Source organism: Streptomyces sp. NPDC050625 (genome assembly GCF_040654755.1).
In the GTDB taxonomy this organism is placed as follows: Bacteria; Actinomycetota; Actinomycetes; order Streptomycetales; family Streptomycetaceae; genus Streptomyces.
The window spans coordinates 115,344-228,933 of the sequence record NZ_JBFAIQ010000013.1 but is presented as its reverse complement, the minus strand read 5'-3'; the positions used below and the strand labels follow the sequence as shown (position 1 = coordinate 228,933).

At 69.4% G+C, this 113,590-nt stretch carries 96 protein-coding genes, 5 tRNA genes and 2 pseudogenes (1 of these 103 running past the window's edge); 74 read left to right on the top strand and 29 right to left on the bottom strand.

Annotated features, from left to right (window positions below; translation table 11 throughout):
- Together AB0I54_RS27310 and AB0I54_RS27305 are read left to right on the top strand one after the other, a co-directional pair.
- On the top strand, positions 1–1,338 hold a 1,338-nt coding region (locus tag AB0I54_RS27310; protein ID WP_363298784.1), incomplete at its 5' end, for an acyl-CoA carboxylase subunit beta.
- A gap of 57 nt (positions 1,339–1,395) precedes the next feature.
- Complete coding sequence (locus AB0I54_RS27305; RefSeq protein ID WP_363298783.1) at positions 1,396–1,596, top strand: acyl-CoA carboxylase subunit epsilon; 201 nt, start codon at positions 1,396–1,398, stop codon at positions 1,594–1,596.
- Between the two features lie 94 nt (positions 1,597–1,690).
- Here the strand turns inward: AB0I54_RS27305 and AB0I54_RS27300 are convergent, their stop codons facing one another.
- The 8 genes from AB0I54_RS27300 to AB0I54_RS27265 form a co-directional block, all read right to left on the bottom strand.
- Positions 1,691–2,272 (bottom strand): ATP/GTP-binding protein, encoded by a 582-nt coding sequence (locus tag AB0I54_RS27300; protein WP_071369867.1) that lies wholly within the window; start codon positions 2,270–2,272, stop codon positions 1,691–1,693.
- Positions 2,253–2,822 (bottom strand): DUF742 domain-containing protein, encoded by a 570-nt coding sequence (locus AB0I54_RS27295; protein ID WP_363298782.1) that lies wholly within the window; start codon positions 2,820–2,822, stop codon positions 2,253–2,255. Before AB0I54_RS27295 ends, AB0I54_RS27300 begins: the two co-directional genes overlap by 20 nt.
- 97 nt (positions 2,823–2,919) lie before the next feature.
- Positions 2,920–3,333, bottom strand: coding sequence for a roadblock/LC7 domain-containing protein (locus tag AB0I54_RS27290; protein ID WP_004983065.1), 414 nt, complete (start codon positions 3,331–3,333; stop codon positions 2,920–2,922).
- Positions 3,334–3,343: 10 nt separating this feature from the next.
- Positions 3,344–6,589: a nitrate- and nitrite sensing domain-containing protein gene (locus AB0I54_RS27285; protein ID WP_363298781.1), complete on the bottom strand. Its 3,246-nt coding sequence runs from the start codon at positions 6,587–6,589 to the stop codon at positions 3,344–3,346.
- 379 nt (positions 6,590–6,968) lie between these two features.
- The gene (locus AB0I54_RS27280; RefSeq protein ID WP_067004841.1) at positions 6,969–7,544 is read right to left on the bottom strand and encodes an ATP/GTP-binding protein; all 576 of its coding nucleotides are present in this window, start codon (positions 7,542–7,544) and stop codon (positions 6,969–6,971) included.
- Positions 7,525–7,923, bottom strand: a complete 399-nt coding sequence (locus AB0I54_RS27275) for a DUF742 domain-containing protein (protein WP_263213113.1) — start codon at positions 7,921–7,923, stop codon at positions 7,525–7,527. Before AB0I54_RS27275 ends, AB0I54_RS27280 begins: the two co-directional genes overlap by 20 nt.
- 111 nt (positions 7,924–8,034) lie before the next feature.
- Positions 8,035–8,448, bottom strand: a complete 414-nt coding sequence (locus tag AB0I54_RS27270) for a roadblock/LC7 domain-containing protein (RefSeq protein WP_003973453.1) — start codon at positions 8,446–8,448, stop codon at positions 8,035–8,037.
- Between the two features lie 9 nt (positions 8,449–8,457).
- The gene (locus AB0I54_RS27265) at positions 8,458–12,135 is read right to left on the bottom strand and encodes a nitrate- and nitrite sensing domain-containing protein (RefSeq protein WP_363298780.1); all 3,678 of its coding nucleotides are present in this window, start codon (positions 12,133–12,135) and stop codon (positions 8,458–8,460) included.
- 562 nt (positions 12,136–12,697) lie between these two features.
- On the opposite strand from AB0I54_RS27265, the gene AB0I54_RS27260 reads away from it, so the two are divergent.
- The 9 genes from AB0I54_RS27260 to AB0I54_RS27220 all read left to right on the top strand — a co-directional run bounded on the left by AB0I54_RS27260 (position 12,698) and on the right by AB0I54_RS27220 (position 16,880).
- Complete coding sequence (locus AB0I54_RS27260; RefSeq protein WP_363298791.1) at positions 12,698–12,883, top strand: hypothetical protein; 186 nt, start codon at positions 12,698–12,700, stop codon at positions 12,881–12,883.
- Between the two features lie 122 nt (positions 12,884–13,005).
- Positions 13,006–13,791, top strand: a complete 786-nt coding sequence (locus AB0I54_RS27255; RefSeq protein ID WP_263213115.1) for a fumarylacetoacetate hydrolase family protein — start codon at positions 13,006–13,008, stop codon at positions 13,789–13,791.
- Positions 13,784–15,268, top strand: coding sequence for a glutamate--tRNA ligase (gene gltX, locus AB0I54_RS27250; protein WP_363298779.1), 1,485 nt, complete (start codon positions 13,784–13,786; stop codon positions 15,266–15,268). Before AB0I54_RS27255 ends, gltX begins: the two co-directional genes overlap by 8 nt.
- 309 nt (positions 15,269–15,577) lie before the next feature.
- Positions 15,578–16,309, top strand: coding sequence for an HAD family hydrolase (locus AB0I54_RS27245; protein WP_363298778.1), 732 nt, complete (start codon positions 15,578–15,580; stop codon positions 16,307–16,309).
- Between the two features lie 91 nt (positions 16,310–16,400).
- Positions 16,401–16,472 (top strand) — tRNA-Gln (locus AB0I54_RS27240).
- 39 nt (positions 16,473–16,511) lie between these two features.
- A tRNA-Glu gene (locus AB0I54_RS27235) sits at positions 16,512–16,584 on the top strand.
- A 29-nt stretch (positions 16,585–16,613) separates the two neighbouring features.
- Positions 16,614–16,686, top strand: a tRNA-Glu gene (locus AB0I54_RS27230).
- Between the two features lie 21 nt (positions 16,687–16,707).
- Positions 16,708–16,779: transfer RNA gene (locus tag AB0I54_RS27225), tRNA-Gln, on the top strand.
- 28 nt (positions 16,780–16,807) lie between these two features.
- Positions 16,808–16,880, top strand: a tRNA-Glu gene (locus tag AB0I54_RS27220).
- A gap of 42 nt (positions 16,881–16,922) precedes the next feature.
- Here AB0I54_RS27220 and AB0I54_RS27215 read toward each other — a convergent pair.
- Positions 16,923–17,567, bottom strand: coding sequence for a MerR family transcriptional regulator (locus tag AB0I54_RS27215; RefSeq protein ID WP_363298777.1), 645 nt, complete (start codon positions 17,565–17,567; stop codon positions 16,923–16,925).
- Positions 17,568–17,653: 86 nt separating this feature from the next.
- On the opposite strand from AB0I54_RS27215, the gene AB0I54_RS27210 reads away from it, so the two are divergent.
- Entirely contained in the window at positions 17,654–18,178 is a 525-nt protein-coding gene (locus tag AB0I54_RS27210; RefSeq protein WP_363298776.1) for a DUF4188 domain-containing protein, read from the top strand.
- Between the two features lie 653 nt (positions 18,179–18,831).
- Here the strand turns inward: AB0I54_RS27210 and ndgR are convergent.
- Positions 18,832–19,548: an IclR family transcriptional regulator NdgR gene (gene ndgR / locus AB0I54_RS27205; protein WP_145883474.1), complete on the bottom strand. Its 717-nt coding sequence runs from the start codon at positions 19,546–19,548 to the stop codon at positions 18,832–18,834.
- A 186-nt stretch (positions 19,549–19,734) separates the two neighbouring features.
- Here ndgR and leuC point away from each other — a divergent pair, with 186 nt between their 5' ends.
- The 4 genes from leuC (at position 19,735) to AB0I54_RS27185 (ending at position 23,022) form a co-directional block, all read left to right on the top strand.
- The gene (leuC, locus tag AB0I54_RS27200) at positions 19,735–21,162 is read left to right on the top strand and encodes a 3-isopropylmalate dehydratase large subunit (protein ID WP_363298775.1); all 1,428 of its coding nucleotides are present in this window, start codon (positions 19,735–19,737) and stop codon (positions 21,160–21,162) included.
- Positions 21,163–21,168: 6 nt separating this feature from the next.
- The gene (gene leuD / locus AB0I54_RS27195; RefSeq protein WP_363298774.1) at positions 21,169–21,762 is read left to right on the top strand and encodes a 3-isopropylmalate dehydratase small subunit; all 594 of its coding nucleotides are present in this window, start codon (positions 21,169–21,171) and stop codon (positions 21,760–21,762) included.
- Between the two features lie 263 nt (positions 21,763–22,025).
- Complete coding sequence (locus tag AB0I54_RS27190; protein ID WP_263213127.1) at positions 22,026–22,256, top strand: hypothetical protein; 231 nt, start codon at positions 22,026–22,028, stop codon at positions 22,254–22,256.
- Between the two features lie 136 nt (positions 22,257–22,392).
- On the top strand, positions 22,393–23,022 hold the full coding sequence (locus AB0I54_RS27185) for an HU family DNA-binding protein (RefSeq protein WP_263213129.1): 630 nt from the start codon (positions 22,393–22,395) through the stop codon (positions 23,020–23,022).
- A gap of 78 nt (positions 23,023–23,100) precedes the next feature.
- Here AB0I54_RS27185 and AB0I54_RS27180 read toward each other — a convergent pair whose 3' ends face one another.
- Together AB0I54_RS27180 and cofC are read right to left on the bottom strand one after the other, a co-directional pair.
- A complete protein-coding gene (locus tag AB0I54_RS27180) occupies positions 23,101–23,313 on the bottom strand; it encodes a hypothetical protein (RefSeq protein WP_363298773.1) in 213 nt (70 codons plus the stop codon).
- Between the two features lie 137 nt (positions 23,314–23,450).
- Positions 23,451–24,089, bottom strand: a complete 639-nt coding sequence (gene cofC / locus AB0I54_RS27175; RefSeq protein WP_363298772.1) for a 2-phospho-L-lactate guanylyltransferase — start codon at positions 24,087–24,089, stop codon at positions 23,451–23,453.
- Positions 24,090–24,244: 155 nt separating this feature from the next.
- Here cofC and AB0I54_RS27170 point away from each other — a divergent pair, with 155 nt between their 5' ends.
- From AB0I54_RS27170 to AB0I54_RS27160, 3 genes are read left to right on the top strand one after another with little or no spacing between them, the layout of a single operon-like run.
- The gene (locus tag AB0I54_RS27170; RefSeq protein WP_363298771.1) at positions 24,245–25,027 is read left to right on the top strand and encodes a lysophospholipid acyltransferase family protein; all 783 of its coding nucleotides are present in this window, start codon (positions 24,245–24,247) and stop codon (positions 25,025–25,027) included.
- On the top strand, positions 25,024–26,034 hold the full coding sequence (locus AB0I54_RS27165) for an NAD(P)H-dependent glycerol-3-phosphate dehydrogenase (protein WP_363298770.1): 1,011 nt from the start codon (positions 25,024–25,026) through the stop codon (positions 26,032–26,034). Before AB0I54_RS27170 ends, AB0I54_RS27165 begins: the two co-directional genes overlap by 4 nt.
- Positions 26,035–26,093: 59 nt before the next feature.
- Entirely contained in the window at positions 26,094–27,251 is a 1,158-nt protein-coding gene (locus AB0I54_RS27160) for a D-alanine--D-alanine ligase family protein (protein WP_363298769.1), read from the top strand.
- Positions 27,252–27,276: 25 nt separating this feature from the next.
- On the opposite strand, the gene AB0I54_RS27155 is transcribed toward AB0I54_RS27160, so the two are convergent.
- The gene (locus AB0I54_RS27155) at positions 27,277–27,795 is read right to left on the bottom strand and encodes a DUF3515 domain-containing protein (protein WP_363298768.1); all 519 of its coding nucleotides are present in this window, start codon (positions 27,793–27,795) and stop codon (positions 27,277–27,279) included.
- Between the two features lie 20 nt (positions 27,796–27,815).
- Positions 27,816–28,049, bottom strand: coding sequence for an Lrp/AsnC ligand binding domain-containing protein (locus AB0I54_RS27150; RefSeq protein WP_003997603.1), 234 nt, complete (start codon positions 28,047–28,049; stop codon positions 27,816–27,818).
- Between the two features lie 206 nt (positions 28,050–28,255).
- Between AB0I54_RS27150 and AB0I54_RS27145 the strand changes: the two genes are divergently transcribed.
- On the top strand, positions 28,256–29,221 hold the full coding sequence (locus tag AB0I54_RS27145) for a thiamine-phosphate kinase (RefSeq protein ID WP_316757956.1): 966 nt from the start codon (positions 28,256–28,258) through the stop codon (positions 29,219–29,221).
- A complete protein-coding gene (thiD, locus tag AB0I54_RS27140) occupies positions 29,218–30,009 on the top strand; it encodes a bifunctional hydroxymethylpyrimidine kinase/phosphomethylpyrimidine kinase (protein WP_363298767.1) in 792 nt (263 codons plus the stop codon). Before AB0I54_RS27145 ends, thiD begins: the two co-directional genes overlap by 4 nt.
- Before the next feature lie 87 nt (positions 30,010–30,096).
- Here the strand turns inward: thiD and rpmB are convergent, their stop codons facing one another.
- Entirely contained in the window at positions 30,097–30,282 is a 186-nt protein-coding gene (gene rpmB / locus AB0I54_RS27135) for a 50S ribosomal protein L28 (protein WP_003993230.1), read from the bottom strand.
- Between the two features lie 257 nt (positions 30,283–30,539).
- Here rpmB and AB0I54_RS27130 point away from each other — a divergent pair, with 257 nt between their 5' ends.
- Positions 30,540–32,258 (top strand): DAK2 domain-containing protein, encoded by a 1,719-nt coding sequence (locus AB0I54_RS27130; RefSeq protein WP_363298766.1) that lies wholly within the window; start codon positions 30,540–30,542, stop codon positions 32,256–32,258.
- Here AB0I54_RS27130 and AB0I54_RS27125 read toward each other — a convergent pair.
- Positions 32,242–35,163 (bottom strand): tetratricopeptide repeat protein, encoded by a 2,922-nt coding sequence (locus AB0I54_RS27125; RefSeq protein WP_363298765.1) that lies wholly within the window; start codon positions 35,161–35,163, stop codon positions 32,242–32,244. The genes AB0I54_RS27130 and AB0I54_RS27125 overlap by 17 nt on opposite strands.
- Positions 35,160–36,989 carry an HSP90 family protein gene (locus AB0I54_RS27120; protein WP_363298764.1) on the bottom strand — a complete coding sequence of 610 codons (1,830 nt, stop codon included), beginning with the start codon at positions 36,987–36,989 and terminating at the stop codon, positions 35,160–35,162. The genes AB0I54_RS27125 and AB0I54_RS27120 overlap by 4 nt, the downstream gene beginning before the upstream one ends.
- Positions 36,990–37,154: 165 nt before the next feature.
- On the opposite strand from AB0I54_RS27120, the gene recG reads away from it, so the two are divergent.
- From recG to mutM, 8 genes are all read left to right on the top strand, one after another.
- Positions 37,155–39,362, top strand: a complete 2,208-nt coding sequence (gene recG / locus AB0I54_RS27115; RefSeq protein ID WP_363298763.1) for an ATP-dependent DNA helicase RecG — start codon at positions 37,155–37,157, stop codon at positions 39,360–39,362.
- Positions 39,363–39,410: 48 nt separating this feature from the next.
- Entirely contained in the window at positions 39,411–39,998 is a 588-nt protein-coding gene (gene rsmD, locus AB0I54_RS27110) for a 16S rRNA (guanine(966)-N(2))-methyltransferase RsmD (RefSeq protein WP_363298762.1), read from the top strand.
- A 26-nt stretch (positions 39,999–40,024) separates the two neighbouring features.
- On the top strand, positions 40,025–40,504 hold the full coding sequence (coaD, locus tag AB0I54_RS27105; RefSeq protein WP_363298790.1) for a pantetheine-phosphate adenylyltransferase: 480 nt from the start codon (positions 40,025–40,027) through the stop codon (positions 40,502–40,504).
- A gap of 120 nt (positions 40,505–40,624) precedes the next feature.
- Positions 40,625–41,749 (top strand): ATP synthase F0 subunit B, encoded by a 1,125-nt coding sequence (locus AB0I54_RS27100; protein ID WP_363298761.1) that lies wholly within the window; start codon positions 40,625–40,627, stop codon positions 41,747–41,749.
- A gap of 165 nt (positions 41,750–41,914) precedes the next feature.
- The gene (locus AB0I54_RS27095) at positions 41,915–42,565 is read left to right on the top strand and encodes a YceD family protein (protein ID WP_363298760.1); all 651 of its coding nucleotides are present in this window, start codon (positions 41,915–41,917) and stop codon (positions 42,563–42,565) included.
- Between the two features lie 2 nt (positions 42,566–42,567).
- Positions 42,568–42,741: a 50S ribosomal protein L32 gene (rpmF, locus tag AB0I54_RS27090; protein ID WP_003951102.1), complete on the top strand. Its 174-nt coding sequence runs from the start codon at positions 42,568–42,570 to the stop codon at positions 42,739–42,741.
- 8 nt (positions 42,742–42,749) lie between these two features.
- Positions 42,750–43,610, top strand: coding sequence for a ribonuclease III (gene rnc / locus AB0I54_RS27085; RefSeq protein WP_363298759.1), 861 nt, complete (start codon positions 42,750–42,752; stop codon positions 43,608–43,610).
- A gap of 84 nt (positions 43,611–43,694) precedes the next feature.
- Positions 43,695–44,558, top strand: a complete 864-nt coding sequence (gene mutM, locus AB0I54_RS27080) for a bifunctional DNA-formamidopyrimidine glycosylase/DNA-(apurinic or apyrimidinic site) lyase (RefSeq protein WP_363298758.1) — start codon at positions 43,695–43,697, stop codon at positions 44,556–44,558.
- A gap of 13 nt (positions 44,559–44,571) precedes the next feature.
- Here the strand turns inward: mutM and AB0I54_RS27075 are convergent, their stop codons facing one another.
- Positions 44,572–44,967 carry a helix-turn-helix domain-containing protein gene (locus tag AB0I54_RS27075; protein WP_363298757.1) on the bottom strand — a complete coding sequence of 132 codons (396 nt, stop codon included), beginning with the start codon at positions 44,965–44,967 and terminating at the stop codon, positions 44,572–44,574.
- Positions 44,968–45,089: 122 nt separating this feature from the next.
- Here AB0I54_RS27075 and AB0I54_RS27070 point away from each other — a divergent pair, with 122 nt between their 5' ends.
- Positions 45,090–45,677 carry a flavodoxin family protein gene (locus tag AB0I54_RS27070; protein ID WP_363298756.1) on the top strand — a complete coding sequence of 196 codons (588 nt, stop codon included), beginning with the start codon at positions 45,090–45,092 and terminating at the stop codon, positions 45,675–45,677.
- A 170-nt stretch (positions 45,678–45,847) separates the two neighbouring features.
- Here the strand turns inward: AB0I54_RS27070 and AB0I54_RS27065 are convergent, their stop codons facing one another.
- Complete coding sequence (locus tag AB0I54_RS27065) at positions 45,848–46,360, bottom strand: hypothetical protein (RefSeq protein WP_363298755.1); 513 nt, start codon at positions 46,358–46,360, stop codon at positions 45,848–45,850.
- A 312-nt stretch (positions 46,361–46,672) separates the two neighbouring features.
- Positions 46,673–47,788 carry a CAP domain-containing protein gene (locus AB0I54_RS27060; protein ID WP_363298754.1) on the bottom strand — a complete coding sequence of 372 codons (1,116 nt, stop codon included), beginning with the start codon at positions 47,786–47,788 and terminating at the stop codon, positions 46,673–46,675.
- A gap of 168 nt (positions 47,789–47,956) precedes the next feature.
- On the opposite strand from AB0I54_RS27060, the gene AB0I54_RS27055 reads away from it, so the two are divergent.
- The 4 genes from AB0I54_RS27055 to AB0I54_RS27040 all read left to right on the top strand — a co-directional run bounded on the left by AB0I54_RS27055 (position 47,957) and on the right by AB0I54_RS27040 (position 54,680).
- The gene (locus AB0I54_RS27055; RefSeq protein ID WP_363298753.1) at positions 47,957–48,238 is read left to right on the top strand and encodes an acylphosphatase; all 282 of its coding nucleotides are present in this window, start codon (positions 47,957–47,959) and stop codon (positions 48,236–48,238) included.
- A gap of 382 nt (positions 48,239–48,620) precedes the next feature.
- On the top strand, positions 48,621–48,824 hold the full coding sequence (locus AB0I54_RS27050) for a hypothetical protein (protein ID WP_058922942.1): 204 nt from the start codon (positions 48,621–48,623) through the stop codon (positions 48,822–48,824).
- Between the two features lie 243 nt (positions 48,825–49,067).
- A complete protein-coding gene (locus tag AB0I54_RS27045) occupies positions 49,068–53,051 on the top strand; it encodes an AAA family ATPase (protein WP_363298752.1) in 3,984 nt (1,327 codons plus the stop codon).
- A gap of 210 nt (positions 53,052–53,261) precedes the next feature.
- A complete protein-coding gene (locus tag AB0I54_RS27040) occupies positions 53,262–54,680 on the top strand; it encodes a sugar porter family MFS transporter (RefSeq protein ID WP_363298751.1) in 1,419 nt (472 codons plus the stop codon).
- A gap of 172 nt (positions 54,681–54,852) precedes the next feature.
- Here AB0I54_RS27040 and AB0I54_RS27035 read toward each other — a convergent pair whose 3' ends face one another.
- The gene (locus tag AB0I54_RS27035) at positions 54,853–55,824 is read right to left on the bottom strand and encodes an LLM class flavin-dependent oxidoreductase (RefSeq protein ID WP_363298750.1); all 972 of its coding nucleotides are present in this window, start codon (positions 55,822–55,824) and stop codon (positions 54,853–54,855) included.
- Between the two features lie 181 nt (positions 55,825–56,005).
- On the opposite strand from AB0I54_RS27035, the gene ftsY reads away from it, so the two are divergent.
- On the top strand, positions 56,006–57,217 hold the full coding sequence (gene ftsY / locus AB0I54_RS27030; protein WP_363298749.1) for a signal recognition particle-docking protein FtsY: 1,212 nt from the start codon (positions 56,006–56,008) through the stop codon (positions 57,215–57,217).
- Between the two features lie 104 nt (positions 57,218–57,321).
- On the opposite strand, the gene AB0I54_RS27025 is transcribed toward ftsY, so the two are convergent.
- The gene (locus AB0I54_RS27025; protein ID WP_363298748.1) at positions 57,322–57,978 is read right to left on the bottom strand and encodes a bifunctional DNA primase/polymerase; all 657 of its coding nucleotides are present in this window, start codon (positions 57,976–57,978) and stop codon (positions 57,322–57,324) included.
- Between the two features lie 457 nt (positions 57,979–58,435).
- On the opposite strand from AB0I54_RS27025, the gene AB0I54_RS27020 reads away from it, so the two are divergent.
- The 6 genes from AB0I54_RS27020 to ftsH all read left to right on the top strand — a co-directional run bounded on the left by AB0I54_RS27020 (position 58,436) and on the right by ftsH (position 68,139).
- Positions 58,436–59,911: a hypothetical protein gene (locus AB0I54_RS27020; protein WP_363298747.1), complete on the top strand. Its 1,476-nt coding sequence runs from the start codon at positions 58,436–58,438 to the stop codon at positions 59,909–59,911.
- A 343-nt stretch (positions 59,912–60,254) separates the two neighbouring features.
- Entirely contained in the window at positions 60,255–61,595 is a 1,341-nt protein-coding gene (locus tag AB0I54_RS27015; RefSeq protein ID WP_363298746.1) for an ammonium transporter, read from the top strand.
- A complete protein-coding gene (locus tag AB0I54_RS27010; RefSeq protein WP_003997576.1) occupies positions 61,592–61,930 on the top strand; it encodes a P-II family nitrogen regulator in 339 nt (112 codons plus the stop codon). The genes AB0I54_RS27015 and AB0I54_RS27010 overlap by 4 nt, the downstream gene beginning before the upstream one ends.
- A 41-nt stretch (positions 61,931–61,971) precedes the next feature.
- Positions 61,972–64,422, top strand: coding sequence for a [protein-PII] uridylyltransferase (locus tag AB0I54_RS27005; RefSeq protein WP_363298745.1), 2,451 nt, complete (start codon positions 61,972–61,974; stop codon positions 64,420–64,422).
- Between the two features lie 93 nt (positions 64,423–64,515).
- Positions 64,516–66,066 carry a signal recognition particle protein gene (gene ffh, locus AB0I54_RS27000; protein WP_363298744.1) on the top strand — a complete coding sequence of 517 codons (1,551 nt, stop codon included), beginning with the start codon at positions 64,516–64,518 and terminating at the stop codon, positions 66,064–66,066.
- 135 nt (positions 66,067–66,201) lie between these two features.
- Positions 66,202–68,139, top strand: a complete 1,938-nt coding sequence (ftsH, locus tag AB0I54_RS26995) for an ATP-dependent zinc metalloprotease FtsH (RefSeq protein ID WP_363298743.1) — start codon at positions 66,202–66,204, stop codon at positions 68,137–68,139.
- A gap of 61 nt (positions 68,140–68,200) precedes the next feature.
- On the opposite strand, the gene AB0I54_RS26990 is transcribed toward ftsH, so the two are convergent.
- Positions 68,201–69,058, bottom strand: coding sequence for an SAM-dependent methyltransferase (locus AB0I54_RS26990; RefSeq protein ID WP_363298742.1), 858 nt, complete (start codon positions 69,056–69,058; stop codon positions 68,201–68,203).
- A gap of 199 nt (positions 69,059–69,257) precedes the next feature.
- Here AB0I54_RS26990 and proS point away from each other — a divergent pair, with 199 nt between their 5' ends.
- From proS to AB0I54_RS26885, 21 genes and pseudogenes are all read left to right on the top strand, one after another.
- Entirely contained in the window at positions 69,258–70,673 is a 1,416-nt protein-coding gene (proS, locus tag AB0I54_RS26985) for a proline--tRNA ligase (RefSeq protein ID WP_363298741.1), read from the top strand.
- Between the two features lie 260 nt (positions 70,674–70,933).
- The gene (locus tag AB0I54_RS26980) at positions 70,934–71,536 is read left to right on the top strand and encodes a hypothetical protein (protein WP_363298740.1); all 603 of its coding nucleotides are present in this window, start codon (positions 70,934–70,936) and stop codon (positions 71,534–71,536) included.
- Between the two features lie 292 nt (positions 71,537–71,828).
- Positions 71,829–72,248, top strand: a complete 420-nt coding sequence (gene rpsP / locus AB0I54_RS26975; protein ID WP_363298739.1) for a 30S ribosomal protein S16 — start codon at positions 71,829–71,831, stop codon at positions 72,246–72,248.
- Positions 72,249–72,253: 5 nt separating this feature from the next.
- On the top strand, positions 72,254–72,493 hold the full coding sequence (locus AB0I54_RS26970; protein WP_003973401.1) for an RNA-binding protein: 240 nt from the start codon (positions 72,254–72,256) through the stop codon (positions 72,491–72,493).
- A gap of 81 nt (positions 72,494–72,574) precedes the next feature.
- Positions 72,575–73,177 carry a ribosome maturation factor RimM gene (gene rimM / locus AB0I54_RS26965; protein ID WP_363298738.1) on the top strand — a complete coding sequence of 201 codons (603 nt, stop codon included), beginning with the start codon at positions 72,575–72,577 and terminating at the stop codon, positions 73,175–73,177.
- A complete protein-coding gene (gene trmD, locus AB0I54_RS26960) occupies positions 73,177–74,010 on the top strand; it encodes a tRNA (guanosine(37)-N1)-methyltransferase TrmD (protein ID WP_363298737.1) in 834 nt (277 codons plus the stop codon). The genes rimM and trmD overlap by 1 nt, the downstream gene beginning before the upstream one ends.
- Positions 74,011–74,145: 135 nt before the next feature.
- Entirely contained in the window at positions 74,146–74,496 is a 351-nt protein-coding gene (gene rplS / locus AB0I54_RS26955) for a 50S ribosomal protein L19 (RefSeq protein ID WP_030612790.1), read from the top strand.
- Between the two features lie 45 nt (positions 74,497–74,541).
- Positions 74,542–75,237, top strand: a complete 696-nt coding sequence (gene lepB / locus AB0I54_RS26950; RefSeq protein ID WP_363298736.1) for a signal peptidase I — start codon at positions 74,542–74,544, stop codon at positions 75,235–75,237.
- Positions 75,230–76,321 (top strand): signal peptidase I, encoded by a 1,092-nt coding sequence (gene lepB / locus AB0I54_RS26945; RefSeq protein WP_363298735.1) that lies wholly within the window; start codon positions 75,230–75,232, stop codon positions 76,319–76,321. The genes lepB (AB0I54_RS26950) and lepB (AB0I54_RS26945) overlap by 8 nt, the downstream gene beginning before the upstream one ends.
- Positions 76,209–77,204: a signal peptidase I gene (lepB, locus tag AB0I54_RS26940; protein WP_363298734.1), complete on the top strand. Its 996-nt coding sequence runs from the start codon at positions 76,209–76,211 to the stop codon at positions 77,202–77,204. The genes lepB (AB0I54_RS26945) and lepB (AB0I54_RS26940) overlap by 113 nt, the downstream gene beginning before the upstream one ends.
- A 188-nt stretch (positions 77,205–77,392) precedes the next feature.
- Positions 77,393–78,172 (top strand): signal peptidase I, encoded by a 780-nt coding sequence (gene lepB, locus AB0I54_RS26935; RefSeq protein ID WP_363298733.1) that lies wholly within the window; start codon positions 77,393–77,395, stop codon positions 78,170–78,172.
- A gap of 79 nt (positions 78,173–78,251) precedes the next feature.
- A complete protein-coding gene (locus AB0I54_RS26930) occupies positions 78,252–78,728 on the top strand; it encodes an NUDIX hydrolase (RefSeq protein WP_363298789.1) in 477 nt (158 codons plus the stop codon).
- A 56-nt stretch (positions 78,729–78,784) separates the two neighbouring features.
- Positions 78,785–79,093 (top strand): DUF2469 domain-containing protein, encoded by a 309-nt coding sequence (locus AB0I54_RS26925; protein ID WP_003965949.1) that lies wholly within the window; start codon positions 78,785–78,787, stop codon positions 79,091–79,093.
- Between the two features lie 128 nt (positions 79,094–79,221).
- Entirely contained in the window at positions 79,222–79,584 is a 363-nt protein-coding gene (locus AB0I54_RS26920; protein WP_363298732.1) for a YraN family protein, read from the top strand.
- Position 79,585: 1 nt separating this feature from the next.
- Positions 79,586–81,211 (top strand): annotated as a pseudogene (locus tag AB0I54_RS26915) (YifB family Mg chelatase-like AAA ATPase).
- Complete coding sequence (locus tag AB0I54_RS26910; protein ID WP_363298731.1) at positions 81,208–81,750, top strand: hypothetical protein; 543 nt, start codon at positions 81,208–81,210, stop codon at positions 81,748–81,750. Before AB0I54_RS26915 ends, AB0I54_RS26910 begins: the two are co-directional and overlap by 4 nt.
- Entirely contained in the window at positions 81,719–83,170 is a 1,452-nt protein-coding gene (locus AB0I54_RS26905) for an integrase (RefSeq protein WP_363298730.1), read from the top strand. The genes AB0I54_RS26910 and AB0I54_RS26905 overlap by 32 nt, the downstream gene beginning before the upstream one ends.
- Positions 83,167–84,978, top strand: a complete 1,812-nt coding sequence (locus AB0I54_RS26900) for a hypothetical protein (protein WP_363298729.1) — start codon at positions 83,167–83,169, stop codon at positions 84,976–84,978. The genes AB0I54_RS26905 and AB0I54_RS26900 overlap by 4 nt, the downstream gene beginning before the upstream one ends.
- A complete protein-coding gene (locus AB0I54_RS26895) occupies positions 84,975–87,176 on the top strand; it encodes a hypothetical protein (RefSeq protein ID WP_363298728.1) in 2,202 nt (733 codons plus the stop codon). Before AB0I54_RS26900 ends, AB0I54_RS26895 begins: the two co-directional genes overlap by 4 nt.
- Positions 87,173–87,718: a hypothetical protein gene (locus AB0I54_RS26890; RefSeq protein ID WP_363298727.1), complete on the top strand. Its 546-nt coding sequence runs from the start codon at positions 87,173–87,175 to the stop codon at positions 87,716–87,718. Before AB0I54_RS26895 ends, AB0I54_RS26890 begins: the two co-directional genes overlap by 4 nt.
- A gap of 90 nt (positions 87,719–87,808) precedes the next feature.
- Positions 87,809–90,253 carry a hypothetical protein gene (locus AB0I54_RS26885; protein WP_363298726.1) on the top strand — a complete coding sequence of 815 codons (2,445 nt, stop codon included), beginning with the start codon at positions 87,809–87,811 and terminating at the stop codon, positions 90,251–90,253.
- 63 nt (positions 90,254–90,316) lie between these two features.
- Here the strand turns inward: AB0I54_RS26885 and AB0I54_RS26880 are convergent, their stop codons facing one another.
- Positions 90,317–91,354: a hypothetical protein gene (locus AB0I54_RS26880; RefSeq protein WP_363298725.1), complete on the bottom strand. Its 1,038-nt coding sequence runs from the start codon at positions 91,352–91,354 to the stop codon at positions 90,317–90,319.
- A 167-nt stretch (positions 91,355–91,521) separates the two neighbouring features.
- Between AB0I54_RS26880 and AB0I54_RS26875 the strand changes: the two genes are divergently transcribed.
- The 6 genes from AB0I54_RS26875 to AB0I54_RS26850 all read left to right on the top strand — a co-directional run bounded on the left by AB0I54_RS26875 (position 91,522) and on the right by AB0I54_RS26850 (position 99,282).
- Positions 91,522–91,785: a helix-turn-helix transcriptional regulator gene (locus tag AB0I54_RS26875; RefSeq protein WP_363298724.1), complete on the top strand. Its 264-nt coding sequence runs from the start codon at positions 91,522–91,524 to the stop codon at positions 91,783–91,785.
- Positions 91,786–91,944: 159 nt separating this feature from the next.
- The gene (locus AB0I54_RS26870; protein ID WP_363298723.1) at positions 91,945–92,835 is read left to right on the top strand and encodes a DUF6083 domain-containing protein; all 891 of its coding nucleotides are present in this window, start codon (positions 91,945–91,947) and stop codon (positions 92,833–92,835) included.
- Positions 92,832–93,314 carry a hypothetical protein gene (locus AB0I54_RS26865; protein ID WP_363298722.1) on the top strand — a complete coding sequence of 161 codons (483 nt, stop codon included), beginning with the start codon at positions 92,832–92,834 and terminating at the stop codon, positions 93,312–93,314. Before AB0I54_RS26870 ends, AB0I54_RS26865 begins: the two co-directional genes overlap by 4 nt.
- A 70-nt stretch (positions 93,315–93,384) precedes the next feature.
- The gene (locus AB0I54_RS26860) at positions 93,385–94,860 is read left to right on the top strand and encodes a UvrD-helicase domain-containing protein (RefSeq protein WP_363298721.1); all 1,476 of its coding nucleotides are present in this window, start codon (positions 93,385–93,387) and stop codon (positions 94,858–94,860) included.
- 835 nt (positions 94,861–95,695) lie between these two features.
- Complete coding sequence (locus tag AB0I54_RS26855; RefSeq protein WP_363298720.1) at positions 95,696–97,627, top strand: AAA family ATPase; 1,932 nt, start codon at positions 95,696–95,698, stop codon at positions 97,625–97,627.
- Positions 97,624–99,282 (top strand): ATP-dependent helicase, encoded by a 1,659-nt coding sequence (locus AB0I54_RS26850; protein ID WP_363298719.1) that lies wholly within the window; start codon positions 97,624–97,626, stop codon positions 99,280–99,282. The genes AB0I54_RS26855 and AB0I54_RS26850 overlap by 4 nt, the downstream gene beginning before the upstream one ends.
- On the opposite strand, the gene AB0I54_RS26845 is transcribed toward AB0I54_RS26850, so the two are convergent.
- On the bottom strand, positions 99,279–100,655 hold the full coding sequence (locus tag AB0I54_RS26845) for a hypothetical protein (protein ID WP_363298718.1): 1,377 nt from the start codon (positions 100,653–100,655) through the stop codon (positions 99,279–99,281). The genes AB0I54_RS26850 and AB0I54_RS26845 overlap by 4 nt on opposite strands.
- 373 nt (positions 100,656–101,028) lie before the next feature.
- On the opposite strand from AB0I54_RS26845, the gene AB0I54_RS26840 reads away from it, so the two are divergent.
- The gene (locus tag AB0I54_RS26840) at positions 101,029–102,003 is read left to right on the top strand and encodes a site-specific integrase (protein ID WP_363298717.1); all 975 of its coding nucleotides are present in this window, start codon (positions 101,029–101,031) and stop codon (positions 102,001–102,003) included.
- Between the two features lie 454 nt (positions 102,004–102,457).
- Here the strand turns inward: AB0I54_RS26840 and AB0I54_RS26835 are convergent, their stop codons facing one another.
- Together AB0I54_RS26835 and AB0I54_RS26830 are read right to left on the bottom strand one after the other, a co-directional pair.
- A complete protein-coding gene (locus tag AB0I54_RS26835; RefSeq protein WP_363298716.1) occupies positions 102,458–102,997 on the bottom strand; it encodes a hypothetical protein in 540 nt (179 codons plus the stop codon).
- 353 nt (positions 102,998–103,350) lie between these two features.
- Positions 103,351–106,353 (bottom strand): annotated as a pseudogene (locus AB0I54_RS26830) (Tn3 family transposase).
- 450 nt (positions 106,354–106,803) lie between these two features.
- Between AB0I54_RS26830 and AB0I54_RS26825 the strand changes: the two are divergent.
- Together AB0I54_RS26825 and AB0I54_RS26820 are read left to right on the top strand one after the other, a co-directional pair.
- Positions 106,804–107,886: an XRE family transcriptional regulator gene (locus tag AB0I54_RS26825; protein ID WP_363298715.1), complete on the top strand. Its 1,083-nt coding sequence runs from the start codon at positions 106,804–106,806 to the stop codon at positions 107,884–107,886.
- 37 nt (positions 107,887–107,923) lie between these two features.
- Positions 107,924–109,084: a hypothetical protein gene (locus tag AB0I54_RS26820; protein WP_363298714.1), complete on the top strand. Its 1,161-nt coding sequence runs from the start codon at positions 107,924–107,926 to the stop codon at positions 109,082–109,084.
- A 9-nt stretch (positions 109,085–109,093) separates the two neighbouring features.
- Here AB0I54_RS26820 and AB0I54_RS26815 read toward each other — a convergent pair whose 3' ends face one another.
- Both AB0I54_RS26815 and AB0I54_RS26810 read right to left on the bottom strand, forming a co-directional pair.
- Positions 109,094–109,759, bottom strand: coding sequence for a hypothetical protein (locus AB0I54_RS26815; RefSeq protein WP_363298713.1), 666 nt, complete (start codon positions 109,757–109,759; stop codon positions 109,094–109,096).
- Positions 109,760–110,230: 471 nt separating this feature from the next.
- Positions 110,231–110,482 (bottom strand): hypothetical protein, encoded by a 252-nt coding sequence (locus tag AB0I54_RS26810; protein ID WP_363298712.1) that lies wholly within the window; start codon positions 110,480–110,482, stop codon positions 110,231–110,233.
- 264 nt (positions 110,483–110,746) lie between these two features.
- On the opposite strand from AB0I54_RS26810, the gene AB0I54_RS26805 reads away from it, so the two are divergent.
- Positions 110,747–111,679 carry a hypothetical protein gene (locus tag AB0I54_RS26805; protein WP_363298711.1) on the top strand — a complete coding sequence of 311 codons (933 nt, stop codon included), beginning with the start codon at positions 110,747–110,749 and terminating at the stop codon, positions 111,677–111,679.
- Between the two features lie 632 nt (positions 111,680–112,311).
- Positions 112,312–113,590: the 5' portion of an ATP-binding protein gene (locus AB0I54_RS26800; RefSeq protein ID WP_363298710.1), read on the top strand. It continues 29 nt past the right edge of the window; 1,279 of the gene's 1,308 nt are visible here — the first part of the coding sequence; the start codon lies at positions 112,312–112,314; its stop codon lies beyond the right edge, outside the window.

Here is a 113,590-nt window from a genome sequence, read left to right as displayed (position 1 = left end):
TACACGGACGGTGTGATCACCGGCTGGGGGACGGTGGAGGGCCGTACGGTCTTCGTGTACGCGCATGACTTCCGGATCTTCGGTGGTGCGCTGGGTGAGGCCCATGCGACGAAGATCCACAAGATCATGGACATGGCGATCGCGGCGGGTGCGCCGCTGGTGTCCCTGAACGACGGTGCGGGCGCGCGGATCCAGGAGGGTGTCTCGGCGCTCGCCGGGTACGGGGGGATCTTCCAGCGGAACACGAAGGCGTCGGGTGTCATCCCGCAGATCAGCGTGATGCTCGGCCCGTGCGCGGGCGGCGCGGCCTATTCGCCGGCGCTGACCGACTTCGTGTTCATGGTGCGTGAGACCTCGCAGATGTTCATCACCGGGCCGGACGTGGTCAAGGCGGTCACCGGTGAGGAGATCACCCAGAACGGTCTGGGCGGCGCGGACGTGCACGCGGAGACCTCCGGCGTGTGCCACTTCGCCTACGACGACGAGGAGACCTGCATCCACGAGGTGCGCTACCTCCTCTCGCTCCTGCCGCAGAACAACCGCGAGAACCCGCCGCGGGTGGACTGCTCCGACGAGGCCGACCGGCGCGGCGACGTCCTGCTGGACCTGGTTCCGGCGGACGGCAACCGGCCGTACGACATGGCCAAGGTGATCGAGGAGATCGTCGACGACGGCGAGTACCTGGAGGTCCACGAGCGCTGGGCCCGCAACATCATCTGCGCGCTGGCCCGGCTCGACGGCCAGGTCGTGGGCATCATCGCCAACCAGCCCCAGGTGCTGGCGGGCGTCCTGGACATCGAGGCGAGTGAAAAAGCTGCGCGCTTTGTCCAGATGTGTGACGCTTTCAATATCCCGATCGTCACGTTCCTGGACGTTCCGGGGTTCCTCCCCGGTGTCGACCAGGAGCACGGCGGGATCATTCGGCACGGCGCGAAGCTGCTGTACGCGTACTGCAACGCGACGGTGCCGAGGATCTCGCTGATCCTGCGCAAGGCGTACGGCGGTGCCTACATCGTCATGGACAGCCAGTCCATCGGTGCCGACCTGACGTATGCCTGGCCGACCAACGAGATCGCCGTCATGGGCGCGGAAGGCGCGGCCAACGTCATCTTCCGGCGGCAGATCGCCGAGGCCGAGGACCCCGAGGCGATGCGCCAGAAGATGGTCAAGGAGTACAAGGCCGAGCTGATGCACCCGTACTACGCGGCGGAGCGCGGTCTGGTCGACGACGTCATCGACCCGGCCGAGACCCGCGAGGTGCTCATCAAGTCACTGGCGATGCTGCACACCAAGCACGCCGACCTGCCGTCGCGCAAGCACGGCAACCCCCCGCAGTAACCCGGCGGATCCTCCGCGGTACCCCCGCGGAAACCTCTCTCACGGAGACTGACACTTATGAACACCCCTGACATCCGCGTCGAGAAGGGCCACGCCGAGCCCGAGGAGGTCGCCGCCATCACGGCCGTCCTCCTGGCCCGCGCCGCCGCCCAGCCGACCGACTCCACCGCCCAGACCCACCGCGGCCGCGCGAAAGCCGGCTGGCGCCGTCTGGAGCGCGAGCCCGGCTTCCGCGCCCCGCACAGCTGGCACGGCTAGGCCGCGCCGCTTCAGCCGACGACCACACGAAGAAGGGCCCCTCTCCGCAGAGGGGCCCTTCTTCGTGTGGTCGTTGACGACTGGCGGTCGACGACTAGCGCAGCCGTGCCATCAGCGCGTGCTCCACCAGCGTGATCAGCGCGCTCTTGGCGTCCGCGCGGTGGCGGGCGTCCGTCGTGATGATCGGGGTGTCGGGGCCGATCTGCAGGGCCTCGCGGACCTCGTCCGGCTGGTACGGCTGGTTGCCGTCGAAGCCGTTGAGGGCGATGACGAAGGGCAGGCCCGAGTTCTCGAAGTAGTCGACCGCGGGGAAGCAGTCGGCGAGACGCCGGGTGTCCACCAGGACGATCGCGCCGATCGCACCGCGCACGAGGTCGTCCCACATGAACCAGAAGCGGTCCTGGCCGGGCGTACCGAACAGGTACAGGATCAGGTCCTGGTCCAGGGTGATACGGCCGAAGTCCATGGCCACCGTGGTGGTGGTCTTGTCCCCGGTGTGGGTGAGGTCGTCGATGCCGGCAGACGCGGACGTCATCACGGCCTCTGTGCGCAGCGGGTTGATCTCCGAGACGGCGCCGACGAACGTGGTCTTGCCCACGCCGAAGCCGCCCGCCACCACGATCTTCGCGGAGGTGGTGGAGCGGGAAGGACCGCCGCTAGAGCTTGCGAAGTCCACTGAGCACCCTTTCGAGCAGTGTCACGTCTGGCTGGCCACCGGCGTTCTCGTCGCCGCCGGGCTGATGGATGGCGACCAGGCCCGCCTCCGCCAAGTCGGCGACGAGGATCCTGGCCACGCCGAGGGGAATGGTCAGCAGGGCCGAGATCTCGGCCACCGACTTGATCTCTCGGCAGAGGTTGCAGATCCGCTGATGCTCGGGCAGCTGGCCCTGCATCTGGTGCGGCTGCGCAGTGGTGTGCACCAGCGCCTCGATGGCGAGCTGGTACCGCGGGCGGGTCCGGCCACCGGTCATGGCGTACGGACGCACCAAGGGGTTGTTCGACGCCCCGGCGGGCGCCGGCTCGGGACGACGCTGCGGCTGCACCGGCTGAATGCGCGGTGCCGACGGCTGGTCGTAGGGCGAAGGACCGGGGCCCTGCGGCGCGTACGGCTGCCGGTGGCTCGGGGCGGAGGGGAAGTTGTACCGGTTCGCGGAACCGTCGCCCTGGCCCTGGGCAGGGCCGTACGACCAGTTCCCCGTATTCGAACCGCCTGGGGGTGTTGCCACTTTCTCTCCTCCTCCGACCGTGCCGGGCACCCAATCCCTGTGGAGCCGCGTCCCGAAACCTTACGGCCCCGGGACGCGAAAACGCACCGTCTGACTGTTAGTTGAGAAGGCTTCCCTGGAGTTCGGCGCGCAGGTCCGGGGTGAGAACCGTGCCCGCGCGGTCGACCAGGAGTGCCATTTCGTACCCGATGAGGCCGATGTCCGCCTCGGGGTGGGCCAGGACTGCCAGCGACGAACCGTCGGAAATGGACATGATGAACAGGAATCCCCGCTCCATCTCCACAACCGTCTGATTCACGCTGCCTCCCTCGAAGATCCGGGAGGCGCCTGCCGTCAGCGACGTCAGACCGGAGGCGACGGCCGCGAGCTGATCGGCGCGGTCGCGGGGGAAGCCTTCGGACATAGCCAGAAGGAGTCCGTCGGCGGAGACCACCACCGTGTGGGACACCCCCGGGGTGTTGTCCACGAAGTTGGTGATCAACCAGTTCAGGTTCTGTGCCGCCTGGCTCATCGGGCTCACACTAACGCTCCTGGTTGTAGGTGCTGTCAGGGCCGAAACCCTGGCCGTTCGTTTCACTGCCTGCGTTGCGTCCGCGCTGGACGCCCCGACGCAGGTTGCTCAGCCTGCCCCGGACGTCCTCCGGGGCGCGGGAGACCTGTGGGCCTCCCTGGGGGGTGGTCTCGGCGGCTCCCTCGACCAGGTTGGCCTTGGGCACGCGCCGCGGCAGTCCGGAGGAGGTGACTCCGCCCGCCTTGGGCTTCCGGAGCTGCGAGGCCTGCTGCCAGCGCTCGTCGTTCGCCGAACGCCAGCCGTTGCCGTTGGTCTCCGGCACGGAGGCCGGCGCCTCCCGGTGTGCGCGCCCCGCCCCGTTCGAGCTGTTCGCGCCGTTCGTACCGCTCGCGATGGATCCGCGGCGGGGCAGCCCGGCGTCGGTCAGCTGGTGGGCGGCGGAGTCGGCCGCGCCCGGACGGTCGAAGCCTACGCGGTCACGCTCGTTCACGTCACCGGCCTGCGCGGATTCCGCTTCGGGAGCGTACTGGGCCGGGTAGCCGTTCTGGTAGCCGCCTTGCTGCGGCCAGTCGTCCTGGTAGGACTGCTCGCCGTACGCCGGATAGCCCTCGGGGGCCGCGTTGCGCGCGGCGGCGGGCCCCTCCTGGGCCGCCTCCGCATAGGTGGGCTCCGGGTAGCCGCCGTTCGGCGCGAAGCCGTCGCCGCTGGGCAGACCGCCGTTCGGCGCGAAGTACTGCTCGTCGTACGACGGCTGCTGCGGCTCCGCGTACGCGCTCTGCTGCTCCTCGTACGCAGCCTGCGGGTCGTAGGCCGCCGGCTGCTCCTGGTAGCCCGTACGGCTGCCGTCGTAGCCCTGCTGGGCGTCGAACTCGTCGTACGCGGGGGCCTGCGGGTCCTCCTGGGGGGCCTGGCCCGTCACGGACTGGGACTCCAGGGCCGCGCGGCGCTCCTCGCGCATCAGCGAGCGGCCCACCGGGTCCAGGTCGCGGATGTCGTCGGGGACGTCGGCGTAGCGGCTGTCGTCGAAGCCGAGCTCGGCCGCCGTGCGCATCGCCGGCTGCTGCTGCAGCTGGTTGAAGCTCTCACCCTGGAACTGCTGCTCCGGGATGATCTGGGAGACCGTGAACTCCTCGCGGTCCAGCGGCTGCTCGCCACCGCCACCGTGCGTGATCGCGTCCGGCAGCATGACCAGGGAGGTCGTGCCGGCCTGCTCGCCCGAGGGGCGCAGCTGGACGCGGATGCCGTGCCGGTCGGACAGCCGGCCGACCACGAAGAGGCCCATGCGCTGGGAGATCGCGGCGTCCACGGTCGGCGGGTTGGCCAGCTTGTGGTTGATGTCCGCGAAGTCCTCGGCCGTCAGGCCGATGCCCTTGTCGTGAATCTCGATCATCACGCGGCCGTCGGGGAGACGGGTCGCGGTGACGCGGACCTTGGTCTGCGGCGAGGAGAACGTGGTGGCGTTCTCCAGCAGCTCGGCGAGCAGGTGCACGAGGTCGGTCACGGCGCGGCCGTGGATCTCGGCCTCCGGGACGCCGGAGAGCTCGATGCGCTCGTACTGCTCCACCTCGGAGGAGGCGGCGCGCAGGACGTCGACCAGCGGGACCGGCTGGTCCCAGCGGCGGCCGGGCTCCTCGCCCGCGAGGACCAGGAGGTTCTCGCCGTTGCGGCGCATACGGGTCGCGAGGTGGTCCAGGCGGAAGAGGTTCTCCAGCTGGTCCGGGTCGGCCTCGTTGTTCTCCAGGTCGGTGATCAGGGTCAGCTGGCCCTCGATCAGCGACTGGTTGCGGCGCGAGAGGTTGGTGAAGATCGCGTTGATGTTGCCCCGCAGCAGGGCCTGCTCGGCGGCGAGCCGGACGGCCTCGCGGTGGACCTGGTCGAAGGCTCGGGCGACTTCGCCGATCTCGTCGGTCGAGGTGATCGGGATCGGCGCGACCCGGGTGTCGACCCGGCCGGGGTCGGTGCGGGAGAGCTGGTCGACCAGCATCGGCAGCCGCTGCTCGGCGATGCCGAAGGCGGCGTTGCGCAGCTGGCGCATCGAGCGGGACATCTGGCGGGCCACCATGCCGGCCAGGATGAACGCGGCGAGCAGGGCGACCACGACCGTGGCACCGGTGATGAACGCGGAGGTCTTGGCGTCGTCGGCGATGCCGGAGGCCTCGTCCACCGCCTTGTCGGCGAGACCGAACTCGATCTGCCGGTAGGCGTCGTACTTGAGCGTGTTGACCGCCCACCAGTTCTGCGCGGTGATGCCCTTGGTGGCGAGAGCGGCACGGGTGGTGGTGCTGGTGTCGGGCAGCGTCGCCAGGGCCGCGACCATCTTCTTCACGTCCGGCGGGGGCACGTAGCTCGGGTCCTTGCCCTTGGCCGCCTCGGCCATCGCCGCGCCGTCGGACTTCATCTTCGTCTCGGCGTCGGTGAGCTTCTGCGCGTCGGACTCGGTGCCACCGCCGACGTACTCCTCGACGGCGATCCGCTCCAGATAGGCGTACGACGACAGGGACACCCGCTGGGTCGCCAGGTTCGGCTGGTCCGGGCCGGGCTTGATCAGCAGGTGCATGCCGATCGACCGCTCCAGCGAAAGGGCGGCCTTGGTCAGCGAGATGGCGTAGACGGTACGGCCGTAGGAGGTGATGTTGCCGGTGCCCAGACCGAGCTCGTTGGCGAACTCCATCAGAGGGTGGGCGATCCCGACGTAACCCTCTTCGGTGTTCACGCCGGTCATCTTGGCGGTGTAGGCCGCGGCGCGCAGGTCCTGGAGCTTCGGCTCCTCCTCGCGGAACAGCTTCAGGCGGCGCTGCAGGCCGGCCTTCTGCGGCATGTTCTGCGCGGCCTGGTCGAAGGCGTCGGCGGCCTCGTCCGTCTGCTTGCGGGCCGCGACGACGGTGCTGTTGCTCTCGCCCTTGCCCTGCAGCAGCGGCGCCGCCGTGACGTCACGCTCGTTGTAGAGGGCGTCCGCGTAGCCGAGGGAGGCGCGCACCAGGCGCGCGGTGTTCTCGGCGTCCTGGGCCTCCTGCCAGGTGTCGATCGAGCTCTTCACCTGGAAGCCGCCCATGACGAGGCCGACCAGCACGGGTATGAGCAGGATCGCGTTCAGCCTGGTGGGCACTCGCCAGTTGCGCGGAGAGAAACGGCCGCCGCTCTTCGCGGGGGCGGCCGCCGGCTCCGAGCCTGGCACAGGGGTGGGCGCCGCAGCGCGCGGCGGCGGGGTGAAGTTGCCCCGTGCCGACGGCTCGGGACCGTTCTTGCTTCGCCTCACTCGACCAACAACCTCTCGGCGGCGGGCACCTACGACGTGCCGCAGTCTCTCAAGCCCGGTGTGTCACAGACCACTACTGAGTACGTCTTTGACTATTGGGCAGTTCAGGCATTCCAGCACGTCGACCAGCGCACATCCAAACAGTGCAAACCCCGGATTGGGAGGGATGTAAGCCCCAGATAAAACGGTCAAAAAGAGCGAGCCCCGCCAAAAGGCGGGGCTTTTGTGAGCGCAGCGGCACCGATCGACCGCGACGCGTGTCGACACCACCTGATTCCTCTGCCGAAACGTTATGAACACCGGAGCCGACCGTGTCAAAGGCCACAGCCGGCTCCGTAACGTTTACGACAACTGCCGTATGCCACTTTCGACTTGCGCGCTACCTCAACCGTGCCATGAGGGCGTGCTCGACCAGCGTGATCAGCGCGCTCTTGGCGTCCGCGCGGTGCCGGGCGTCGGTCGTGATGATCGGGGTGTCGGGGCCGATCTGCAGCGCTTCGCGCACCTCTTCGGGCTGGTAGGGCTGCTGCCCGTCGAAGCCGTTGAGCGCGACGACGAACGGCAGACCGCTGTTCTCGAAGTAGTCCACGGCCGGGAAGCAGTCGGCCAGACGCCGGGTGTCCACCAGCACCACGGCGCCGATCGCACCGCGCACCAGGTCGTCCCACATGAACCAGAAACGGTCCTGACCGGGCGTACCGAACAGATACAGGATCAGGTCCTGGTCGAGCGTGATACGGCCGAAGTCCATGGCGACCGTGGTGGTCGTCTTGTCCCCGGTGTGGGTCAGGTCGTCGATGCCCGCGCTGGCGGACGTCATGACGGCCTCCGTGCGCAGCGGGTTGATCTCCGAGACGGCGCCGACGAACGTGGTCTTGCCCACGCCGAAGCCGCCCGCCACCACGATCTTCGCGGAGGTGGTGGCCCGGCCCGCGTCAGAGCTTGCGAAGTCCACTGAGCACCCTTTCGAGCAGCGTCACATCCGGAGCGCCGCCGTTGTTCTCGTCGCCACCCGGCTGGTGGATGGCGACCAGGCCGGCCTCGGCGAGGTCGGCGACCAGGATCCGGGCCACACCGAGCGGCATGGAGAGGAGCGCCGACACCTCCGCGACCGACTTCACCTCACGGCACAGGTGGCAGATGCGCTGGTGCTCCGGGAGCAGCCCCATGAGCGCTGCCGGGTCGGCCGTGGTGCTTATCAGCGCCTCTATGGCGAGCTGATAGCGCGGCCGCGTCCGGCCGCCGGTCATCGCATAAGGACGTACCAGCGGCTGGTCGCCCTCGTCCCCGTACGGCTCCGCGTACGGATCATGAGAGGCGGTGGGCGGGGTCATGAATCCTCCGGGCGGGACAGCAGGTCGGTCAGTCGTGCCGTCGGACAGGGCCGGTGGGGGGATTGTGGCGGCCGGACGGTGATTTCGTGAGGTGAGTGGTACCGGGGCCGGTCAGTGGAGCAGACTGCCCTGGAGTTCGGCGCGCAGGTCCGGCGTGAGGACCGCCCCTGCACGGTCGACGAGCAGTGCCATCTCGTAGCCGACGAGGCCGATGTCGCACTCGGGGTGGGCCAGGACCGCGAGGGACGAGCCGTCCGAGACCGACATGAGGAAGAGGAACCCGCGCTCCATCTCGACGACCGTCTGCGCCACGTTGCCGCCCTCGAAGATCCGGGAGGCCCCGGCCGTCAGCGAGGTGAGCCCGGACGCGACGGCCGCCAACTGGTCGGCGCGGTCCCGCGGGAAGCCTTCCGACATCGCCAGAAGGAGACCGTCGGCGGACACGACGACGGTGTGGGACACACCAGGGGTGTTGTCCACGAAGTTGGTGATCAACCAGTTGAGGTTCTGTGCCGCCTGGCTCATCTGGCTCAACTAACGCTCCTGCTGGTGAGTGGGGCTCGGGTAGCTGCCGGTCTGGCCGGTGTTGGCCTGCCGACCCTGCGCGATACCCCGACGGAGGTTGGTCAGCCGGCCGCGTACGTCGTCAGGCGCACGCGAGACCTGCGGACCCGCTTGGTGCTGTTGCTGCTGAGCCGTGCCCGGTACGAGGTTCGCCCGGGGCACCCGGCGCGGCAGGCCGGAGGTGGTGACGCCGCCCGCAGCCGGCTGCCGTACGCGTTCTGCCTGCCGGACGAGATCGTCGTTCGGCGAGCTGCGCCAGGCACTCGGAGCGGGACGCTGGGGGGCCGCCGGAGCGGCTGAGGGAGCGGGACCCTGCGGCTGCTGCGGGGCCGGCGCCGAGCCGTTGCCCTGCTGGCCTGCCTGCTGGCCGCCGTGGAACCAGTTGGTCTCCAGGGTGTCGTACAGCGGGGTACGACCGTCGCCCGGACCGCTCGCCGGGGGCAGCGCCTCGGGCTCCTGACGGACCGGACGCTGCTCCGGGGCCGGCGGACGCTGCCCGCCGAAGTCGCCCGCCTGCGGCCGCTCGTACTGGCCGGTGGGCTGGGCGAGGTTCTGGTGCCCGGGCAGGGAGTGCTGACCGGTGGAGCTGCCGTCGTAGCCCGGCGCGGGGAACTGGCCGGTGGAACCGGCGTCGTAGGCCTGCGGGGCGGCGAACTGGCCCGTGCCGGAGCCGTTCGGCTGCCCGGCCGGAGTGCCGTAGACGTCGGGGCGGACGAACGAGCCCGTGTTCTGCGGGCCGTTCGCACCGGGCCGGGCGAACTGACCGGTGTTCTGGGCGCTGTTGAAGTCCTGGCGGGGGACCACGGGGATCTCGGCCGTCGAACCCGGGCCCTGCCGGTCGTCGACGCGCGGCATGCGCGCGGTCTGCGTCGGGTCCTGCTCGTCGTGGCCGCGCGGGGCGTCCAGCGAGGCGCGGGAGACCTGCGGCTGCGCGTTGTCGTCGCTCCAGCTCGGGGTGCGCTGCTGCGGGTTGCCGCCGGGCAGCTCGGCCCGCGCACCGCCGCGCGGCGGGAGCTGCCGGCCCTGGTCGGAGGCGTTGTTGCCGCGCTTCGGCGCCGCGGGACCGCGGCTGCCGAACATGTCCTGCTGGGGCGCGCCCGTGCCCGCCGCCTGCAGACCCTGCGGCGCTCCCGGCGCCTGTCCGCCGAAGCCGGCACCGGCCGGCGAGGGCCGGCCCTGCTGGTTCGCGGCCTGGCCCTGCGGACCACGCGCGCCACCCTGCGCACCGGGACGGCCGCCCTGGCCCGCGCCGGGCAGCGCCGCCCGCGGACCCTGACCGGAGCCGACCTGGCCCCGCGCGCCGGGGCCCGAGCCGAGACGTCCGCCGCCGGACGGCGCACCGCCGCCGAAGGCACCGCCGGCACCGAGGGCGCCACCGGGGGCACCGGCACCGAGGGAACCGCCCTGGTTGCCGCGGCGGGCCGCGGCCGCACCGGCCGCTGCCTGCGCGGCGGCCGGACCGCCACTCGCCGCGGGGGCGCCGGGCTTGCCGGGAGCGGGCTTCTTGCCGCCCTGGGCGACATCGACGGGAAGCATGACCAGCGCGGTCGTACCACCGGAGTCGGACGGGCGGAGCTGGATGCGGATGCCGTGGCGCTGCGACAGACGACCGACCACGAACAGACCCATGCGGCGGGACACCGAGACGTCCACGGTGGGCGGCGAGGCGAGCCGCTCGTTGATCGCCGCGAGGTCCTCGGGGGAGAGGCCGATACCGGTGTCGTGGATCTCGATCAGCACCCGGCCGTCGGGCAGCGCGTGACCGGTGACCTTGACCTTGGTCTGCGGCGAGGAGAAGGAGGTGGCGTTCTCCAGCAGCTCGGCGAGCAGGTGCACGAGGTCGTTGACCACGCGGCCCGCGACCTCGGTGGTCGGCACGGCGGCCAGCTCGATGCGCTCGTACTGCTCCACCTCGGACGCGGCGGCGCGCAGGACGTCGACCAGCGGGACCGGGCGGGTCCAGCGGCGGCCGGGCTCTTCACCGGCGAGAACGAGAAGGTTTTCACCGTTACGGCGCATACGCGTCGCGAGGTGGTCGAGCTTGAACAGCGAGGACAGCTGGTCCGGGTCGGCCTCGCGGGACTCCAGCTCGGAGATCAGCGAGAGCTGGCGCTGGATGAGACCCTGGGAGCGGCGCGAGAGGTTGGTGAACATCGCGTTGACGTTGCCCCGCAGCAGGGCCTGCTCGGCGGCGAGGCGGACCGCCTCGCGGTGCACGTCGTCGAAGGCCGCGGCCACCTGGCCGATCTCGTCCCGGGAGTGCACACCGACCGACTCCACGGACGTGTCGACGTCCTGCGGGTCGGACTCGGACAGCTGCTTGACCAGCTCGGGCAGGCGGTCCTGGGCGACCTTGGTGGCGGTCTCCTGCAGCCGGCGCAGCGAGCGGATCATGGAGCGGGCCACGACGAAGGCGCCGACCAGCGACACGCCGAGGACGATGAGGATCAGGGCACCGGAGATGATCGCGTCGCGCTCGGTGGCGTTGCGCAGCTCGCGGGCCTTCTGCTCCATGTCCTCGAGCAGCGAGTGCTCGATCTTCTTCATCTGGAGCAGCTTGGTCGAGCTGTCGTCCACCCAGTCGAGGTAGGAACGCTTGCTCTGGTCGGTGAGGCCGCTGGGGCCGCTCAGGGCACGCTTGGCGTAGGTGTCCGCGGCTTCGATGATCGAGTTGCCCGCGTCGATCGGCTTGAGGAGCTCGGCGACGTTGCCGCCCGCGTAGATCTTCCGGAAGATCGTGAGCTCGGAGCCCTCGCTGGACAGTGCCGACTGGCCGTAGAGCCGGTCGTTGTCCGAGAGCTTGCCGGCCGTCGTGTTGTTGTCGGGCAGCGCCGCGGCGATGACGGCACGCTGCACGGACGCGTACTCCTTGGCGGTGGAGAACGCCGCCAGGGCGCGGGTGCGCTGGATCATCTCGGGGTTGCTGGAGGCCTCCGCCATGTCCTGCGAGAGGTCGACCAGCTGGGTGATCAGCCGGTGGTACGACTCGATCGTCTGCGTCGAGTTGTCCTTGGACTGGTAGGCGCTGCGGCGGATCTTCGCGAGACCCTCCAGCTGGCCGACGAGGCCGACGAGGCTGTCACGGACGCCCTGGAGCTGACCGTTCTTGCTCGCCGCGTCGATCTCCTCGGAGGAGTCGATGAAGTTCTGCTTCGCCCGGTCGGTCTTGTCCTGGTAGCCCTTGACCGTGTAGTCGGTCGCCTTGAGGCCGTGGGCCAGCGGACCGGCGGACTGGTCGCGCTCCTCCTGGAGCGCGTTGGCCAGTTCGGTGGCCTGCTTGGTCATGTCCGTCAGCAGCTTCATGTTGTCGAGCTGCTGGATGTCGGTCATGGAGTCGCTGATGCGCAGCGCGCCCAGCGAGGTGGCCGCGACCACGGGGAGCGCGAGCAGCGACACCAGGCGCGTGGAGATGCGCCAGTTGCGCAGTGCTATTCGCGGACCCGGGCCGGTCGGACCCTGGACGGACTTCACTGTCGGCGCGGGGCTCGGCGACACGGCCGCGCCGGGGCGCCCGGAGCGCTCACCGCCGTCGCCGATGGGAACCGGGCCCGGGTTCTGGGCGTGCTGGGGCGAGGAACCGCGGTCGGTCCCGCCGTGCGGCTCCGGCTCCGCCGAAGCGCTGCCATCCCTCTTGAAACGTCCCTGCACTAGCGTCGCAACCTCTGGACCAGGCGCCCCTCCGCGCGAACGGAAGGACACGGTGTCGGCGTTGTGGGGAGCGTCCTGAATACGCCCCCCGGGTGTTCTTGAGCGACCGACGCTGGCTCCCCCTTCTCGCCGCCGCTCGGCGCTGCTCTGCGCCCCTGCGCCGGCTCGATCCCGCGGCGGTCCGTGGAATTCCAGCACAGTGCAGGATCTCCAACAAGGGCCGTGGACCGAGCTGTGACCTGAGTGACAGCGAGTGATCGGGAGGTTACGAGACGTAGAAGATGATCTCGTACATAACGGACGAATCCTTGTGAGTGACGGGGGTCGAGGGGGTGTCCCAGTCGCCATGATCAGGAGCGGAATGGTGGCTTCAGAGGGCGAATGTCCGTTTCGTTGCCAAGGATTGGGAGCCGGAATTGACCGGATTGCGCGCGGAGTCGTGAGCAAACTCACATGCGGATCCAGGGCAGTTGGCGACTTCGCCGGGGAATTGGATGTTTAGCCTGGCGCTTTACAAGAGGTAACTCGCTGCCAACCACTCACGACAGGGCGCCGTACAACCGTGAAGACGATGATGTTCCGCAACATAGCCAACCCGCGTCGCACGACCCTGGCGCACCTCGAGGACGCCGGCGAACTGCAGACCCCGGAGCAGCCGGAACACTCCGTCGACCTGCCCGCCCAGACTGCCAACCCCAAGCGCACCGTCCTCATGGAGGTCCCCGTGACCTCCTCCGTCGCGCAGTAGTACGGCGGCCGGCCGCCGGATGCTCAAGGCGGTCGGCGCGGAAGTTCCGGGGCGCCCCCCTTTGCCGCGTTAGCCTGGAGCGTCAGACTCCAGCCGGCTCAGTTAAGGGGCGCAAGGATCCCGTGCGCATCGCCAGGTTCTCCATCGACGGGAACGTCGCCTTCGGCGCGGTCGAGGGCGAAAAGCAGGACGAGCTCGTCCTGGACATCATCAAGGGCATCCCGTTCGCGGACCACGAGCTCTCCGGTACGAAGGTGCCGCTGAGCAAGGTCCGGCTGCTTCCGCCGGTGCTCCCCAACAAGGTCGTGGCCTTCGGCCGCAACTACGCGGAGCACGCCAGGGAGCTGGGCAACGAGGTCCCCGACGCCCCGTTCGCCTTCTTCAAGCCGTCCACCTCGGTGATCGGCCCGGGCGACGAGATCCAGTACCCCTCCTTCTCCGAGGAGCTCCACCACGAGGCGGAGCTGGCCGTGGTCATCGGCCGTATGTGCCGCGAGGTGCCGCGCGACCGCGTCAAGGACGTGATCTTCGGCTACACCTGCGCCAACGACGTGACCGCCCGCGACGTCCAGCGGCGCGAGAAGCAGTGGGCCCGGGCCAAGGGCTTCGACACGTCCTGCCCGCTCGGCCCCTGGGTGGAGACGGACCTGGACCTCGCCGCCGCGAACGACCTCACGGTCCAGCTCACCGTCAACGGCGAACAGCGCCAGCTGGGCCGTACGAGCGAAATGATCCACCCCATCGAGGATCTGATCGTGAACATCTCCGAGGCCATGACGCTGCTGCCCGGCGACGTGATCCTCACGGGCACCCCGGCTGGGGTCGGCCCCCTGCACGTCGGCGACGAGGTCGCCGTCACCATCGAAGGCATCGGCACTCTCACCAACAAGGTTGTCAAGCGTGGCTAGCGCATCCGGCTCCCCCGTACGCGTCCGTTTCTGCCCCTCGCCCACCGGTAACCCCCACGTGGGACTGGTCCGCACCGCCCTGTTCAACTGGGCGTTCGCCCGGCACCACCAGGGCACCCTGGTCTTCCGCATCGAGGACACCGACGCGGCCCGCGACTCCGAGGAGTCGTACGACCAGCTGCTCGACGCGATGCGCTGGCTGGGCTTCGACTGGGACGAGGGCCCCGAGGTCGGCGGCCCGCACGCGCCCTACCGCCAGTCGCAGCGCATGGACCTCTACAAGGACGTCGCACAAAAGCTCCTGGACGGCGGTCACGCCTACCGCTGCTACTGCTCCCAGGAGGAGCTGGACACCCGCCGCGAGGCGGCGCGCGCCGCGGGCAGGCCGTCCGGCTACGACGGTCACTGCCGCGACCTGAGTGCCGAGCAGGTCGAGCAGTACCGGGCCCAGGGCCGAACCCCGATCGTCCGCTTCCGGATGCCCGACGAGACGATCACCTTCACGGACCTGGTCCGCGGCGAGCTGACTTTCACCCCGGAGAACGTCCCGGACTACGGCATCGTCCGCGCGAACGGCGCCCCGCTGTACACGCTGGTGAACCCGGTCGACGACGCGCTGATGGAGATCACCCACGTACTGCGCGGCGAGGACCTGCTCTCCTCCACCCCCCGCCAGGTCGCCCTGTACAAGGCGCTGATCGAGCTCGGCATCGCCAAGCAGATCCCGTCCTTCGGGCATCTGCCGTACGTGATGGGCGAGGGCAACAAGAAGCTGTCCAAGCGCGACCCGCAGTCCTCGCTGAACCTCTACCGCGAGCGCGGCTTCCTCCCGGAGGGCCTGCTCAACTACCTCTCGCTGCTCGGCTGGTCGCTCTCGGCCGACCAGGACATCTTCTCGATGGACGAGATGGTCGCGGCCTTCGACGTCTCCGACGTGAACCCGAACCCGGCGCGCTTCGACCTGAAGAAGGCCGAGGCGATCAACGGCGACCACATCCGCCTGCTCGACGTGAAGGACTTCACCGAGCGCTGCCGGTCGTGGCTCCAGGCCCCGTTCGCCCCGTGGGCCCCGGAGGACTTCGACGAGACGAAGTGGCAGGCCATCGCCTCGCACGCGCAGACCCGCCTCAAGGTCCTCGACGAGATCACCGACAACGTCGACTTCCTGTTCCTCGCCGAGCCGGTCTTCGACGAGGCGAGCTGGACGAAGGCCATGAAGGAGGGCTCCGACGCCCTGCTGCGCACGGCCCGCGAGAAGCTGGACGCGGCCGACTGGACCTCCGCCGAGTCCCTGAAGGAGGCCGTCCTGGCCGCCGGCGAGGCGCACGGCCTCAAGCTCGGCAAGGCCCAGGCCCCGGTCCGCGTGGCGGTCACCGGCCGCACGGTCGGTCTGCCGCTCTTCGAGTCCCTGGAGATCCTGGGCAAGGAGAAGACCCTGACCCGCATCGACGCGGCCCTGGCGAAGCTGACGGCGTAGCCCGCACGGCGTAACGCGCACACCAAGGGGCGGCAACCGGACCACCGGTCGCCGCCCCTCGCGCTGCCCTGACGGGAGCAGGTGTTCGGCCTAGGGGGTGTCGTTCGGATCAGGCCGGCGGTGATGAGCGGTGCGGTCCGGCGGACCCGAGCGGGGTCGTGGGGGTGTCCCCTGGTCGAGCGAAGCCGAGAGCTTGGGGGAGAGTGACGACAGCGCCTGGGGGTCCCCCCTGCTCGAAGAGCTTGGGGGAGTGCGTGCCAGACCCCGCGACGCCGGGATGATCCGAACGAGACCCCCTAGGGTGGGGACATGACGATCAGGGCCGTGATCTGGGACGTGGACGACACCCTCTTCGACTACACGAGTGCGGATCGCGAGGGCATGCGCTCCCATCTGGCGGCCGAGGGCATGCTCCACGGGTACGGGACCCCGGAGCGGGCCCTGGTGCGCTGGCGGGAGATCACCGATCAGCAGTGGGCCCGGTTCTCGGCGGGAGAGACGTCCTTCGAGGGCCAGCGGCGCGACCGCGTACGGGTGTTCCTGGACCAGGAGCTGACCGACGCCGAGGCGGACGCCTGGTTCCAGCGTTACGTCGGTCACTACGAGGCCGCCTGGACCCTGTTCCCGGACGTCCTGCCCGCCCTCGACGCCCTCGCCGCCAGCCACCGGCACGCGGTGCTGTCCAACTCCAGCCTCACGGTCCAGGACCGCAAACTGCGTGTGCTCGGCCTGCGCGACCGCTTCGAGGCCGTCCTGTGCGCGGCCGAACTGGGCGTCTCCAAGCCGAAGGCCGAGGCGTTCCTCGCCGCCTGCGACGCCCTGGAGCTCGCCCCGCACCAGGTGGCGTACGTCGGCGACCACCCGGAGATCGACGGGCGGGGCGCCGCCGAGGCCGGTCTTCTGTCCGTGTGGATCGATCGCGGCGGGGTGTACGCGGACGGTGCGGGGGCCGCCGTGCCCCACCGGATCTCCACCCTCGCCGAACTCCCCGCCATCGTCGGCGCGGATACCCGTTTTGGAGCGCCGTCCACCTTCGGGTAATGTTCTTCCTGCGCCGAGGGGAGCGGGTCGGAAGACCGGAACCCCGGGGCGCAAAACTAGAACAAGGTCCCCTCAAGGGCTTGCGTTCCAGTGGCCTATGGTGTAATTGGCAGCACGACTGATTCTGGTTCAGTTAGTCTTGGTTCGAGTCCAGGTAGGCCAGCTCGCAGAGCTCATCTGCGCCCGCGGATCTCATCCGCAAGCCCCCGTTGTGTAGCGGCCTAGCACGCTGCCCTCTCAAGGCAGTAGCGCCGGTTCGAATCCGGTCGGGGGTACTGGTTCCGATCAACTCGGAATCGCTAGGGCCCCCGTTGTGTAGCGGCCTAGCACGCCGCCCTCTCAAGGCGGTAGCGCCGGTTCGAATCCGGTCGGGGGTACTGACTGGTCTAAACCATCATTGGTCTATGGTGTAATTGGCAGCACGGCTGATTCTGGTTCAGTTAGTCTTGGTTCGAGTCCAGGTAGACCAGCTCGGATCTGCGGAAACGTAAGATCCTCGCCCCCGTTGTGTAGCGGCCTAGCACGCCGCCCTCTCAAGGCGGTAGCGCCGGTTCGAATCCGGTCGGGGGTACATCGGACGAAGGCCCTCCACCTCGGTGGAGGGCCTTCGGCGTTACTCGAAGCCGTACCGCCGCGCCGACTCCTCCTCCTGGGCCAGCCGGTGCAGCGCCTGGAGCATCGGCTCGACCAGCACCGCCGAGATCACCGCGCTCTCCGCCTTCTCCGCCTCCGACGGCTGCGCCTCCACGAAGTCCAGGTCGTACCGCGCCGCCTCGTGCATCAACATCGCGTAGAAGACCAGCCGTTGGGCGTCCCAGTCGTAACCGAGCCGGCGGAACGCGGCGATCGCCACCACCAGGGAGCGGTACGAGGGGGAGATGGTGGTCAGCATCTGGGCGTTGGTCCAGCCCAGCACCTCCAGCAGCCCGTCCGCCTCACGACGGGCGGCCTGGACGTACTCGTCGTCCTCGTCCGGCTCCGGCACCTGCGGCAGCGCCCACAGGGCGGCGCCCAGCCGGATGGTGCGGCCCAGCGAGTCGTCGTCGACATGCTCCAGCACCTCCCGCACCGTCGCCACCGGCAGGCGGCCGACCTGGATCATCGCGCGCACCAGTCGCAGCCGGCGCAGATGCTCCTCGTCGTACTCGGCGGTCGTCGCGTTGACCTGGCGGCCCGGCGCCAACAGCCCTTCGCGCAGGTAGTACTTGATCGTCGCGGTGGACACACCGCTGCGCTCACTCAGCTCGGCTAGCCGCATGCCTTGCGCCCTTCGTTGGGGAGTGCCACTATCCAAGCATTGTGCAGAAGGATAGTGCCGCTATCTGATCGGTTGAGAGGGTCGCCATGTCCACCAGACCGGTTCCGGGTCGCACCACCGCGGAGACAGAAGGCGACGTAGTGGTCCTCCTCATCGGCATGCGCATCAACCACTTCTGGGCGGTGCACCAGTGGCTCCCGGTCATGCTGGCGATGCTGCGCATGCTGGGGGAGCTGGCCCGCGACAGGAGCCGGGGGCTGCTGGGGCGGATCCTGCTGACCGCCTCGCCGCGAACGTACTACGTCGTGCAGTACTGGGAGTCCAAGGAGAAGCTCTACGCGTACGCGACCGCGCCCGACGCCTTCCACCACCGGGCCTGGACGCTGGTCAACCGCGAGGAGAAGGCCGGGAGGGCGCGCGGGCACGTGGGCATCTGGCACGAGACGTATGTCGCGCCGGAGGGGTCGTACGAGTCCGTCTACGGCGACATGCCGGCGTTCGGCCTGGCGGCGGCACACGGACAGATCCCGCTGGAGCGCCGGGGCCGCTACGCGAAGGACCGCTTCGCATACCGCTCACAGCCGACGCCCGAGCCCGAGAAGACCGTCTGAAGCGAGGAGGAACTGCCGCGGCGTTGAGGCGGGTCCTCCCTGGTGATGTACCCCGAGGATGCGATGGGCTCGGCCCGAGCGGCGGCCGGCGGCGCCGATGGCCGTCTGGGTGTGCATGCGGCCCGGGTGGCGCGCGCTCGCCGGTGGGCCGGGGCCGGTCGCGGCGGGTTCGTGCGCCGGTCGTCGGGGCCGAGGGGGACTGGGGAGGGCCCGCCGCGGCGTTGGGGCGGGTCCTCCTCGGTGTCGTGTCCCGAGGGTTCGAAGGGGTCAGCCGGAGCGCGCAGTGCCTCGGAGAGGCGGCTGGCGGCCTCGATGGCCGTTTGGGTGTGCGTACGGCCCGGGTGGCGCGCGCTCGCCGGTGGGCTGGGCCGGCTGCGGCGGGTTCGTGCGCCGGTCGCCGGGGCCGCTAGGGCAGTTTGAAGCGGGGACCGGGGAGTGCCTGCCGCGGCCTCGGAGAGGCGGTCGGCGGCGTCGATGGCCGTTTGGGTGTGCGTACGGCCCGGGTGGCGCGCGCTCGCCGGTGGGCTGGGCCGGCTGCGGTGGGTTCGCGTACCGGTCGTAGTCGGTCGTCGAGGCCGAGAGGGACTGGGGAGGGCCGCCGCGGCGTTGAGGCGGGTCCTCCCCGGTGGCGTACCCCGAGGATCGATGCGCGGTCAGCCGGAGCGGCGCAGTGCCTCGGAGAGGCGGCCGGCGGCGTCGATGACCGCCTGGGCGTGCATACGGCCCGGGTGGCGCGTCAGGCGCTCGATGGGGCCGGAGACGGACACCGCGGCCACCACACGGTTGGACGGGCCGCGCACGGGCGCGGAGACGGACGCGACGCCGGGCTCGCGCTCGCCGATGGACTGGGCCCAACCCCGGCGCCGCACGCCCGACAGGGCCGTCGCCGTGAAGCGGGCGCCCTGCAGGCCCCGGTGCAGGCGCTCCGGCTCCTCCCAGGCCATCAGGATCTGCGCGGACGAGCCAGCCTTCATCGTGAGCGTGGAGCCGACCGGGACGGTGTCCCGAAGGCCGGACAGCCGTTCCGCCGCGGCCACGCAGATGCGCATGTCACCCTGGCGCCGGTAGAGCTGCGCGCTCTCGCCGGTGACATCGCGGAGGTGGGTGAGCACCGGGCCCGCCGTCGCCAGCAGGCGGTCCTCGCCCGCTGCCGCGGCCAGCTCGGCCAGGCGCGGCCCGAGAATGAACCGGCCCTGCATGTCGCGTGCCACCATGCGGTGGTGTTCCAGAGCCACGGCCAGCCGGTGGGCCGTGGGTCGTGCCAGTCCGGTGGCCCCGACCAGACCCGCGAGGGTGGCCGGACCGGACTCCAGAGCGCTCAGGACAAGGGCTGCCTTGTCCAGAACGCCGACGCCGCTACTGTTGTCCATGCAACGATACTCACGTCTCACTCTGTGAAACGCAAGTTCAATTTTCCGTGAGACGCGCAACCCTGGTACGAACAGCGGCCCGCGCACCGAACGGGCCTGGCGGCAGGCGCCCGGCACAGGGTGCGGGGACCGCCTCCCAAGATCTCTAGTTGGGCCGGCGCACCTTTGCCGGCCGGAGGGAAAGCGATGGGTAGGACACTCGCGGAGAAGGTCTGGGACGACCACGTCGTCCGGCGCGCCGAGGGCGAGCCCGACCTCCTCTTCATCGATCTGCACCTGCTGCACGAGGTGACCAGCCCGCAGGCCTTCGACGGTCTGCGCCAGAACGGCCGCCAGGTGCGCCGTCTCGACCTCACCATCGCGACCGAGGACCACAACACCCCCACCCTCGACATCGACAAGCCCATCGCGGACCCGGTCTCCCGCGCCCAGCTGGAGACCCTGCGCAAGAACTGCGCCGAGTTCGGCGTGCGGCTGCACCCGCTGGGCGACGTCGAGCAGGGCGTCGTGCACGTCGTCGGCCCGCAGCTGGGCCTGACCCAGCCCGGTACGACGGTCGTCTGCGGCGACTCCCACACCTCGACGCACGGTGCCTTCGGCGCGCTGGCGTTCGGCATCGGCACCTCCCAGGTGGAGCATGTGCTGGCCACCCAGACGCTGCCGCTGGCCCGCCCGAAGACCATGGCCATCACGGTCGACGGCGACCTGCCCGAGGGCGTCACCGCCAAGGACCTGATCCTGGCGATCATCGCCAAGATCGGTACGGGCGGCGGCCAGGGCTACATCCTGGAGTACCGCGGCTCCGCCATCGAGAAGCTCTCGATGGAGGCCCGCATGACCATCTGCAACATGTCGATCGAGGCCGGCGCCCGCGCGGGCATGATCGCCCCCGACGAGACGACGTTCGCGTACATCAAGGGCCGCGCCCACGCCCCCGAGGGCGAGGACTGGGACGCCGCCGTGGCGTACTGGAAGACCCTGAAGACGGACGAGGACGCGGTCTTCGACGCCGAGGTGCACATCGACGCCGCCGCCCTCTCGCCGTTCGTCACCTGGGGCACCAACCCCGGCCAGGGCGCGCCGCTTTCGGCGTCCGTCCCCGACCCGGCTTCGTACGAAGACGCTTCGGAGCGCCTGGCCGCCGAAAAGGCCCTGGAATACATGGGGTTGGAGGCCGGCCAGCCGCTGCGCTCCATCAAGGTGGACACCGTCTTCGTAGGCTCCTGCACCAACGGCCGCATCGAGGACCTGCGCGCCGCCGCCGAGATCGTCAAGGACCGCAAAGTCGCCGACGGCGTACGGATGCTGGTCGTCCCGGGCTCTGCGCGCGTGGGCCTGCAGGCCGTCTCCGAGGGCCTGGACGTGGTCTTCAAGGAGGCCGGCGCCGAGTGGCGGCACGCGGGCTGCTCGATGTGTCTGGGCATGAACCCGGACCAGCTGGCCCCCGGTGAGCGCTCCGCGTCCACCTCCAACCGCAACTTCGAGGGCCGGCAGGGCAAGGGCGGTCGTACGCACCTGGTGTCGCCGCAGGTCGCGGCCGCGACGGCCGTCCTGGGCCACCTGGCGTCCCCCGCCGACCTCGCCGCCGACACCCCCGCGCCCGCTGGAGTCTGATCAGTCATGGAAGCATTCACCACCCACACCGGCCGGGCCGTCCCGCTGCGCCGCAGCAACGTCGACACCGACCAGATCATCCCTGCTCACTGGCTCAAGAAGGTGACCCGGGACGGCTTCGAGGACGGGCTGTTCGAGGCCTGGCGCAAGGACGAGAACTTCATCCTCAACCGGCCCGAGCGCAAGGGCGCCACGGTCCTGGTCGCGGGCCCCGACTTCGGCACCGGTTCCTCCCGTGAGCACGCCGTCTGGGCGCTGCAGAACTACGGCTTCAAGACGGTGATCTCGTCCCGCTTCGCCGACATCTTCCGCGGCAACTCGCTGAAGAACGGCCTGCTCACGGTGGTTCTGGAGCAGAAGACCGTGGACGCGCTGTGGGAGCTCATCGAGAAGGACCCCACGGCCGAGATCACGGTGGACCTCGAAGCGCGTGAGGTGCGTGCCGAGGGCGTCACCGCCTCCTTCGAGCTGGACGAGAACTCCCGCTGGCGGCTGCTGAACGGCCTGGACGACATCTCCATCACCCTCCAGAACGAGGCCGACATCTCCACGTACGAGGCCAAGCGCCCGTCGTACAAGCCGCGGACGCTCCAGGGCTGACCGGCGCCTGGTCCAGGTCTGGTTTCGGCCACCGCAACACCTCTTCTGTACCCCCGATCGCCACGATTGGGGGTACAGCCATGTCTGCACCCGAACGGCCCTGCGCGTTCTCGCACGTCGGCCCAACTTCCCACGTTACGAAGGCTGTTGCCGGGGTACGTGAGTGCAGTATCCGCGCCTTTCGCAAGTGCCCGGAAGGCCATTCGAGGCGGCAGTTGCACCCTGCGCAGGCGACAACTCGCCCCAGATGGCACAATCTGTGCATGGAACACGACGGCCAACTCGAGCTCTATGCGGCGGTCGCGGACCAACTGAAGGAAGCGCACACAAGAGTGCGCGCACTGCAAGTCCCGGAGGGCGTACGGATGGCGCTGACCCGGAAGCTGCTGGTCATTACGGCCGCGGCCAAGCACGATCTCGCCGATGCGGCAAGGCGTCTGGAGCGGTTCACGGCGGACCTCGACGAGGGTCGATTCCCCGACGAGGAAGGCTGAACCGCACGAGACAGCCGAGTCTGTTGCGGCGCACGGGTGATAAGCCCGTTTCGTGTTTGATTTGCGGTATATATCTGCCTAACGTGCGAAAAAGCTTGAACACTTTCGTTCTGGCGATGTCTCCGAAGGGGAAGACGTGAACAAGGCGCAGCTCGTAGAAGCGATTGCCGACAAGCTCGGCGGCCGCCAGCAGGCCGCCGACGCTGTCGACGCGGTCCTGGACGCCATCGTCCGCGCGACGGTGGCCGGGGACCGGGTCTCGGTCACCGGTTTCGGTTCCTTCGAGAAGGTGGACCGTCCCGCCCGCTACGCCCGCAACCCCCAGACGGGCGAGCGGGTTCGGGTCAAGAAGACCTCCGTGCCGCGCTTCCGCGCCGGTCAGGGCTTCAAGGACCTGGTGAGCGGCACGAAGAAGCTCCCGCGCGGCGGCGAGGTCGCCGTCAAGAAGGCGCCCAAGGGCAGCCTGACCGGCGGCGCGGCCGCGACGGTCAAGAAGGCCGCCGCGAAGAAGGTCACCGCCAAGAAGGCCGCCGCGAAGAAGGTCACCGCCAAGAAGGCGGCACCCGCGAAGAAGGTCACCGCGAAGAAGACCACGGCGAAGAAGACGACCGCCAAGAAGACCACGGCGGCGGCGAAGAAGACCACGGCGGCGGCGAAGAAGACCACCGCCAAGAAGGCCCCGGCGAAGAAGGTCACGGCCAAGAAGGCCCCCGCCAAGAAGTCGACGGCACGCAAGACCACCGCCAAGAAGGCCACCGCCCGCTGATCAGCAGGGCACAGGGCACTCACACGCCGGGCCGGACTCCCCTGGGGAGCCCGGCCCGCGGCGCGTTCGGGCAGACGCTCAGAACGTCTGCAGGGTCACCAGCGTGATGCGGAGGTCCGTTCCGGAGCCCTCCGCCGGTTCCGTCTCGATCCGTACGCGCTGCCCGGGCCGCAGCAGCCGGAGGCCTCCGGCGTCGAACGCCGGCGCGTCGAAGGGCACCGGGGTGCCGTCGTCGAGCAGCACCTGACCGCTGCGGGTCTGGGGGTCGTACGTGTATGCGGTCGCCTGCATGTCGGCCAGCCTAATGCTCGCCGGGTGCGGAGTCGCGCCGTCGGGCCTGCGAGGCGGATGCCGGGTGCGGGTGCGTTGTGGTTCGTCGCGCAGTTCCCCGCGCCCCTGGAGGGGCGCAGCCCCCGAGCTGCGGTGCCTCAGGACCCCGGGATCAGCAGGCCCGCCGATACCGCTGCCGTGTGCGGGCCCACTCCGAGGGCCAGGGCCGCTCGTAGGTCCTCGCCCGTGTCCACGTCCTGTCGTACCGAGTCGACCGCGTCGAGGCGGAGTTCCACCGCCCCCGAGGCGCGGTGCCGGGCGCGGGAATCGGTGCCGAATGCCGGGTGCAATTCCCGGTCGGGGGCCGCCGCCAGCAGGGTCGTGCCGATTGCGGCCGCATCCGCGAGAAAAGCACGAGGGAATTCCGCCGCGGCCGCCAGCACCCGGGCCAATTCCGCGGGCCGCAGGGCCGGCAGATCGGCGTTCAGGGCCGCCACGGGAGTTCCCGGACGCGACGACCGTACGACCCCCGCTCCGTGCGCCAGCGCGGCGTTCAGGCCGCCGGCCGGCTCGTCCGGGACGATCCGGGCACCCAGCGCCGCCAGCTCGCGGCCGGCCAGTTCGTCGTCCGTGACGACCGCCACATCCTTGACCTGCGGACATGCCAGCGCCGCGGCCACCGTGTCCTGCGCGAACGCGAGGGCCAGTGCCGGGCGCACCCCGTCGGCGGCCGTGTCCGAGAGCCTGCTCTTGGCCCGCGCAAGGGGCTTGAGGGGTATGACCAAGGTCCACTGCACCGACGTATCGTCCCTCTCTTGTTGCGGACATTGTCACCCGGGTCATCCGGCGGTTCCGGTCATCGGGCGTACGGTGTCCTCGACAGACCGGCGGCCCGGGGCGACACTTGTGCGGCCCCCGCACCCGGGGAGAAGGCCTAGAGGAAGGTGTCCGTGTGTCCCGCCGCAGAATCGGGTTCTGGTACCGCTTCGCAGCGGTCCTCTGCAAACCGCCGCTGGTGGTTCTGATCAAGCGGGACTGGCGTGGAATGGAGAACATTCCGGCCGACGGCGGATTTATCACCGCGGTGAACCACAATTCACACGTGGACCCCTTCGCGTACGCGCACTATCAGTACAACACCGGACGGGTTCCGCGATTCCTGGCGAAGAGCGGGCTTTTCAAGAAGGGATTCGTCGGGGCCGCGATGCGCGGCACCGGGCAGATCCCCGTCTACCGCGAGAGCACCGACGCGCTCAGCGCGTTCCGGGCCGCGATCGACGCCGTGGAGCGCGGCGAGTGCGTCGCCTTCTACCCCGAGGGCACCCTCACCCGCGACCCGAACGGCTGGCCCATGACCGGCAAGACCGGTGCCGCGCGGGTGGCGCTGCAGACCCAGTGTCCGGTCGTCCCGGTCGCCCAGTGGGGCGCCAACGAGCTGCTGCCGCCGTACGCCAAGAAGCCCAACCTCTGGCCGCGCAAGACGCACCACGTCCTCGCGGGCCCCCCGGTCGACCTGTCGCGCTTCTACGACCAGGAGATGACTCCGGAGCTCCTCAAGGAGGCCACCGAGGTCATCATGGCCGCCATCACCCGCCTGCTGGAGGAGATCCGCGGCGAGAAGGCGCCCGATACGCCCTACGACCCGCGCCGTGAGCGGATCGAGCAGCGGCGCCGGACCGAGGCGCAGACGCAGACCCAGACCAAGCAGGCAGAAGGGCAGGGACAGGGCAAGTGAGCAAGCCGGTCAAGGCAGGGGTCTTCAGCGCCGGTTCGTGGGGCACGGCCTTCGGCATGGTGCTCGCCGACGCGGGCTGTGAGGTCACCATCTGGGCCCGTCGCGCGGAGGTCGCCGAGGCGATCAACTCCACCCGGACGAACCCGGACTACCTGCCGGGCGTCGAGCTCCCGGAGAAGCTGCGGGCCACCACCGACCCGGCCGAGGCCGCCGCCGGCGCCGACTTCACGGTCCTGTCCGTCCCCTCCCAGACCCTGCGCGCCAACCTCGCGGAATGGGTTCCGCTGCTGGCTCCCGGCACCGTCCTGGTGTCCCTGATGAAGGGCGTCGAGCTGGGCTCCGCGATGCGGATGAGCGAGGTCATCGACGACGTCGCCAAGGTCGGCCAGGACCGTATCGCCGTGGTCACCGGGCCCAACCTGGCCCGGGAGATCGCCGCCCGCATGCCCGCCGCCGCCGTGGTCGCCTGCACCGACGAGGCGGTCGCCCAGCGGCTCCAGGCCGCCTGCCACACGCCGTACTTCCGCCCGTACACCAACACCGACGTCGTCGGCTGCGAACTCGGCGGCGCGGTCAAGAACGTGATCGGCCTCGCGGTCGGCATCGCCGACGGCATGGGCCTCGGCGACAACGCCAAGGGCTCGCTCATCACCCGCGGCCTCGCCGAGACCACCCGGCTCGGCCTGGCACTCGGCGCCGACCCGCTGACCTTCTCCGGACTCGCGGGCCTGGGCGACCTGGTGGCCACCTGCTCCTCGCCGCTCTCCCGCAACCACACCTTCGGCACCAACCTCGGCAAGGGCATGACCCTGGAGGAGACGATCGCGGTCACCAAGCAGACCGCGGAGGGCGTCAAGTCGTGCGAGTCCGTGGCGGATCTGGCCCGTCGGCACGGCGTCGACATGCCCATCACGGAGACGGTCGTGGACATCGTGCACGAGGGAAAGCCGCCCGTGGTGGCCCTCAAGGAGCTGATGTCGCGCAGCGCGAAGCCGGAACGACGCTGAGCGATCCCGGCTGTCGGACGCTGTCTCGGGGCCCTACCACCGGGTACTCTCAACGCGATATGAGCACCGAGAACCTCCCCCAGAGCCCTGAGCAGCCGTCCCGCAAGCCGCGCGTGGCCGTCGTGTTCGGCGGACGCAGCTCCGAACACGGGATCTCCGTGGTCACCGCCGGCGCCGTACTGCGCGCCATCGACCGGACGAAGTACGACGTCCTCCCGATCGGCATCACCCGGGACGGCCGTTGGGCGCTCACCGCCGACGAGCCGGACCGGATGGCCATCACCGACCGTCGCACCCCGAGCGTCGAGGAGCTCGCGGAGTCCAGCGAGGGCGGGGTGGTGCTCCCCGTCGACCCCGCCAACCGCGAGGTGGTCTACAGCGAGCCCGGATCGGTGCCCAAGGCCCTCGGCGAGGTCGACGTGGTCTTCCCGGTGCTGCACGGTCCCTACGGCGAGGACGGCACCCTCCAGGGCCTCCTGGAGCTCTCCGGCGTCCCGTACGTGGGCGCGGGCGTGCTCGCCTCGGCCGTCGGCCAGGACAAGGAGTACATGAAGCGGGTGTTCACCTCCTTCGGGCTCAAGGTCGGCCCGTATGTGGTGATCAGGCCCCGCGAGTGGCAGCAGGACGAGTCCGCCGCCCGCAAGAAGATCATCGACTTCGCGGGCGAGCACGGCTGGCCGCTGTTCGTGAAGCCCGCGCGCGCGGGTTCGTCGATCGGCATCACCAAGGTCGACGACCTGTCCGGCCTGGACGAGGCGATCGCCGAGGCGCAGGGCCACGACCCCAAGATCCTGGTGGAGGCCGCGGTGCGCGGCCGCGAGATCGAGTGCGGCGTCCTGGAGTTCGAGGACGGGCCGCGGGCCTCCGTCCCGGCCGAGATCCCGCCGCCGGACGCGCACGCGTACTACGACTTCGAGGCCAAGTACATCGACTCCACGCCCGGCATCGTCCCGGCGCCGCTGACCGACGAGCAGACCGCCGAGGTGCGGCGGCTCGCGGTGGACGCCTTCGAGGCGGCCTCGTGCGAGGGTCTGGTCCGCGCCGACTTCTTCCTCACCGAGGACGGCGAGTTCGTGATCAACGAGATCAACACGATGCCCGGCTTCACACCGATCTCGATGTACCCGCAGATGTGGCAGGCGACCGGGATCAGCTACCCGGAGCTGGTGGACCTCCTCGTGGAGGCCGCCCTGCGCCGCTCGACCGGGCTTCGCTAGAGGGCCGGACCCCGGCCCGCGGCCGTCACGTCATGGAGGCGATCCCCGTGGGGATCGCCTTTTTGACGGAAGCCGCCATCTCGGCGAGCACCCGGGCGCTGTCGGCCTGGCCCGACAGTTCCTTCGGCAGGATCAGCTGCACATAGGCCTCGCGCTTGGCCGTGGTGAACCGCCACGTCCCGTCGTCCTGCTTCTCCATGAGCCAGTCGACGCCGTTGACCCCGCCGCCGATCGCGTTCGGGTCGGCGCCCCGGGCCACCTCGGGGTCGATCATCTTGGGCGGCCGCACGACACCGCAGCGCAGTATGATCGCCGGGCTTCCCCAGCCCGCCGTGTAGGCGGACCGGGGTCCGGGGTCGTTGCGGCTCCGTCCGTCCAGCTTCTTCGGCAGCACCTCGTGCAGCTCGCGGCACATCCCGGCCGTCTTCGCGTCGGGACTGGGAACCGCGACGGTGGCGCTGTCGTCTGCTGATGAGCAGCCCGCGACGGAGATCAGCAGGGCCAGCGCGGGCAGACCGATGAGCCGGTGACGGAAGATGTCCACCGGCCAAGGGTAGACGGGGGCTAGAGATGCACGACCGGGCAGGTCAGGGTGCGGGTGATGCCGTCCACTTGCTGGACCTTGGCGACCACCATGCGGCCGAGGTCGTCGACGGTGTCGGCCTGCGCCCGCACGATGACGTCGTACGGTCCTGTCACGTCCTCGGCCTGGATGACTCCAGGGATCTTGCTGATCGTCTCGGCGACGGTCGACGCCTTGCCGACCTCCGTCTGGATCAGGATGTACGCCTGTACCACGGAACCTCCAGGGCGGCCACGAGGATCATGTGGGGAAAAGGAACGCCACGGTATCGCGTCGTCGCTCGCCGCGGGGAGACCTGCGCAGACCCCGACATCCGCGCCGGGGTGCAGGCACGACAGAAGTTGACGGTCACCTCGACCGTATCGAGGACGATGATGGTGCGCGAGCGGGCACGGACAGGGACGGAAGGGGCGAAGGGTCAATGAAGGGCACTGTTGGTGAGCTCGGGGAATTCGGGCTCATCAGGGAGCTCACCTCCCGTCTGACGACCACCCCGGTGGTCCGGGTCGGCCCGGGCGACGACGCGGCGGTGGTCGCCGCGCCCGACCGCAGGGTCGTGGCGAGCACCGACATCCTCCTGGAGGGGCGGCACTTCCGCCGTGACTGGTCCACGGCGTACGACGTGGGGCGCAAGGCGGCCGCGCAGAACCTCGCGGACATCGCGGCCATGGGCGCCGTACCGACCGCGCTGCTGCTCGGCCTGGTCGTCCCCGCCGAACTGCCGGTCACCTGGCCCAGCGAGCTGATGGACGGCCTGCGTGACGAGTGCCAGGTCGCGGGCGCCTCCGTGGTCGGCGGGGATGTCGTACGGGGTGACACGATCATGGTGTCGATCACCGCGCTCGGCGATCTGCGCAACCAGGAGCCGGTGACCCGGGCCGGGGCGCAGCCCGGCGACCTCGTCGCGGTGACCGGCTGGCTGGGCTGGTCCGCGGCCGGGTACGCGGTGCTCTCCCGCGGCTTCCGCTCGCCGCGCGCCTTCGTCGAGGCCCACCGCCGCCCCGAACCGCCCTACCACGCGGGTCCCGCGGCCGCCGGGCTCGGCGCGACCGCGATGTGCGACGTGAGCGACGGACTGATCGCCGACCTCGGGCACATCGCCGAGGCCAGCAAGGTCCGCATAGACATCCGCTCCGGCGCGATCGACATCCCGTCCCAGATGAACGACATCGGTCAGGCCGTCGGCGTCGACCCGCTCCAGTGGGTGCTGACCGGGGGCGAGGACCACGCGATCGTGGCGACCTTCCCGCCGGACGTGAAGCTGCCGGCCCGCTGGAAGGTCATCGGCGAGGTCCTCAACCCCTCGGCGCTGCCCCAGGTGACGGTCGACGGGGCGCCGTGGACCAGCAAGGGCGGCTGGGACCACTTCGGGGACATGGAGCCGTGAGCGTCCCGCCGAGGGTCCTGACGGTCGCCGGCTCCGACTCCGGTGGCGGTGCGGGCATCCAGGCCGACCTCAAGACGATGCTCGCGCTCGGTGTGCACGGCATGAGCGTGATCACGGCGGTCACCGCGCAGAACTCCCTCGGTGTGCGGGGGGCCTGGGAGCTGCCGGTGGAGGCGGTGCGGGCCCAGTACCGCAGCGTCGTCGACGACATCGGCGTACAGGCCGTGAAGACCGGCATGCTCGCCTCGGCCGAACTCGTCGAGGCGGTGGCCGCGTTGATCGGTGACACGGACGCCCCTGCGGTCGTGGACCCGGTCGGCGTCTCCAAGCACGGGGACTCGCTGCTGGCCGCCTCCGCGCTGGACTCGATGCGCACGAAACTGCTGCCGGTGGCGACCGTGGCCACCCCGAACCTCGACGAGGTGACCCAACTCACCGGCGTGCGGGTCGAGTCGGAGGAGGGGCTGCGGGAGGCCGCGGCCGCCGTGCTGGCCCACGGCCCGCGCTGGGTGCTGATCAAGGGCGGCCATCTGCCCGGGGACGCCGTGGACCTGCTCACCGACGGCTCCGAGGAACACTGGCTGCGGGCACCGCGGCACGACAACCGGCACACGCACGGCACCGGCTGCACACTCGCGTCCGCGATCGCGGCGGGACTGGCGAAGGGGCACTCCGTGCCGGAGGCGGTCACCGAGGCGAAGGCGTACGTCACCGGGGCGATCGCGGGCGGATTCGCGCTGGGCGGGGGGATCGGGCCGGTGGATCACGCTTGGCGGTTCCGGGCTTGATCCGCAGGAACGGCAAAAAGCCGGCCCACCCATAGGTGGACCGGCTCGATGCAGCGAACCAGCAGTGGCCGCGCGCTCAGCGATATGTCAGCGCGAGACCTTGCCGGCCTTGATGCACGAGGTGCAAGCGTTCACGCGCTTCGGCGTCCCGCCGACCACGGTACGCACACGCTGGATGTTCGGGTTCCAGCGGCGGGACGTACGGCGGTGCGAGTGCGAGATGTTGTTGCCGAAGCCCGGCCCCTTGCCGCAGACGTCGCAGTTGGCAGCCACGGGTCACTCCAAAGACTTCAGATGCACTTACGGTTGATCCCGGCATGCCGGGATCTAGATCTTAGAACCTGAGATCTTGAGTGGCGTTGCCAGGGGAATGGCCCGATCGGATCGGGCAACCGGAGCAGCATACAACGACTGCGCCCGTGCAACGAAACTACCATGGCAGCTCAGGGGCCCGCTCCCGGCCCTCTTCCGGTGGACGGCGACCCGGGGTCTACGCTGCGTCCGACGTCCAGCAGCTCAGGGAGGCGCAGGTGGCGCAGGTGCCGCAGACATTCTTCGATGCTCTCGCGGTACGCACCTGGTGCGGTCTCGCGCTCCGGGCGCTGGGGCAGGCGCGCGAGGAGATCGACGCGATCAACGTGTACCCGGTGGCGGACGGCGACACCGGCACGAACCTGTATCTGACCCTGGAGTCGGCCGTGGCGGCCGTCGAGGCGGTCTTCGCCGGGTACGAGGCGGCTCCCGCGAACGGGGCGAACGGCACGGGACCCTCGCTGGCCGATGCCGTGCACGCCATGGCGCACGGGGCCCTCATCGGGGCGCGGGGCAACTCCGGGACGATCCTCGCCCAGCTGCTGCGCGGCATGACCCAGGTGCTCACCGCCGACGGTGCGGCCGCTCACACGGACGGCGAAGGGCTGCGGCTCGCCCTTCGGCACGCGGCCGACTCCGCCCGCCAGGCCGTGGCCCACCCCGTCGAGGGCACCGTCCTGACCGTCGCCGCGGCCGCCGCCGACGCCGCCGAGGGTGCCGAGGGGGACTGCGGGACGGTCGCCCGCGCGGCCTACGAGGGGGCGCGTAAGGCTCTCGCGGCGACTCCGGGGCAACTGGCCGTCCTGGAGCGGGCCGGAGTGGTCGACGCGGGCGGCCGGGGGCTGGTGGCGGTCCTGGCCGCCCTGGTGGAGACGTTCACGGGGGAGGCGCCGACGGGCGCGCAGGGGGCGGCGCCCGCCCACCTGGGGCACCAGGAGGCCGTCGCGGAGGCGCACGCGCGCGGGGTGGCCGCTTCCGCGGAGGCGACCGGGTGCGGCGACGGGGCGCAGGACGACGGGCCCGCCTTCGAGGTGATCTATCTGCTGGAGGCCGGCGACGACGCCGTGGCGCGGCTGCGGGAGCGGCTCGACGCCCTCGGGGACTCCCTCGTGGTGGTCGGCGGGGACGGGCTGTGGAACGTCCATGTGCACGTCGACGACGCGGGCGCCGCCGTGGAGGCGGGCGTCGAGGCCGGGCGGCCGTACCGGATCCGGATCACCCACTTCGGGCTCGGCGATGTGCACACCGGCGGCGCGCGGCCGCCCCGCGAGCGGGTCCAGCGCGCCGTGGTGGCCGTCGTGCCCGGCGAGGGCCTGGCCGGGCTGTACACCGAGGCCGGCGCCACCACCGTGCTCGCCCGCCCCGGGGAGCCGCCCGCCAGCGGGGAGCTCGTCGAGGCCGTACGACGTGCCCACGCGCGCGAGGTTGTGCTGCTGCCCAACGACGCGGACCTGCGGCACACGGCGGCCGCGGCGGCCGAACAGGCCCGCGCGGAGGGCATCCGCGTCGCCCTCATCCCGACCCGCTCGGCGGTCCAGGGCATCGCCGCGCTCGCGGTCCACGAGCCGCGGCGCCGCTTCGACGAGGACGTCGTCCAGATGACCTCGGCCGCGGGCGCCACCCGCTACGCCGAGGTCGCCGTCGCCGAGCGCCAGTCCTGGACCATGGCCGGCATCTGCCAGGCCGGCGACGTCCTCGGCCTCATCGACGGCGACGTCGCGGTCATCGGCTCGGACGTCACCGCCGCCGCCGAGACCGTCCTGGACCGCATGCTCCAGGCCGGCGGGGAACTGGTCACCCTCGTCCTCGGCGACGACGCGCCGGAGGAGATCGCCGACCGCCTGGAGGCGCGCGTCCGCGAGTCCTACCTCGCCGTCGACACGGTGGTGTACCGGGGCGGGCGGCAGGGCGCCCTGCTGCTCATCGGCGTGGAGTGAGCTCCAGCATCTGGCCCGCCTCGGCCCGGCGTGCCTGTACGGTCTCGTCCGCGTCGTCGGCCCCTTCGTAGGCCGCCAGCACCGCACGCGCGCGTGCGGCCGCGTCGGCCGGGCGGCCAAGGTCGGCCTCCAGCCAGCCCGCGGCCAGCTCCGCCCCCGTACGGCTGTGCAGCGCGTCGTCGCCGAGCGAGCCGAACACCGCCACCGCCCGCTCCATCTGGGCCAGCGCCTCCTCGAACGCGGCCCGGACCACCTGCTCCTCGGCCTCCTCGGACACCGAGCGGGCCAGCAGGTCGCCGAACTGACGGTGGGTGTGCCCGAGTTCCGCGAGCAGCCGCTCGCGCGTCTCCTCGTCGCCGGCCGCCGCCCGTGCCGTCGCGCACTCCTCGACCGCGCCCGCCATCAGCTCCCGCGCCCCGGCCGGCCCGTCCTCGGTGCGCAGCGCCAGCCATGCGCGGGCGCGCAGCGAACGGACGAGACCGTGCACATTGCCGAGCGAGCGCCACAGGTCGCCCGCGCGCGCGTAGACCCGGTCCGCCTCCTCCTGCAGCCCGGCCTGCCCGAGGGACTCGGCGGCGAGGTGGGCGAGCGTCGCGTGGTCCTGCTGCTCGGGCCAGTGCCGGGCGATCTCGGCCGCCCGCAGCCTGCGTTCGGCGGCGGCGCGGTGCTCGCCCAGCTCGCTCAGACAGTCACCGAGCCACCACTGGGCCTGCACGATCGCGCCGTCGCCGTGCGTGTCCGCGTCCAGGTCGGGCAGCGCCGACTCCAGCACCTCGGCGGCCTCGGCGAACCGCCCCTGCCGCAGCAGGAAGCCGCCCAGCTGATGCCGCGCCCAGGCGCCCAGCGTGGCGCTCTCGCCCGCCTCGTCGGCCCAGTGCGCGGCCTGCAGGGCGTGCTCCGCGGCCTCCGGCACCGCACCCCGGCCGCCCACCACCTCGGCGAGCTGGAGGTGCAGCTGGGCCCGTCCGGTCGCCTCCAGGTACGGCCCGCCGTGCTCCAGGGACGCCCGCAGCGCCCGTTCCGCCTCCGCCATGTCGCCGCCCTGGTGCGCGAGAGCGGCCACCCGCACCTCGTACTCCACGCAGAACCACGGCAGCCCGGCCTCCACGAACCCCCGTGCGGCCCGCCGGAACAGCTCCGCCGCGCGCTCCGCGTCCCCGGCGTGCTCCGCCAGCTCCGCGAGCATCGCCCGCCCCTCGGCGGCCCGGGAGGCCAGCCGCACATCGTCGCCGACGTGCCCGTTCACCAGCGCCAGCAGCTCCCGTACGGCCTGCTCGGCCGCGGCGACGGCACCCGGGGCGTCCTCGTGCACCCGCCGCATCAGGATGCGCGCCCGCCCCATCAGCACGGACGCCGTCTGCCGTACGCCGGTGGCCTCGTCGGCGTAGAGGGCGAGGACCTCGTCGTACGGCTCCGCGGCCGCCGCCAGAGCCTCGTCGACCTCACCCGACAGGGCACGTACGTACGCCGCACGCGTGCGTGCCGCCAGTGCCTCCCCGGGGTCGCCCGCCTCCGCGTACAGTTCGGCGGCCCGCTCGAAGAGGCCCACTCCCTCGGGGCCGCGGTCCATCGCCTCGTGGTCGGCGATCTCCGCGCGGTCCCGCGCGTCCAGCTCGACGCCCTCGGCGGCCCGCGCGACCGCCGCCCACGCCTCGATCGCGTGGGGCCGGAGGGTGTCCGACAGCCGCCGGGCCTCGGCGAGCAGCGCGGGCAGATCCGGCTCGCCCGCCGGGTCCGCGACCGTGACGGGGGCGGGCGGGGCCACCACGGGGGAGTGCACGGCCGCTGTGCGCACCCCGAGCGGCAGCCGCTCCACCAGCGGCCGCTGCTCCATGCGCGCGCGTACCCGCTCGCCGACGGACGGCGAGCCGTTGCGCCGGTCGAACCGCGCGGCCAGCTCCAGGGCCTCCGCGCGCGCGTGGGCGGCGAGCTCCCGGGCGGTCCACGCCCGCCCGGCCGGTCCCGGCACCCGCTGATCGCCGTGCCCGAGCCCGGTCATCCGGTCCATCAGCAGGGTCACCACGGCCATGAAGTCCAGCCGGCTGCGCGGCTGCCCCGTGTCCGTGAAGTACGCGGGCCGCTCCGCGAGCAGTTCGAGCCCCCGCGCCTCGTTGCCGGTCAGCGCGCAGAACTCCACGTGGTCCGCGTACGCGCCGCGCATGCTCTCCATGGGCCGCACCAGCCGGAAACCGCGCAGATGGTGGGCCCGGGCCTCGTCCACGCGCCCCAGCCGCAGCAGCGGCGCCAGCGAGGACGCGAGGACGGTGTGCGGCTCGTGGGCGCAGGTGTACTCACCTTCCAGGACCGGCCGCCACAGCTTCAGCGCCTCGGAGTCCCGGCCCAGTTCCACCAGCCAGGTGCCCTGCCCGTGCAGCTCGCACGCATGGCAGTCCGCCATCCGGTCCCGGTCGGCGGCCAGCCAGGCGTCGTACGCCCGCCCCGCGCGCTCCCGGTCCCCGATGTGCGCCGCCACGCTGAACTCGGCGCTGCGTACGGCCCGTTCCGAGTGTCCGGCCAGCCGGTAGCGGTGCTCCATCTCGCCGAGCCACTTCTCGATCGAGGCGAGCGGGATGTGCGGCTGGTCCAGCATCCCGGCCGACATCCACTTGAAGACCCAGTGCAGCGAGTGCGTCTCGTACTCGTCGAAGTCCTCGGGCCGTTCGTCCCACAGGCGCAGCAGCCGCGCGAACGGGACGAACATCTTGTCCTTCTCGGAGCTGTAGTTGTAGACCTTCAGCTGGTGCCCGAGCGCCTCGATCACGGCGAGCGGGATGTTCAGCCGCTCCGCCTCGGCGAGCAGTTGCTCCGCGCGCGCGTTGCGGGCCGGGCCCTCCGGCTGCTCGCCGTTCTCGGCCATCGCCCGGCGCAGCGCGTCGAAGTCCGTGATCCCGGTGTCCTCGGTCATCGGTGACCGTCCTCCCCGTGTGTGGCCCACTCCAGGAGGCCGATGAACGCCCGGTTCAGGAGCGCGGAGTCGGCGGGCCGCAGGGGACGCTGCGCCATCAGCAGCGCCTGCCCGTACAGCGACTCCGTCGCGGTGCCGATCAGCTCCGGTTCCGTCAGGGAGCTGATGCGCCGGATCAGCGGGTTGAGATGGTTGAGCACCAGACGCGCGCGCGGGGCGCTGCCGCGCAGCGAGCCGAGGATGCCCGCCCACAGGTCGTCGGCCTGCTCCTCGGCCTCGGCCCGCGCCTGCTCGTGCCGGGCCGCCCGGTCGTCCAGGTGCAGCGCGGGCACGGACAGCGGATGGAACGCGCGCAGTACGACGTCACAGCCCAGCGGGTCGAGCTTCGCCCGCGCGGCCGCCAGGAAGCCGGACAGCGCCAGTTCCTCGGCCGGATCGACCGCGTCCAGATGGGCGGTCACGGTGTCCGCGTCCAGCTCGGCGACCACCGTGCGGGGGCGCACCGACGGCAGCGCCTCGACCAGCTCGCTGTCGTAGGTGTAACCGCCGTTGATCACCCCGATGCCCTGCGCGGAGGCGATCGACGCGACCTGCCGGTACTCCTCGACCGTCCGTGTGAAGTGCACCACCGGGTGCCGCTGCGCGAACTCCTCCAGGGACAGCCGCCCGTCGGTCGTCTCGAACGGCAGCCACGGCAGCATCGTGCGCAGCATCTCGCTGTCGTGCCGCGCCAGCGACTTCACGCCCAGGTGGTGCACCGACAGGAACGCGGACAGCCGTTCCGGATCGCCCGCCGCGAGCCCCGTCAGCCAGGAGCGAATCCTTTCGCCGAGCGCCTCCCGTACGGCCGCGAGGGTCTCGTCCTCGTACAGCGACTCGCGCGAGGCCGTGGGCCGCAGACTGTCCGTGTCCAGGACACAGCGCACGAAGAACGCCCAGTCCGGCAGCAGCTGTTCGGCCCGCTCGGTGAGCAACATGCCCTTCAGGTGCACGCGGTGCGTGGCCCGCTGGGCGGGGCTGACCGCCGACGGCAGCACGTAGGCCACCCCGCGGATCCCGGCCAGTGGCACGTTCAGCTCGATGGAGTCCAGCGGGGTGAAGCCGAACAGCTCGTGGCAGTGCTGGGCCAGGGCCACCCGGCGGCCGGCGGGGGAGGGGTACGTGCGTTCCCAGGGCGCCGGAAGGTCGGTGACCGCCTCGTCGCCCACCCGCACGTCGTAGGGCAGCAGCGACCCGAAGTCCCGCGCCAGGGTGCGGACACGCTCCGGCGAGAGCCACTCCGCGGCGCCCGCCCGCGCCACCAGGTGCACGGTGGTGCCCGGTTCGGGACGTGCCTCGTCCGGCAGGGTCCGCACGGTGTACGAGCCGTCGTCGCGCGCCGTCCACTCCACGGGCGGGGCATCCGGCGTACGCGCGCTGCGGCTGACGACCCGGATCCGCTCGGCGACCACGAAACAGGCGAGCAGCCCGATGCCGAACTGGCCCAGGAAGTCCGAGCGGGCCTCCTGCAGCCCGTCCGCGCGCTTGGAGCTGCGGCCGATGGTCGCCAGCAGGCTGTGCACATCGGACTCGGTGAGCCCGACGCCCGAGTCCTCCACCCAGAGCGCTCCGCCGTCCGCGTACAGCCGTACCCGGGCCGGGGCTTCGGGGTCGTCGCCCCGCCGGGCGGTGATGGCGTCCACGGCGTTCTGCAGCAGCTCGCGCAGATAGACCTTGGGGCTGGAGTACAGGTGATGGGAGAGCAGGTCCACCAAACCACGCAGGTCGACCTGGAACGTATGAGGTGACTGTGATGCCTGGGATGACTGTGAGGTCTGGAAGTCCATCGTCGCAGCGCCGGTGGGGGAGGTGCTTCGGCGCGGGGTCGGGCGGTCCCTGGTGGGGCGGTGACCGCGGGGGATGGCCGGAGCGGGCCATCCTAGAGCCCGAACAGCCCGTCTGACCAGGGGTTTCCCGGGACGTATACGGCAATGTCAGTGACGTGGTGTGCAATGGATCTCGTGCCCGCACTGAAAGAACCACTGAAACAACCGCTGAAGTCAGTGCTCGGCCCCGCCACCGCGAAGGTGATGGCCGAGCATCTCGGCCTGCACTCCGTCGGCGACCTCCTGCACCACTACCCGCGCAGATACGAGGAGCGCGGCCAGCTCACCCACCTCGCCGACCTCCCCATGGACGAGCACGTCACGGTGGTCGCCCAGGTCGCCGACGCCCGCCTGCACTCCTTCGCCTCCGCCAAGGCCCCCCGCGGCAAGGGCCAGCGCCTGGAAGTCACCATCACGGACGGCAGCGGCCGCCTCCAACTGGTCTTCTTCGGCAACGGCGTTCACAAGCCCCACAAGGAGCTGCTGCCGGGCACACGCGCGATGTTCGCGGGCAAGGTCTCCGTGTTCAACCGGCGGCTCCAACTGGCGCACCCGGCCTATGAACTGCTGAGGGGCGACACCGAGGAAGCGGTGGAGACCTGGGCCGGAGCCCTCATCCCCATCTACCCCGCCACCGCCAAGCTGGAGTCCTGGAAGATCGGCAAGGCGATCCAGACGGTGCTGCCCAGCGCCCAGGAGGCCCTCGACCCGCTGCCCGACTCCCTGCGCGAGGGCCGCGGCCTGGTCTCCCTCCCCGAGGCCCTCCTCAAGATCCACCGCCCGCACACCAAGGCGGACATCGCCGACGCCCGCGCCCGCCTCAAGTGGGACGAGGCCTTCGTCCTCCAGATCGCCCTGGCCCGCCGCCGGCACGCGGACGCCCAACTCCCGGCGGTCCCGCGCAGGCCGAAGAGCGACGGCCTCCTGACGGCCTTCGACGACCGCCTCCCGTTCACCCTCACCGAGGGCCAGCAGAAGGTCTCCAAGGAGATCTTCGACGACCTGGCGACCGAGCATCCGATGCACCGGCTGCTGCAGGGGGAGGTCGGAAGCGGTAAGACGATGGTCGCCCTGCGCGCCATGCTCGCCGTCGTCGACGCGGGCGGTCAGGCCGCCATGCTCGCGCCCACCGAAGTGCTCGCCCAGCAGCATCACCGGTCGGTCGTCGAGATGATGGGGGAGCTCGCCGAGGGCGGGATGCTGGGCGGGGCCGAGCAGGCCACCAAGGTGGTGCTGCTCACCGGATCCATGGGAGCGGCCGCACGCCGGCAGGCGCTGCTCGATCTCGTCACCGGGGAGGCCGGGATCGTGATCGGCACGCATGCGCTGATCGAGGACAAGGTGCAGTTCCACGACCTGGGGCTCGTCGTGGTCGACGAGCAGCACCGGTTCGGGGTCGAGCAGCGCGACGCCCTGCGCGGCAAGGGAAAGCAGCCGCCGCACCTGCTCGTCATGACCGCCACGCCCATTCCGCGCACGGTCGCGATGACCGTGTTCGGCGATCTGGAGACCTCGGTCCTGGACCAGCTCCCGGCCGGGCGCTCGCCGATCGCCAGCCATGTCGTCCCCGCCGCCGACAAGCCGCACTTCCTGGCCCGCGCCTGGGAGCGGGTCCGCGAGGAGGTGGCGAGCGGGCATCAGGCGTACGTCGTCTGCCCCCGGATCGGGGACGAGGACGTGGACCCCAAGAAGAAGTCCCCCGAGGACGAGGCCGAGAAGCGCCCGCCGCTCGCCGTCCTGGACGTGGCCGGCCGGCTGGCCGAGGGCCCGCTCAGCGGATTGAAGGTGGAGGTGCTGCACGGCCGTATGCACCCGGACGACAAGGACGCCGTCATGCGCCGCTTCGCGGCCGGTGAGACCGACGTCCTGGTCGCCACGACCGTGATCGAGGTCGGAGTCAACGTCCCGAACGCCACCGCGATGGTGATCATGGACGCCGACCGGTTCGGCGTGTCCCAGCTCCACCAGCTGCGCGGCCGCGTCGGCCGTGGTTCCGCCGCGGGCCTGTGCCTCCTGGTCACCGAGATGCCCGAGGCCAGTGCGGCCCGCCAGCGGCTGGGCGCGGTCGCCTCCACCCTCGACGGCTTCGAGCTCTCCCGCATCGACCTGGAACAGCGCCGCGAGGGCGACGTCCTGGGCCAGGCCCAGTCGGGCGCCCGCACCTCCCTGCGGGTCCTGGCGGTCATCGACGACGAGGAGATCATCGCCGAGGCCAGGGAGGAGGCGGCGTCCGTCGTCGCGGCCGACCCGGACCTGGAACGGCTGCCGGGCCTGCGCACAGCCCTGGACGCCCTGCTGGACGAGGAGAGGGAGCAGTACCTGGACAAGGGCTGACAGACTGGGAACGGTCACCACTCGAACACACCGACAAGGATCCAGGACATGACCCGCGTGATCGCCGGCCGGGCCGGTGGACGCCGTCTGGCCGTTCCGCCGGGCAACGGAACCCGCCCCACCTCCGACCGCGCGCGCGAGGGTCTCTTCTCCACCTGGCAGTCCCTGCTCGGCGGCCCCCTGGACGGCGAGCGGATCCTGGACCTCTACGCCGGCTCCGGCGCCGTGGGCCTGGAGGCACTCTCCCGCGGCGCGAGCCACACCCTGCTCGTCGAGGCCGACGCCCGCGCGGCCCGCACGGTCCGCGAGAACGTACGCAGCCTCGGCCTGCCCGGCGCCGAGGTCAGGGCGGGCAAAGCGGAACAGATCATCAGGACACCGGCGCCGGCCGAGCCGTACGACATCGTCTTCCTCGATCCTCCCTACGTCGTCTCGGACGAGGATCTTCGGGAGATTCTGCTCACACTCCGCACGGAGGGGTGGCTCGCGGAGGAAGCCCTCGTCACCGTGGAGCGCAGCACCAGAGGCGGCGAATTCCGCTGGCCGGACGGTTTCGAAGCGCTCCGGGCCCGTCGCTACGGCGAGGGAACGTTTTGGTACGGTCGCGCCGCCTCTACGTGCGAAGACGCACGATGACCGGACCGGAGAGCGAGGGATCACAAGTGCGCCGCGCCGTCTGTCCCGGGTCGTTCGACCCCATCACCAACGGACACCTCGACATCATTTCCCGTGCCTCGCGCCTGTACGACGAGGTCTATGTGGCGGTCATGATCAACAAGGCCAAGAAGGGCCTGTTCGAGATCGACGAGCGGATCGACCTGATCCGCCAGGTCACCGCCGAGTACGGGAACGTCCGCGTCGAGGCCTTCCACGGCCTCCTCGTGGACTTCTGCAAGCAGCGTGACATCCCCGCCATCGTCAAGGGCCTGCGCGCCGTCAGCGACTTCGACTACGAGCTGCAGATGGCCCAGATGAACAATGGCCTCTCGGGCGTGGAGACCCTCTTCGTGCCCACCAACCCCACCTACAGCTTCCTGTCGTCCTCCCTGGTCAAGGAGGTCGCGACCTGGGGCGGCGACGTCTCCCACCTGGTCCCGCCGGTGGTGCTTCAGGCCCTCGCCGAGCGCCTGAAGCAGGACTGAGGGCGTACAGCGAAACCCGTCGGATCCTGACAATCCATCACCCGGTGTCGGACGGCCGCCCCATGGCCGTACAGTCGTCCCGTCCGTCTCCAACACAGCGGTAGAGAGTGGCGAGCACAGGTGGACGTGCAGAAGAAGCTCGACGAGATCGTGGCCATGGTCTCCGGCGCCCGGGCCATGCCCATGTCGGCGTCGTGCGTGATCAACCGCGCCGACCTGCTCGCAATGCTCGAAGAAGTGCGCGAGGCCCTGCCCGGCTCCCTCGCGCAGGCCGAGGAGCTGATCGGCGGCCGCGAGCAGATGGTCGAGCAGGCCCGTCAGGAGGCCGAGCGGATCATCGGGCAGGCGCACGCCGAGCGCGGCTCGCTGATCTCCGACACCGAGGTCGCCCGCCGCTCCCAGGCCGAGGGCGACCGCATCCTGGCCGAGGCCCGCAAGGAGGCCGAGGAGGTGCGCGTGGAGGCCGACGACTACGTCGACTCCAAGCTCGCCAACTTCGAGGTCGTCCTCACCAAGACCCTCGGCTCGGTCGGCCGCGGCCGCGAGAAGCTCCTCGGCACCGGCCCGGGCCTCGACGAGCAGGGCTACGAGGACGAGGACGCCCCCGAGCGCAGCCACGACCCGGAGACCCTGCGCCGCGACGCGGACGCCTATGTGGACGCCAAGCTGGGCGCCTTCGAGGCGGTCCTCGCCAAGACCCTGGAGGCCGTCGGCCGCGGCCGCCAGAAGCTGCACGGCCGTATCGCCTCCGACGACCTCGGCGCCCTCGCCGACGACAACACGACCTTCCAGCACTCCAGCGACTCCGACTACCTGGCCGACCTCGCGGCCCTCGCCGAGCAGGACGCCCCGGCCGAGCAGCCGGCGCCGCCGCAGCAGCCGGTGGCGCAGCAGTACGACCAGCAGCCGGCCTACGGCTACCAGCAGCAGGACGTCTACGGCGGCTACCAGCAGCAGGACTACGCCCAGCAGGACGCGTACGGCTACCAGCAGGCCGATCCGTACGCCCCCGCCTCCGGCTACGCCCAGGCGGAAGGCGCCCCCTTCCAGGGCTACGACGCAGGGCAGGCGGCCTACGACCAGCAGCAGGTCCCGCACCAGGGGCAGGTGCCGAACCAGGGACAGGTCCCGAACCAGGCGCAGCAGGGGCACCAAGGCTACTCGCTCGACGAGACCAGCCTCTTCGACACCAGCATGATCACCCCCGAGCAGCTGCGGGCCTACGAGCGGGAACGCGGCCTGTAAGGGGCGCCCCGCAGCGCCCGCGCGGGCCGGGAGCACCCACCGGATTGGGCCGAGAGCGAAAGGTCCAGTATCCTGGCTCTTCGGTCGCGTGTACGTCCGCGATCAGCGCTGCCCGGGAACACCGAAGGGGCAGTGTCCCTCTGAGCTCAAAGATCGAAAGCAGGAATGGCCTCTAACGCCCGCCTCGACCACCGCAAGCCTCTCGTGTTCGACACGCACGAGCTGGGCAGGCGTCCTGGTGCGCTGCAGCGGCTGACCCGCACGATCGACGCTCCCAAGGACTTCGGTATCAAGGGAGTCGTCGGGGTGCCGGAAGGCGCCCCGGTGGAGCTCGAACTCCGACTCGAGTCGGTCATGGAAGGTGTGCTCGTCACAGGCACCGCCCGTGCACAGACCGAGGGGGAGTGCGTAAGGTGTCTGGAGCCGCTCGGGTTCGATCTCGAAGCGGACTTCCAGGAGATGTTCTCGTACCCTGACGCCGACGACCGGGGCCGCGTGATCGCGGAGCCGGGCGACGACGCCGAGGACGACGAGGACAGGCTCTTCCTCGAGGACGGACTGTTCGACCTCGAACCGGTGCTGCGCGATGCGGTGGTGCTCGCACTGCCGATGCAGCCGGTGTGCCAGGAAGACTGCCCAGGACTGTGCGCCGAGTGCGGGGCACGCCTTGCGGACGACCCGGACCACCATCACGACGCCGTCGACATCCGTTGGGCGGCTTTGCAGGGACTCGCCGGTTCCATGAAGGACGGCGAGAAGGACGAGATGAGCGGCGCTGACGCGGAAGCGGGCGTCGACGAGAAGCAGGAGAAGTAGCCGTGGCTGTTCCGAAGCGGAAGATGTCGCGCAGCAACACGCGCCACCGCCGGTCGCAGTGGAAGGCTGCGGTCCCCACCCTGGTTGCGTGCGAGCGCTGCCACGAGCCCAAGCAGCAGCACATCGCGTGCCCGTCTTGCGGCACCTACAACAAGCGCCAGGTCCTCGAAGTCTGAGTGGCCAGGTGAGAGGCACAGTGTCCAGTCCCAAGAAGGCGGATGACGCCAAGGCGGACCCATCCGCCAAGAAGAAGACGGACAGCACGGCCTCGTCCCACACGCTTCTGGAAGGGCGGCTCGGCTACAAGGTCGAGTCCGCCCTTCTGGTGCGTGCACTGACCCACCGCTCGTACGCGTACGAGAACGGCGGTCTGCCGACGAACGAGCGGCTGGAGTTCCTCGGGGACTCCGTGCTCGGCCTCGTCGTCACGGACACGCTGTACCGCACCCACCCCGACCTGCCCGAGGGCCAGCTGGCCAAGCTCCGGGCCGCGGTGGTGAACTCGCGTGCGCTCGCGGAGGTGGGCCGAGGTCTCGACCTGGGCTCCTTCATCCGGCTCGGCCGTGGTGAAGAGGGCACGGGCGGCCGGGACAAGGCGTCCATCCTGGCCGACACCCTGGAAGCGGTGATCGGCGCGGTCTATCTCGACCAGGGCCTCGACTCGGCGTCGGAGCTGGTGCACCGGCTCTTCGACCCGCTGATCGAGAAGTCCTCCAACCTCGGAGCCGGACTGGACTGGAAGACCAGCCTCCAGGAGCTCACCGCGACCGAGGGGCTCGGCGTGCCCGAGTACCTGGTCACGGAGACCGGCCCCGACCACGAGAAGACCTTCACTGCTGCCGCCCGCGTCGGAGGCGTCTCGTACGGCACCGGCACCGGCCGCAGCAAGAAGGAGGCGGAGCAGCAGGCCGCCGAGTCCGCCTGGAGGTCCATCCGGGCCGCGGCGGACGAGCGGGCCAAGGCGGCCGAGGAGGCCAAGCAGGCCCTCGACGCGGCCACGGAGGCCGCCGGCGGCGACGCCGTCCCGCCCTCCGCCTCCGCCTGACGAACGCAGCAGCGCAACCCGAGCGCCCGCTCCCGCCCCGGGGGCGGGCGCTCGGCTCATATACGGTCCGTTACGGGGGTCACGATGCCCGAGTTGCCCGAGGTCGAGGTCGTACGGCGTGGCCTGGAGCGGTGGGTCGCCCATCGCACCGTCGCCGACGCCGAGGTGCTCCACCCGCGCGCCGTACGCCGTCATGTGGCCGGTGCCGACGACTTCGCGCACCGTCTCAAGGGCCATCGCATCGGCGTCCCCAGCCGGCGTGGCAAGTACCTGTGGCTGCCCCTGGAGGACACGGACCAGTCCGTCCTCGCCCACCTCGGCATGAGCGGGCAGCTGCTGGTCCAGCCGCACGAGGCGGCGGACGAGAAGCATCTGCGCATCCGTATCCGCTTCGCGGACGAGGTGGACACGGAGCTGCGCTTCGTCGACCAACGCACCTTCGGCGGGCTGTCGTTGCACGACAACACCCCCGAGGGACTGCCCTCGGTCATCGCGCACATCGCCCGTGACCCCCTCGATCCGCTGTTCGACGACGAGGCCTTCCACCAGGCCCTGCGCCGCAAGCGGACCACCATCAAGCGGGCCCTGCTGGACCAGTCGTTGATCAGCGGAGTCGGCAACATCTACGCGGACGAGGCCCTGTGGCGGGCCCGGGTCCACTACGAGCGCCCGACCGCGAGCTTCACCCGCCCGCGCACGGCCGAACTCCTCGGCCATGTGCGGGACGTGATGAACGCGGCCCTGTCCGTCGGCGGCACCAGCTTCGACAGCCTGTACGTCAACGTCAACGGCGAGTCGGGCTACTTCGACCGCTCGCTGGACGCGTACGGGCGCGAGGGCCTGCCGTGCAGGAGATGCGGCACACCGATGCGCCGCCGCCCCTGGATGAACCGCTCCAGCTACTTCTGCCCGAAGTGCCAGCGGCCTCCGCGCGTGCGGACCGCCTGACGCACGAGGCTGCCTACGGCTGCCGGGAGTCGTACTCCTGGCGGGCCCGGAGCACGTCGTCCATGGAGCCCTCCACGAAGTGGATGAGGCTCAGCAGCCGTTCGGCGATCTGATGGCCCAGGGGGGTCAGTTCGTAGTCCACGCGTGGTGGGTTCGTCGGCTGTGCCTCGCGGCGCACCAGGCCGTCGCGCTCCAGCGCGTGCAGGGTCTGGGACAGCATCTTCTCGCTCACGCCGTCGATACGGCGGCGCAGCTCGTTGAAGCGCAACGAGCCCTCGTGCAGCGCGCCGAGCGTGAGCCCGCCCCAGCGGCCCGTGACGTGCTCCAGCGTGCCCCGCGACGGGCAGGCCTTGGCGAACACGTTGTAGGCGAGGTCCTGCTCCGCCGTGCGCTCCTCGGTGCTGTTCATGTCCCAAGCGTACTCGAACGCAGCGCGAACCGGCAGGTTGCGCTAACTCTTGGTTAGTGCTTTCCTTTGGTCATTGCAGTTGAGCTGCCCATTCTGAGCTGCCCATTCGAGGAGTACTCATCATGACCACCCCCGTTGTCTCCATCGCCTACCACTCCGGCTACGGCCACACCGCCGTCCTCGCCGAAGCAGTCCGAGCCGGAGCGGCCGAGGCCGGAGCCGAGGTGCATCTGATCAAGGTCGACGAGATCACCGACGAGCAGTGGGCGGCTCTCGACGCCTCCGACGCGATCGTCTTCGGTTCACCGACCTACATGGGCACGGCGTCCGGCGCCTTCCACGTGTTCGCGGAGGCGTCCTCGAAGCGCTGGTTCGGACAGGACTGGAAGGACAAGCTCGGCGCCGGCTTCACCAACTCCGGCTCCAAGAGCGGCGACAAGCTGCACACCCTGCAGTTCTTCCAGATCCTCGCCGCCCAGCACGGCATGAACTGGGTCAACCTCGGCCTGCACCCGGGCTGGAACAACAGCGCGGGCTCCGAGCACGACCTCAACCGCCTCGGCGTCTTCGCCGGCGCGGCCGCGCAGACCAACGTGGACGAGGGCCCGGAGGCCGTGCACAAGGCGGACGTGGCGACGGCCGAGCACCTGGGTCGCCGGGTCGCCGAGACGGCGAAGGTGTTCCTCCAGGGACGCGCGACGGCCGCCTGAGGACCGCCTTCACCGTCACCGGGTGCGCCGGGCCCAGCACCCGAAGAAGTGAAGGGCCGGGTCTCTGATCTGCGGCCGCAACGGGGAGTGGCTCAAGACGATGCCCAGCCGCGGCGGTAGCCGCAGAGAGCCGAGTGCGGCTCTCTGCGGCGGTTGCCTTGAAGGACAGGTCACGGGTCAAGGTTGCCGAACTGGTGCGTCAGGACTTCATTCGCATCCGGCGGCGTCCCCGGGGGCTGCTGGACGTGCAGCACGACGTTCACGAAGTTCAGCCCGGTCTGGCGCACCGTCCAGTTGCCATTGGGGCATGCTTGGCGCGGGCTCGGAGGGGGCGGCGGAGGGATCGTCACGCTGAAGGTGATCTGGCCGTTGCGAGGGTTGGGGAACGTGCTGACCGGGCCAATCACGTCTTCCTCGACGACGGGCTGACCAGGCGCGACGTTGCCACCCCTGTTGACGCACTCGAAGGTGGCCGTCACTTGGTCCGCCGTCAGGAAGACAAAGGTGGTGGTGCTGCCCAGTCCGGCCACCTTGCCGCTGCAAATCAGACCGACGGTGTTCTTGTTGTCGGTGTCGCACCCTAGATTGCCGACAAAGTGTGGGCTGTCGGCGACGGCTGCCGGGATGCCGACCCCGAGGGCCAGCATCGTCGCGAGCGCGGTGAAAGTACGCCGCATTCGCATGTACGCCTCCTTGAATAGAAGGTGTGAGGTGGAAGAGCGGCGTGTGCGCGCTCCACCACGAACGATCTCCTGCCGCGAGGCGGTCGTACCGGCGACGGTCGTAACATCCATCCAATGGCCGCTACGGGTGACTGAAGCGGCCTACGACCGCCACGAACTCGGGTCTGCTGCACGATCGGGTGACATCTGAACTCGCCTGCCTTGCAGGGCGGGTGGAAAGGATGTCGCTGTGCCCAAGCCTTATCCGGAAAAGTTCCGCCAGGACGTCGTGCCGGACCAGGAAGGTTCCTAGGTCCCTGACCTGCGGTTATCTCAGTACCCGAAGTCCTGCGTCCACCAGGGACCGCCGGCGCCGAGGTGCACACCTACGCCCAGGGTCTTGAAGTCGCAGTTCAGTATGTTGGCCCGGTGCCCCGGGCTGTTCATCCAGGCCTCCATGACCGCGGCCGGGTCGCTCTGGCCCCGGGCTATGTTCTCGCCGCCGAGGCCGATGATGCCGGCCTGGGCGGCGCGGTCCCACGGGGTCGCCCCGTCCGGGTCCGTGTGGTCGAAGAAGCCCCGCAGGGCCATGTCGTCGCTGAAGGCCTCGGCCAGCTTGGACAGCGAGCTGTTCGCGGCCACCGGGCTGCAGCCCACCTTCGCCCGCTCCTGGTTGACGAGCTTCAGCACCTGTGCCTCCGCGGCGGCCGGGGCGGAGATCGTGACCGGCGACGATTTCTTCGGCGGGGCCTTCGGGGCCTTGTTCTGCGGCTTGCCCTTCGGCTTCTTCGACGGCGTGGTGGCCGTCGGGTCCGCGGCCGGAGGCTTCGTCGGCGCGGGCGCGGAGGACGCCGAGGCGGACGGCGTCGGCGAGGCCGAGCGGTCCGCGCCGTGGCTGGTCGAGGTGCCGGCGGAACCGCCGCCACGGCCGTTGTCGGCGCTGCCGGAGGTGCCGCCCTGCTCGGCGGCCGTGTTGCTGGGCGAGCCCGCGGCCTGCACCTTGTCGCTGCCGGAGGTGCTGGTGGTGCCGCCGAGCCGGTAGTTGTCTAGGCCGGGCACCGCGCCCGTGGCCACCGCGACCGTGCCGAGGGCGACGGCGGCGGAGACCCCGAGCAGACCCGTGCGCACGGGCGTGGCGGCCTTCTTCTTGCGTCGGTGCCCGCGCTCCCGGGGGGCACCCGCCGGGCTGAACCCGTCCGCGGGGAAGACGGCCGTCTCCGTGACCGGCCCGTATCCGTCTTCCGTCGCGTACAGATACGCCGAGCTTCTCGCGTTGGCGTCGGCGTACGCCTCCGGGTTCAGATACGGAGCGATGCCCATGGTGGCGTGATCGCCCGCGTACGAGTCCTGCGGGTCGTGGCTCCCCGAGTACGAGCCGTGCGTCTGTGTGACCCCCGTGGCGCGGCTCGTGGCGGCGCGGCCGGCGGCGGAGCGTCGGTGGCGTCCCATGTCCTTGCCTTCCTCGTCTCGCGGTCAACCGCACCCATACGATCTTGTGGGTCAACCAAACTCACTCGATCGAGCGAGTTTCATATGAGATTCATTGGGTCGGGACGGTACCGCATGGCGCCTGAGGGAGAAGTGCTGCGAGTGACATTGGTTGGTTAGGTTGCAGCCATGAGTGAGGATGTGCGACTGGTCGCGTGGGTGCGTGGACGCGTCCAAGGTGTGGGTTTCCGCTGGTTCACGCGGGCCAAGGCGCTGGAGATCGGCGGCCTGAGTGGCTTTGCTCTCAATCTGGGCGATGGACGGGTCCAGGTGGTCGCCGAGGGCTCGCGCGAGGGATGCGAGGGCCTCCTCGACTGGCTCCAGGGCAACGACACGCCCGGACGGGTGGAGGGTGTCACCGAGATCTGGGACACACCCCGCGGCGGCTACGACGGCTTCGCCATCCGCTGACCCCGTTCCGCAAAGCCCCGCAGGTCGACGCGGAGGGGCATGCCACTGGCAGGTGCCCACGGCAGAAACCACCTGGTGGTTGCCAAGAACCGCTCGCCGTGGCAGGCTCCGCAGATACGGATCACCGCTACGCCCCGAGGGCCCCGCAGGACTCGCAGCGCCGCCGCTTCCCGGCCGCGCACGCCCGGGTTGCCCGCCAATACGGGGCGTGATCGTGTTGACCGTCAAACTTTTTGGTGAGACGCTGAAAGCCCCGCGCACCTTAGCTGTTTGGCATGTAGCAATGGCAGAGCAACACTCGAGTGTGTCAAGCACCGCGGGTGCGAATCCCTCACGACCCACACCGCTTCGGTCGGTCACTCAGTGTGGAGGACCATCCATCATGGCAAAGGCGCTTCTCGGTTACGTCGGCGGCTCCGACCCTCGACTCCTCGCCGAGATGCGACGGCTCCAGCAGCGCGTACAGGACCTGGAATCGGAGCTCGTACGAATCCAGGCTGAGAACGACGCGCTGACGGCTGCCGCTTCTCACGACAGGATCATGGAGAGCATCGACGCACACCAGGCGGAGCCTGCGCTCACCTGATCGCTGCATCGCTCCACGACAGCACACGCAGTGGTTGGGCTGCCCGTAACAACCGCTAAGTTGTCAGAGTTGCAAGGGACGCTTCGGCGTCCCTTCTTTCTTGCCCCCGTCTCTGTCTTTACCTACCCCGCGCATCCTTTCACTCTCTTTAACGTCTGATGTGCCCTGCATGTTCATGGGCGAAACCGCGGGGTTGCCAGGGTTCATGGAGTGAGATACCGGCGGAAGGTAGAGTCCAGCGGCGTGCACCTCAAGGCCCTGACCCTCCGCGGGTTCAAGTCGTTCGCCTCGGCGACCACGCTCCGGTTCGAGCCGGGGATCACGTGTGTCGTGGGGCCGAACGGCTCGGGCAAGTCCAATGTCGTGGACGCGCTCAGCTGGGTCATGGGCGAACAGGGCGCCAAGTCGCTGCGCGGCGGCAAGATGGAGGACGTCATCTTCGCCGGCACCACCGGGCGTCCCCCGCTGGGCCGTGCCGAGGTGTCGCTGACCATCGACAACTCCGACGGGGCGCTCCCGATCGAGTACGCCGAGGTCACCATCACGCGGATCATGTTCCGCAACGGCGGCAGCGAGTACCAGATCAACGGTGACACCTGTCGCCTCCTCGACATCCAGGAACTCCTCTCCGACTCCGGCATCGGCCGCGAGATGCACGTCATCGTCGGCCAGGGCCAGCTCGACTCCGTCCTGCACGCCGACCCCATGGGCCGCCGTGCCTTCATCGAGGAGGCGGCCGGCGTCCTCAAGCACCGCAAGCGCAAGGAGAAGGCGCTGCGGAAGCTGGACGCGATGCAGGCCAACCTCGCGCGCGTGCAGGACCTGACGGACGAGCTGCGCCGGCAGCTCAAGCCGCTGGGGCGGCAGGCCGCGGTCGCCCGGCGGGCCGCCGTCATCCAGGCCGACCTGCGCGACGCCCGGCTGCGCCTGCTCGCCGACGATCTCGTACGGCTCCGGGAAGCCCTGAAGAGCGAGATCGCCGACGAGGCCGCGCTCAAGGAGCGCAAGGAGACCGCCGAGCAGGAGCTGAAGAGGGCGCTCCAGCGCGAGGCGCTCCTGGAGGACGAGGTACGGCAGCTCACGCCGCGCCTGCAGCGCGCCCAGCAGACCTGGTACGACCTCTCCCAGCTCGCCGAGCGCGTCCGCGGCACGATCTCGCTGGCCGACGCCCGGGTGAAGAGCGCCACGTCCGTGCCCGCCGAGGAGCGGCGCGGCCGTGACCCCGAGGACATGGAGCGCGAGGCCGCCCGCATCCGTGAGCAGGAGGCCGAGCTGGAGGCCGCCCTGGAAGCGGCCCAGCGCGCGCTCGACGACACCGTCGCCCATCGCGCCGAACTGGAACGCGAACTGGCCCTGGAGGAACGGCGCCTCAAGGATGTCGCCCGTGCCATCGCCGACCGCCGTGAGGGCCTGGCCCGGCTGAACGGGCAGGTCAACGCGGCCCGTTCGCGTGCCGCGGCGGCCCAGTCCGAGATCGACCGGCTGGCCGCGGCGCGGGACGAGGCCCAGGAGCGGGCGGTCGCCGCGCAGGAGGAGTACGAGGCACTGAAGGCCGAGGTCGACGGCCTCGACGCGGGCGACGCCGAACTCGGCGAGCGGCACGACGCGGCCAAGCGGCAGCTCGCGGAGGCCGAGTCCACCCTCACCGCCGCCCGCGAGGCCGCCACCGCGGCGGAGCGCCGGCGCGCCGCGACCCAGGCCCGCCACGAGGCGCTGGCCCTGGGCCTGCGGCGCAAGGACGGCACCGGCGTGCTGCTCGGCGCCAAGGACCGGCTCGGCGGCCTGCTCGGCCCGGCGGCCGAGCTGCTGACGGTGACCCCGGGCCACGAGGTCGCCCTGGCCGCCGCCTTCGGCGCGGCGGCGGACGCGATCGCGGTGACGACCCCGGCATCGGCGGCCGAGGCAATCAGACTCCTGCGCAAACAGGACGCCGGCCGAGCGTCCCTCCTGCTGGCGGGGGCACCGGAGGCCCCGACGCCGACCGTCAGGACGGACGGGCCCACTCCCGCGGAGGCCCCCGACGGGCTGCGCGTACACGGGTCCGGGGCGGGTACCCACGCTCCGGAGAAGCCGCGGTCGGCCACCGGCACCGGGGACGCGGACGTCGGCTCCGGCTCCAGCGAGTCGCGCGTGAGCGGGTTCGATCCGGGCACCATGGCCGGCGCGGCGGGCGGGTCGGCTTCCCGGGCCGTTGCGGGCGATGGGGCGGGTCGTTTCGGTACGGGTGCGGCGAGTGGGGCGGGTTCACCGGACGGCGCGCGTGCTGCTGGGGCCCCGGTAGCCCCCGGCTCCGGCGAGTCGCGTGTGAGCGGGGTCGATCCGGGCGCCATGGGCGGCGCGGCGGGCGGGTCGGCTTCCCCGGTAGCTGTGGGTGCCGGGGACGGGCGTTTCGGTACGGGTGCGGCGGGCGGTCTCCGATCCGGCGGGCACCCCTTTGCCGCCGACCTCGTCCGTGGTCCCGCCGAACTGATGCCTGCCGTACGCCGCCTGCTGCGCGGGATCGTCGTCGTCGGCACCCTTGAGGACGCCGAGGATCTCGTCTACGCCCACCCCGACCTCACTGCCGTCACCGCTGAAGGCGACCTGTTGGGGGCGCACTTCGCGCACGGCGGATCCGCGGGGGCGCCCAGTCTGATCGAGGTGCAGGCGTCCGTGGACGAGGCCGCGGCCGAGCTGGCCGAGCTGGCCGTGCGCTGCGAGGAGTTGTCCGAGGCGCAGGGCCGGGCCGCCGAGCGGCGCGGGGAGTGTGCCGCGCTGGTCGAGGAGCTGGGGGAGCGGCGGCGGTCGGCCGACCGGGAGAAGTCGGCCGTCGCCCAGCAGCTGGGACGGCTCGCCGGGCAGGCGCGCGGTGCCGCGGGTGAGGCCGAGCGGTCCACCGCGGCGGCGGCACGCGCTCAGGAAGCGCTCGACAAGGCCGTACAGGATGCCGAGGAGCTCGCCGAACGGCTCGCGGTCGCCGAGGAGATGCCGATCGAGGAGGAGCCGGACACCTCGGCACGCGACCGGCTCGCCGCCGACGGTGCCAACGCCCGGCAGACCGAGATGGAGGCCCGGCTCCAGGTGCGTACGCACGAGGAGCGGGTCAAGGGGCTGGCCGGACGGGCCGACGCGCTCGACCGGGGCGCCCGCGCCGAACGCGAGGCACGCGCGCGTGCCGAGCAGCGGCGGGCGCGGCTGCGCCACGAGGCCGCCGTCGCGGAGGCGGTCGCCTCCGGTGCGCGGCAACTGCTCGCGCACGTCGAGGTGTCGCTGGGCCGGGCCGAGCGGGAGCGGGCCGCGGCCGAGGCCGCCAAGGCCCGCCGGGAGCAGGAACTGACCGCCGCCCGCGGCACCGGACGCGATCTCAAGGCAGAGCTCGACAAGCTGACGGACTCGGTGCACCGCGGCGAGGTGCTCGGCGCCGAGAAGCGGCTGCGGATAGAGCAACTGGAGACCAAGGCGCTGGAGGAGCTGGGCGTGGAGCCGGCCGGGCTCGTCTCCGAGTACGGCCCGCATCAGCTCGTACCGCCCTCCCTGCCCGCCGAGGGCGAGGTGCTCCCCGAGGACCCGGAGCACCCGCGCAACCGGCCGAGGCCCTTCGCCCGGGCCGAGCAGGAGAAGCGGCTGAAGGCGGCCGAACGGGCGTACCAGCAGCTGGGCAAGGTGAACCCGCTCGCCCTGGAGGAGTTCGCGGCCCTGGAGGAGCGGCACAAGTTCCTCAGCGAGCAGCTGGAGGACCTGAAGAAGACCCGCGCCGACCTGCTTCAGGTGGTGAAGGAGGTCGACGAGCGCGTCGAGCAGGTCTTCACCGAGGCCTACCGGGACACGGCCCGGGAGTTCGAGGGCGTCTTCAGCCGGCTGTTCCCGGGCGGTGAGGGGCGGCTGGTGCTGACCGACCCCGACAACATGCTCACCACCGGCGTCGATGTCGAGGCCCGGCCGCCGGGCAAGAAGGTCAAGCGGCTCTCCCTGCTCTCCGGCGGAGAGAGGTCGCTCACGGCCGTCGCGATGCTGGTGTCGATCTTCAAGGCCCGGCCCAGCCCGTTCTATGTCATGGACGAGGTCGAGGCCGCGCTCGACGACACCAACCTGCAGCGGCTGATCCGCATCATGCAGGAGCTGCAGGAGTCCTCGCAGCTGATCGTGATCACGCACCAGAAGCGGACCATGGAGGTCGCCGACGCGCTCTACGGCGTCTCCATGCAGGGTGACGGTGTGTCGAAGGTCATCTCGCAGCGTCTGCGCTAGACCGGTGCGTTCTACACCTACCGCGACCTGCACTTCTTGATTTCTTCACTTCTTGAACTCAACCTGTCATAGTGTGCGTTCTAAAGTCACATCACTAGGCCTATTGACTTCGATACTTGAAGGCATAGTCTCTCCAGCGTTGCTTTTACCTTCAGGTTGAAGGGCTCACCCCCACCCCGGCAGCGTTGCCGGGTGCCCCAGGAGTTTTTCGTGACCAGCACAGCGCAGGCACCCACGTCAGGAGCCGGGACGGCTCAACCCGAACATCTCGGGCACGTCATCTTCATCGCGGCGGCGGCAGCGATGGGCGGTTTCCTCTTCGGTTACGACAGCTCCGTGATCAACGGCGCGGTCGAGGCCATCCGGGACCGCTATGACATCGGCTCCGCGGCGCTGGCCCAGGTCATCGCCATCGCCCTGATCGGCTGTGCCATCGGCGCCGCGACGGCAGGCCGCATGGCCGACCGGATCGGCCGCATCCGCGTCATGCAGATCGCCGCCCTGCTGTTCACCGTCAGCGCCGTCGGCTCGGCGCTGCCCTTCTCGCTGTGGGACTTCGCCCTCTGGCGCGTCGTCGGCGGCTTCGCCATCGGCATGGCCTCGGTCATCGGCCCCGCCTACATAGCCGAGGTCGCCCCGCCGGCCTACCGCGGCCGCCTCGGCTCCTTCCAGCAGGCCGCGATCGTCATCGGCATCGCCATCTCCCAGCTGGTCAACTGGGGTCTGCTCAACGCCGCCGACGGCAACCAGCGTGGCCGGCTGATGGGCCTGGAGGCCTGGCAGGTCATGCTCGGCGTGATGGTCGTACCGGCCGTTCTCTACGGCCTGCTCTCCTTCGCGATCCCCGAGTCCCCCCGCTTCCTGATCTCCGTCGGCAAGCGCGAGCGCGCCCGCGAGATCCTCGCCGAGGTAGAAGGTCAGGGCCGTGACCTCGACGCCCGGGTCGCCGAGATCGAGCAGGCCATGAACAGCGAGCACAGGTCCACCTTCAAGGACCTGCTCGGCGGCGGCTTCTTCTTCAAGCCGGTCGTCTGGGTCGGCATCGGCCTGTCGGTCTTCCAGCAGTTCGTCGGCATCAACGTCGCGTTCTACTACTCCTCGACGCTGTGGCAGTCGGTCGGCGTCGACCCGAGGGACTCGTTCTTCTACTCCTTCACGACGTCGATCATCAACATCGTCGGCACCGTGATCGCGATGATCTTCGTGGACCGCGTCGGCCGCAAGCCGCTCGCCCTCATCGGTTCGATCGGCATGGCCGTCGGCCTCGCGTTCGAGGCCTGGGCGTTCTCGTACCACCTCGTCGACGGCAGGCTGCCGGCCGCCCAGGGCTGGATCGCCCTGATCGCGGCTCATGTCTTCGTGCTCTTCTTCGCCCTGTCCTGGGGTGTGGTCGTCTGGGTCATGCTCGGCGAGATGTTCCCGAACAAGATCCGCGCCGCCGCCCTGGGCGTGGCCGCCGCCGCGCAGTGGATCGCCAACTGGGCCATCACCGCGAGCTTCCCGTCCCTGGCCGACTGGAACCTCTCCGTCACCTACGTGATCTACACGGCCTTCGCGGCGCTCTCCATCCCCTTCGTCCTGAAGTTCGTCAAGGAGACGAAGGGCAAGTCGCTGGAGGAGATGGGCTGACCCGCCCCGCGGACTACCCGCCCCGCGGACTCGAGGAGAAGGGCCAAGTCCCCGCTGCCCCTCTCCTCGTACCCCGCCGCCGCCCCGGCCCGGCCACTGCCCGGACCGGGGCGGCGGTGTCATGCCCGGGGGCTCACCACCCCGTCGAGACGAGCGCACGAACTCCCGCGGGTCAGCCGCCCAACGCCGGAACCACCCGTTCCGTGAACAGCCGCAGGCTCCGCCACCCCTCCTCCACCGGCATCCCGCCCGCCAGCGGATGCAGGACGAGACTGTCCAGGCCCTGGGCCGCGCACTGCTCCGGAGTGAGGATCCGGTAGACGCCCTCGGCGCGCAGTTCGTCCACCGTCGTGGCCGCCGACCGCACCGCCGAGCGGATCTCCCCGGACTGCCAGGAGGCGTACGTCCTGGCCTCGTGCAGGAAGTGCCGGCCGTACTCGGCCCACGTCCGGTCCGGATCCTCGGCGATGTGCAGGAGCGGGGTCTCGGCGGCGGGCATCATGGTCCAGCCCTCGGTGCCGTACTCGACGAGCCGCTCCTTGTAGTACGCCTCCAGCTCCGGCAGATGCGCGCTGGGGAAGAACGGCAGGCCGAGCCGGGCGGCCCTGCGGGCGGCGGCCTTCGAGGAGCCGCCGACCAGCAGCAGGGGGTGCGGATCGGTGTACGGGCGCGGGGTGACCCGTACCGTACGGCCCCGGTGCTCGAACTCCTCGCCGGTCCAGGCCTTCAGCAGGGTCTCCAGCAGCTCGTCCTGGAGCCTGCCGCGCCGCTTCCAGTCCACGTCGAACAGGGCGTACTCCTCGGGCCGGTACCCGATCCCGGCGACGGTGACCAGCCGCCCGCCGCTCAGCAGATCGAGCACGGCGATCTCCTCCGCCAGCCGCAGCGGGTCGTGCAGCGGGCCGATGATCGCCGAGACGGTCACCGCGATCCGCCGGGTCGCCCCGAACACCGCGCCCGCGAAGGCGAACGGCGACGGCAGCCAGTTGTTCGCGGCTCCGTGGTGCTCCTCCGTCTGCACGGTGGTGATGCCGTGCTCGTCGGCGTACGCGGCCATCTCCAGGGCGGCCCGGTAGCGGGCGGCGAGGGAGGCGGGGGTCGCGCCGGGTTCGACGAGATTGAAACGTACGACCGTGACGGGCATGGGACGTCCCCCTTCGCCGGGTGGGGTGTCGGCGAGGGGGGAGGTTAGCTGACGGTTCGTCAGATAGCCATGGCGGCGGCGTGGGTATCGAGCGCCCCCGGCCGCCTTGGAGGAATCTACGAAAAAACCCTCCCGGCGGATCAAGGGCCGTGCTGGGGGAGGGATGGATACTGGACGCGTTATGGAAACCGTCATCCTTGCTGTAGTCATCGCCGTGGTGGTGCTCGCGGTGCTCGGCGGGCTCGTCGTCGGCAGCCGGCGCAAGAAGCAGCTGCCCCCGCCGCCCCCCGCCACGCCCGACATCACCGCACCTCCGGCCGAGCCGCACGTCGGCGACGAGGCCGAGACGCCGCGCGAAGAACCGCGCCGGACGATAGAGGAGGTGGACCTCCCGGACGGCTCGGCCTCCGTCGCCGTCGAGGAACCCCCTGCCGCCGAAGCCGTCGAGGCTCCCGCGATCGAGATCCCGGAGCCCACCGCGGGACGCCTGGTGCGGCTGCGCGCCCGGCTCTCCCGCTCGCAGAACGCCCTCGGCAAGGGCCTGCTCACCCTGCTCTCCCGCGAGCACCTCGACGACGAGACGTGGGAGGAGATCGAGGACACGCTGCTCACCGCCGACGTCGGCGTCCAGCCCACCCAGGAGCTGGTCGAGGGCCTGCGGGAGCGCGTCAAGGTGCTCGGCACCCGTACCCCCACGGAGCTGCGCGGCCTGCTGCGCGACGAGCTCCTCAAACTGGTCGGCACGGATGTCGACCGCACCGTGAAGACCGAGCCCGAGGACCGCAAGCCCGGCATCGTGATGGTCGTCGGCGTCAACGGCACCGGCAAGACCACCACCACCGGCAAGCTCGCCCGGGTCCTGGTGGCCGACGGGCGCACCGTCGTGCTGGGCGCCGCCGACACCTTCCGTGCCGCCGCCGCCGACCAGCTGCAGACCTGGGGCGAGCGGGTCGGCGCCTACACCGTGCGCGGGCCGGAGGCCGGCGACCCGGCCTCCGTCGCCTTCGACGCGGTGAAGGAGGGCAAGGAGATGGGCGTCGACGTGGTGCTCATCGACACCGCCGGCCGACTGCACACCAAGACCGGCCTCATGGACGAGCTGGGCAAGGTCAAGCGCGTCGTCGAGAAGCACGCCCCGCTGGACGAGGTGCTGCTCGTCCTCGACGCCACCACCGGTCAGAACGGCCTCGTCCAGGCCCGTGTCTTCGCCGAGGTCGTCGACATCACCGGCATCGTGCTGACCAAGCTGGACGGCACCGCCAAGGGCGGCATCGTGGTCGCGGTCCAGCGCGAGCTGGGCGTGCCGGTCAAGCTGGTCGGTCTAGGCGAGGGGGCCGACGACCTGGCGCCGTTCGAGCCGGAGGCGTTCGTTGACGCCCTTATCGGGGAGTGAAGTCACCCACCGTATTCGCTACGCCGTCGAGAAGCGCCCGCCCCAAGGTCCAGTTGGGACGGGCGCTTCGCCGTCTGCGTGAACGACGCTTCAGGTCAATACGGCTAGGCCCGCGACCGGTGCGCCACGTAGGCCAGCGTCCCCAGCAGCAGTCGGGCGGCGGGTGGCTTCGACACCGAGTCCAGTGCCGGCGGCCGCAGCCAGCGCACCGGGCCGAGTCCGCCCCGGTCGGAGGGCGGCGCCGTGAGGTACGTACCGGGGCCGAGGCCGTGCAGGTCGAGGGAGGACGGGTCGTCCCAGCCCATGCGGTAGAGCAGCGCGGGCAGTTCGGCAGTGGCGCCCGGGGCGACGAGGAACTGGGCGCGGCCGTCCGGAGTCGCGGTCACCGGGCCGAGGGGAAGGCCCATGCGTTCGAGGCGGACCAGGGCGCGGCGCCCGGCGGGCTCGGCGACCTCGATGACATCGAACGCCCGCCCGACCGGCAGCATCACCGAAGCACCCGGGAACTCGCCCCAGGCCTTGGTCACTTCGTCGAGCGTGGCCCCGGCGGAGATCTGGGGCGCGAACTCCAGCGGATGCGCGCCCGGCGCACCGCAGTCCGCCCGGCCGCACGAACAGGCGCCCGCGGCGGCCCGCGCCCCTGGCACCACGTCCCAGCCCCACAGCCCGGTGAACTCGGCGACATCGGTGCACTCCGACGAACGGCCGCGCCGACGCGCGCCGGTGCGGATCTCGCGAATACCGCCGATCGTGAAGCCCATACCCCCTCCAACGGGTCCAGCGCGCCGGTGGTTACGCCACGGAACGGGACGGACGCGGAAAGTGACTCCATGTCACCACAGGTGCCCATACTCACTGAACGCAAGCGGCGTGCCGAGGTGACTTCGGTGGTGCACCCGGTGATGTGCGCCCCCGAGTGCACTCCTGCATCCACTCGTGGCCGTCCTGTGTCAAGTGAATCGCGCCTGGGCGACCGTGAGTTCATTCGAAGGGGTGGCGAATGGTGGCGTTTCCGGGATCGCCATGGCTGGACCAGTGATCGTAGGATTACTTTGAGTGCACGAGGCCTGGGGGCACATGCCCTCGTGGGTATGCCGGAGGCAAGTCGGCATCCCGTTCGAAGGATGAGAACCACCGGACGGGCGGCCCTGTTTGACGGCATTCTGATAGGGCTTGGCGCACTCGGTGACAAGTGGTCTCAGGGATGGGGGCGTTCCAGTGGGCGGCAACGGCGGTGGCGGGACGAACGCTGACAAGCGCCCCAATGAGCTGCTCGGCTCGTGGTTCGTGCGCAGTGGCTGGTCCAAGGGCGAGCTCGCCCGGCAAGTGAACCGTCGGGCCCGCCAGTTGGGTGCCAATCACATCTCCACTGACACTTCCCGGGTGCGCCGCTGGCTGGACGGGGAGAACCCGCGCGAGCCGATCCCGAGAATCCTCTCCGAGCTGTTCTCCGAGCGGTTCGGCTGTGTCGTCTCCGTCGAGGACCTCGGTCTGCGGACGGCCCGCCAGTCACCCTCCGCGACCGGGGTCGACCTGCCCTGGACGGGCCCGCAGACGGTGGCCCTGCTCAGCGAATTCTCGCGCAGCGACCTCATGCTGGCGCGGCGCGGCTTCCTCGGGACCTCGCTGGCCCTGTCCGCGGGCCCGTCCCTCATCGAGCCCATGCAGCGCTGGCTCGTCCCCACGCCGTCCGGACCGCTCGCGGAGCCCGAGCCGTACCACGACTCCCGCCGCCCGGGCCGGCTGTCCAAGCCCGAGCTGGACCTGCTGGAGTCCACCACGGTGATGTTCCGCCAGTGGGACGCCCAGTGCGGCGGCGGCCTGCGCCGCAAGGCGGTCGTCGGCCAGCTGCACGAGGTCACCGACCTCCTCCAGGAGCCCCAGCCCGAAGCCACCAGCAGAAAGCTCTTCAAGGTCGCCGCCGAGCTCGCCGAGCTGGCCGGCTGGATGAGTTACGACATCGGACTCCAGCCCACCGCGCAGAAGTACTTCGTGCTGGCTCTGCACGCCGCCAAGGAGGCGGGGGACAAGCCGCTCGGCTCGTACGTCCTGTCCAGCATGAGCCGCCAGATGATCCACCTCGGCCGGCCCGACGACGCCCTGGAGCTGATCCACCTCGCGCAGTACGGCAGCCGGGACTGCGCAAGCCCGCGGACCCAGTCCATGCTGTATGCGATGGAGGCCCGCGCCTACGCCAACATGGGCCAGCCCGGCAAGTGCAAGCGGGCCGTCCGGATGGCCGAGGACACCTTCGCCGAGGTCGACGAGTGGGACGAGCCGGACCCCGACTGGATCCGCTTCTTCTCCGAGGCCGAGCTGTACGGCGAGAACTCCCACTCGTTCCGCGACCTGGCGTATGTCGCCGGCCGCAGCCCCACCTACGCCTCCCTGGCCGAGCCCCTGATGCAGCGGGCCGTGGAGCGGTTCGCGACCGACTCCGAGCACCAGCGGTCGTACGCACTGAACCTGATCGGCATGGCCACCGTGCATCTGCTGCGCCGCGAGCCCGAGCAGAGCACCGCCTATGCCTCCACGGCCATGGGCATCGCCAAGAAGGTCCGCTCCGAGCGGGTGAACACTCGTATCCGAAAGACGGTCGACACGGCCGTGCGCGAGTTCGGGCACCTGGCGGAGGTCATCGACCTCACCGAGCAGCTCGCCGTGGACCTCCCCGAGACCGCCGAGGCGGTCTGAGGCCCGGAAATCCGAAGGAAACCCATAGCCCCGGCCGCGGCCGGCCCTCCCGAACTGTCCGACTCGGCTCCCCCACGCCAGGTCCTCGGAAGGCCCGCCGCGGCCGGCTTCTTTTCCTTCAGAGAAGGTTGCGCCACGATAACGATCCCGCAGCCGGACATCTGGCAATTCATCGACGCGTAACACACAGGGCGTCTTCGTCACCCCGGCGAAACAACGAGGGGCTTCCACCGAAACCGCGCTGCGCCAATCTCATGGCGCATAACCGGCCCACCCCTCACATGACCGGACCGCTCTCAGGCTTCGCCCGCACGGGGCCGTACCAACCGACGAGGAGACGCCGATGGCACCAGCCATCACGCTTGCCGCGGAGGCACCCAAGTTGTCCGCCGCGAACACAGGCTTCATGCTCATCTGTTCCGCCCTGGTTCTGATCATGACCCCGGGCCTGGCCTTCTTCTACGGGGGCATGGTCCGAGTCAAGAGCACCCTCAACATGCTGATGATGAGCTTCATCAGCATCGGGATCGTCACCATCCTCTGGGTGCTCTACGGCTTCTCCCTCGCCTTCGGCACGAACAACAGCCTCATCGGCTGGAACTCCGACTGGTTCGGCCTCAGCAACATCGGGCTGACGCAGCTCTGGGACGGCTACACCATCCCGATCTTCGTCTTCATGGTCTTCCAGATGATGTTCGCCATCATCACACCGGCCCTGATAAGCGGTGCCCTCGCGGACCGCGTCAAGTTCTCGGCGTGGGCGCTCTTCGTCGCCCTGTGGGCCACGATCGTCTACGTCCCGGTCGCCCACTGGGTCTGGGGTGCCGACGGCTGGGCCTACAAGCTCGGCGTGATCGACTTCGCCGGTGGTACGGCGGTCCACATCAACGCGGGTGCCGGGGCCCTCGGCGTGATCCTGGTCATCGGCAAGCGCATCGGCTTCAAGAAGGACCCGATGCGCCCGCACAGCCTTCCGCTCGTCATGCTCGGCGCCGGTCTGCTGTGGTTCGGCTGGTTCGGCTTCAACGCCGGCTCGTGGCTCGGCAACGACGACGGCGTCGGCGCGCTGATGTTCGTCAACACGCAGGTCGCCACCGCCGCCGCCATGCTGGCCTGGCTCGCCTACGAGAAGATCCGGCACGGCGCGTTCACCACGCTGGGCGCCGCATCCGGTGCGGTCGCCGGTCTGGTCGCGATCACCCCGTCCGGTGGCGCGGTCTCCCCGCTCGGCGCGATCGCCGTCGGCGCCATCGCCGGTGTCGCCTGCGCCGCGGCCGTCAGCCTGAAGTTCAAGTTCGGCTACGACGACTCCCTCGACGTCGTCGGCGTCCACATGGTCGGCGGAATCATCGGTTCCCTGCTCATCGGCTTCTTCGCCACCGGCAAGGGCCAGTCCACCGCGACGGGTGTCTTCTACGGCGACCACTCCTTCGACCAGCTGTGGAAGCAGTGCGCCGGTGTCTTCGCGGTCCTCGCCTACTCCCTGGTCGTCTCCGCGATCCTCGCCTTCCTCCTCGACAAGACCATCGGTATGCGGGTCACCGAGGACGAGGAGGTCTCCGGCATCGACCAGGCGGAGCACGCCGAGACCGCATACGACTTCAGCGGCACGGGCGGCGGTGTCGTCGGCAGCGCCCCCGCTCCCGCCCTGGCCGGTACGCAGAGCAAGAAGGTGGACGCATGAAGCTCATCACCGCCGTCGTGAAGCCGCACCGGCTCGACGAGATCAAGGAAGCCCTTCAGGCGTTCGGCGTCCACGGCCTGACGGTCACCGAGGCCAGCGGTTACGGTCGTCAGAGGGGCCACACCGAGGTCTACCGCGGTGCCGAGTACACGGTCGACCTGGTTCCCAAGATCCGCATCGAGGTGCTGGCCGAGGACGACGACGCCGAGCAGCTGATCGACGTCATCGTCAAGGCCGCCCGCACCGGCAAGATCGGGGACGGCAAGGTCTGGTCCCTCCCGGTCGAGACCGCCGTACGGGTCCGGACCGGCGAGCGCGGTCCCGACGCGCTCTGAGCGGACCACGCTCACCACAGAAGACGGACAGGAGTCGCCGGGTGACGAGTACGGATGTTCAGAAAGACGCAGAGGACTCGGGACCCAGCGGCTATGCGGCGGCCCGGCTGCGCCTCCTCACCGAGGAGGCGCGGTCCGGGCCGCCGCGCCGTGCGGCCCTCGCCGAACTGACGGACGAGTGGCTGACGGGCCTGTTCACCGCGGCCGCCGACGGCCTGAAGGGCGTCTCGCTGGTGGCCGTCGGCGGCTACGGACGCGGCGAGCTGTCCCCGCGCAGCGATCTCGACCTCCTGCTGCTGCACGACGGCGGCGACAACAAGGCGGTAGCCGCCCTCGCCGACCGCGTCTGGTACCCCGTCTGGGACCTGGGCCTCGCCCTCGACCACTCGGTCCGCACCCCGGCCGAGGCCCGCAGAACGGCCGGTGAGGACCTCAAGGTCCAGCTCGGTCTCCTCGACGCCCGGCACCTCGCGGGCGACCTCGGCCTCACCGCAGGACTGCGCACGGCCGTCCTCGCCGACTGGCGCAACCAGGCCCCCAAGCGCCTCCCCGAACTCCAGGAGCTGTGCGACGACCGCGCCGAGCGCCAGGGCGAGCTCCAATACCTCCTGGAACCCGACCTCAAGGAGGCCCGCGGCGGCCTCCGGGACGCCACCGCCCTGCGCGCGGTCGCCGCGTCCTGGCTGGCCGACGCCCCCCGCGAGGGCCTCGCCGACGCCCGGCGGCGCCTGCTCGACGTGCGCGACGCGCTGCACCTGACCACCGGGCGGGCCACCGACCGGCTGGCCCTGCAGGAACAGGACCAGGTCGCGGCCGAACTGGGCCTGCTCGACGCCGACACCCTGCTGCGCCAGGTCTACGAGTCCGCGCGCGTCATCTCGTACGCCAGTGACGTCACCTGGCGTGAAGTGGGCCGCGTCCTGCGCTCACGCGCCGTACGGCCGCGGCTGCGCGCCATGCTGGGCGGCGGCAAGCCCGTCGCCGAAAGGTCTCCGCTGGCCGAGGGCGTGGTGGAGCAGGACGGCGAGGTCGTCCTCGCCCGCGCCGCGCGCCCCGAACGCGACCCCGTGCTTCCCCTGCGCGCCGCGGCCGCCGCCGCACAGGCCGGTCTCCCGCTCTCCCTGCACGCCGTACGGCACCTGGCCGCCACCGCGCGCCCGCTGCCCACGCCCTGGCCCGCCGAGGCACGCGAGCAGCTCGTGACCCTGCTCGGCTCGGGCCGCCCGACGGTCGACGTCTGGGAGGCACTGGAGGCGGAGGGCCTGATCACCCGCCTCCTCCCGGACTGGGAGCGGGTCCGCTGCCGCCCGCAGCGCAACGCCGTCCACATCTGGACGGTCGACCGCCATCTCATCGAAACGGCGGTCCGCGCCTCCGAGCTGACCCGCCACGTCAGCCGCCCCGACCTCCTCCTGGTCTCCGCGCTGCTGCACGACATCGGCAAGGGCTGGCCCGGCGACCACTCGGCGGCCGGCGAGATCATCGCCAAGGACGTGGCGGCGCGCATCGGCTTCGACCGCGCGGACGTGGCGGTGCTCTCCACCCTCGTACGGCACCATCTGCTGCTGATCGAGACGGCCACCCGGCGCGACCTGGAGGACCCCGCCACCGTCCGCTCGGTCGCCGACGCGGTCGGCTCGCAGAGCACGCTGGAACTGCTGCACGCGCTGACCGAGGCGGACGCACTGGCGACCGGCCCGGCCGCCTGGTCGTCCTGGCGCGGCTCCCTCGTCGCCGACCTGGTGAAACGGGTCTCGGCCGTGCTCGCCGGGGACGCCCCCGAGGAGCCCGAGCCCGCCGCGCCCACCGCGGAACAGGAACGGCTCGCCATCGAGGCGTTCCGCACCGGCGGCCCGGTGCTGGCCCTGCGGGCCCAGACCGAACCCCGGCCCGAGGACGAACCGACCGGGGAACCCGAGCCCCTCGGCGTGGAGCTCGTCATCGCCGTACCGGACCAGCCGGGCGTGCTGCCCGCCGTGGCCGGCGTGCTCGCCGTGCACCGGCTGACCGTCCGCACCGCGGAACTGCGCGCCCTGTGCCTCCCGAACGACGTCGACGAAGGCTCCGTCCTGCTGCTGAACTGGCGGGTCGCGGCGGAGTACGGCTCCCTGCCGCAGGCGGCCCGGCTCCGCGCCGACCTGGTCCGCGCACTGGACGGTTCCCTGGACATCGCGTCCCGCCTCGCCGAGCGCGACGCTGCCTACCCGCGGCGCCGCGGCTGGGTGGCACCGCCCGCCCGCGTGGCGGTGGCCTCGGCGGCCTCCCGGCACGCCACCGTGATCGAGGTCCGCGCGCAGGACGCGCCTGGGCTGCTGTTCCGGATCGGGCAGGCCTTGGAGGACGCGAGCGTACGGGTGCGCAGCGCCCATGTGAGCACGCTGGGCAGCAACGCCGTGGACGCCTTCTACGTCACCGGCACGGACGGCTCACCGCTGCCCGGGGACGAGGCCGCGTCGGTGGCCCGGAAGCTGGAGGAGACGCTGCGGGCATGATGCTGAACCGAGCAGGCGGGGACGATTCGCTTGCCGGGCCAGATACTCTGGAGGGCAGCCCAGACGACCCCGACCCCGAGGACCGACGCCGCCGTGTTCGATACTCTCTCCGATCGCCTCTCAGCGACTTTCAAGAGCCTGCGTGGCAAGGGGCGGTTGTCCGAGGCGGACATCGACGCCACGGCCCGCGAGATCCGCATCGCGCTCCTCGAAGCCGACGTGGCTCTGCCTGTCGTCCGGACGTTCATCAAGAACGTCAAGGAACGGGCCCTCGGCGCCGAGGTCTCCCGGGCGCTGAACCCCGCCCAGCAGGTGCTGAAGATCGTCAACGACGAGCTCGTCACCATCCTGGGCGGCGAGACCCGCCGTCTGCGCTTCGCCAAGCAGCCCCCCACCGTGATCATGCTGGCGGGTCTGCAGGGTGCCGGTAAGACCACCCTCGCGGGCAAGCTGGGCCACTGGCTCAAGGGGCAGGGCCACTCGCCGCTGCTCGTCGCCGCCGACCTCCAGCGCCCCAACGCCGTCAACCAGCTGAGCGTCGTCGCCGAGCGCGCCGGTGTCGCGGTCTTCGCGCCCGAGCCGGGCAACGGCGTCGGCGACCCGGTCAAGGTCGCCAAGGACTCCATCGAGCACGCGAAGACCAAGGTCCACGACATCGTGATCGTGGACACCGCCGGCCGCCTGGGCATCGACCAGGAGATGATGCAGCAGGCCGCGGACATCCGGGACGCCGTCTCCCCGGACGAGATCCTCTTCGTCGTCGACGCGATGATCGGTCAGGACGCCGTCAACACCGCGGAGGCCTTCCGCGACGGCGTCGGCTTCGACGGCGTGGTGCTCTCCAAGCTCGACGGTGACGCCCGCGGTGGTGCCGCCCTGTCGATCCGCCAGATCACCGGCAAGCCGATCATGTTCGCGTCGAACGGCGAGAAGCTCGACGACTTCGACGCGTTCCACCCTGACCGGATGGCCTCCCGCATCCTCGACATGGGTGACCTGCTCACCCTGATCGAGCAGGCGGAGAAGACGTTCAGCCAGGAAGAGGCCGAGAAGATGGCCTCCAAGCTGGCGTCCAAGAAGGGCCAGGACTTCACCCTGGACGACTTCCTGGCCCAGATGGAGCAGGTCAGGAAGATGGGCAGCATCAGCAAGCTGCTCGGCATGCTCCCGGGCATGGGGCAGATCAAGGACCAGATCAACAACCTCGACGAGCGGGACGTCGACCGCACGGCCGCGATCATCAAGTCGATGACCCCGGGCGAGCGCCAGGAGCCGACGATCATCAACGGCTCCCGTCGCGCCCGTATCGCCAAGGGCTCCGGCGTCGAGGTCAGCGCCGTGAAGAACCTGGTCGAGCGGTTCTTCGAGGCCCGCAAGATGATGTCCCGCATGGCTCAGGGCGGCGGTATGCCCGGCATGCCGGGGATCCCGGGCATGGGCGGCGGACCCGGCCGCACCAAGAAGCAGCCGAAGAAGGCCAAGGGCAAGCAGCGCTCCGGCAACCCGATGAAGCGCAAGCAGCAGGAGCTGGAGGAGGCCCAGCGCCGCGAGGCGGCCGCCCAGGGCGGTGGCGCCTTCGGCCTGCCGCAGCAGGGCGGCAAGGACTTCGAGCTGCCGGACGAGTTCAAGAAGTTCATGGGCTGACCCGACGGGTCCACGGGCCGACCCGCCGTTCACGGGCCGGCGCGTACCGACGTCGTACGGCACTGAGGGCGTCCTCCTTCGGGGAGGGCGCCCTCAGCGCGTGCCTCGGCCCGCTGCGTGCCGTAACGTCCAGATATGAGCAATGCCGCGCCGCCACGGAAAGACCCTGATCAGCCGTGGCGTACCGAGGGCACCCCGGACGAGTCGCCCCGGCGGCCCGGTGGCCGACGGATACGCGGGAAGTGGTGGGGCCTCGCCGTCACCGCGGTGATCGTCTTTCTGCTCGCCTACATCGGGCTGAACTATCTGGGCCAGGGCAACGAGCCGACGATCTCGTACACGGAGTTCAGCAGACAGGTCGGTGACGGCAACGTCGCCAAGATCTACGCCAAGGGCGACGCGATCCAGGGCGAGCTCAAGACGCCCCAGGCCAAGCCCAGTGGTGGTGGCCATTACACCAAGTTCAGGACGCAGCGCCCGGCCTTCGCGGACGACAGGCTCTGGCAGAACCTGAGCAGCCATGGCGTCACGGTGACCGCGCAGCCCGTCGTGCAGGAGCGCAGTCTGCTGTCCAACCTGCTGATCTCGCTGGTGCCGATCGTGCTGCTGGTCGCCGTGTGGATCTTCTTCGCGCGGCGGATCGGCGGGGGACTGGGCGGTGCGGGCGGCATGCTCGGCCGCAAGGCCCCGCCCAAGCCGGTCGGGCTCCGGCCGGGCACCCAGCGCACGTCGTTCGCCGACGTGGCCGGCATCGACGAGGTCAAGGGCGAACTGGACGACGTCGTCGACTTCCTGGAGAACCCCGACGCCTACCGCAGGATGGGCGCGAAGATGCCGCGCGGTGTGCTGCTCGCGGGCCCGCCCGGCACCGGCAAGACCCTGCTGGCGCGCGCGGTGGCGGGCGAGGCGGGCGTGCCGTTCTTCTCCGCCTCCGCCTCCGAGTTCATCGAGATGATCGTCGGTGTCGGCGCGTCCCGGGTCCGGGAGCTGTTCGCCGAGGCCCGCAAGGTGGCCCCGTCGATCATCTTCATCGACGAGATCGACACGATCGGCCGGCAGCGCGGCGGCGGCCCGTCGGTCAGCGGTCACGACGAGCGCGAGCAGACGCTGAACCAGATCCTCACGGAGATGGACGGCTTCTCGGGCTCGGAGGGCGTGGTCGTGGTGGCGGCGACGAACCGTGCCGACATCCTGGACCCGGCGCTGACCCGGCCCGGCCGCTTCGACCGGGTGGTCCATGTCTCCCCGCCGGACCGGGGCGGGCGCGAGGCGATCCTGCGGATCCACACCCGTGAGATCCCGCTCGATCCGGATGTCGACCTGGCCCAGGTGGCCCGGACCACCCCGGGTATGACAGGTGCGGATCTGGCCAATCTCGCCAACGAGGCCGCGCTGCTCGCGGTCAAGCGCAAGCAGGAGACGGTGACCCGGTCCGACCTGTCCGAGGCGCTGGAGAAGGTGCAGCTCGGTGCCGAGCGCACCCTCGTGATGCCCGAGGAGGACCGCCGGCGCACCGCCTACCACGAGAGCGGGCACGCCCTGCTCGGCATGCTGCAGCCCGGCGCCGACCCCGTCCGCAAGATCACCATCGTGCCGCGCGGCCGGGCGCTCGGGGTGACGATGTCGACGCCCGAGGTGGAGCGGTACGCGCACTCGGAGGGGTATCTGCGCGGCCGGATCATCGGCGCCCTGGGCGGTATGGCGGCGGAAGAGGTGGTCTATGGCGTCGTGACCACGGGCGCGGAGAACGACCTCGAACAGGTCACCGCCATCGCGCGCGGAATGGTGGCCCGCTGGGGCATGAGCGAGCGCATCGGCCGGCTCTCCGCCCTGCCGAGCGACGCCCAGCAGGCCTACGGACTCTCGGCCGCCCCGCAGACCCTCGACGTGATCGACGCCGAGATGCGCAGGATCGTCGACGAATGCTACGAGGAGGCCCGCCGCAAGCTCCGCGACCACCGCTCCCAGCTGGACGCCCTGACCGAGGCCCTGCTGGAGAACGAGACACTGGAGGAGGCCGACGCGTACCGGATCGCGGGCATCACGCGCCTGACGAAGGACGCGGAGACGTGAGGGACGCCCGGGGTGTGCGCGACGCTCGGGGTGTGCGCGCCGGTCAGGGTGCGCGCGCCGGTCAGGGTGTGCGGGCGATCAGATAGCGGAACACGTTCGGCATCCACACCGTCCCGTCCGGCCGCTGGTACGGGTGCAGTGCCTCCGTCAGTTCCTTGTCCACCTGCTCCTGGTCCGTGGCCGCGATCGCCGCGTCGAACAGGCCCGTCGACAGCAGGCCGCGTACGGCGCTGTCGGGACCCGCGTACCCGAACGGACAGGCGACCCGGCCCGAACCGTCCGGCTTCAGCCCGGCCCGCTGGGCGACCTCCTCCAGGTCGTCGCGCAGGGCGGGGCGCCAACTGCGCGCGCTGCGCAGCGGATCGGCCAGTTTCGTGGCCACCCGCAGCACGGACGACGTGGCGCAGCGTTCCGGTGGGCCCCAGCCGGCCAGCACCACCGGCGCTCCGCGCTCGGCGAGCGGTGTCGCGGAGGCGAGCAGCTCACCGAGTCCTTCCGAGTCGCCCGCCAGGCATCCGATCGGCTCGAAGGCCGTCACGAGGGTGTACGCGGGCGTATTGGTGCCGGCCGTGCCCCCGGGTAAGCGCTCGACGATCCGGGTGGCCGCACGCGCGCGCGTGCCCCAGGTGTCGGGCAGCAGCCGGGCCCGTGCGAGGACGAGCCGTTCGGGACGGGCGGAGTCGACACCGGTGATGGCCGCTCCTCTGGACGCCGCCATCAGCAGGGCGAGCCCGGAGCCGCAGCCGAGGCCCAGCAGCCTGCTGGCGGGGCCCACTTCAAGTCGCTCGTAGACGGCCTCGTAGAGCGGGACGAGCATCCGCTCCTGGATCTCGGACCAGTCACGCGCGCGTGCGTCCAGGTTCACGCGGGGTGCGGATCCCGCGTGAGACAGGGTGTGCCGCACGAGCGTAGGTGTCATAGGTAAGCGCCCCAATCCGCCGAGAGTTGGTGGTGTGCCCGATTCCGTGGCCCCCGTGATGTGCGCTCGCACTCCCCACGTATGTCAGGTAACTCCCGGCTCGCGGTGCCGTCCAGGGGTCGAGGGGCCCCGCTTGTGGGTTCGCGGCGCACGTGGCGAGATTTCACATGCCCGCAACCTGAGCCCATACCATCGGGCCATGGCAAAGGCATCCATTCTCACCCCCAGGGCGGACGACTTTCCGCGCTGGTACCAGGATCTGATCGCCAAGGCCGAGCTGGCCGACAACGGGCCGGTGCGCGGCACCATGGTGATCCGACCGTACGGTTACGGGCTGTGGGAGCGGATGCAGGCGGAGATGGACGCCCGCATCAAGGAGACGGGCACTCAGAACGCGTACTTCCCGCTGCTGATCCCGCAGTCGTACCTCACCAGGGAGGCCGACCACGTCGAGGGGTTCGCGCCCGAACTCGCGGTGGTCACGCACGGCGGCGGCAAGGAGCTGGAGGAGCCCGCGGTCGTCCGGCCCACGTCGGAGACCATCATCAACGAGTACTTCTCGAAGTGGGTACAGAGCTACCGGGACCTGCCCCTGCTCATCAACCAGTGGGCGAACGTGGTCCGTTGGGAGCTGCGTCCGCGTCTGTTCCTGCGCACCTCCGAGTTCCTGTGGCAGGAGGGACACACCGCGCACGCCACGTACGAGGAGGCGCGCGAGTTCGCCGCGCGCATCCAGCGCGACGTCTACGGGGACTTCCTGGAGAACGTCCTCGCGACGGACTTCGTCTCCGGCCGCAAGACGGTCAAGGAGCGTTTCGCGGGCGCCGTCAACACCCTCACGCTCGAAAGCATGATGGGGGACGGCAAGGCCCTGCAGATGGTCACCAGCCACGAACTGGGCCAGAACTTCGCCAAGCCGTTCAACACCCGGTATCTGTCCAAGGACGGTACGCAGGAGTACGTCTGGCAGACCTCCTGGGGCTCGACGACCCGCATGATCGGCGCGCTCGTGATGACGCACGGCGACGACTTCGGTCTGCGGGTCCCGCCGCGGCTGGCGCAGATCCAGGCGGTCGTCCTCGCGATCAAGGGCGAGGAGACGGTTCTGGCCAAGGTCCGTGAGATCGGTGAGCGGCTCAGAGCGGCGGGTATCCGGGTCCATGTGGACGACCGCACCGACATCCCCTTCGGCCGCCGCGCCGTCGACTGGGAACTGAAGGGCGTGCCCGTCCGCATCGAGATCGGCCCCCGTGACCTGGAGAACGGCACGGCGATGCTGGTCCGCCGCATCCCGGGCGGCAAGGAACCGGTGGCCCCGGATGCCCTGGCCGGGCTCCTTCCGGCGATCCTCCAGGAGGATCAGGCACTGCTGCTGAAGCAGTCCCGGGAGCGCCGCGAGTCCCGCACCGCGGACGTCTCGACGATCGAGGAGGCCGTCGAGGCGGTCACCGCCGGCGGCTGGGCGCGCATCCCGTGGGGCACGCTCGGCGAGGAGGGCGAGGCCGGGCTCGCCGAACACGCGATGACCGTACGGTGTCTGCTCGCCGAGGACGGGTCGGTGCCCGAGGACGGAGACGCCCCGAGTAACGTCGCGGTCGTCGCGCGCGCTTACTGAAGTAGCGACCTTGGCCACGAGAGCGACCGAAACGCCTCTTGCGCAACCGCCGACCACAGCCGTCCCGGCGTGCGGACCGGATCTAAGCCCCGGGTCGTACGTCAGACTACGCACCGGCTTGGTATGAGCTGTGAGGCTTCTCCGCAGATCAGCGCACCCGCCCTCGTCAGGACGCATCAGCGGCAACTGACGGGTAAGTGCAAATTATTTGGGATGCCCCGGAATCGGAACACTGGAGCCCTCAGGCTCGTTGTCATTACGTGAGCACGACACAGACACCACCTGTTCTCGCCGCAGAGCTGGCAGAGGCGTGGGCCGACATTCAGCGGTACCACCCCGAACTGCCCGACCTTGCCGCGCCAGAGTCCCTGATCGGGGAGTCGTCGTCCGCCTGCGGTCACGAGCTCTCCTTCGAACGACTGCTCCACGAGGCAGTCCATGGCATCGCAGCCGCGCGCGGGGTCCGCGACACCTCCCGCGCCGGCCGGTACCACAACCGAAGGTTCCTCGCGATCGCCGAGGAGCTGGGCCTGGACCACCCCGACGAACCGCACCCCAGCAGTGGCTTCTCCCTGGTCACGCTGAACGCCGAGGCGAAGCGGCGTTACCGGCCGACGATCGAACGCCTTCAGCGCGCCCTGAAGGCCCACACGGTGGCCACGTCCGCCGACACCACCCGCACCTTCCGCGGCCCGGCCGCCCGCCACGGCTCCTCCGGCGGCGGCGTCCGCGTCAAGGCGGTCTGCGACTGCGGCCGCAACGTCCGGGTGGTTCCGTCGGTCCTGGCCCAGGCCCCGATCGTGTGCGGCGGCTGCGGAAAGCCGTTCCGCATCCCGGAGGTCGTGGGAGCTGCGGCGAGCTGAGGCTGCGACTGCTCGTGGCAGTCGCAGTCGGCAGGTCGCCGGTGCCGAGTGGCGCACCCGACGTACGGTCACCTCCGCGCCGGGTGCCCCATAGGCATGCCCAAGATCACCCGCCCGGACCCCTCGGCCAAAAGCGACCCACAGGGTGTGGCACAATGGCTAGCTGTACTCGACAGCCGCACAGGACCCCTCTCTCCTCCGGCTGACGCGTCCATCGGGCACTCGGGTACCGCAACCCCACGCGGCAGTCTCGCCGTGCCCAACCACGTCAAATCCAGGAGAATCCACTCCCGTGGCAGTCAAGATCAAGCTGAAGCGTCTGGGCAAGATCCGTTCGCCTCACTACCGCATCGTCGTCGCCGACTCCCGCACCCGTCGTGACGGCCGTGCGATCGAGGAGATCGGCAAGTACCACCCGACCTACAACCCGTCGGTCATGGAGGTGGACGCCGAGCGCGTGGCGTACTGGCTGGGTGTCGGCGCGCAGCCGACCGAGCCCGTCCTCGCCATCCTGAAGAAGACCGGCGACTGGCAGAAGTTCAAGGGCGAGCCCGCCCCGGCGCCGCTGCTCGTCGCCGCGCCGAAGACCACGCGTCCGTCGTTCGAGGCTCTCGGCGGTGACGACGAGGGCAAGGGTGAGGCCATCACCCAGAAGAAGAAGGCTGAGAAGAAGGACGAGGCCGCGGCTGAGTCCGAGTCGACCGAGGCCTGAGCAGCATGCTCGAAGAGGCGCTTGAGCACCTCGTGAAGGGCATCGTCGACAACCCTGACGATGTGCAGGTCGCCTCGCGCAACCTGCGCCGCGGGCGCGTCCTCGAGGTCCGGGTCCACCCCGACGACCTCGGCAAGGTGATCGGCCGCAACGGCCGCACCGCGCGCGCCCTGCGCACCGTCGTGGGCGCCATCGGTGGCCGCGGTGTCCGTGTCGACCTCGTCGACGTGGACCACGTCCGCTGACGTTTCGCAGCACCGGCTCGGGCCGGGGAGGGCCACTGGGCCGTCCCCGGCCCGCAGTCGTATGACAGGAGAGCAAGCACAGTGCAGCTGGTAGTCGCACGGATCGGCCGCGCCCATGGCATCAAGGGCGAGGTCACCGTAGAGGTCCGTACCGACGAGCCGGAACTCAGGCTCGGCCCCGGCGCCGTACTCGCCACCGATCCCGCCTCCGCGGGGCCGCTGACCATCGCGGCCGGCCGGGTGCACAGCGGTCGGCTCCTCCTGCGGTTCGACGGGGTCGACGATCGCACCGCCGCCGAGGCGCTGCGCAACACGCTCCTGATCGCGGAGGTCGACCCCGACGAGCTCCCCGAGGACGAGGGCGAGTACTACGACCACCAGCTCATCGACCTCGACGTGGTGACCGAGGACGGCATGGAGGTCGGCCGGATCACGGAGATCTCGCACCTGCCCTCGCAGGACCTGTTCATCGTGGAGCGGCCGGACGGCACCGAGGTCATGATCCCGTTCGTCCAGGAGATCGTCACCGAGATCGACCTGGAGGAGCAGCGGGCGGTCGTCTCGCCGCCGCCGGGCCTGATCGACGACCGGGCCGAGATCGCCTCCTCCCGGGAACCGGCGGAGGGCTCCGCGCGGGAGCCGGCGCAGGACTCCGCGCAGGACTCGGCGGGAGAAGCGTCCTGATGCGCCTCGACGTCGTCACGATCTTCCCCGAGTACCTGGAGCCGCTGAACGTCTCCCTGGTCGGCAAGGCACGCGCGCGTGGGCAGCTGAACGTGCACGTGCACGACCTGCGGTCCTGGACGTACGACCGGCACAACACGGTCGACGACACGCCGTACGGCGGCGGTCCCGGCATGGTCATGAAGACCGACCCCTGGGGCGACGCCCTGGACTCCGTCCTCGCCGACGGCTACGAGACGGGCTCCCACGCGCCCGCGCTGATCGTCCCCACCCCCAGCGGCCGCCCGTTCACCCAGGAACTGGCCGTGGAGCTCTCCGAGCGCCCCTGGCTGATCTTCACGCCGGCCCGCTACGAGGGCATCGACCGGCGCGTCATGGACGAGTACGCCACCCGGATGCCGGTGTACGAGGTGTCCATCGGCGACTACGTCCTGGCCGGCGGAGAGGCGGCCGTGCTCGTCGTCACGGAGGCCGTCGCCCGGCTGCTGCCCGGCGTCCTCGGCAACGCCGAGTCCCACCGGGACGACTCCTTCGCGCCCGGCGCGATGGCGAGCCTCCTGGAGGGTCCCGTCTACACCAAGCCGCCCGTCTGGCGCGGCCGGGACATCCCGGACGTGCTGCTCAGCGGCCACCACGGCAAGATCGCCCGCTGGCGCCGGGACGAGGCCCTCCGGCGTACGTCGGCCAACCGGCCCGATCTGATCGAGCGCTGCGACCCCAAGGCCTTCGACAAGAAGGACCGCGAGATGCTCTCCATCCTGGGCTGGGCCCCGGACCCGGACGGGGAGCCGTACGGCCGATTTTGGCGCAGGCCAGAGGGCATGGAACAATAGACCGCTGCTGTGCGTCCGTCCGGCGAGCGCCCCTGCCACAGGGGGACACGACGACCGCCCCGACCCGCACGGCAGTCCTCATGGAAACCTAGTTCCCGTTGATGACCTGTGGCATCAGCGAAGAAAGCAGACGAAATGTCTCACCTGCTCGACTCCGTCGACTCCGCGTCGCTGCGCAGCGACATCCCAGCCTTCCGTCCGGGTGACACCGTCAACGTCCACGTCCGCGTCATCGAGGGCAACCGCTCCCGTGTGCAGCAGTTCAAGGGCGTTGTGATCCGCCGTCAGGGCTCCGGTGTCCGTGAGACCTTCACGGTCCGCAAGGTCTCGTTCTCCGTCGGCGTCGAGCGCACCTTCCCGGTGCACACCCCGATCGTCGAGAAGATCGAGCTCGTCACCCGTGGTGACGTGCGTCGCGCGAAGCTGTACTACCTGCGCGAGCTGCGTGGCAAGGCCGCGAAGATCAAGGAGAAGCGCGAGAGCTGAGCGCTTCCCGGACGTCACAGCGGGGCCGGATAGCATCTGGCTCCGATGGACACCGAAGCACAGCCGACGGAACGCGACCGCTCCTCCCGCCCCGACACGGGGGCCATGGAGGAACGGTCGCGTTTCGCGTTGGTGTCGCGGATCACCGAGTGGCTGCCGGGCGGGTGGATCACCCTCACCCTCTTCGTCTGCCTGCTGTTTTTGCTGCTTCTCAACACTTTCGTGGTGCAACCCTTCCAGATTCCCAGCGGATCCATGGAAGAGGGATTGAGGATCGGGGACCGCGTTCTCGTAAATAAGTTGGCGTACCGTTTCGGTGCCGAGCCGCGGCGCGGTGACGTCGTCGTGTTCGACGGCACCGGGTATTTCGGGGACGCCGACTACATCAAGCGCGTTGTAGGTGTGGGGAGAGACCATGTGGTCTGCTGCGACAAGGAGGGGAGGATCGAAGTGAACGGCCGGCCGGTCGACGAGACGGCGTTCCTCCACCCGGGGGACAGTGCGTCCGCCGTCCCCTTCGACGTCGTCGTGCCCGACGGCACACTGTTCGTCCTCGGCGACCACCGCAGCAACTCCAGCGACTCCCGTGACCACCTGGGCTCCCCGGGCGGCGGCATGATCCCCGTCGGGGACGTCATCGGCCGCGCCGACTGGATCGTCTGGCCGACGGGCCACTGGAGGCACCTGGACCGCCCCGCCGCCTACGCGCGCGTGCCCGCGGCGGAGGGCGCGCATGGGTAACCGCGGAAAACCGCGCGGTGTGCCGAGCAGCGCCGCGGAGAACCTGCTGCCCACCGGGACCCGGCGCGCCGCAAGCCCGTCCGGCGGCCGTTCCCGCGCGGAGCGGCGCAAGCTCCAGCGCAAGGTCAAGCGCAAGCGCAGGCGCAGTGCGGTGCGTGAGATACCGCTGCTGGTCGGTGTGGCCGTCCTGATAGCCCTCGTCCTGAAGACGTTCCTCGTCCAGGCCTTCGTCATCCCGTCGGGCTCCATGGAGCAGACGATCCGGATCGGCGACCGCGTCCTGGTCGACAAGTTCACCCCGTGGTTCGGCTCCAAGCCGCAGCGCGGGGACGTCGTCGTCTTCCACGACCCGGGCGGCTGGCTGGCGGACGAGCAGACCACCAAGAAGAACGATCCGGTGGTCGTCAAGCAGTTCAAGGAAGGGCTCACCTTCATCGGTCTGCTGCCCTCCGACAACGAGAAGGACCTCATCAAGCGCGTCATCGGGGTCGGCGGCGACCACGTCAAGTGCTGTGACGCACAGGGACGGGTGACCGTCAACGGCGTGCCCCTGACCGAGGGTGACTATCTGTATCCGGGCAACGCCCCCTCCGCCACCCCGTTCGACATCACCGTCCCGCAGGGACGGCTGTGGGTGATGGGCGACCACCGGGCCAACTCCGCCGACTCCCGCGCGCACCAGAACACCGACTACGGCGGCACCGTCTCCGAGGACTCCGTGGTGGGCCGGGCCATGGTGATCGGCTGGCCCGTCGGGCACTGGACCAGGCTGCAGGAACCTAAAACCTTCGCAAGCGTGTCGAACTCCGTGTCGGGGTCGACCGCCGCTCCCGAACTGTCGCATAGGGTTGCCTCCGACGAACCGAACGGATTCTTCCAACTCCCGACCCCTGCGGAACTCCCGCTCGTTATGGGAGTGGTGGGCCTGCGTCGTGCATGGGGCAGGCGGCGGCACAGAGTAAGGAGTTGGCGTGGGGGATGTAGCGGTTGGCGCACGGTCGGGACACGACGGCGAGGAGCACCCCGGGCGCCCCGCGGAAGAGAGTGTCCCCGGCCAGGACGGCGACATGACCTCAGGGAATGAGCCCGGACCGGCCGGCGGCGGCCCGTCCTCGGGCGGGCAGCGGCCGGGGAGCGGGGAGGACGGGCCGGGCGGCTCGGCCGCCGGCCCCAAGAAACCCCGCTCCTTCTGGAAGGAGCTGCCCATCCTGGTCGGCATCGCGCTGGTGCTGGCGCTGCTGATCAAGACGTTCCTGGTGCAGGCGTTCTCGATCCCGTCCGACTCGATGCAGAACACCCTCCAGCAGGGCGACCGCGTCCTGGTGGACAAGCTCACCCCCTGGTTCGGCTCCGAGCCCGAGCGCGGCGAGGTCGTCGTCTTCCACGACCCGGCCGAGTGGCTCAAGGGCGAGCCGACGCCCACACCCAACGCCGTGCAGCAGGTCCTCAGCTGGATCGGCCTGATGCCCTCCGCCGAGGAGAAGGACCTGATCAAGCGGGTCATCGGCGTCGGCGGCGACACGGTCGAGTGCAAGGGCTCGGGCCCGCTGAAGGTCAACGGCAAGGCGCTGAACGAGCCCTATGTCTACCCCGGCAACACGCCGTGCAGCGTCGACGACCAGGGCGGCCAGTTCAAGGTGAAGGTCCCCAAGGGCTACATCTGGGTGATGGGCGACCACCGTCAGAACTCGCGTGACTCGCGCTACAACCAGGACGACAAGAACCACGGCATGGTCCCGGTCGACAAGGTCGTCGGGCGCGCCATCGTCAAGGCCTGGCCGATCAACCGCTGGGGCACCCTGCCGGTCCCGGACACCTTCGACCAGCCCCTCGACCAGCAGTCCTCCGCCGCCGCGTCCCTCTCGGTCGCGCCGCAGGGCCTCGCGCTCGTGGGCGTGCTGCCGGTGGCGGTGTGGCGGCGCAGGCGGACCGCCGCCCGGAGCACCGAGTCCGGCACCAGGGCTTAGGCCCGCAATCGGCGACCTCGCTCAGGCCCCCGGTCCGCTGACGGGCCGGGGGCCCGGGCACGCCCCCCGTGAAGCCCCCAGGAGGCGGTGAAGGCCTCCGGGAGCCGTGAAAGCTTTGGAAAGCTTGTGACCGGGGTCGCGAAAGAGGGGCTCCCCCGGTCCCGTACCGCCGGGTAGGGTGCGGGTCCATGGGTGGCGAGAGCACTACACGTACGGCCCCGCGCAGCGGCGGCACAGGCACGGCGCAGGTCGGCAGCCGGCTGGGACAGCGGTTGTCGGGGCTGGCCGTCGCGCTGGGCCTGGTGCTGTTCCTCGGCGGATTCGCGTGGGCAGCGGTGATCTACCGGCCGTACACCGTGCCCACCAGTTCGATGGCGCCGACGATCAACATGGGCGACCGCGTCCTGGCCCAGCGCGTCGACGGCGACGAGGTGCGCCGCGGTGACGTCGTCGTCTTCCGCGACAAGTCCTGGGTCACCAACGCGAACGTGGTCAAGCGCGTGGTCGCGGTCGGCGGTGACACGGTCTCCTGCTGCACCGACGGAAAGCTCACCGTCAACGGCAAGCAGATCGAGGAGCCGTATCTGCCCAAGGGCAGCCTGGCCGAGGCCAAGAACATCCCGACCGTGAAGGTCCCCCAGGGCCGGCTCTTCCTCCTCGGCGACGAACGCCAGGGTTCCCTGGACTCCACCGCCCACCTCACGGACGCGGCCCGAGGCACCGTCTCGCGCAATGCCGTGAGCGCCCGCGTGGACGCCGTCATCTGGCCGATGAACGGCATGCTCAAGCGCCCCACCGGCTTCGAGTCCCTCGGTGCCCTGTCCCAGCCCGGCCCGCTGCGCATCATCGTCGGTCTGATCATCGGCGGTGCGGTCCTCGTCCTCGGCGGCGGCGCGTACGGGCCGATCGCCAAGCGGGCGGCCCGCTCCCGCGCCGGCACGCGGCCGGAGCCGGCCAGTGCCGGCTGAGGCCACGGACGCGGGCGAGACGGCCGCAAGGGACGACGGGGGTCCGGGGGACGCGCACGAGGACTCGTACCAGGGCGGTCTGCGCAAGGTCGCCAGGGTCGTCCTGCTCGACCCCGAGGACCGTATCCTGCTGCTGCACGGGCATGAGCCGGACGATCCGGCCGACGACTGGTGGTTCACTCCGGGCGGCGGTCTGGAGGGCGACGAGACCCGTGAACAGGCCGCGCTGCGGGAACTCACCGAGGAGACCGGTATCACCGAGGTCGAACTCGGTCCGGTGCTGTGGCGGCGTATGTGCTCGTTCCCGTTCGCGGGTCGCCGCTGGGACCAGGACGAGTGGTACTACTTGGCTCGTACGGCCCAGACGGTGACCGAGGCGGTCGGCCTGACCGAGCTGGAGCGGCGCAGCGTCGCCGGAGCTCGATGGTGGACGTGCCAGGAACTGACCCGGGCGCATGAGACGGTGTATCCGACCAGACTCGCCGAGCTGCTGCGGAGGCTGCTCGACGAAGGTCCCCCGGCCAGGCCCGTGACCCTTGACCCGGAAATCGTCTAGGGGCCCGCGGGACTGGCGCACAATGGTGGGATCGCACGGGTGAAGGGGAACATGCCATGAGCGCCGAGGACCTCGAGAAGTACGAGACCGAGATGGAGCTCAAGCTCTACCGGGAGTACCGCGATGTCGTCGGTCTGTTCAAATACGTGATCGAGACCGAGCGGCGCTTCTACCTCACCAACGACTACGAGATGCAGGTGCACTCGGTTCAGGGCGAGGTGTTCTTCGAGGTGTCGATGGCCGACGCCTGGGTCTGGGACATGTACCGGCCCGCCCGCTTCGTGAAGCAGGTGCGCGTCCTCACGTTCAAGGACGTGAACATCGAGGAGCTGAACAAGAGCGATCTGGAACTCCCGGGCGGGTGATGGAACTCCAGGGCGGGTGACGGAGCTCCCGGGCGGGTGACGGAGTTGTCCACAACCGCTGAGCCATCCACCAAGATCCACTTCTTGGGGGCGGATGCGTGAGCGTTGGCGCCGGAGGTGGTGCCGACATGAACGCACGCAGTGCACTCGGCAGGTACGGCGAGGAGCTGGCCGCACGGCGGCTGGTCGAGGCCGGGATGACGGTCCTGGAGCGCAACTGGCGCGGTGGCAGGACGGGCGAGATCGACATCGTTGCCAGGGACGGCGACGTGCTGGTCGTCTGCGAGGTGAAGACCCGCAGGAACGGTGGCTTCGAGCATCCGATGGCGGCGGTAACGCCCGAGAAGGCCGGACGGCTGCGCGGCCTGGCCGAGCGGTGGATCCACGCCCACGGCGGGGCCCCGCCCGGAGGCGTCCGCATCGACCTGGTCGGCGTCCTGCTGCCCGACCGCGGCGCGCCGGTCGTCGAGCATGCGCGGGGGGTGGCCTGACATGGGATTCGCCCGTACGTGCTCGGTGGCGCTGGTGGGCGTCGAGGGCGTGGTCGTCGAGGTCCAGGCCGACCTGGAGCCCGGGGTGGCGGCGTTCACACTGGTGGGGTTGCCGGACAAGAGCTTGACGGAGAGCAAGGACCGGGTGAGGGCGGCCGTGGTGAACTCCGGCGCCTCCTGGCCCTCGAAGAAGCTCACGGTCGGCCTGAGCCCGGCTTCGGTGCCGAAGGCGGGCAGCGGCTTCGACCTCGCCGTCGCCTGCGCGGTGCTCGGCGCCGCCGAGCGGATCGACCCGCGGGTGCTCGCCGACATCGTGATGATCGGAGAGCTGGGACTGGACGGCCGGGTGCGCCCGGTCCGGGGTGTCCTGCCGGCGGTGCTGGCCGCGGCCGACGCTGGGTACGAGCAGGTGGTGGTGCCGGAGTGCGCCGCCGCGGAGGCCTCGCTGGTGCCCGGGGTGTCGGTGCTGGGCATCCGCAGCCTGCGGCAGCTGATCGCCGTGCTGACGGACGAGCCGGTGCCCGAGGAGATGCCGGACGAGTAGGGCCGCCCCGATCCGCTCCTGGCCGGTCTGCGCGTGCCCGGCACCGGAGCCGCCACCGGCATGCACAGCCTGGGCACCGCCCAGCACGAGCAGGACCACGACCTGGCCGACGTGGTGGGCCAGCGCTCGGCGCGCACGGCGGTCGAGGTGTCCGCCGCGGGCGGCCATCACCTCTTCCTGGAAGGGCCGCCCGGCGCCGGCAAGACGATGCTCGCGGAGCGGCTGCCCGCCGTCCTGCCCCGGCTCACCCGGGAGGAGTCCCTGGAGGTCACCGCCGTGCACTCGGTGGCCGGACTCCTGCCCCCGGGCAAGCCGCTCATCGACGTCGCCCCCTACTGCGCCCCGCACCACTCGGCCACCATGCAGTCGCTGGTCGGCGGCGGCCCGGGCATCGCACGGCCCGGTGCCGTGTCACTGGCCCACCGGGGAGTGCTCTTCCTCGACGAGGCCCCCGAGTTCCACAGCCAGACGCTCGACTCGCTGCGCCAGCCCCTGGAGTCCGGGCACGTCGTGATCGCGCGCAGCGCGGGTGTGGTGCGGTTCCCGGCGAGGTTCCTCATGGTGCTCGCGGCCAACCCGTGCCCCTGCGGCCGCTTCTCCCAGCGGGACACCCTGTGCGAATGCCCGCCGTCGGCGATCCGCCGCTATCAGGCGCGACTGTCCGGACCCCTGCTCGACCGGGTCGACCTCCGCGTCGAGGTCGACCCCGTGACCCGGGCCCAGCTCACCGAGCCAGGCGCCCGGGGCGAGTCCACCGCGACGGTCGCCGACCGGGTCAGGGCGGCCCGGGAGCGAGCGGCGGCACGCCTCGTCGGAACACCGTGGCGGACCAACAGCGAGGTGCCGGGGCGAGAACTGCGCAGCACCTGGCACGCGGCGGCCGGTGCCATGGACGAGGCGGAGCGGAGCCTCGAACGGGGCGTGCTGACCGCCCGCGGGCTGGATCGCGTCCTGCGGGTCGCCTGGACGGTCGCGGACCTCGCCGGCCACGACCGGCCCGACGCCACGGACGTCGCCCTCGCCCTGCAGCTGCGCACCGGAGTCCCACGGGGCGTGCCCATGGCCATCGGGGCACTGACATGAGCGCGGGCGACGATCCCGGCGGCGACCCTCACGCCCGCGATCACTCCGGCGGCCTGCACTCCGGCGGCTCGCACTCCGGCGACCCGGACTCCGGGGGCCCGCACTCCGGCGACCCGGACTCCGGCGGCCTGCACTCCGGCGGCCTGCACTCCGGCGACCTGGACTCCGGGGGCCCGCACTCCGGCGACCCGCACGCCCGCGACCTGCACTGCCGTGTCCTGCTCACCCGCGTCATCGAACCCGGCGACGAGACCGGCGGGCGCTGGCTGCGGGAGTACGGGGTGCGGGAGGTCGCCCGGCGGTTGCGGGACGGCGGGGAGCCGCTGCCGGGGGTGAGCGGGACGCGCTGGGCGGGGCTGGTGGCGCGGGCCGCGCAGGCCGAGCCCCGGCGGGATCTGGACATCGCCCGGGACGCCGGCGTTCGGTTCGTGTGCCCCGGGGACTTCAACTTCTGTGGACATATGCTGTGTTGCCGCAGGACGTGTTGCAGCGGAGAGGTCTTGTGTTGTGGACGAGTGGTGGCTCAGCTGGACGGGTGACGGGGGTACGCCGGGGGAGGGGGAGATAGCTGGATGGGGTGATTTGCCGGAGCGGGAGAAGGCGTTGAGGTTCCGTGATCGGCAGCCGATTCTGGTTTCGCCTGTGGGGAGAGTGGATCCTCGTCTGAGCGAGATCTTTCGACGGTCAGCGTTTTCCGCCAAGGCTGAGGGGACCCAGGAGACGTACGCGCCGATCTACCGGTTGTTCTTCACATTTCTGTGGCAGCGCGGTCTGCATTGGGATGAGGCCGTCCCCGAGGATCTGGAGGACTGGGAGGAGTGGCGTCGCCGGGCGGCGGCGAACCCCAAGAAGATCGAGGGCTCCACGTGGGCGAAGGAGCTAGCGGCCCTTACGCTCTTCTACAAGGTGGCCAGCGGCTACAACTTCGTGGAGATCAACCCGGTGCTGATGCGCACCGTTCGAACGCCCGATGGCGGCACGGCCGAGGTCGCGGAATTGTCGCCCAACGATGTGGTCTATTCCGATGTCAAGTGGTTGACGCCGCGGGCCTTCCGTCTGTGGCGGAACGTGGGCCTTGGCGGCATGCTGCCCAACGGCCTGGAGGACGAGTCGTGGCGGGGTCGGCTTGGCGGGCGCGACCGCGCTTTCGCTGACTTGACGTACTCGACTGGGATGCGCCGCCGTGAGGTCGGGACGATCCTTACGTGTGAGATCCCCGCACTTGGCCGGCAGAATTACTACTCGGGGAAAGTCGGCCACCAGGTTGCCAAGCGGGCCGGGCACACATTCTACGCCGGTCACGCGGCTCTCCAGAGGGTGATGGGCTATCGCCTGAGCACGCGGGCTGAAGCGATACGGGGCGCGCAGGCGAGGGGTGCGTACGACGACCTGCCGGGCCAGAGGATCATCTACAAGATCACGCGGCAGAGAAGAGTCCTGTGGACCGAGCGGGACGGCCGCCGAGGCGAGGGCTCCCTGGACACGCTTACCGCCGCGGACCGGCTCAGACTCTATATCCGAACCGAGGACGGTCTCGAGCCAGCGATGTTGTGGCTGACGGAGAACGGCATGCCGTTCTCCTACAAGAACTGGACCAAGGTTTTTGAGCGGGCGAGCGACCGCTGCGAGGCACTGGGGCTCGACGTGTTCGCCACTCCTCACATGCTGCGGCACTCGATGGCCCTGCGGGTGCTCGTTTCGCTACACAATGCGCTCGACCGCCGACTGGGGCTGACACCGGCAGAACGCCGCCACTACGAGGACGTCTACGGGCAGGTGTGGTCGATGGTCAAGGACATGCTCGGACACAAGAACGAGCAGGTCACCAGGGACATTTATCTTGAGCCCGTACGTGGGCTGCAGCTGGATGCGCTCCTGAACGACGAGGACAACCCGGTTAACGCGGAGAAGATCGCCGAGTTGTCGGCCCGCACTGGCCTGATCCTGGACGCGGAATGAAGGGGCCGGGGCCCGGCCGGCGGGCAGCCCTGCCCCCAGCAGGGTGGGAACGGGAGCCGGTTCTCGATCCGACGCGCCTGATCGTTCGGGCGATCGGTGAGAAGGGCGAGGACCTGGGCACCTGGGATTTCAGCAACGCACCCGGACCAGAGGGTCTGCGCCTTGAGGTCGTGGAACTGCTGGCCCGGCACGGCCGGGCGCGGTGGACCAGTGAAGCCACCTACCAAAACGCGTCGAAGGTCCTGCGCAAGTTCCTGCGGGACGCCGCTGCGGCCGAGCCGCCCATCACCGCGGTCGATCAGATCAACGTGTTCTGGTGGAAGTCCTGGAGCCAGGACTTCGCGGTGCGCCGGTCCTTCGGATCGGTGCTCCAGGCGAGCCCCCAGCTGCCGGTCGAGACCCGCTCCTACATGGCGACCCCGCGCCGCAAACCGGCCGCCGAGAAGAAGACAGGGATCAAACACGCCCACTCGAAGGCGGATTTGAAGACGGTCCGTGACGCGGCTGCCGCGACGGTGCGGTCGGCCCGGTTGCGCATCGAGAAGAACGTCGCGCTCATGGAGCGATGGCGCAACGGTGCACTGCTCGAGGGGAGCTCCGAGTGGGCCTGGGGCCAGATGCTGGACCACATCAGCCGTACTGGGGACGTTCCCCGGTACGCGGGCAAGCACCGAGCCCTGGCCAAGGAGACGCGCCGCCTGATGAGCGACGAGGGCGTCGGGAGCATCCTTGCCCGGCTCTTCCCGACCGTCCGGGAGATCGCGGCGGCCTCCGTGCTGCTGATCGTCCACGAGGGCTGGAATCTGTCTGTGCTGCGGAAGATGCAGGTGCCGTCCTTCCCGAACGCGGACGGAGATTCCGACTCACCGGCGGTCCACCGGCTGGCCACGGACAAGGCCCGCCGCGGCAAAAAGCGCCGCCATTCCAGCAACAATCTCGTCGACGTCGGGGAAGACAGCAGCGGCTGGGCAATGAAGCAGGTCCTGGACCTGACCCGGCAGGCCAGGCTGACCTTGGAGAGGCTGGGACGGCCCAGCCCGATGCTCCTGCTCGCCCGGCGAGGGACCGGTGGACCGGAAAACCTAGGGTCTATGCGAGATGGCAACGCCCTCGGCCAGGCGATTACGGACTGGGCGCACGACCAGCGGGCGTCGGGCGTCCGTCTCCCGCCCAGGGTCAGTGCTCAACCGCTGCGGCATAGCGCTCAGATCCACCACGGTCGAGCTCGCAACAACACCCAGGCCACCCAGGACAGTGACTACCTGCTGAAGGATGAGACAGTCCGCGAGAACTCACGCGACGTCGTGGAATCTGGCCTGGCTAAGGCCGTTGAGCATGCCCGGGAACGGGTGAAGATGCGGCTGGTCGCTCGCGCCACCGGGGACACGGAGTACGACGCCGAACAGGTCGCCAAGGCCGCAGGAATCGACCGCGAGACCGCGATGAACATCGTGAAGGGCCGGCTCAAGACACCTGTTGCCTCATGCACCGACTACGAGAACCCCGACTTCGGCCCGGCCGGGAAACCCTGCGGAGTCTCCTTCCTGCTGTGTTTCGCCTGCCGCAACGCGGTGGCGACCACTCGCGACCTGCCACGGATCGTCTATCTGCACCACGTCATCGAGGGGCTCCGCTCGACGCTGACGGCAGCCGCCTGGACAACCGACTGGCAAGGCCATTACGCCCGCGTCTCCGACTTCCTGAACACCCACACCAGCCAGGACAGCCGAGCGGAGCTGGTCTCCACCCTGGCCCAGGCAGACCGCGACCTCATCGACCGCATGCTCGACAGGAGACTCGATCCGTGACAACAACCGCCTTGGGCGACGGCTTCCGCCTCGCCGATCCGGCCCCCCACGATCTGGTCCTGCCCACCCATCGAGTCCGTTCCAACATCCCCGACGATCAGCTGCCCCGTTTCCGGGAACTGATCTGGCGCCTGTCCTACATGACGCACAAAGACACGGTGGAGACTGAGATAGTCAACTGGGCCCGCTGCCCTGAGCCGTTGAGGGCCTCGCTGATGCGGGTGGGCTGGGCAGTCATGAACCTCCCCACTCCCGAGGCGCTGTTGCGTGAGACAGCTTCCCGGAAGGTGATGTCGCCCAGAGCCCTGCGGCTCACCTTCAGCTTCTGGATTCATTTTGCCCACTGGCTCGTCAAGCGGGGCATCACCGAACTCGCTGCCGTGACCGGAGAGGACTTGGGCGAGTACGCGGAACACATCCGGGCCTACGGGAGATCGTGGGACCACGACCAGCGGGCAGCGAAGAGCCTTACACGGATCTGGGGATACGCGCCATTCTTGTTGCCGCAGGACCGTCTCATCATGCCTCCCTGGGAGGACCCAGCGGCCGTCATGAGCGACTTCCTCGGCACGAGGGATACAGCAGCCGATGGCGAGAACAACATTCCGATCGTCCACCCGGCGGTGATGTCCCCCCTGCTGGTCTGGTCACTGCGGATGGTCCTCGACCTCGGGCCGGACATTCTGGCCGCCTGGCGCGAACGCCTGCGCTTGCTCGACTCCACCCGGGGGGTCTCAGCTCGCGGGGACAGCCAGGTCGTCGTCGACTACCTAAAAAGCCTGATCGCCGAGGGCAAGCCGCTGCCCGGATTCTCCGGCTTCCAGGAAGACGCGATCAAGGCCAGCGCCCGATCCCGGGGCGGCAAGGAGACCCTGCCCTCCCTCAACCGTCAGTACATCGCCGGAACCCTCGGAGTCGACCCACATCAGGTCACAGTGGCCCAGAGGCGCCTTCGGCGCGAACTGGAGCCTCGCCATTACGGCCCTGATGCCCCACTCGTTGTCCCGATCACCGGCCGGATCGCAGACCGGCCCTGGACCAATTCACTGGACTTCGACGAAATCACTTCCCTGGTCCTGCATTTGTCCACGGCAGCACTAATCACGACCGCGTACTTGTCCGGAATGCGCCCTGAGGAGGTCCTGCACCTGACCAGAGGTTGCTGCACGCGTGAGGAACGCGAGGACGGCACCTCCCGCTACAAGATCACGGGGCGTCACTTCAAAGGGGTCACCGACGACGAGGGCAACGCCATTCCCGAGGGTGAGATCCGCCCCGATCCCTGGGTGGTCCTCGAGTTCGTGGCCCGGTCCATAGCCGTGGTCGAGGAACTAGAGAGCGGTGACCTGCTCTTCTCCCGCAGCTTCTCCAAAGGTTACCGGCCCTCCTTGGAGGGCGGCGACGCAGTGCCCAGCGACATGGCCACCAAGCGCATCGCCAGCTTCATCACCTGGGCCAACCAGCAGGCCATCCGCCTCGACCGTCCCCACGAGCTGATCCCGAAGGACCCCGAAGGCCCGGTCGTCCTGCGGCGGTTCCGGCGGACCATCGCCTGGTTCATCCACCGCCAGCCAGGCGGACGTATCGCTCTGGCAGTGCAGTTCGGCCATGCCGCGACCTTGATCGGAGAGTCGTACGCGGGACGCTCGAAGGCGGACATGCTCGAACTCCTCGACTTCGAGAAGGGCCTTGCCCTGGCCGATGCCCTTGCCGAAGCACGCGAACGCATTGCTGACGGCGAGAGCGTCAGCGGCCCCGCAGCCAGCCGGTACATCTCCGCCGCGACGGAGTTCGAGAACCGATACGCTGGCACCTACCTGGGCAAACGAGAACTCCGAGCCCTAGTGAAGAACCCGAAACTACAGGTCTACGAAGACCCGAAGGCATTCCTGACCTGCAACTTCGATGCATTCAAAGCCCTTTGCGACCCTGAACTCGGCCAGACCAGCACCAGCAGGCGACGGACCCCCGACCGATCCCGCTGCAACCTGGCCTGCGCGAACATCAGCCGCACCGACTCTCACATCGCAGGCGTCCAGGCAGAGATCGACAAAATCGACTCAGACGCCGCAGCCGGGCTGGACCCTTATCCCATCGCACGCCGACAGCAGCAACGGCGGACTGTCCTCGTCGAGATCATCGAACGGCACCAGAGCACCGCGATCCCGACCGGCCCGACCAGTGAGAAGACCCGATGAAGCCGCTCCAGAATCCGGAAGCGACGCTGAAACCCCCTATCGAGGAGGGTCACGGGGGCCAGGCTGCCACCATCGCTGAAACCGTCGGAGCGGTCCTCGCGCACGCCGCCGACGCCCTCCAGCAGGGAACCAGCACAGACGCCACAGAGATCCGGATGATCACCGACGCCATGGTCCGGCTTCTGGTCGGTGCACCACTTCGCTCCGACGGGCAGCTCACGATCAAGTCGTTGGCTGAGGAGGCCGGCCTGCGGCGGAACAAACTCACCCACAAACACACTGGCCTCAAGGACCTCTTTTACGCCCTGGTCAAGACTCAACAAACCCCGCCGCGGCCCTTCACCGACAAAGAGCGAGAGGCGAGTGACAAACAGAAGAAGGACCTGATCCGGGTCCGGGCAGAGCGGGACAGCCTCCGCATCAAGACCCAGCAGATGGCCCGAGTCATCCACGTCCTCGAGGTTGAAAACCACAACCTTAGAGAATCTGCCGGAACGGACGGTGTCATCCGCGTTATGCGCCGTCGCCGGCCGGGGCAGTAGCTGCCTGAGCCGTTGTCACGTCCTTCCGCCGACGGGGCTCTGAGCGACGTCGCTGAGGATTCCGCACGCTGTCGCGCAGAATGGGATGCCATGACCGTGATGAAGCAGCTGGAATACCGACCTGTCGGGGCCCGGTTGCGTGCTCCCCGTTTCGTCCTGGCCTACCGGCCGATGGCTGACTGGGTATACATGGCGCGCTGTGCCGTGATGCAGTTGTCGAGGGTGTGGGGCGGCTCGGGGGCGGTGATCCTTCCCGTGTCCGGCGAGACGGAGCAGGCCACCACTCACAGCGGCCTGCTGCCCTCGCTCAGGAACTACGACCCCGATCATGTCGCCGGGCTGGTGCCGTCGCTGGAGGACGCGGCACGTATGGATCCCACGGTGCGCGGCCGGATGGTCGCCCAGTACGCAATCCCTGACGAGAGCGGCGATACCACCTGGAACCGCCTGAGTTCCCTGTCGCTTCCGATGCCGCGCTGGGAGGGGCTGGCTGGTCAGCTGGACAGCTGGTGTTCCCCATTCAAGGGGGTTCGCCAGAACAAGCAGCGCTTCGAGGCGCACGACGTCCGCAATCTGGGCCAGGAGCACGACTCCCGCGGCAGCTTGGCGACCGTGTCCGTGCCCCCGGACGGCCGGATGTTGACGCTCGATCTGTCCGGTGTAGATCCGATGATCGCACTGATGGTGGAGACACGGCTCGGCTCTGCCGACGCGGTAGCCCGGCCGGACGAAAACATCATGGAGTTGCCGGTCGAGGACGAGGACCTGCCCGCACTGATCCATCTGGCCGTTACCGGTAAGTCGCGAGCAACGGGATGGGATCTCGGAAGCCGCTTCCGCGCGGTGGCCGAAGGGGACTCGCCGCAGGAGCTGACCTCCGACGAGTTTCTGGCCGCCTCGCCCCTCGCGCACGCCGGCCGTTGGACGACACAGCTGTCCTCCTATCCTCCGGGCCCCGCGGTGTGCGTGGTCGGAGAGACCGCCGAGGATCATGCTCTGGCGATGCTGTGTGATCGCTTGTTCGGGCTTGGCGCCTGGATCCCGACCCGCATGCTGGCAGATGACAGCCCCTACCAGCGAGTGATCAAGAACGCTCTCCATATCCTCCAGACGCTCCACGATGACGGCGATCTGCCGGTGCTGGTGACAAGCGTCAGTGAACCTCACGAAGTACTGGAGGCACTGGCCGACGACCTCAACCGACCCTTTGCAGGGATGACCATGCAGGTCGATGACGGATCACCTGTGCCCTTGGGGATCCGCAAGGCCCAAGCGGTCAGCCCTTCCGCCGTTGCCGAACACGATGCGATGTCGCTGCTGGCGGACCCCGCCTCCTATCAGCTTCGCCAGAGCGCGCCCACGGGCCAGGAGGCCGGCGGCATTTCGATCCTGGCCCCGCTTCAGCTGCCCGAAGCGGAAGCGGCCACGCATATCGGGACAGAACTGCACTGGTACGTCGACGTCTGGCTGCCGCGCCACACGCTCCCCGCCCGTACCGCTCTGAGCAGTTCGTGCCTGACTCAGGAAACAGGGGGGCTGCCCGACGCGGTCGTGCGCGCAGCCCGGCACTCGGTCACGTTCATCTCCGCGAATATGGGCTTCGCCACTCCCGACGCCCGACACGCACGTCCCTTGCTGCACTTTCCGTCGGCGGACAAGCTGTTCGAGGAACTGGCCCGCGCACGCGGTGCCACGGTGGAACGCTCGGACGCGGGACGCCGTGCCGCCATCGCGGCGGAGATGTGGGGATCTCCCGAGGCACTCGCAGCCGACCTGACCGGTCCGGTTCGCAAAGTGCTCAATTCCTTCCTGGCTCCCAAACGCGACGGTGACTACGGCGTCGGCTATGCCGTCCGGGGTGACGGCTACGTCGCCCTCGAGGACATCAAGACAACACTGGACATCGACATCTTCGAGGCCCGTGACCTTGCAGACCGGCTCTTGGACGCGAATGTCCTGCGCCGCGGCCTCCTGCTCAACTGCGCTCGCTGCCACTTCGAGGCCTTCTACCGCATCGAGCGGGTCGGATCCACCTTCGACTGCGAAGCCTGCGGGTACACCAGTGGTGTCACAAGAAGACGGTGGTACTCGAAGGATCCTGAGCCGCATTGGTACTACACGATCGACCAGGTCGTCCGCAATCTGCTGCGCAGCCATGGCGACGTCCCCCTACTCGCCGCCCACCAGTTGCGGCAGAAGGCCTCTTCCGTGCTGTGGTCGCCCGAGTTGGAAGTCACGGACTCGGACGGTTCCATCGAGATTGACCTCTGTCTGGTCGCCGACGGGCGCATCATCGTCGGCGAAGCCAAGTCCAACAACACCCTCAAAGGGAAGAAGTACGGCACGCAAGAGTCGGCCGCCAGACTCGTGCGAGCCGCCCAGCTTCTCGGCGCAGACGAAATCGTCCTTGCCACCAGTCAGAACGCATGGGCGAGGGGTACCCGGGCGGCAGTCCTCAAAGCTGTCGAAGACGGCTGGAGAAGTGGCCCGCCACCGGCGGTCACCGAAATGCTGTGCGTCGGCGAGCAGGCGTAGAGAGAAAGAGCAGTGCACCGGCAGGTGCAGGAGTGCGGAACGGGGCGGCCGCGGCCGGCGCCGTCAACCAGGGCTAGGGCCGGCATCCTCCATGACGGGCTCACTGGTGCAACACCACTGCACGTCACCGGTGTCCGGGCATGCTCGCCACCACGCGCATGAGCCGATTGCCATGAGTCGGTCCAGTGCCGTGAGTACGCCGTGCTCCTCCAGCGCGCACTCGCGTTGCATCCGGTCGATTTCCCCCTGCCCCTGGCCGGTCGCCGGATCGCTGAGTGCACTGATGTAGATGCTCAGCAGTTGCACGTGGGGGTCTTCACCGACTGTTCGCGCTGCGTGTCCGGCACGAAGCGCCCAGTCGGCGGCGCGATGCCGGTCAGGCCGGGAAGGGTACTGACTGAGCAACGCCGAGTCCAGCAACTCGGCGACTACTTCGCCTGGACGGCCGGGCAGCGTACGGAGCCAGCGCGCCTCTTCCAATTCCTGCCACAGGTGCGGAGTACTGAGGCGAAGACCGCGAAGTACGCCTACCGGAAGCCGCACCAGCATGCGGGAGTCCATGCGCAGCGCGCACTGCAGGGCGATCAACCTGGCTGCAGCAGACATACCGCACGGAAGCGCGGCGGCGAGGTAACTGAGCATCTCCGCCACCCGAACCCGGTCGCCCGGACCCCTTGCCGCACGGTGGCGCCGACGTGCGGCACGTCGTGCCTGGTGGCGTGGGAACAGCACCGTGTCCGGCACCACGGCGGCCTGCTCCGTGGCCGCCGCGCAGGCGGTGCAGGCATCGGCCAGCCGCCACACTCGGCCTCCGCGCTCCCGGGCCAGCAAGAGCCGGACGGGCCCGGCGCAGCCGCGATGGCGGGCGTGCCAGCGGCAGCCCCGCTCGTGGCACTGGCAGATACGAAGATGGGCGGCAAGCAGACCGGTACGGGCATGCCGCGCGAGATGGGCCAGGGCTGCCGCGCGGGCGGACCCGGGCCCGACGCGACCGCCCGAATGCGGGCAGTGCGGGCAGACCAGGGTGATGCCGCCCCGCTGGGAACGCAGCTCCACGGTCCATGCGCGCGCCGTCGCAGAACAAGGTGTGCGCAGCCTCATGGGTGCGTGCTCCTCCCGCTGCCTCGTGCCTGTCCCGGCCCGGGGCGGACGGGGACGGCCGCCCACCGTAGTGCAGACCTCTGCCCTACTGCTCACTGTGCCAGCCTGCGCAAATAGGGCAGAGGTCTGCACTGACAGGGCAGTGGTCTGCACCGTCGGATGGTCAGGTGACGATCTTGCCGCCCGAGCCGGACCTGAACGCGCTGCGTCTGAAGCTCGCGCGTCTGCGCTCCGAGCATGGGTGGAGCTATGACGAACTCGCGGCGCGAAGCGGCCTGGCCAGGCGGACCGTCATCGAGATCGAGCAGGGCCGCACCGTCGGCAGCCTCAAGACCTGGCACGCCCTGGCGCACGCCCTCGGTACACCCCTCGACGACCTGTTCGGCACGCTGTGCGAGGGCCACGACCTGCCCGGCTCGCCCGACGGCTGAACGGGCGCCCGCAGCCTGCGGGAAATCACCCGAACCGGCCATCCGGCATCGAAAAAGTGATCGCCTTTTCGTGCGCGTGTCGCCTTGGTAGGGGCCACTTGGGGGATCTCGCGGCGCAGGTCCCGGTGAAGGGGCGTGTTGGCTGGCAGCTTCGTCCTCATGTGCTCCACACCTCCTGCTGCTGCCCGGCGCTGGGACGGCAGCCCGGTTCATGTCCCTGCCCGCCGGTCCCTGCGCGTTGCGCCCGGCGCGGTCAGTCGGCTGCTGCGCTGCGGCCAGAGCGACCGGTGCCGCGACTGCGGCAACCGGATCGAGTGGTACCAGCGCGGCAGGCACAGTGCCGTGCGCCTGCATCCGGGCGAAGTGCTCGTGAGCGCCGTGCCAGCCGCCTGTTGCTGGCACGTCAGCTCTGGCGTCGCCCACCCGTCGCACGATGGGACGCCCTGGTGCCGACTGCCCCACGCTGTGCTGTGCCCCGCCCGACCCGCCCCGCAGGCGGCTCCTGAACTAGCCGAGTTGCGGCGCATGCTGGCCGTCAACACCCGCCGCCTGATCGACGCCGGCGCCTTCACCCCGCCACCGGCCGAGCCCGCTTGCAATCCCGCGCCCGCCGCGTCCGGCTGCCGACCGGCCCGGCCGACCGTGCAGATCCTGTATGTCCGCTACCTTGCCGCCCGTCCCGTCGAAGAGATCCAGTGCGTCGCCCAGACCCGGCGCCGCCACCGATGCACCAGCCCGGTTCTCACGTCCGGCACCCGTGGCGGGCATTGGAGTCTGATGCCCGTCAGTGCTCACGCCGGCCAACTGGCCCCAGCCGCTGAGACCATGGCTGTCTACAGCCTCGCCGCCTTGCCCTACGCGGAGCAGTTGCGCTGGCGTTCCCAGCGCTGCCCGCAGCACTCCGCCGTTCCTACGGCGGCCGATCTGGCCCTGGCCGAGTGGGAGTCCTTTGACCCGCTCCTGCACAGCGACCACATCCACATCCGGGTGCCCACGCTCAGACGCCGGGGCGGTCCGGCAGGTCACCCCGGGTGGGGGGTGCGGGTGTGACGCGGCACTATGCCATCGAGATCACCTTGACCCGGCCCGCCTCCTGCCGTGAACTGCGCTGTGCCCGCAAGCACGTGGCGCTCGCCGAGAACGCCGACCGCACGCGGCTGATGACTCTGCAGAGCGCGAAGAGCCCGGGCACTGCCCTGCACCGGATGCGGCGCAGACTCGACGGGCAACTGCCCATCGACATCCTCGCCACCCACTACCCCGACCACAGCGGCCATCTCCGGCTCAACGTGAACCTCGGCCGCACCGCCACCAAGGCCGTCCGCAAGGCTGCGGTGGCCAACGGCCAGCTCCCCAGCGACTTCCTCGGCCAGCGCCTGGCCCAGGAAGTCGAGCGCAGCGAGCAAGAACGCCAACGCCGCCTGACGGCCCGCTTGGAAAGCCTGCTTCAGCAGCACACCCGTGAAGAAGTGCTTTCTTGCGCGGCCGGCCTCCTCAACCGCCGCCACCCGTCCGCCGCCGCACCCTGACCGCCGCACCGCGGCGTTGTGCGCGGCGGCCCCGTCTTCCAGCTCTTTCTTGCGCAGTACGGAGCTCTTGTTGCACACCCCGACCGATGAACAGGCGCATGCCGCCGACACCTTCCGTGCTGGCCACAACCTCGTCCTGCAGGCCGGGGCGGGCACCGGGAAGACCAGCACCCTTGCGCTTCTGGCGGCCAGTACCACACGCCGGGGCAGGTACCTGGCCTTCAACAAGGATATCGCCCGCGACGCCGTGGGCCGCTTCCCGCGCACGGTGCGGTGCAAGACGGCCCACGCCACGGCCTACGCCGCTCTCGGCCACCGCTATGCCCGCCGCCTCGGCAGCCCACGCCAGCCGGCGTGGAAAACCGGCCAGGCCCTCGGCATCACCCGCCCCGTCCGAATCGGGGAGCGCGACCTCACACAGCGGACGCTGTCCCACGCCGTCGTACGAACGGTGACCCGCTTCTGCTACTCCGCCGACCGCAGCCTGGCCCGCCAGCATGTGCCCGGCCTGCGAGGCCTGGACACACCCGAAGAGCAGGCCCACCTCGCGGAGGTGATCCTGCCGTTCGCCGCCAAAGCCTGGACAGACCTGCAGGATCCCGAGCTCGGCACGGTCCGCTTCGAGCACGACCACTACCTGAAGATGTGGGCCCTGACCGGACCGAAGATCGAGGCGGACTACCTCTTCCTCGACGAAGCCCAGGACACCAACCCCGTCCTGGAACACGTCTTCGCCGCCCAACGCGACCATGCTCAGCTGGTCATGGTCGGCGACTCAGCCCAGGCCATCTACGGCTGGCGCGGCGCCCGCGACGTGATGACCAGATTCGACGCGGCGCAGCTGACCCTGACACGCTCCTTCCGCTTCGGGCCGCAGATCGCGGCAGAGGCAAACCGGTGGCTCGCCCTCGCCGACGCCCCCATCCGGCTGACCGGAACGGATACCATCCTTGCCGAGGTCGGCGACATCGCCTGCCCTGATGCGGTGCTGTGCCGCACCAACATCGGCGCTATGGCCGAAGTCATGCGCCTGCTCGCCGAGGGACACCGCGTCGCCCTGACCCGGGGAGGACAACAATTGGCCGCGCTGGCCCACGCCGCCCGCGACCTCAAGAACGGCCGCCGCACCAACCATCCGGAGCTGGTGCTGTTCTCCTCCTGGGGCGAACTGCAGGACTACGCCGCCTACGACCCGGCCGGCCGCGACCTCCAGCCCTTCGTCGATCTCGTCGACACCCACGGACCCGACGCCATCCTCACCGCCGTGGACGAACTGACCGACGAATCGACCGCCGACGTCACCGTCTCCACCGCCCACAAGGCCAAGGGCCGCGAATGGCCCACCGTGAAGGTCGCCGACGACTTCCCCGAACCGAAAGACACCGACCAGCACGATGCCCAGGGCCGCCCGATTCCGGAACCTGTGAGCGACACCGACGCCCGTCTCGCCTACGTCGCCGTCACGCGCGCCCGCAGCCGCCTCGACCTCGGCGGCCTGTCATGGATCGACAGCCATCCCCAGGCGGCGGGCCAGACCGCCATGTAGCGCAGCCACCGGTGTCACCGCACTTGCCGGCCAGCCTTGTCTGCTCCTAACCGTCCGTGGCGGAGACGATGAAGAAGCCGTGTCTGCCCGGTCCGGTGCCGGTGAACCGGCAACGGCGGGCTTCGGATCGCAGGAGCGCGTGTACAAGATCAACGGGCTGACGAGAGACGCGTGGCTCCTCGCGCGTCATTGTCTCGTGCTGCTGATCCTCAACTCAGGCGAATGCAACGGTAGTTAAAGGGACCTCACACGCATCCGGGGCTGGGTGAGTGATGTAGCCAAGGTGCCCTGGGTCTGACGCGGAGTCCGAGTTATCCACAGGCCCCCAGGCGCTCGCCCGTCGAGCCGTACGGTGCCAGCTCCAGACGATCACGGAGCACGGGGGTGCGCGATGGCGTACACGGTCGATCTTGCGCTTGATGTCGAGAAGGCCCTGGCGAAGCTGTCCGATGATGACCACCAGGAGGTCATAGAGCTCATTGCCGCGGCCCTCGTCGATCCGAACTCATGGCCCACACCAGGCGGTTGGGACTGGGCGCTGAGGTTGGGCCCCCGGCTGTGGATCGTCTTCACGGCCTACTTCGACGGGATCGACGTCGTCAGCCTCGGAGCGAACGAAGACCTGGCCCAGGCGGCCTCGCCGTGCTTGCGACCGCCCGCGGTGAGCGGGTTGGCAACGCAACGTGACCTAGCCCACTCTGTGTTACTTGTCGGTTCATCCGAGCATTGCATTGATCACGTGCCAAAGTACGCAAGAGTAGCCCTACGTGACGCAGGGTGCAGGTGGTCACTTTTGCGAAAAATGACAGGCATGAATTAATGGGGAGCGGAGCCGGTGAAGATTACGAAGTTGCGGCTGAGTAACTTCCAGTCATTTGGTTCGGAATCAACGGAAATCGATCTCGATGACTTGACATATGTTCTCGGCCCGAACGGCTCAGGTAAGACCACCGTCCTTGAAGCGTTGTCGCGGCTTTTCAGTCCGCTGGAAGCTCAGCGCAAGATTCGCCTTGAGGACTTTCACGTGCCGGCCGATCAATTGGCAGGTGATTTGCAAGCGTGGGAACCGACGTTGTGGCTGGAGGTAGATTTCGAATTCCCGGAAGCAGGAGCCGATGGGGATCATGCGTCGGTCCCGCCGAATTTCTTGCATATGGCAATTGATACTGCGGGCGCGGCTCCGAGGATCCGTGTGCGGTTGACAGCGTCGCTGGCGTCGGACGGTGTCATCGACGAGAAGATCGAGTACGTGCTAGCGGCGGATGACACGGGCGAGCCGACTCACCGTGCAGACATGTCCCGGTATGACCGTGGGCATATCGAGGTGCACTACCTTCCGGCTCGTCGAGATCCTGCCGACCATGTCTCATACACGACTGCATCGCTTATCGGACGCGTCCTGCGAGCCGCTGACTGGACGACGGAACGCGAGACGCTGAGCGACCTCACTGCTCAAATCACCGCATCGCTGGTTGCGAACACCACCGTCGCGAGCCTTGGCGTTCGCCTGACCAACGAGTGGCACGGGCTGCACCACGGCGCGTACTTCAAGGATCCGTCGATCGCTTTCGGGCGGGGCGAACTGGAAGGTGTATTGCGCCTGCTCACCGTGACCTTCTCACCCACGCATGATGGGGCACCTCTGCCGTACGAGCGGCTGAGCGATGGGCAGAAGTCCCTGCTGTACATCTCACTCGTGCTTGCCTGGCAGTCCCTCGCTCGGAGAGTTCTCAATGGCGAGGAGCCCTCCATCGACGCCGACCGCCTCCGCCCACCAGTGCACACCGTCATCGCGCTTGAGGAGCCGGAGAACAGCCTCGCACCGCAGTACCTGGGGCGGATTATTCGGCAACTACGAAATGCCTCACGCGGTGACGTCCAATCCCTCATCGCCACGCACGCGCCTACCCTCCTGCGCCGCGTCGATCCCCGCACAATCTGCTTCCTCAGGTTGAACAGTGCCCGGGAGACGACGATCCACCGCATCGTCCTGCCCGAGGGCGAGGAGGAAGCCGCCAAGTACGTACGGGAGGCGGTGAAGGCCTACCCCGAACTGTACTTTTCTCGGCTAGTCGTGCTCGGTGAGGGCGACAGCGAACAGGTGGTCCTGCCACGTGTCCTGGCGGCCTTCGGCCTCACGGAGGACGACGCATCCGTTTCGGTGGTTCCACTGGGCGGCCGGCATGTCAATCACTTCTGGCGCCTTCTCAACGAACTGCAAATCCCGCACGTGACACTGCTTGACCTTGACGCCGGCCGTCACCAGGGTGGGTGGGGGCGGGTACGTAACGCGCTGAAGCAGATCAACGCAGTTCGCTCAGAGACCTATACGGAAGAGCAGATCGATAAACTCCCGAAGTGGAATGATGACTGCGATTTCCCAACGCTGGTGGACGCTCGCTTTAAAAGGCGCAGCCCTGTCGAGGCGCTGGAGCAGCAAGGGGTCTTCTTCTCTCACCCGGTCGACCTCGACCTGATGTTGATGGCGGCCTACCCCGACGCCTATGGTGTCAGTCCTACCGAGCCGGACGAGGCCACCATCGTGGCTGTACTCGGCAAGAGTCACGTGAACGAACACCGTCTCCCCGCGGATGTCCGCGCGCTCTTCACTGACTACCACAGCATTTTCGATCTCGGAAGCAAGCCTGCTGCGCACCTGGCCGCTCTCGCTAACCTGAACGACCAGCAGTTGCAGGAGAAGCTCCCCGACGTACTTGCTCGACTGGTCGAGCGCGTCCGCACGAAGCTAGCGGAGCTGCCGGAATGATCCGCCTCGATCAGTGGCATCCCGTCGACGGTCTCGTCCTCGAACCCAATGCGTTGTCGGCCGTCACTATGTCGGACAGGAACGTGGTCGTTTCCGCAGGGCCGGGTGCCGGGAAGACCGAGCTACTCGCTCAACGGGCGGACTTCCTACTGCGTACAGGACAGTGCCCCTACCCGCGTAGGATCCTGGCGGTTTCGTTCAAGGTCGACGCCGCCCGCAACCTACGAGAGCGCGTTCGCCGACGCTCTGGCTCGCGCCTCGCTGCCAGGTTCGACAGCTTCACCTTCCATGCCTTCGCCAAGCGCGTGATCGACAATTTCCGGCCCGCGCTGACCGGGGTCAACGCCCTCAATCCGGACTACCAGATCGGCCGCGACCGGATCGTGGGCGAGCAGATCACCTTCGACGACTTCGTTCCCCTGGCGTTGGAGATCATCGAGACCAACGTGTATGCCCGAGGAGGCATCCGCCAGACGTACAGCCACGTCTTCCTCGACGAGTTCCAAGACTGCACCAGGCAGCAGTACCGACTGATCAAGGCAGCATTTGGTCAGACAACGGCCGTCCTGACCGCAGTCGGCGACACCAAGCAGCGCATCATGGCGTGGGCCGGCGCACTGGACGGAGTCCTGCAAACCTTCGCTGACGACTTCTCGGCCCAACCACTGCCTCTGTACCAGAACTTCCGCTCCGCACCCCGACTGCGGCGGATGCAGAACCGAATGATCGCCCAGATGGACCCAGGAGCGGTCAGCCCCGACGAGGAGCTGATCGGAGACGACGGCGTCATCGAGGTGCTCCCCTTCGACACTGAATACGACGAGGCGCAAGCCGTCGCGCAGCTCGTTGAGGGATGGCTCCAGGAGGGCACGGCACCAAGCGAGATCGCCATCCTGGTGCGCCAGCAGCCGCACTTGGTCGCGGCGGTACTTGGCCGCGAACTGGCAGACCGCGGCATCCCCTTCCGTAACGAACAAGACAGCCAGGACCTCACTGCGGAACCAGTAGCTGCCCTCGTAATCAACTTCATTCGCGTGATCGCCGAGGATAGGCAACCCGACGCGTACACCGAACTCATGAGGACCGCCACCCGATCGAGCGCATCCGACGACGAGGCATCACGCTTCGACGGCCAATTGAAACGGATGATCGGCAGTAGCCGAGCGGTCGTACGCAGCCCCGAGTTCAGGACAGAAGAGCCCGCAGCATGGCGGGCCCTTGTCCACGAGTTCCTGCAACTGGTGTCACGACCGGTGCTGATCGCGTTGTCAACCGAGTACCAGCAGGGCACCCGACTCGACGACCTGATTGAGCAGGCGCTTGATGCTTTCGACCGGGAGCTTGCCGTTGACGGGGACCCCGTCCAAGCGCTCCGGCGCCTTTCGGAGATGGACGCTATCCGGTTCTTGACCATCCACAAGTGCAAGGGCTTGGAGTTTGAAAAGGTGGTGGTCCTGGGAGTCGAGGAGCAGCTTTTCTGGAGCAATGAACCCACTGCACAGGAGTCGGAGTTCTTCGTTGCGATTTCCCGCGCGAAGCAACATTTGGTGTTGACTCACGTCAAGCACCGTGACAGGCCAGAGGGGCCCGTCAAGTTCTGGGCCGAGTCGCGTACGCCGCACCAACGGTTCTTGGACTTCGCCCGCGAAGACTAGAGCCAGACCTCGTGTTCATTGCGGTAGTGCGGCCAGGGCTGTCCGACCTTCCGTGAGGCAAGCACGTGCTTCATGCCCGCGATCCATGAGCCGGGCTGGATGAGTTCGATCATGTAGCGGTCCAGCTCGGAGCGGCCCATTTGCAGCGTCCACCCCGGGGCCATCGTGATAGCTCCCAGCGGTAGGCCAGGCACCTGTTCCCGTTGGTGGATCTCCATCACGACCTGGCCGGGCTTGAGGCTCGTCTTCCCCGGCGGGAGGGCCCAGTGGGCATCTAGGCCGGTCACCTGGAGCAGACGGGCCAGCGCAGGTCCTGAGGTCTCTACGGTCACCGAGGCATAGTCGCCGATCAGCCGAGCGCAGGCCACGGGGTGCAGAGGATAGTTCGCCCATGGCACCCGCAGCGGATCACGAGCCGTACTTTCCAGACTGGTGAAGTGGACGTTGTGATCCTCTCGGCCCGCCGCGATGCCCGCACTGTCCAACGCGGTGTTCACAGCCTGCTGGAGGCGTTCGTTGAATTGCGCGGAGGACAGCCCTTGCTCGATACAGCCGAATTGGTCGACCACGTAGAGGGCCCGGCTGCCAGGCACTGTGGTGGCGTAGCAGCCCTCGGTCGTGGCTCGCTCAAGAGCCGCGCGCAGTACATCGAGGTGGGTGCGTAGTGGCAGGTCCAGGTCATGAAGCAGCTCTGACGCCCTCGCCCCTGGTAGAGGACCGCCCTCCAATACCGCGGCCCTGGCCTGGTTGATCCGCCGGATCTGGGCGCTCTTGCGGGCCTTCGGGTTGGTCTTGATCTCTTCGGTGCGGGGAGGATGGGCACCGTCCCACACCGTGACGTCGCCGATGCGCAGGCAGTTGGTCAGGTCATGCAGGAGGGCGAAGGACCCGTCCTCCTTGAAGGCCCTCTCGACCCGATCGAGCTCCGCCGACAACCCGACCTTGCCGTACATCGGGCCGGGCGGGTCGTTGCGAGACAGGGCGAGGATGTACGGGCGGTGGAAGTTGAAGGCCCGCCAGGCCAACGCATCCCCCACGGAACGTAGTTGGCGAGCCAGTCGGTCGCACACGTCGTGCTCGAACCGCCAGGTCTCCATGTCGCCGAGGCCGCGACCCGACTGTGGTTCAGGAGCCTCTGGCTGAGGTGATTTGCCCTTACGCACCCGGTCCGCGGCACGCTTCAGTTCCTTACGGTCCTTCTCCACCTCCAGCAGCCGGGCGAGCAGGTCCCGCTGGAAGGCGACGCCGGCCTCCTCCGTCGTGCAGTCCCGCAGCTGCTGGATGAGTGTGGCCAGGACGGGCTGCATGTCCTGGTGCCGCGGGTGCGCCAGCATCTCGTCGGAGTCGTAGTAGTCGGCGTCGAACAGTCCCATGCCGCAAGTGTGGCGATCAGACAGTCACCGTGCTCCGGTTTTTCCGGGCTTCAGTGGGAATGATCCTTTGAACGGCCCTACAAGATCGATCGGGCCCGCCACCAGCACCGCATCATCCTTCCCCCGGTGGTTGGTGAACGTTGTACGCGCATAGTGGGGTATGGGGTTGAGGAACATCGGAACGAAAACCGGCGCTAAGCCTTCGTCGGCCCTGGTGGGCGGCTGACGGGGCGTCGACGATGGGACCCGTGTGAAGTCGTTCCGCAGATAACACCCCCAATATCTGCGGCAACTTGATCCGTCACCTGCGGTGACGTTCTCCGGCCGCTACGTGAAGCGGCCCTGTTATCTGCGCCAAGGGGGAAGAGAAGCGGTGCCCACCGTCGTACAGCTGCCGACCGGGAAGGCGTTGACCGTCCGCGCCGCGGCCGATGTGTTCCTCGACTCGCTCGGCAACCCGAACACGGTCCGCAACTACGGGATCGGGGTGGGCAAGACCGCCGAACGGCTCGGCGAAGCCCGGCCCCAGGCATCGGTCGCGGACGACGAGATCGGCGAAGCCCTCGAACTGCTCTGGGGCACCGCGGCGGTCAACACGTGGAACGCCCGCCGGGCGGGAGTGCTGTCCTGGCTCGGCTGGTGCCGGGACCGCGGCTACGACGGACCGATGGTCCCAGCCTGGACGAAGCGGCTGGCGGTGCCGGACTCCGAGACCCCGGCCCGCTCGAAGATGGCGGTCGACCGACTGATCACACGGCGCGAGGTCCACCTGCGGGAGAAGACGCTGCGGCGGATGCTCTACGAGACCGCCGCCCGCGCGCAGGAGATCCTCGGCGTCAACATCGAGGATCTCGACTTCGCCGGGCGCCGCTGCCCGGTCAAGGCCAAGGGCGCCCGGACCAAGGCCCGCCGCCGCGGCCAGGCGCGCGAGGACTACGTGCTGGAGACCGTCTACTGGGATGCCGGCACCGCCCGGCTCCTCCCCCGGCTGCTGAAGGGCCGCACCCGCGGGCCGGTGTTCGTCACCCACCGCCGCCCGGGGCCCGGCAAGGTAGTCAACTCGCGCGACGTCTGCCCGGACACGGGCCTGGCCCGGTTGTCGTACGGGCAGGCCCGCGCGCTCCTGGACGAGCACACCGCATTCCGCGGCCCCGGGACAGGCTGGGACCTGCACGAATACCGCCACTCAGCCCTGACCCACCTCGGCGAGCAGGGCGCCTCACTGCTCGTGCTGATGGCCAAGTCCCGGCACAAGAAACCGGAAAACGTCCGCCGATACTCCAAACCGTCGCCAGAAGCGATTGCTGAGCTGACCAGCCTCCTCGCGCCGGGCGACAGCCGTCGCTGACCGACGAACTTCACCCAGTCCCACGGCATCGCCCGGTACGGACGGGTGGACCGACCTCCCCACCTGGTACACCGGGCACTCGCTCTGTCGCGGTGGCGCGCGACAGAGCGGCCGCATCATCGGAGACTGTTAGAGGCGTCGGCAGGGCCGATGGAGCCCGCTCCGAGGCCCCAGTGCCCGAGCGCCTACCGGCTACTCTCGCCAACCCTGGACGGCGCTCCGCCCAGCCTCCAGTCCGACGGCTTGCGCTCCCGGAACCTCTGGGCGGACTCGGTCGTCCCCTTGTGCCGGACGCCCGCCTGCTCTGTGGCCGCGGTGCCCCACTGCCGCGGCCAAGCCGACCCAAGCGCTGACGGCGATCTCCGGAGCCCGCCTGGTTCGAGAAGGGCGTGCTAGTCGAGCCTCCGGAGGCCGTCGCTGCCTGACATGTCACACGATCCACAACTCTTGAGAATTACTCGTATGGCGGGGGAGTGTTCATGTGCAGGTAGTTGAGACAGTTGACGACCTCTTGCGTCCTCCAGAAGGCCGAGGCGGACTTGAAATGTTTCCCAACTACCAAATGGTAGATTGTATCTGTGACACCACCCCAGGTGATGTCATTTTCGCAGGGACCTGCTGGATTTGTATTTTCCAGCGTGTCATTCTTCTGGGGGCCATTGAAGAAGCAAACAAGCGACCCGCCTACCTCGTACAACTGGCCGCGTCCACCCTCGCCCTGGCAACTGTCACCCGGGCCGCCGCCCCCGCCGTGGCCGGAGCTGCCGTTGTGGGTGGTGTCGGTCCCGTTGTCGGTGGTCCCGCTGCCGTTGTGGGTGGTGTCGATCCCGTTGTCGGTGGTCCCGCTGCCGTTGTGGGTGGTGTCGGTCCCGTTGTCGGTGGTCCCGCTGCCGTTTTCGCTGGGCTGGTTACCTGTGTCCGAGCCGCTGCCGCTCTGGTCGCCTGTGCCTGAACTACCCCCCGAGTCGTCCCTGGGTATTTGTTGAACCGGCATAGGAGACTGTGTGGCTGCTACGGCTGTGGTGGCGCCTGCGGAAATGATAAGTGCGCTACTGATGCAGGAAGCGCAGATAAGCCGGGGGATTCGCCCCCGGGCCGTGGTAGTCATGATGACTCCGTGAGCGCGTGATGCTTGCACTGGGTGCGGATGCGCTTTGGCCGTTTAGGGCTCATCTATTGAATGGGCTACGACTTGGGTGCCGTCCCATAGAGGTACGGCCCCAGGCCCCATGCAGGCCATTCTCCTCCTTCATGCTCGTCGGCGCACATGGGCCTTTCGGCCCATGTGTGTCCGGCGAATAGCTCAGCGAGTCGAGCGGCCGGGGCGTGGGTAATTTATCCGGTCCCTCAGTCGTCTTCTACGGCGTCGGGATTGCGCAGGGGTCGCAGGCCGCCGAGCAGGTCGGGGAGCTGGAAGGAGTACCGGCCGAGCATGTTGATGTGATGCCGCACGAACGGGGAGAGGCGGGCCACGTCCTCGTCGCGGACGTCGAAGCCGTCCGCACGCAGTTGGTTGACTGCGGCGTCCATGTACCGCGTGTTGAAGAGTACGAGGGCGTTGAGGACGAGGCCGAGGGCGCCGATCTGGTCTTCCATGCCGTCCTGGTAACGCTGGTAGAGCTGTCCGTGGCGGCCGTGGAAGATCTTCCGGGCGAGGGAGTGGCGGCCCTCCTGGAGGTTGGCCTGGCTCTTGATCTGCCGCCGGTAGCCGGGCTCGTCGGCCAGGCGCAGGATGTGCAGGGTCTTGGCGATCCGCCCGTAATGGGCGATCGCGTCGCCGAGCGGAGTGGGGCGGCCGTCACGGGACAGCATCCGGATCACGTCGTACGCGCGCACGGCGCCGGTGTGGATGGAGCCGATGATCCGAAGGATGTCCTCCCAGTGGCGTTCGATCCTGGCGAGGTCGACCCGGCCGCGGGCCGCGTCCTGGAAGGCGCCGTAGTCGGCGGCGCGGTCGATGCGCCACATCTTCTGATCCGGCAGGTCAGCGAGCTGCGGCGCGTACGCGAACCCCGCCAAGGTGAGCAGCCCGAAGACAATGTCGCTGTATGAGGCGGTGTCGGTGACGATCATCTCCGGGCGCTTGCCGCCGTCACGGTCGTAGAGGACGTCCAGCACGTACAGCGAGTCGCGCGGGGTGCCGGCCACCACCTTCCCGCCCAGCCCCGCAGCCTGGTCGTTGATCATGTTCAGCCAGGTCGCCCCGCTCCGGCGCCCGAAGTACTTCGGGTTCGGCCGCGCGTACACCGACGGCACGGGCACGACGAACCGCATACCGTCCACCGAGGCGACCAGGCCGCCGCCCCACACCTGCGCGAGCGGGATGGCCGCCTGGTAGTCGATCAGCGTGCCGTTCGCGGCCCGGTACGTCGCCAGCCGCAGATACGTCTGGTCGACATGCGACAGGCGCCCGTACTTCAGGGCGTCCGCGGCCCCGATGACCGGGGTGTAGCCGACGTTGCAGCTGTGCGCGACCAGCAGCGCGGCGATCGTGACGTGCAGATCCTTCAGCCTGGCCTCGCCGCCGGTGACCGAGGTGAACGCCTGGTCGGCGCCGGTCCACGAGAACACCTCCAGCAGGGCCTCCGGCAGGTCGACACGGGGCAACATCGCCTCCACCGCCTCGCGCAGCTGGCGCAGGGAGGCGGGTTCCGGCTCCGGCTCCAGGGCGGCGAAGTGCAGGCGGCCGTCGTCGTCGAACACGATCTGCGAGTTCGCCGGCACCCGCGCGGCGACCTCGCGGTAGGTGCCGTCCAGCAGCGCGGCCCGGGCCGCCAGGTGCTCCCCCGCCTCGGCGGGCAGGTTGAGCGAGGCGAGCACGGTCGGCTTGGCCTGCTCCCACGCTTCCCCGTCCAGCAACTTCGCCCTCGGGTCGCCCCACTTGGAGGAGTTCTTCGCGAACACCTGCTTGCTCCGCAGCATCCGGTGCACCTGCTCCAGCACGCAGAACGCGTACGCCTTCCAGTCGACCGTGCCCGGCTCCAGATGCGGCGCGGACAGCACCAGGCGCCGTCACGACCCGGTGAGCAGGCCGGTGTCGATCTCCGCCGGGCCGACCTTCTTGCGTCCCATCAGATCAGGCAGCGACTTCAGCGCGGCCAGAACGGGCAGACCCTCCGGCGTGGCGCCGAAGTCGACCACCGTCACGAGCAACTTGAGGAACGGCCGTACGGTGCCGAACCGGGTGACCAGCTGGGCCCGCCATGCCTCCTCCGCGTCCGAGTCGAGCGGCGGCGTCAGCTCGAACAGCGCGGCGATCGCCGCTGCCAGCTCGTGCCGGGGCACCACCTGCTCGATCCGCTCCCACATCGCCTCCAGCGTCTCCACCTCCGGCGGGCTGATCTCCCCGGTGTCGGTGTCGACCTGCTCGCTGGTGGTGTCGAACACGATCTGGAACGCGGCGGCCAGCTTCGCCGACGCCCGCTCCACCCGCGGCAGACTCTTCAGCTTCTCCTTCGCCGTCTCCCGCTCCGCACGGGCCAGCAGCTTCGTCGCTATCAGCACCTAAAGCAGGTCCAGGGCGTCATCGACCGCCCGGGACGTCAGGTAGACCGCAGTGGCCAGCAGCGTGGCCAGGCGCCGGGAATCCCCGTGCCGCCGCGGCGGTATCCCGGACACGTCCACCTCGCCCATCCCGAAGGCCGCGATCTCCTCCGCCCGCTCCAACGCCCACTTCATCTGCGGCCCGGAGATCCGCACCGGACCCCGGCGCAGCCGGTCCAACTCCGACACCCGGGCGCCCGGCGGCTCGGACAGCAGGGAGTCCAGCACCGCCCGCTGACCAGTGCTCAGCAGCCCGTAGAGGGTGTCCCACAGCCGCTGGTTCGCGGCCTCCCGCACCGCGGCCACCAACCGGGCCAGCGTCGTCACCCCGGGCAGCAGCACCCGCCGCTCACGCAGCCACCCCGCCGCCGCATCGAACAACGCCTTCGGGCCCTCCCCGGTCGTCCACGCCCGCGCATCCACCCACGCCCGCAGCTCCGCCTCCGCCTCGGCGAACTCCGTGTACTCCAGGAACCGCCGCAGCTCACGGACGTGATCGAGCCGGGTGTTCTCCCGCTCGCCGTACGCCTTCAGCGCCGACGCGTCCGCGACGCCCAACTGCTCGGCGAGGTAGTCGACCACCACCGCCGGCACGTCCGTCGGATCGTCCAGGAACACCCCGAGGAACCGCACCGTGGTCATCTGCACCGCGAACCCGAGCCGATTGTGGGCCCGCCGCTTCGGCTCGATCAACGCCCGGTCCACGTCGTCCAGGAAGAAGAACCGCTCCAACTCCGTACGGGAGGGCGCCCCGTCGTACGCCGCGTACTTCGCGGCTTGCTCATCTGTCAGAAACTCGACCGGCACCCCGGACCTCCAGACAGTCAGTGATCAACACGACTGCCGAAGGCTCCGCCCCAGCCGAACCCCAGGTCAAAGCGCTCTCCAGCCCTCCAGAGGCTTAGCGCCGGTTTTCGTTCCGATGTTCCTCAACCCCCGGTATCGGTCAGGCCCGGCTCCTGCCGGGCCGCGGTCAAGAAGGCCTGTAGAGCCGACCACAGGGCCACAAAGTGCTCGGTGGGAAGCTCCGGCTCAGCATGTGCTGTTCGCGCAGGTGGTCTCTGTCACGGCCGGAGCCTACAAGCGTCTGTACGTCCAGGTCTCCGGCTTGGACTGGCTGCGTTGTGCCGCTGTCGTCTTGAGGCCAACCCCAAGCCCTCCACCCGAGGTGGAATATTTTTGGGCATGTTTTTGTGCATGGCCCGTGTCGGTGTACCGTGTGGGGGTCGTGATGCCGGGGCAGGGGAGGTGTGTGAGATGGAGGGCTTCGACAACTTGGTCGCGCACCCTGCCATGTTGACGCTGGCCCGCGAGTCCCGCGGCTGGACGCAGTCCGACATGGCGGCTGAGATGACCCGCCTTGCAGACGGCGAGGCTGTGTCGCAGGGATACGTCAGTCGTGCTGAAGCCGGGCGGCTCGTGGTGAAAGGCGATCGCCTCGGCCTCTTCGCGTCTGCGCTTAGGTACACACCACAGATGCTATGCCGCACCACTGACAGTGGTGGGGTGGGTGTTGGTCTCGTGCATCACCGAAAGCGTGCTTCTATGGGCGCGTTGGCACTTCGGCGCGTGCACGCGACCTTGGCGGTGACCCGCCTTCAGGCGGAGGCCATCATGGCCGCAGGCTGCGAGGGAGACAAGCATCGCTTCCGGCACATCGCCGTCGATGACCTGGACACGCCAGCCGATGCTGCGGAGACACTGAGGCTTGAATGGGGACTCCCGGCGGGCCCAATTGCCAATGTGGTAGAGGTGCTTGAGGCTGCGGGTGCCCTGCTTGTAGTGCGAGACTTGCAAACCCGCGATCTTGACGCCGTCAGTCACTGGCCGCAAGGTCAGCGACCGCTTTTTCTGCTCAATTCAACAGCTCCTGGGGATCGATTCCGCTTCAGCCTTGCTCATGAGCTCGGGCATAGCGTGATGCACAAAGTGCCTGGGGACGCTCGGTCGCAAGAACAGCAAGCAGATCAGTTCGCAGCCGAGTTCCTCATGCCGCACGAGACAGTCCTGGCTGATCTTCAACCAGGGGTGGACCTAAGGCGGTTGATGGAGCTCAAACCCAAGTGGGGAGTATCCATGGCAGCCTTGGCTCTTCGAGCCAAGTCGCTAGGCGTTCTCTCCGACTGGCAACACCGCTCGCTCATGGTAGAGATGTCTGGGCTGGGCTACCGCACCATCGAGCCCGTTACCTTCGAGCGCGAGACCCCGCATTACCTTGCTGAGGTCGTGACCCGGCTGAGGCAACAGCACCACCTCGACCTGTCCCAGGCAGCTCACCTTGCTGGTCTGGAACTCGGGGAGTTCACCGAGATCTACTCGTGTCCTTCCTCTATCCGGTGACCATGCGGTTACTGGACTCACCAACAGGTAGGTGAAAATGGCCAACCCGCCGTTCCCCGGCCGCACGCCCGCTTTGCGGATCCTCGATGCGTCGGTGCCGGCTACGCCTCTGCTGCAAGGGCGTGTACTGCTGCACGAGAACGCGAACTTCATCCCACAGATGCGGTCGCCGCTCAACGGCGACCTCGGCGGCATAGTTATGACAGGGGAGATGGCAGGAGAGCGCGCCTTTCACCTTCGGGCGTCTGGCTACGACGGCCGGCTCCTGATCGACACCGCGGCGTACACAACCCACACGGCAACCGAGGACGAGCCCTTCTTGCTCGATGGCGATGACCTGTTTGCCACCGTCGACACCGAGTTGCAGATGCAGAAGGCTCGTGGCGTGAGCGCTGCCCTTACGCCGACTGGTTACATCCCGCCCGGCGCCTCGAAGGCGCTCAAGGCGGTCATGGAGCAGTCGCAACGCATTGAGCGAGTGGACACCATCGTTCATCTGCCGATTGACACAGCTTGGCTCACCGACGAGTACGTCAGCCAGTTGATCGCCGTGTGCAAGCGTATCCCGCATCCGAAGGCGCTCACGTTGTTCCGCCAGTTCGACCCCATGGAGCAGGCGAAGAACGTGCCGGCGAACTTGCGTCGAGTCGTAACCGAGCGGCCTGATGTCGGCCTGCTGCGAAGCGACCTCGCAGCGCTGGACGCGCTGGCCCATGGCGCTCTGTTCTCCGGTATCGGCGCCGACAGCGCTCGTCGGCACAGCATCCCACCGGGCGAAAAGGCACAGGTCAGCAAGGAAAACCAGGGTGGTCCTCAGTACCCCTCGGTACTGCTGCCGAGCCTAATGTGTTTCAAGGGCGCTCGGTCGCTGGATCGCATCTACATGAACGACCCACCGATGACCTGTACCTGCGACGTATGCGATGGTCGCGGACTCGACCGCTTCTACGATGCCAGCGGCGAGGCCCGGCGCGAGTCAGAGGATCACAACATCAGCTCGTGGAGTAGCTGGGTGATCGAGATCGCCAACCGCAAGCCGGGGCTGGAGCGTAAGACATGGTGGCGGGACAGGTGCGCTGCCGCGGTCGATCAGTACGCCCTGGAGAACCAGCGTCTTGGGCTGTCGGCAAATGCCAAGGCGGGCTTCCAGGTCCCTGCACCACTCAGAACCTGGGCCACGCTACCCGTGACGCCCTGAAGTCCTTAGTCATCGGTTTGATGACAGCTGCCGGTAGGCGCTCTCAACAAGCTGCCAAGTGGCTGCTGTGTACCGTCGCCGGACGAAGGGACGAGGGGGCACTACCACCTCGACCTCGCTGCCTGTCGCCACCAGCAGACCAACCCCATAGAAGTCTGCCTCCATCACGGCGTCCTCTCGCCGCCGCAGCGGTCCGTCAATCAAGACAGCCCGAGCACAGAATGGGGTAAACCACTCCGCCTTCTCCTTGGTCGCCGCCCAGGTTCGACCGGGAACGACGGCCAGATCAATCCGGATCGGCTGAGTTGCCTGTCGTACGACTACATCGTCGTACCGCGAGACAGAGCCTCGAGGCAACTGCCGCAACGTGCGTCGCTCGGCTTCACTTAGCGATTTCACTGGGACCGCTACGCCCAAGGGGAGGTTCATCAGGAGGTCAAGCACACGGCGATCTGTGAGCTCCGCTGCGCCTGCAGCGGCTCGCCGTTCGATCTCCTGAGTATCTGCTCTATAAGCAACTACGGCATCAACGCCGAATATGTTCAACACACCAAGGTCTGCGCCGCGAGGGAACAAGGTGCCAGGCGCCGCACCGGAGATCACTTCCGCCGGACCCTGCGCCGCCACAGCCATGCCGTTACCTCTACCTTCGCCCCAAGGAGACCAGTCCTTCATGGAGGACTGCCTACTTACCCACCGGTAGGAAACCTTTCATGGAATCGGCGCTCCGCGCCAGCGCTGAGGCGCCAAGCGCTGTACCCATCGCGGCCGACCGCACTGCACAACCGAGGCACTGCCGCTCGGGTCACGGGCACTGGCCTTAGTCACTAGGTCAGGCTAGTGCGGTCAATCCCTGCATTGTCGCCGGACTGACAGCCCCGACCTTAGTGCGGGCCTTCACGGCTCCACAATGGTCAACTTGGCATGCGGTCCGGGTGCTCTCCGATGTGATCGATCATATGGGAAGCTCCTCTAATGATCCAGTGAACCGTCTTGCGCTATGGGACAACTGAGTGAGGCCTGGTGTGATTCTCGGGAGGCCCGCCCGATCTCGCGATCAAAGGTCCTGCGAACCAACCCGTGGCGGGCGGACGTACCCCATCCCTCCTTCTGAAGTTGGACGGGGCACGTCAGCGCGCCGACCGGTCAGTCCCAGTGGATGTCGGTCAGGTCCTTCAGTGGCGCCCGCTCGGCCACCGACTCGGGCACGAGCAGGTGGTCGCCCTTGTGGAGGGCGGTGGGGAAGCGGATGTGTGCTCGCTCCTCGATTTTGTCGAGGGTTACCTGGAAGGCGCGGAACTCATCGAGGTCCAGGGCTTCGAGCTGATCCAGGCTCTGCGTGAGCAAGAACGCCTTGGCCTTCAGCTCTCCCCGCTCCACGAAGGCGATGACCTTCACAGAACTCCGAGCCGTCGGCCGCGGAGCCCGCGTCGTCGACGAGACGCACTGGGACGGTCTGCCTACCGCGAAGGGACGCCGGACCACCACCGGCGATATGCCCCTCCAGCCTCGTCACGAGCCGCCTCCAGGCCGGGAAGCCGGTCCGCTGCAGGCCCTGTTGAACCGGGCCGCTGCCACTCAGGTAGTGGTCGGCCGCCGACCGTTGTCATGCGGTGCTGGTGTTGACGCGATGCCCGGTGTCGTCCGAAAAGTTGTGCGCACATGACGCCTGATGTCCGACAATCGCTTTCTGAACAGGGAGGCACGATGGTTTCGGACATGAAGTTTGAGGACGGCACGCTGCTGCGGCTGAGGTCGCCGGAGCCGGGAGGCGTGCCGCCCCTGTCCCTGATGCCGGGCCTTGGCGCACACCGCTTGGCGGTGCGCATCGAGGTTGAAGGGCTCTACGTCGCCGAAGCCGTCAACCAAGCCACGCTCTCGGGGGAGTTGCGGGCTGAGGGTGGCCTCGGCTGGATTGGGTCGTTCCTTCCAACGCCAGTGCCGCTGCGGACCAAGGCGGACCGGGTGTCCGTGGACTTGATCGTCCCGCTCATCTCCGAGCAGGTTCTGGAGCTGGAGAGGCACCGCAATGGCCAGGACATGGCAGTCCTGCTCGATGTGGAGGGTGCCTTGCCGCAGAGCTCGGGGCACCCGTTCGCCCATGTCCAGGAGGAGCGGCGGGTCCCGGCCAGCGTCTGGGAGAACCAGATCGAGCAGCTGGGCCTCGCCGTGTCCTTCACCGTCACCGTGCCCATGCCGATGAACGGCGGCCCGCTCGCCACTGCCGCGAAGCACTTGCGGACCGCGGACCGGCAGATTACGGCCGGCGAGTACCCGGACGCGATCCGGGAGACCCGGCTGGCCGTGGGCGCTATGCGCAAGCTGAACATCTGGCCGACGAACGGCAGCAAGAAGCGCGACGACCAGGACCAGGACGACCGGTACGGCACCATCCTCGACCGGCTCGCAGACCAGGCGGACGCGTACGCCGACCTGGTTCAGGCTGTCTTCACCCAGGCCAGCGGACCCCAGCACAACGACGGCGCGATCGGCAGTGCCTCGTGGGTGCGATCGGACGCCATCACGCTGAACGGCATGGCGGCTTCACTCCTGCACCGGCTTGCTGAGACGGTCCGGACTGGTGGCGCCCGGTAGCCCGATCGCCGTCGTCATCCCTCGTACGCCGGCCCATGAACGTTGTAGGCGCCTTCCGGGGTCTCGATGAGCCCCAGCTCCTGCCTGGCTGCCGTCAGGAAAGCCTGTAGGGCAGACCACAGCGCTATGAAGTTCTCCACGGGCAGTTCTGGATGCGTATGTGCTGCTCGTGCAGCAGCGATTTGCCTGGCGCTGCCCACCACCGCTCCGGTGGCACGGATGGTCCGACATGGTCCCGGAGCGGCGTTGGCCCGCGGCAGGACAGACAAGAGGCACCTCAGGCGCACGCCACGGCATTTACCACGCCCCTGGCGCGCATCGAAGGTGCGCTGAGCCGCTGACCTGGGGGTTTCACGGAACTGCGGCCAGAGCCGTTTCCCACGAGCCCCATCAGGGCACGGCCCTGCTCGGTCCAGGCTGCTGCCTCAGCGGGAGGGCAGGGGCCGACCGCCCGGGCGGCGGCGAGGGTGAGTTCGAAGTCGCGGGGGTTCACCTGCCCAAGCTGTCTTGCCGGGTCATCAGCGAGCAGACCGACGTGGAGTCGTCGCTGCCAGCACCGGGCAGGGAGGCCTGTCACACGGGCGGATGGCAAAGCACCGGCCACCGGGCTTTTCGCCGACTAGGGTGCCGGGATGGCACGTTCCTGGACTCGACTGCACGAGTACCTCGGTCACCCGCCGGGGCCCCTGACGTACAACATGGTCGCTGAGGCAATACAGCGCAAGCTCGCCGAGAGCGACGACCTGGACTGGAAAGAGATGGTCCCAGAAGAGGCCAAGGTCAAGGGCGAGTGGAACGAGTTCTCCAAGGACGTAGCCGCCATGGCCAACACCAGAGGCGGTCTTCTCATCTACGGGGTGAGCGACGCCGTGGAGCTGGTCGGCGTCGACTTGGATGAGATCGACGAGAAGAAGCTGGGTCAGTGGCTCCGCGTCCACCTGCAGCCCGTTGTGACAGGGGTGAGCTACCTGAAACTGCCAGCCACCGACGGAAGCGGCAGGGGCGTCTTCGTCGTCGACGTACCCGCCAGTGAGACAGCGCCGCACTTCCTGTACGGGTGGCAGCAGAAGGACAAGGACAAGACCACATTCAACGCGCCCTTCCGGCACCGCGACGACACCGCGTACATGCCCGAGCACCAAGTTGCTGCGGCTTACCGGGCCCGCTTCGCCCGCCAGCGCGCCGCGGAGGCCGCCTTGGACGAACACGTCCAGCACACCACTGACCTCATCTCGGGGGAGAACGACAACCCGGCGGCATGGCTAGTCGTCGTCGCACGGCCCACCCGCCCACTGCCCCGTACCATCCCTGCCCCCACGCGGGCAGAAGCCAAATACGTCATAGCCCAAAGCGTGAAGCGCGCAGAAAGGGCGCTCAGCCGTGCGGTCCCTCTGCGGCGGCTTCTGGGCCCGCAGCTCTTCCCCGATCTCCTCGACAACAACCCCGGCCGCGGCCTGCGCCGCTGGGTGGAAACCAACATGCTCGTGCCGGCCCGCGCCACGAGCCGCCGAGGAGTCCTCGTCGAACTGCACCACGACGGCAGCGTCGTAACCGCAGTCGACCTCTCTCACAAAGCCCCCAGCGACGGCATGCCGGGGTCGATCGTCTTGCCCGTCTCCTGCCCCGCGCTCATCAACACGGCCTTCGAGAGCGTGGCACTGGCTCACGAACACCGCCTGGCCTTGCGCGCAGACAGCCCCATCGACCTCCGCGCAGTCCTCACGATCCTCCCGGAGGCCGATAAGACTGTCCGGCTGGCGCCGGTGGTGGTCGAGCTCGGCAGCCTGGCGATAGCTGAGTGGGGACGTCAGCTGAAGAAAGTTCAACCGGCTGACGGAGAGCTGGCACCCTTCATCGACGATGAAGCGCTCGCCGCGGCGGCAACTGAACTTGCTGAGGGACTGCTGCACC

Bases quoted from the DNA above. Each gene is read 5' to 3' on its own strand.
- lepB (WP_363298735.1), top strand. From the start codon at position 75,230: ATGGGTAACCGCGGAAAACCGCGCGGTGTGCCGAGCAGCGCCGCGGAG.
- rplS (WP_030612790.1), top strand. From the start codon at position 74,146: ATGTCTCACCTGCTCGACTCCGTCGACTCCGCGTCGCTGCGCAGCGAC.
- AB0I54_RS27160 (WP_363298769.1), top strand. From the start codon at position 26,094: ATGAGCACCGAGAACCTCCCCCAGAGCCCTGAGCAGCCGTCCCGCAAG.
- mutM (WP_363298758.1), top strand. From the start codon at position 43,695: ATGCCCGAGTTGCCCGAGGTCGAGGTCGTACGGCGTGGCCTGGAGCGG.
- rsmD (WP_363298762.1), top strand. From the start codon at position 39,411: ATGACCCGCGTGATCGCCGGCCGGGCCGGTGGACGCCGTCTGGCCGTT.
- AB0I54_RS27270 (WP_003973453.1), bottom strand. From the start codon at position 8,448: ATGAGCCAGGCGGCACAGAACCTCAACTGGTTGATCACCAACTTCGTG.
- AB0I54_RS27145 (WP_316757956.1), top strand. From the start codon at position 28,256: ATGAAGGGCACTGTTGGTGAGCTCGGGGAATTCGGGCTCATCAGGGAG.
- AB0I54_RS26925 (WP_003965949.1), top strand. From the start codon at position 78,785: ATGAGCGCCGAGGACCTCGAGAAGTACGAGACCGAGATGGAGCTCAAG.
- AB0I54_RS26890 (WP_363298727.1), top strand. From the start codon at position 87,173: ATGAAGCCGCTCCAGAATCCGGAAGCGACGCTGAAACCCCCTATCGAG.
- AB0I54_RS27125 (WP_363298765.1), bottom strand. From the start codon at position 35,163: ATGACCGAGGACACCGGGATCACGGACTTCGACGCGCTGCGCCGGGCG.
- AB0I54_RS26825 (WP_363298715.1), top strand. From the start codon at position 106,804: ATGGAGGGCTTCGACAACTTGGTCGCGCACCCTGCCATGTTGACGCTG.
- recG (WP_363298763.1), top strand. From the start codon at position 37,155: ATGGATCTCGTGCCCGCACTGAAAGAACCACTGAAACAACCGCTGAAG.
- AB0I54_RS27050 (WP_058922942.1), top strand. From the start codon at position 48,621: ATGGCAAAGGCGCTTCTCGGTTACGTCGGCGGCTCCGACCCTCGACTC.
- lepB (WP_363298733.1), top strand. From the start codon at position 77,393: ATGGGTGGCGAGAGCACTACACGTACGGCCCCGCGCAGCGGCGGCACA.
- ndgR (WP_145883474.1), bottom strand. From the start codon at position 19,548: ATGGACAACAGTAGCGGCGTCGGCGTTCTGGACAAGGCAGCCCTTGTC.
- AB0I54_RS27245 (WP_363298778.1), top strand. From the start codon at position 15,578: ATGACGATCAGGGCCGTGATCTGGGACGTGGACGACACCCTCTTCGAC.
- AB0I54_RS27095 (WP_363298760.1), top strand. From the start codon at position 41,915: ATGGCCTCTAACGCCCGCCTCGACCACCGCAAGCCTCTCGTGTTCGAC.
- AB0I54_RS27305 (WP_363298783.1), top strand. From the start codon at position 1,396: ATGAACACCCCTGACATCCGCGTCGAGAAGGGCCACGCCGAGCCCGAG.
- AB0I54_RS26835 (WP_363298716.1), bottom strand. From the start codon at position 102,997: ATGCCGGTTCAACAAATACCCAGGGACGACTCGGGGGGTAGTTCAGGC.
- AB0I54_RS27070 (WP_363298756.1), top strand. From the start codon at position 45,090: ATGACCACCCCCGTTGTCTCCATCGCCTACCACTCCGGCTACGGCCAC.
- ftsH (WP_363298743.1), top strand. From the start codon at position 66,202: ATGAGCAATGCCGCGCCGCCACGGAAAGACCCTGATCAGCCGTGGCGT.
- AB0I54_RS27035 (WP_363298750.1), bottom strand. From the start codon at position 55,824: ATGCCCGTCACGGTCGTACGTTTCAATCTCGTCGAACCCGGCGCGACC.
- AB0I54_RS26850 (WP_363298719.1), top strand. From the start codon at position 97,624: ATGATCCGCCTCGATCAGTGGCATCCCGTCGACGGTCTCGTCCTCGAA.
- AB0I54_RS26920 (WP_363298732.1), top strand. From the start codon at position 79,222: ATGAACGCACGCAGTGCACTCGGCAGGTACGGCGAGGAGCTGGCCGCA.
- AB0I54_RS27065 (WP_363298755.1), bottom strand. From the start codon at position 46,360: ATGCGAATGCGGCGTACTTTCACCGCGCTCGCGACGATGCTGGCCCTC.
- AB0I54_RS27210 (WP_363298776.1), top strand. From the start codon at position 17,654: ATGTCCACCAGACCGGTTCCGGGTCGCACCACCGCGGAGACAGAAGGC.
- AB0I54_RS27190 (WP_263213127.1), top strand. From the start codon at position 22,026: ATGGAACACGACGGCCAACTCGAGCTCTATGCGGCGGTCGCGGACCAA.
- ftsY (WP_363298749.1), top strand. From the start codon at position 56,006: ATGGAAACCGTCATCCTTGCTGTAGTCATCGCCGTGGTGGTGCTCGCG.
- AB0I54_RS26805 (WP_363298711.1), top strand. From the start codon at position 110,747: ATGACGCCTGATGTCCGACAATCGCTTTCTGAACAGGGAGGCACGATG.
- AB0I54_RS27055 (WP_363298753.1), top strand. From the start codon at position 47,957: ATGAGTGAGGATGTGCGACTGGTCGCGTGGGTGCGTGGACGCGTCCAA.
- trmD (WP_363298737.1), top strand. From the start codon at position 73,177: ATGCGCCTCGACGTCGTCACGATCTTCCCCGAGTACCTGGAGCCGCTG.
- AB0I54_RS27060 (WP_363298754.1), bottom strand. From the start codon at position 47,788: ATGGGACGCCACCGACGCTCCGCCGCCGGCCGCGCCGCCACGAGCCGC.
- AB0I54_RS26990 (WP_363298742.1), bottom strand. From the start codon at position 69,058: ATGACACCTACGCTCGTGCGGCACACCCTGTCTCACGCGGGATCCGCA.
- leuD (WP_363298774.1), top strand. From the start codon at position 21,169: ATGGAAGCATTCACCACCCACACCGGCCGGGCCGTCCCGCTGCGCCGC.
- AB0I54_RS27075 (WP_363298757.1), bottom strand. From the start codon at position 44,967: ATGAACAGCACCGAGGAGCGCACGGCGGAGCAGGACCTCGCCTACAAC.
- proS (WP_363298741.1), top strand. From the start codon at position 69,258: ATGGCAAAGGCATCCATTCTCACCCCCAGGGCGGACGACTTTCCGCGC.
- AB0I54_RS26815 (WP_363298713.1), bottom strand. From the start codon at position 109,759: ATGAAGGACTGGTCTCCTTGGGGCGAAGGTAGAGGTAACGGCATGGCT.
- AB0I54_RS26970 (WP_003973401.1), top strand. From the start codon at position 72,254: ATGCTCGAAGAGGCGCTTGAGCACCTCGTGAAGGGCATCGTCGACAAC.
- AB0I54_RS27215 (WP_363298777.1), bottom strand. From the start codon at position 17,567: ATGCGGCTAGCCGAGCTGAGTGAGCGCAGCGGTGTGTCCACCGCGACG.
- AB0I54_RS27025 (WP_363298748.1), bottom strand. From the start codon at position 57,978: ATGGGCTTCACGATCGGCGGTATTCGCGAGATCCGCACCGGCGCGCGT.
- AB0I54_RS26900 (WP_363298729.1), top strand. From the start codon at position 83,167: ATGAAGGGGCCGGGGCCCGGCCGGCGGGCAGCCCTGCCCCCAGCAGGG.
- AB0I54_RS27275 (WP_263213113.1), bottom strand. From the start codon at position 7,923: ATGACCCCGCCCACCGCCTCTCATGATCCGTACGCGGAGCCGTACGGG.
- AB0I54_RS27120 (WP_363298764.1), bottom strand. From the start codon at position 36,989: ATGGACTTCCAGACCTCACAGTCATCCCAGGCATCACAGTCACCTCAT.
- AB0I54_RS26880 (WP_363298725.1), bottom strand. From the start codon at position 91,354: ATGAGGCTGCGCACACCTTGTTCTGCGACGGCGCGCGCATGGACCGTG.
- AB0I54_RS27015 (WP_363298746.1), top strand. From the start codon at position 60,255: ATGGCACCAGCCATCACGCTTGCCGCGGAGGCACCCAAGTTGTCCGCC.
- AB0I54_RS27010 (WP_003997576.1), top strand. From the start codon at position 61,592: ATGAAGCTCATCACCGCCGTCGTGAAGCCGCACCGGCTCGACGAGATC.
- AB0I54_RS26885 (WP_363298726.1), top strand. From the start codon at position 87,809: ATGACCGTGATGAAGCAGCTGGAATACCGACCTGTCGGGGCCCGGTTG.
- AB0I54_RS26910 (WP_363298731.1), top strand. From the start codon at position 81,208: ATGAGCGCGGGCGACGATCCCGGCGGCGACCCTCACGCCCGCGATCAC.
- lepB (WP_363298736.1), top strand. From the start codon at position 74,542: ATGGACACCGAAGCACAGCCGACGGAACGCGACCGCTCCTCCCGCCCC.
- leuC (WP_363298775.1), top strand. From the start codon at position 19,735: ATGGGTAGGACACTCGCGGAGAAGGTCTGGGACGACCACGTCGTCCGG.
- AB0I54_RS26870 (WP_363298723.1), top strand. From the start codon at position 91,945: ATGTGCTCCACACCTCCTGCTGCTGCCCGGCGCTGGGACGGCAGCCCG.
- AB0I54_RS27290 (WP_004983065.1), bottom strand. From the start codon at position 3,333: ATGAGCCAGGCGGCACAGAACCTGAACTGGTTGATCACCAACTTCGTG.
- AB0I54_RS26820 (WP_363298714.1), top strand. From the start codon at position 107,924: ATGGCCAACCCGCCGTTCCCCGGCCGCACGCCCGCTTTGCGGATCCTC.
- AB0I54_RS27180 (WP_363298773.1), bottom strand. From the start codon at position 23,313: ATGCAGGCGACCGCATACACGTACGACCCCCAGACCCGCAGCGGTCAG.
- AB0I54_RS26845 (WP_363298718.1), bottom strand. From the start codon at position 100,655: ATGGGACTGTTCGACGCCGACTACTACGACTCCGACGAGATGCTGGCG.